This is a genomic window from Rhodococcus sp. Leaf278 (genome assembly GCF_001426085.1).
Classification (GTDB): Bacteria; Actinomycetota; Actinomycetes; order Mycobacteriales; family Mycobacteriaceae; genus Rhodococcoides.
This window is the reverse complement of sequence record NZ_LMRR01000043.1, coordinates 173,015-281,886: the sequence shown is the minus strand read 5'-3', so window position 1 is coordinate 281,886 and position 108,872 is coordinate 173,015. Positions and strand designations below refer to the sequence as shown.

93 protein-coding genes and 2 pseudogenes (1 of these 95 cut by a window edge) are annotated in these 108,872 nt (G+C 62.6%); 49 read left to right on the top strand and 46 right to left on the bottom strand.

Annotated features, from left to right (window positions below):
• From ASG84_RS24410 to ASG84_RS24360, 13 genes and pseudogenes are all read right to left on the bottom strand, one after another.
• Positions 1 to 1,566 (bottom strand): SCO6880 family protein (locus ASG84_RS24410; RefSeq protein WP_057479527.1); only part of this gene is annotated, 1,566 nt, incomplete at its 3' end.
• Between the two features lie 1,996 nt (positions 1,567 to 3,562).
• Positions 3,563 to 3,898: pseudogene (locus tag ASG84_RS28450) on the bottom strand (hypothetical protein); the annotation flags it as partial.
• 8 nt (positions 3,899 to 3,906) lie between these two features.
• Positions 3,907 to 4,641, bottom strand: a complete 735-nt coding sequence (locus ASG84_RS24400; protein ID WP_057479526.1) for a hypothetical protein — start codon at positions 4,639 to 4,641, stop codon at positions 3,907 to 3,909.
• 520 nt (positions 4,642 to 5,161) lie between these two features.
• Positions 5,162 to 5,293, bottom strand: coding sequence for a hypothetical protein (locus ASG84_RS28580; RefSeq protein WP_268793507.1), 132 nt, complete (start codon positions 5,291 to 5,293; stop codon positions 5,162 to 5,164).
• 823 nt (positions 5,294 to 6,116) lie between these two features.
• Positions 6,117 to 6,515: a C40 family peptidase gene (locus ASG84_RS28445; RefSeq protein ID WP_235581833.1), complete on the bottom strand. Its 399-nt coding sequence runs from the start codon at positions 6,513 to 6,515 to the stop codon at positions 6,117 to 6,119.
• 55 nt (positions 6,516 to 6,570) lie between these two features.
• Positions 6,571 to 7,541 (bottom strand): M23 family metallopeptidase (locus ASG84_RS28440; RefSeq protein WP_235581832.1); only part of this gene is annotated, 971 nt, incomplete at its 3' end.
• Positions 7,542 to 7,578: 37 nt separating this feature from the next.
• On the bottom strand, positions 7,579 to 8,013 hold a 435-nt coding region (locus ASG84_RS28435), incomplete at its 3' end, for a M23 family metallopeptidase (protein ID WP_235581824.1).
• Between the two features lie 145 nt (positions 8,014 to 8,158).
• Positions 8,159 to 10,132 (bottom strand): cutinase family protein, encoded by a 1,974-nt coding sequence (locus ASG84_RS24380; RefSeq protein ID WP_235581823.1) that lies wholly within the window; start codon positions 10,130 to 10,132, stop codon positions 8,159 to 8,161.
• Positions 10,133 to 10,313: 181 nt separating this feature from the next.
• Positions 10,314 to 10,940 carry a MinD/ParA family ATP-binding protein gene (locus tag ASG84_RS28430; RefSeq protein WP_235581822.1) on the bottom strand — a complete coding sequence of 209 codons (627 nt, stop codon included), beginning with the start codon at positions 10,938 to 10,940 and terminating at the stop codon, positions 10,314 to 10,316.
• Entirely contained in the window at positions 10,865 to 11,566 is a 702-nt protein-coding gene (locus ASG84_RS28425; protein WP_235581821.1) for a hypothetical protein, read from the bottom strand. The genes ASG84_RS28430 and ASG84_RS28425 overlap by 76 nt, the downstream gene beginning before the upstream one ends.
• Positions 11,566 to 12,222 (bottom strand): hypothetical protein, encoded by a 657-nt coding sequence (locus ASG84_RS24370; protein ID WP_057479524.1) that lies wholly within the window; start codon positions 12,220 to 12,222, stop codon positions 11,566 to 11,568. Before ASG84_RS24370 ends, ASG84_RS28425 begins: the two co-directional genes overlap by 1 nt.
• 55 nt (positions 12,223 to 12,277) lie before the next feature.
• Positions 12,278 to 12,868: a hypothetical protein gene (locus tag ASG84_RS24365; RefSeq protein WP_235581820.1), complete on the bottom strand. Its 591-nt coding sequence runs from the start codon at positions 12,866 to 12,868 to the stop codon at positions 12,278 to 12,280.
• A gap of 49 nt (positions 12,869 to 12,917) precedes the next feature.
• The gene (locus ASG84_RS24360) at positions 12,918 to 14,162 is read right to left on the bottom strand and encodes a hypothetical protein (RefSeq protein ID WP_057479523.1); all 1,245 of its coding nucleotides are present in this window, start codon (positions 14,160 to 14,162) and stop codon (positions 12,918 to 12,920) included.
• A 1,126-nt stretch (positions 14,163 to 15,288) separates the two neighbouring features.
• On the opposite strand from ASG84_RS24360, the gene ASG84_RS24355 reads away from it, so the two are divergent.
• Positions 15,289 to 15,741, top strand: coding sequence for a helix-turn-helix transcriptional regulator (locus ASG84_RS24355; protein WP_057479522.1), 453 nt, complete (start codon positions 15,289 to 15,291; stop codon positions 15,739 to 15,741).
• 98 nt (positions 15,742 to 15,839) lie between these two features.
• Here ASG84_RS24355 and ASG84_RS28655 read toward each other — a convergent pair whose 3' ends face one another.
• The 4 genes from ASG84_RS28655 to ASG84_RS28420 all read right to left on the bottom strand — a co-directional run bounded on the left by ASG84_RS28655 (position 15,840) and on the right by ASG84_RS28420 (position 18,860).
• Positions 15,840 to 16,283 (bottom strand): hypothetical protein, encoded by a 444-nt coding sequence (locus ASG84_RS28655; RefSeq protein ID WP_327213119.1) that lies wholly within the window; start codon positions 16,281 to 16,283, stop codon positions 15,840 to 15,842.
• Positions 16,284 to 16,412: 129 nt separating this feature from the next.
• The gene (locus ASG84_RS27230; protein WP_235581819.1) at positions 16,413 to 16,991 is read right to left on the bottom strand and encodes a GAF domain-containing protein; all 579 of its coding nucleotides are present in this window, start codon (positions 16,989 to 16,991) and stop codon (positions 16,413 to 16,415) included.
• Between the two features lie 50 nt (positions 16,992 to 17,041).
• Positions 17,042 to 17,860, bottom strand: coding sequence for an SDR family NAD(P)-dependent oxidoreductase (locus tag ASG84_RS24345; RefSeq protein ID WP_057479521.1), 819 nt, complete (start codon positions 17,858 to 17,860; stop codon positions 17,042 to 17,044).
• Between the two features lie 622 nt (positions 17,861 to 18,482).
• Complete coding sequence (locus ASG84_RS28420; protein WP_235581831.1) at positions 18,483 to 18,860, bottom strand: FCD domain-containing protein; 378 nt, start codon at positions 18,858 to 18,860, stop codon at positions 18,483 to 18,485.
• Here ASG84_RS28420 and ppgK point away from each other — a divergent pair.
• On the top strand, positions 18,813 to 19,559 hold the full coding sequence (gene ppgK / locus ASG84_RS24340; RefSeq protein ID WP_082521192.1) for a polyphosphate--glucose phosphotransferase: 747 nt from the start codon (positions 18,813 to 18,815) through the stop codon (positions 19,557 to 19,559). The genes ASG84_RS28420 and ppgK overlap by 48 nt on opposite strands.
• Before the next feature lie 204 nt (positions 19,560 to 19,763).
• On the opposite strand, the gene ASG84_RS24335 is transcribed toward ppgK, so the two are convergent.
• The 3 genes from ASG84_RS24335 to ASG84_RS24325 all read right to left on the bottom strand — a co-directional run bounded on the left by ASG84_RS24335 (position 19,764) and on the right by ASG84_RS24325 (position 23,169).
• Complete coding sequence (locus tag ASG84_RS24335) at positions 19,764 to 20,447, bottom strand: SGNH/GDSL hydrolase family protein (protein WP_057479520.1); 684 nt, start codon at positions 20,445 to 20,447, stop codon at positions 19,764 to 19,766.
• Between the two features lie 63 nt (positions 20,448 to 20,510).
• Positions 20,511 to 22,217: a hypothetical protein gene (locus tag ASG84_RS24330; RefSeq protein ID WP_057479519.1), complete on the bottom strand. Its 1,707-nt coding sequence runs from the start codon at positions 22,215 to 22,217 to the stop codon at positions 20,511 to 20,513.
• A 40-nt stretch (positions 22,218 to 22,257) separates the two neighbouring features.
• Positions 22,258 to 23,169, bottom strand: coding sequence for a hypothetical protein (locus ASG84_RS24325; RefSeq protein ID WP_156399692.1), 912 nt, complete (start codon positions 23,167 to 23,169; stop codon positions 22,258 to 22,260).
• A 415-nt stretch (positions 23,170 to 23,584) separates the two neighbouring features.
• Between ASG84_RS24325 and ASG84_RS27860 the strand changes: the two genes are divergently transcribed.
• Both ASG84_RS27860 and ASG84_RS24315 read left to right on the top strand, forming a co-directional pair.
• A complete protein-coding gene (locus tag ASG84_RS27860) occupies positions 23,585 to 24,250 on the top strand; it encodes a TetR/AcrR family transcriptional regulator (RefSeq protein ID WP_162248370.1) in 666 nt (221 codons plus the stop codon).
• 450 nt (positions 24,251 to 24,700) lie between these two features.
• A complete protein-coding gene (locus ASG84_RS24315; protein ID WP_057479516.1) occupies positions 24,701 to 25,636 on the top strand; it encodes a LysR substrate-binding domain-containing protein in 936 nt (311 codons plus the stop codon).
• A 13-nt stretch (positions 25,637 to 25,649) separates the two neighbouring features.
• Here the strand turns inward: ASG84_RS24315 and ASG84_RS24310 are convergent, their stop codons facing one another.
• Together ASG84_RS24310 and ASG84_RS24305 are read right to left on the bottom strand one after the other, a co-directional pair.
• Positions 25,650 to 26,441, bottom strand: coding sequence for a CoA-transferase subunit beta (locus ASG84_RS24310; RefSeq protein WP_057479515.1), 792 nt, complete (start codon positions 26,439 to 26,441; stop codon positions 25,650 to 25,652).
• The gene (locus ASG84_RS24305) at positions 26,438 to 27,397 is read right to left on the bottom strand and encodes a CoA transferase subunit A (RefSeq protein WP_057479514.1); all 960 of its coding nucleotides are present in this window, start codon (positions 27,395 to 27,397) and stop codon (positions 26,438 to 26,440) included. The genes ASG84_RS24310 and ASG84_RS24305 overlap by 4 nt, the downstream gene beginning before the upstream one ends.
• Before the next feature lie 264 nt (positions 27,398 to 27,661).
• On the opposite strand from ASG84_RS24305, the gene ASG84_RS24300 reads away from it, so the two are divergent.
• Genes ASG84_RS24300 through fabG (ASG84_RS24290) form a run of 3 tightly spaced genes read left to right on the top strand, consistent with a single transcriptional unit; the run spans position 27,662 to position 29,879 of the window.
• Positions 27,662 to 28,120 carry a VOC family protein gene (locus ASG84_RS24300; protein ID WP_057479553.1) on the top strand — a complete coding sequence of 153 codons (459 nt, stop codon included), beginning with the start codon at positions 27,662 to 27,664 and terminating at the stop codon, positions 28,118 to 28,120.
• Positions 28,117 to 29,115 carry a cyclase family protein gene (locus ASG84_RS24295; RefSeq protein ID WP_057479512.1) on the top strand — a complete coding sequence of 333 codons (999 nt, stop codon included), beginning with the start codon at positions 28,117 to 28,119 and terminating at the stop codon, positions 29,113 to 29,115. Before ASG84_RS24300 ends, ASG84_RS24295 begins: the two co-directional genes overlap by 4 nt.
• 23 nt (positions 29,116 to 29,138) lie before the next feature.
• A complete protein-coding gene (gene fabG / locus ASG84_RS24290) occupies positions 29,139 to 29,879 on the top strand; it encodes a 3-oxoacyl-ACP reductase FabG (protein WP_057479510.1) in 741 nt (246 codons plus the stop codon).
• 84 nt (positions 29,880 to 29,963) lie between these two features.
• Here the strand turns inward: fabG (ASG84_RS24290) and ASG84_RS24285 are convergent, their stop codons facing one another.
• Entirely contained in the window at positions 29,964 to 31,067 is a 1,104-nt protein-coding gene (locus tag ASG84_RS24285; protein WP_057479509.1) for a mandelate racemase/muconate lactonizing enzyme family protein, read from the bottom strand.
• A 126-nt stretch (positions 31,068 to 31,193) separates the two neighbouring features.
• A complete protein-coding gene (locus ASG84_RS24280; protein ID WP_057479508.1) occupies positions 31,194 to 32,552 on the bottom strand; it encodes an MFS transporter in 1,359 nt (452 codons plus the stop codon).
• Between the two features lie 466 nt (positions 32,553 to 33,018).
• On the opposite strand from ASG84_RS24280, the gene ASG84_RS24275 reads away from it, so the two are divergent.
• The 7 genes from ASG84_RS24275 to ilvD all read left to right on the top strand — a co-directional run bounded on the left by ASG84_RS24275 (position 33,019) and on the right by ilvD (position 40,521).
• Entirely contained in the window at positions 33,019 to 33,765 is a 747-nt protein-coding gene (locus tag ASG84_RS24275) for an SDR family NAD(P)-dependent oxidoreductase (protein WP_057479507.1), read from the top strand.
• A 37-nt stretch (positions 33,766 to 33,802) separates the two neighbouring features.
• A complete protein-coding gene (locus tag ASG84_RS24270) occupies positions 33,803 to 34,855 on the top strand; it encodes a zinc-dependent alcohol dehydrogenase (RefSeq protein ID WP_200936664.1) in 1,053 nt (350 codons plus the stop codon).
• A gap of 341 nt (positions 34,856 to 35,196) precedes the next feature.
• Positions 35,197 to 36,711 (top strand): Nramp family divalent metal transporter, encoded by a 1,515-nt coding sequence (locus tag ASG84_RS24265; protein ID WP_156399689.1) that lies wholly within the window; start codon positions 35,197 to 35,199, stop codon positions 36,709 to 36,711.
• Between the two features lie 29 nt (positions 36,712 to 36,740).
• Entirely contained in the window at positions 36,741 to 37,619 is an 879-nt protein-coding gene (locus ASG84_RS24260; RefSeq protein WP_082521188.1) for an NAD(P)-dependent oxidoreductase, read from the top strand.
• 36 nt (positions 37,620 to 37,655) lie between these two features.
• On the top strand, positions 37,656 to 37,958 hold the full coding sequence (locus ASG84_RS24255) for a YciI family protein (RefSeq protein WP_057479504.1): 303 nt from the start codon (positions 37,656 to 37,658) through the stop codon (positions 37,956 to 37,958).
• 73 nt (positions 37,959 to 38,031) lie between these two features.
• Entirely contained in the window at positions 38,032 to 38,490 is a 459-nt protein-coding gene (locus ASG84_RS24250; RefSeq protein ID WP_057479503.1) for a VOC family protein, read from the top strand.
• 174 nt (positions 38,491 to 38,664) lie between these two features.
• Positions 38,665 to 40,521: a dihydroxy-acid dehydratase gene (gene ilvD / locus ASG84_RS24245; RefSeq protein WP_057479502.1), complete on the top strand. Its 1,857-nt coding sequence runs from the start codon at positions 38,665 to 38,667 to the stop codon at positions 40,519 to 40,521.
• Positions 40,522 to 40,684: 163 nt separating this feature from the next.
• On the opposite strand, the gene ASG84_RS24240 is transcribed toward ilvD, so the two are convergent.
• Positions 40,685 to 41,578, bottom strand: coding sequence for a LysR family transcriptional regulator (locus ASG84_RS24240; RefSeq protein ID WP_057479501.1), 894 nt, complete (start codon positions 41,576 to 41,578; stop codon positions 40,685 to 40,687).
• A gap of 153 nt (positions 41,579 to 41,731) precedes the next feature.
• A complete protein-coding gene (locus tag ASG84_RS24235; RefSeq protein WP_057479500.1) occupies positions 41,732 to 43,090 on the bottom strand; it encodes an MFS transporter in 1,359 nt (452 codons plus the stop codon).
• Between the two features lie 933 nt (positions 43,091 to 44,023).
• On the opposite strand from ASG84_RS24235, the gene ASG84_RS24230 reads away from it, so the two are divergent.
• Positions 44,024 to 44,947, top strand: a complete 924-nt coding sequence (locus ASG84_RS24230) for an NAD-dependent epimerase/dehydratase family protein (protein WP_200936663.1) — start codon at positions 44,024 to 44,026, stop codon at positions 44,945 to 44,947.
• Positions 44,948 to 45,040: 93 nt separating this feature from the next.
• Here the strand turns inward: ASG84_RS24230 and ASG84_RS24225 are convergent, their stop codons facing one another.
• From ASG84_RS24225 to ASG84_RS24210, 4 genes are all read right to left on the bottom strand, one after another.
• Positions 45,041 to 46,159: an NDMA-dependent alcohol dehydrogenase gene (locus tag ASG84_RS24225; protein ID WP_057479499.1), complete on the bottom strand. Its 1,119-nt coding sequence runs from the start codon at positions 46,157 to 46,159 to the stop codon at positions 45,041 to 45,043.
• Positions 46,156 to 47,652 (bottom strand): aldehyde dehydrogenase, encoded by a 1,497-nt coding sequence (locus ASG84_RS24220; RefSeq protein WP_057479498.1) that lies wholly within the window; start codon positions 47,650 to 47,652, stop codon positions 46,156 to 46,158. The genes ASG84_RS24225 and ASG84_RS24220 overlap by 4 nt, the downstream gene beginning before the upstream one ends.
• A gap of 93 nt (positions 47,653 to 47,745) precedes the next feature.
• On the bottom strand, positions 47,746 to 48,693 hold the full coding sequence (locus ASG84_RS24215; RefSeq protein WP_156399688.1) for a helix-turn-helix domain-containing protein: 948 nt from the start codon (positions 48,691 to 48,693) through the stop codon (positions 47,746 to 47,748).
• A 10-nt stretch (positions 48,694 to 48,703) separates the two neighbouring features.
• Positions 48,704 to 49,291, bottom strand: a complete 588-nt coding sequence (locus ASG84_RS24210; RefSeq protein ID WP_057479496.1) for a TetR/AcrR family transcriptional regulator — start codon at positions 49,289 to 49,291, stop codon at positions 48,704 to 48,706.
• 334 nt (positions 49,292 to 49,625) lie between these two features.
• Between ASG84_RS24210 and ASG84_RS24205 the strand changes: the two genes are divergently transcribed.
• The 17 genes and pseudogenes from ASG84_RS24205 to ASG84_RS24125 all read left to right on the top strand — a co-directional run bounded on the left by ASG84_RS24205 (position 49,626) and on the right by ASG84_RS24125 (position 69,081).
• Positions 49,626 to 51,224, top strand: coding sequence for an acyl-CoA carboxylase subunit beta (locus tag ASG84_RS24205; protein ID WP_057479495.1), 1,599 nt, complete (start codon positions 49,626 to 49,628; stop codon positions 51,222 to 51,224).
• A gap of 8 nt (positions 51,225 to 51,232) precedes the next feature.
• Entirely contained in the window at positions 51,233 to 53,236 is a 2,004-nt protein-coding gene (locus ASG84_RS24200; protein WP_057479494.1) for an acetyl/propionyl/methylcrotonyl-CoA carboxylase subunit alpha, read from the top strand.
• Complete coding sequence (locus ASG84_RS24195; RefSeq protein ID WP_057479493.1) at positions 53,233 to 53,997, top strand: enoyl-CoA hydratase/isomerase family protein; 765 nt, start codon at positions 53,233 to 53,235, stop codon at positions 53,995 to 53,997. Before ASG84_RS24200 ends, ASG84_RS24195 begins: the two co-directional genes overlap by 4 nt.
• Positions 53,997 to 54,818, top strand: coding sequence for a TIGR03084 family metal-binding protein (locus ASG84_RS24190; RefSeq protein WP_057479492.1), 822 nt, complete (start codon positions 53,997 to 53,999; stop codon positions 54,816 to 54,818). Before ASG84_RS24195 ends, ASG84_RS24190 begins: the two co-directional genes overlap by 1 nt.
• Positions 54,815 to 56,596: an acyclic terpene utilization AtuA family protein gene (locus ASG84_RS24185; RefSeq protein ID WP_057479491.1), complete on the top strand. Its 1,782-nt coding sequence runs from the start codon at positions 54,815 to 54,817 to the stop codon at positions 56,594 to 56,596. Before ASG84_RS24190 ends, ASG84_RS24185 begins: the two co-directional genes overlap by 4 nt.
• Complete coding sequence (locus tag ASG84_RS24180; protein ID WP_057479490.1) at positions 56,597 to 57,397, top strand: enoyl-CoA hydratase/isomerase family protein; 801 nt, start codon at positions 56,597 to 56,599, stop codon at positions 57,395 to 57,397.
• A complete protein-coding gene (locus tag ASG84_RS24175) occupies positions 57,394 to 58,548 on the top strand; it encodes an acyl-CoA dehydrogenase family protein (protein ID WP_057479489.1) in 1,155 nt (384 codons plus the stop codon). The genes ASG84_RS24180 and ASG84_RS24175 overlap by 4 nt, the downstream gene beginning before the upstream one ends.
• 21 nt (positions 58,549 to 58,569) lie before the next feature.
• Complete coding sequence (locus tag ASG84_RS24170; protein ID WP_057479488.1) at positions 58,570 to 60,231, top strand: class I adenylate-forming enzyme family protein; 1,662 nt, start codon at positions 58,570 to 58,572, stop codon at positions 60,229 to 60,231.
• A gap of 14 nt (positions 60,232 to 60,245) precedes the next feature.
• Positions 60,246 to 61,148: pseudogene (locus ASG84_RS27220) on the top strand (AMP-binding protein); the annotation flags it as partial.
• A complete protein-coding gene (locus ASG84_RS28415; protein ID WP_442971030.1) occupies positions 61,131 to 61,367 on the top strand; it encodes an AMP-binding enzyme in 237 nt (78 codons plus the stop codon). The pseudogene ASG84_RS27220 and the gene ASG84_RS28415, both read left to right, overlap by 18 nt.
• A gap of 47 nt (positions 61,368 to 61,414) precedes the next feature.
• Positions 61,415 to 62,245: an oxidoreductase gene (locus ASG84_RS24155; RefSeq protein ID WP_057479485.1), complete on the top strand. Its 831-nt coding sequence runs from the start codon at positions 61,415 to 61,417 to the stop codon at positions 62,243 to 62,245.
• 168 nt (positions 62,246 to 62,413) lie between these two features.
• Positions 62,414 to 62,965: a thioesterase family protein gene (locus ASG84_RS24150; RefSeq protein WP_235581829.1), complete on the top strand. Its 552-nt coding sequence runs from the start codon at positions 62,414 to 62,416 to the stop codon at positions 62,963 to 62,965.
• Positions 62,962 to 64,452 carry a flavin-containing monooxygenase gene (locus tag ASG84_RS24145; RefSeq protein WP_057479483.1) on the top strand — a complete coding sequence of 497 codons (1,491 nt, stop codon included), beginning with the start codon at positions 62,962 to 62,964 and terminating at the stop codon, positions 64,450 to 64,452. The genes ASG84_RS24150 and ASG84_RS24145 overlap by 4 nt, the downstream gene beginning before the upstream one ends.
• Positions 64,449 to 65,318 carry a short-chain dehydrogenase/reductase gene (locus ASG84_RS24140; RefSeq protein WP_057479482.1) on the top strand — a complete coding sequence of 290 codons (870 nt, stop codon included), beginning with the start codon at positions 64,449 to 64,451 and terminating at the stop codon, positions 65,316 to 65,318. The genes ASG84_RS24145 and ASG84_RS24140 overlap by 4 nt, the downstream gene beginning before the upstream one ends.
• Complete coding sequence (locus ASG84_RS24135; protein WP_057479481.1) at positions 65,315 to 67,096, top strand: alpha/beta fold hydrolase; 1,782 nt, start codon at positions 65,315 to 65,317, stop codon at positions 67,094 to 67,096. The genes ASG84_RS24140 and ASG84_RS24135 overlap by 4 nt, the downstream gene beginning before the upstream one ends.
• Positions 67,093 to 67,914: an SDR family NAD(P)-dependent oxidoreductase gene (locus ASG84_RS24130; RefSeq protein ID WP_057479480.1), complete on the top strand. Its 822-nt coding sequence runs from the start codon at positions 67,093 to 67,095 to the stop codon at positions 67,912 to 67,914. The genes ASG84_RS24135 and ASG84_RS24130 overlap by 4 nt, the downstream gene beginning before the upstream one ends.
• A gap of 9 nt (positions 67,915 to 67,923) precedes the next feature.
• Positions 67,924 to 69,081, top strand: coding sequence for a PucR family transcriptional regulator (locus ASG84_RS24125; protein WP_057479479.1), 1,158 nt, complete (start codon positions 67,924 to 67,926; stop codon positions 69,079 to 69,081).
• Positions 69,082 to 69,137: 56 nt separating this feature from the next.
• Here ASG84_RS24125 and ASG84_RS24120 read toward each other — a convergent pair whose 3' ends face one another.
• The 5 genes from ASG84_RS24120 to ASG84_RS24100 form a co-directional block, all read right to left on the bottom strand.
• Positions 69,138 to 69,338 carry a hypothetical protein gene (locus tag ASG84_RS24120; RefSeq protein WP_156399686.1) on the bottom strand — a complete coding sequence of 67 codons (201 nt, stop codon included), beginning with the start codon at positions 69,336 to 69,338 and terminating at the stop codon, positions 69,138 to 69,140.
• A 542-nt stretch (positions 69,339 to 69,880) separates the two neighbouring features.
• Positions 69,881 to 70,708 carry an alpha/beta fold hydrolase gene (locus tag ASG84_RS24115; RefSeq protein ID WP_057479477.1) on the bottom strand — a complete coding sequence of 276 codons (828 nt, stop codon included), beginning with the start codon at positions 70,706 to 70,708 and terminating at the stop codon, positions 69,881 to 69,883.
• A gap of 46 nt (positions 70,709 to 70,754) precedes the next feature.
• Positions 70,755 to 72,200: an aldehyde dehydrogenase family protein gene (locus tag ASG84_RS24110; protein ID WP_082521184.1), complete on the bottom strand. Its 1,446-nt coding sequence runs from the start codon at positions 72,198 to 72,200 to the stop codon at positions 70,755 to 70,757.
• A 42-nt stretch (positions 72,201 to 72,242) separates the two neighbouring features.
• A complete protein-coding gene (locus tag ASG84_RS24105) occupies positions 72,243 to 73,349 on the bottom strand; it encodes an NAD(P)-dependent alcohol dehydrogenase (RefSeq protein WP_037150283.1) in 1,107 nt (368 codons plus the stop codon).
• Positions 73,346 to 74,635, bottom strand: coding sequence for an MFS transporter (locus tag ASG84_RS24100; RefSeq protein WP_235581818.1), 1,290 nt, complete (start codon positions 74,633 to 74,635; stop codon positions 73,346 to 73,348). The genes ASG84_RS24105 and ASG84_RS24100 overlap by 4 nt, the downstream gene beginning before the upstream one ends.
• A gap of 261 nt (positions 74,636 to 74,896) precedes the next feature.
• Between ASG84_RS24100 and ASG84_RS24095 the strand changes: the two genes are divergently transcribed.
• The 7 genes from ASG84_RS24095 to ASG84_RS24065 all read left to right on the top strand — a co-directional run bounded on the left by ASG84_RS24095 (position 74,897) and on the right by ASG84_RS24065 (position 83,941).
• Positions 74,897 to 75,709: a PaaX family transcriptional regulator gene (locus ASG84_RS24095; RefSeq protein ID WP_057479476.1), complete on the top strand. Its 813-nt coding sequence runs from the start codon at positions 74,897 to 74,899 to the stop codon at positions 75,707 to 75,709.
• A gap of 105 nt (positions 75,710 to 75,814) precedes the next feature.
• On the top strand, positions 75,815 to 77,512 hold the full coding sequence (locus ASG84_RS24090) for an FAD-dependent monooxygenase (protein ID WP_057479475.1): 1,698 nt from the start codon (positions 75,815 to 75,817) through the stop codon (positions 77,510 to 77,512).
• Positions 77,509 to 79,620 carry an acetate--CoA ligase family protein gene (locus ASG84_RS24085; protein ID WP_057479474.1) on the top strand — a complete coding sequence of 704 codons (2,112 nt, stop codon included), beginning with the start codon at positions 77,509 to 77,511 and terminating at the stop codon, positions 79,618 to 79,620. Before ASG84_RS24090 ends, ASG84_RS24085 begins: the two co-directional genes overlap by 4 nt.
• On the top strand, positions 79,620 to 81,305 hold the full coding sequence (locus ASG84_RS24080) for a (2,3-dihydroxybenzoyl)adenylate synthase (protein WP_057479473.1): 1,686 nt from the start codon (positions 79,620 to 79,622) through the stop codon (positions 81,303 to 81,305). Before ASG84_RS24085 ends, ASG84_RS24080 begins: the two co-directional genes overlap by 1 nt.
• Positions 81,302 to 82,378 carry a cupin domain-containing protein gene (locus ASG84_RS24075; protein WP_037150292.1) on the top strand — a complete coding sequence of 359 codons (1,077 nt, stop codon included), beginning with the start codon at positions 81,302 to 81,304 and terminating at the stop codon, positions 82,376 to 82,378. Before ASG84_RS24080 ends, ASG84_RS24075 begins: the two co-directional genes overlap by 4 nt.
• A 6-nt stretch (positions 82,379 to 82,384) precedes the next feature.
• Complete coding sequence (locus ASG84_RS24070) at positions 82,385 to 83,212, top strand: fumarylacetoacetate hydrolase family protein (protein ID WP_057479472.1); 828 nt, start codon at positions 82,385 to 82,387, stop codon at positions 83,210 to 83,212.
• A gap of 12 nt (positions 83,213 to 83,224) precedes the next feature.
• Positions 83,225 to 83,941, top strand: a complete 717-nt coding sequence (locus ASG84_RS24065) for a maleylpyruvate isomerase family mycothiol-dependent enzyme (RefSeq protein WP_057479471.1) — start codon at positions 83,225 to 83,227, stop codon at positions 83,939 to 83,941.
• 9 nt (positions 83,942 to 83,950) lie between these two features.
• On the opposite strand, the gene ASG84_RS24060 is transcribed toward ASG84_RS24065, so the two are convergent.
• Positions 83,951 to 84,478 carry a PadR family transcriptional regulator gene (locus ASG84_RS24060; protein ID WP_057479470.1) on the bottom strand — a complete coding sequence of 176 codons (528 nt, stop codon included), beginning with the start codon at positions 84,476 to 84,478 and terminating at the stop codon, positions 83,951 to 83,953.
• Positions 84,479 to 84,580: 102 nt separating this feature from the next.
• Here ASG84_RS24060 and ASG84_RS24055 point away from each other — a divergent pair, with 102 nt between their 5' ends.
• Both ASG84_RS24055 and ASG84_RS24050 read left to right on the top strand, forming a co-directional pair.
• Positions 84,581 to 85,192: an isochorismatase family cysteine hydrolase gene (locus ASG84_RS24055; protein WP_057479469.1), complete on the top strand. Its 612-nt coding sequence runs from the start codon at positions 84,581 to 84,583 to the stop codon at positions 85,190 to 85,192.
• Positions 85,189 to 86,169, top strand: coding sequence for an NADPH:quinone reductase (locus ASG84_RS24050; protein ID WP_057479468.1), 981 nt, complete (start codon positions 85,189 to 85,191; stop codon positions 86,167 to 86,169). Before ASG84_RS24055 ends, ASG84_RS24050 begins: the two co-directional genes overlap by 4 nt.
• Here ASG84_RS24050 and ASG84_RS24045 read toward each other — a convergent pair whose 3' ends face one another.
• The 5 genes from ASG84_RS24045 to ASG84_RS24025 form a co-directional block, all read right to left on the bottom strand.
• Positions 86,170 to 87,213 carry an LLM class flavin-dependent oxidoreductase gene (locus tag ASG84_RS24045; protein ID WP_057479548.1) on the bottom strand — a complete coding sequence of 348 codons (1,044 nt, stop codon included), beginning with the start codon at positions 87,211 to 87,213 and terminating at the stop codon, positions 86,170 to 86,172.
• Between the two features lie 28 nt (positions 87,214 to 87,241).
• Positions 87,242 to 88,015 carry an SDR family oxidoreductase gene (locus tag ASG84_RS24040; protein ID WP_057479467.1) on the bottom strand — a complete coding sequence of 258 codons (774 nt, stop codon included), beginning with the start codon at positions 88,013 to 88,015 and terminating at the stop codon, positions 87,242 to 87,244.
• A 46-nt stretch (positions 88,016 to 88,061) separates the two neighbouring features.
• Entirely contained in the window at positions 88,062 to 89,111 is a 1,050-nt protein-coding gene (locus ASG84_RS24035; RefSeq protein ID WP_057479466.1) for a 2,3-butanediol dehydrogenase, read from the bottom strand.
• 39 nt (positions 89,112 to 89,150) lie between these two features.
• Entirely contained in the window at positions 89,151 to 90,521 is a 1,371-nt protein-coding gene (locus ASG84_RS24030) for an NAD-dependent succinate-semialdehyde dehydrogenase (RefSeq protein ID WP_057479547.1), read from the bottom strand.
• 89 nt (positions 90,522 to 90,610) lie between these two features.
• Positions 90,611 to 92,242 carry a flavin-containing monooxygenase gene (locus ASG84_RS24025; protein WP_057479465.1) on the bottom strand — a complete coding sequence of 544 codons (1,632 nt, stop codon included), beginning with the start codon at positions 92,240 to 92,242 and terminating at the stop codon, positions 90,611 to 90,613.
• A 221-nt stretch (positions 92,243 to 92,463) separates the two neighbouring features.
• Between ASG84_RS24025 and ASG84_RS24020 the strand changes: the two genes are divergently transcribed.
• The gene (locus ASG84_RS24020) at positions 92,464 to 94,188 is read left to right on the top strand and encodes a sigma-54-dependent Fis family transcriptional regulator (RefSeq protein ID WP_057479464.1); all 1,725 of its coding nucleotides are present in this window, start codon (positions 92,464 to 92,466) and stop codon (positions 94,186 to 94,188) included.
• A gap of 7 nt (positions 94,189 to 94,195) precedes the next feature.
• Here the strand turns inward: ASG84_RS24020 and ASG84_RS24015 are convergent, their stop codons facing one another.
• Positions 94,196 to 95,092, bottom strand: a complete 897-nt coding sequence (locus tag ASG84_RS24015) for a LysR substrate-binding domain-containing protein (RefSeq protein ID WP_057479463.1) — start codon at positions 95,090 to 95,092, stop codon at positions 94,196 to 94,198.
• Between the two features lie 86 nt (positions 95,093 to 95,178).
• Between ASG84_RS24015 and ASG84_RS24010 the strand changes: the two genes are divergently transcribed.
• Genes ASG84_RS24010 through ASG84_RS23995 form a run of 4 tightly spaced genes read left to right on the top strand, consistent with a single transcriptional unit; the run spans position 95,179 to position 99,593 of the window.
• The gene (locus ASG84_RS24010) at positions 95,179 to 96,357 is read left to right on the top strand and encodes an acyl-CoA dehydrogenase family protein (RefSeq protein ID WP_057479462.1); all 1,179 of its coding nucleotides are present in this window, start codon (positions 95,179 to 95,181) and stop codon (positions 96,355 to 96,357) included.
• Positions 96,354 to 97,568: a CaiB/BaiF CoA transferase family protein gene (locus ASG84_RS24005; RefSeq protein WP_057479461.1), complete on the top strand. Its 1,215-nt coding sequence runs from the start codon at positions 96,354 to 96,356 to the stop codon at positions 97,566 to 97,568. The genes ASG84_RS24010 and ASG84_RS24005 overlap by 4 nt, the downstream gene beginning before the upstream one ends.
• A gap of 31 nt (positions 97,569 to 97,599) precedes the next feature.
• A complete protein-coding gene (gene fabG / locus ASG84_RS24000) occupies positions 97,600 to 98,328 on the top strand; it encodes a 3-oxoacyl-ACP reductase FabG (protein ID WP_057479460.1) in 729 nt (242 codons plus the stop codon).
• A gap of 50 nt (positions 98,329 to 98,378) precedes the next feature.
• On the top strand, positions 98,379 to 99,593 hold the full coding sequence (locus tag ASG84_RS23995) for an acetyl-CoA C-acetyltransferase (RefSeq protein ID WP_057479459.1): 1,215 nt from the start codon (positions 98,379 to 98,381) through the stop codon (positions 99,591 to 99,593).
• Positions 99,594 to 99,675: 82 nt separating this feature from the next.
• On the opposite strand, the gene ASG84_RS23990 is transcribed toward ASG84_RS23995, so the two are convergent.
• The 4 genes from ASG84_RS23990 to ASG84_RS23975 form a co-directional block, all read right to left on the bottom strand.
• Complete coding sequence (locus tag ASG84_RS23990; protein ID WP_057479458.1) at positions 99,676 to 101,139, bottom strand: benzaldehyde dehydrogenase; 1,464 nt, start codon at positions 101,137 to 101,139, stop codon at positions 99,676 to 99,678.
• Between the two features lie 48 nt (positions 101,140 to 101,187).
• On the bottom strand, positions 101,188 to 102,714 hold the full coding sequence (locus tag ASG84_RS23985) for a GMC family oxidoreductase (RefSeq protein WP_235581817.1): 1,527 nt from the start codon (positions 102,712 to 102,714) through the stop codon (positions 101,188 to 101,190).
• Positions 102,715 to 102,856: 142 nt separating this feature from the next.
• The gene (locus ASG84_RS23980) at positions 102,857 to 103,954 is read right to left on the bottom strand and encodes a helix-turn-helix domain-containing protein (RefSeq protein WP_268793506.1); all 1,098 of its coding nucleotides are present in this window, start codon (positions 103,952 to 103,954) and stop codon (positions 102,857 to 102,859) included.
• Positions 103,955 to 104,841: 887 nt separating this feature from the next.
• Positions 104,842 to 105,765 (bottom strand): DUF1942 domain-containing protein, encoded by a 924-nt coding sequence (locus tag ASG84_RS23975; RefSeq protein ID WP_057479455.1) that lies wholly within the window; start codon positions 105,763 to 105,765, stop codon positions 104,842 to 104,844.
• Between the two features lie 308 nt (positions 105,766 to 106,073).
• Between ASG84_RS23975 and ASG84_RS23970 the strand changes: the two genes are divergently transcribed.
• The 3 genes in view from ASG84_RS23970 to ASG84_RS23960 are tightly spaced (at most 15 nt apart) and all read left to right on the top strand, a layout consistent with a single transcriptional unit that may run on beyond the window.
• Positions 106,074 to 107,753 carry a Mu transposase C-terminal domain-containing protein gene (locus ASG84_RS23970; RefSeq protein WP_057479454.1) on the top strand — a complete coding sequence of 560 codons (1,680 nt, stop codon included), beginning with the start codon at positions 106,074 to 106,076 and terminating at the stop codon, positions 107,751 to 107,753.
• A 4-nt stretch (positions 107,754 to 107,757) separates the two neighbouring features.
• Complete coding sequence (locus ASG84_RS23965) at positions 107,758 to 108,696, top strand: TniB family NTP-binding protein (RefSeq protein WP_057479453.1); 939 nt, start codon at positions 107,758 to 107,760, stop codon at positions 108,694 to 108,696.
• A gap of 15 nt (positions 108,697 to 108,711) precedes the next feature.
• Positions 108,712 to 108,872 carry the start of a TniQ family protein gene (locus tag ASG84_RS23960; RefSeq protein ID WP_057479452.1) on the top strand. The gene runs 1,051 nt beyond the window's last position, so 161 of the gene's 1,212 nt are visible here — the first part of the coding sequence; its start codon is at positions 108,712 to 108,714; the stop codon falls past the right edge of the window.

Below are 108,872 nucleotides of genomic sequence, written 5' to 3'. Positions count from 1 at the left end.
GGCGAGACCGCGAGCGAAGGGAAGGGTGGTGAACAGGGCGACGTCGTGCGTGTCGTCCTGCCAGGTGATGGTTTTGATCGCTGATTCGTCGGCGGCTTCTTCCACGCGCATGCAGGCCCGCTCGAGGTCGTCTTCGTCGCGGCCGGTGACTGCCACGGCGAGGGAGTAGATGGTGCCGTGATGGCCCGAGCCGGGCATCAGATCGGCGCGTCGACGCCCGGACGCGGTGGCCATCACTTCGGCCGAGCCGTCGCCGGTGATGCCTTTGCGTGCGGCGCTTTCCTGCGCCGCCTTGTCCTGGGTGAAGTCCTGGCTCGCCGCTTCCCGGGCGACGGCGTCGGGCACGAAATCGACTCGGACACTGACGGTTCGGATCGTCGGTGAGGGCGGGTTCTCGTCGTCGCCGATGTCGGGGGCGACCCCGGTCAGCAGCGGCGCGAGCCACAACGGGCCCAACGGAATGGGTTCGATGCTCGCAGGCGGGAGGAACCCGACGCGGGTGTGCCAGCGGCCGGAGACCACCACCGAGTCGTGGCCACCGACGTAGGAGGGCCAGCAGTTCGACCACCGCGCCCCTTGGTGACGATCGAGTGGGTTCGACGGGTCGATGAACGCGCGGATCAACGCGCAGGTGCGCTGCTCACCGAGGACTTGGACGCGGCCCATGCCGGCGGCGACGAGTTTGCTCACCGCGCGCATCGTCTCGTCGCGGATCACTTGGGCGACACCGCCTTCGAATCGTGCACCTTTCCCGCCTGCCGCCCGCGCGGCTTCGGCCTCGAAGCGGTCGGTCTGGGGGAACTTGAGCACCACGTACGCCCGGTGCTCTTCCGAGTGCGGCCGAATGGTGTCGATGAGGTCGCCGTAGGACTCCACCGGTGCCCGCAGACGCATGTCGCCGAGCTTTTCGACCTCCCGCTCCACCCAGTCCTCGTGCATGGTCAGATCCGCCGGAATGGAGCGGTGGATCAGCTGCACTCCGCGGATGAGCGAGGTCTTGCGGGCCATCGAGGCGCTGAACAGACCGAACTTCTCCGATGTCGTTGCCCAGGCCGCATCGGTGCGCAGCCCGCCGGCCAGGCCCTGCACGGACAGTACGACCGTGTAGTAGGCCCGCTCACCGGGGTTGGCGGTGCGGACGATGAACATCTCGTCCAGGCCGGTGCCGGCGACGTCGAGCGGGGCGGTCCGCCCGAGCGGCACCGGGTACTCCCAACCGGGGTCGAGATCGGCGATCCCGTAGGCGGGGTCGCCGGCGTTGCGGTAGACGTGCTCCCCGCGCCGCATCCGCGCCCAGTTCCGCAACCGGTGCAGCCGCCGCGCCGCCAGGGAGGTGTCGCCGAATTCGTACGTCGAGGCGAACACCCCGACGTAGAACACGGCCACGAGCCCGACGGTCATCGCGCCACCGCCCGCGGCGAAGTAGTACACGACGCCGATAACCAGCGCCGCGGTCCAGGTGATGAGCACCGGTGCCGAGATCCCGGTCATACCCCGGCGCGCGATCTCACCGCCCAGGATCGAGGTTCTCTGCTCGCTGTCGTGCTCGACGATCTCGGTCGACATCGCTTACCTGCCTTCGGCTTCGGACGGTGCGGACTCGGCACTGGACTTGGCTTTGTTCATCGCCGCCGCTGCGGACTGCGCGGCGATCGGGACCGCCGCTGCCCCGGCCGAGGCGACCGTCGCGGCCGAGCCCATCGCGAGCTTTCCGCCGAGTCGCCCGGCCATGCCCACCGCGCCGCGGGTCGAGGTGCCGCTCTTGTTTCCGGCGCCGCCGCTGTGGGCGGCCCCGGTGGTGTGGCCGGGGGTGGAATTGCTCGACGGCGTCGAATGCCCGGATCGGGTGGCCTTGTCGACGCCGTCGCCGGAGCGGGTCGAGCGCGGCGTGACGGTCGACCCGCCGCCGCCACCTCCGCCACCTCCGCTGCGGCTGCGGAACAGCGCCGAGCTGCCCACGCCTCCGATGACACCACCGGCGACGGAGCCACCACCGCCGCCGAATCCTTCGGAGTCGGCCTTGGTCGGCAGGGTCGGTGCCCACTTGAGCATCGCCCACGGTGCCAGACCGACCACGACCATCGAGGCACCGACGAGTACGAGAGCGCCGAGCGAGGTCAGATCTCCCGAGCCGCCGCCGCCCGAGAGCAGAGCGTTGTTGGCCCCGGCAAGCACGATCGCGATGAGCAGGAACAGCATCGGCTTGCTGAGCACGATGCCGACGAACGTGAACAGTGGCCGCAGAGCTTTGGTCCGCCACGTCGGGTGCACCCACATGCCGTAGCCGATTCCTGCGACGCACGCGGTCAGCGGCAGCCCGATCTGGTGCATGAGCAGACCCAGGTAGACCGACATCGCGCCGAGTAGCAGGATGCCGAAGAAGACCAGGCCGACGATCGAGCCGCCGACGACGGTGTCCTTGTTCAGCGTGCCCATCGTGGCGTAGATGTTCTCCACCATCTCGGTGATCGTGGATCCGCTGAAACTGGCGATGCCCTCGTTGAGCACCGTCGCGAACTCGATCACCAGTTGAGCCAGGGCGAGGGAGAACAGCATCATCACCACCCCGGCGGGCATGTAGCCGAAGACGTTGGCCACCAGCTCCGACGGTGAGCCCTTGTGCCGTGATCGCATGATCGCCAGCAGGACTGCCAGCGACATGACCATGATTCCCAGACCCGTCGACCCGGCGTAATAGGTCACGAACCATTGCTGGGTGGGATCGAAGTCGCCGGTCGAGGTCAACCCACGCAGCACGGCGTCGGTGAGCGAGAGTGCCCCGCTCTTGGTGGCGTTGACCCAGTCGTCGATGACGGTGGTCGGATCGGTGACGAAATCGACGACGTCGTTCGCAGCCCCCGAGATCCACGAGAACGCCTGCAGGTAGGCCTTGCCGAGCTTGTACTGCGGGGTGGCCGCGATGACCTTGCCGAGGGTGTCAACGAGGCGCTCGGTGAACGAGGTGTTCTTGTCGATCCAGTTCGCGGTGCCGGCGAACAATCGCCCGATCGACAGATTCCAGTCCTGGCAGCGGCTCGCGTCTGCCCGTTCGGCTTTCGAGCAATCGACGAAGAACGCATGCATGCAGTACTGGTCGCCCGAACCCTGCGAGCAGGGGTCCGACCAGGCGGCACCCGGCACCTCGTCTGCACCGGGCAGCGCTTTGATCGCGGTCAGCGAGTCCGCGTCCGGGCTCTGCACCCAGGCGAAGCCCCACGTTCCCCATTCCTTGGTGCCCCACCGGGCGAGGTCGGCGGCGCAGGTTCCCGTCGGTGGGTGAAAGCTGGTGTCCCCGGCCGGAAACACCGTCGGCAGAGCGTCGGCCGGTGGTTCGGTCCCGTCGGCGACGGCCTGACGGGTGATCTCGGCCGTGGCCTGGGCCTGCGGGTCGGAGCCGACAGCGCCCGCACCGCCGAGCATGACTGCTTTGTTCTCGTCCGATGCCGTCCAGTACAGGAGCCGGTTTTCGTTCGTGAGTGCTTGGGAGATATAGGTTCCCAGGTCGCCGCCGTGGTCTGCGCAGTTCCCCGTGAACCAGGGCCCGCTCCGAAATTCCTCGGTNGAAATCGTCTGCACTGGAGGCAGTTCTAGATGCCGTCCAGTACAGGAGCCGGTTTTCGTTCGTGAGTGCTTGGGAGATATAGGTTCCCAGGTCGCCGCCGTGGTCTGCGCAGTTCCCCGTGAACCAGGGCCCGCTCCGAAATTCCTCGGTACCGCCGATGAATTTCTTGAGATCGTCCGGGAAGTGCGCGGGCAGCCTCGATGCCGGTTGTTGGGCGGTGACCGCCCCCGGTGCAGGGGCGGGAACGGCGGAAGGCTGGGCGAGCGCAACAGCGGATGATCCGAACAGAGCCACCAGTGCGGCGGTGACCGCGATGAGAACGAGACGGCGAATCATGTTCGCTCCTAGTCGATGTAGAAGGTGTAGTACCCGGCGKTCAGTTGACCGCCGAGCGCGGAATCAGCGGCCGGGTAGGACGCGTCCTCCGGTCGCGGGCCCTGGCGGTAGGACCAGTCCTTGGCCTTCCAGTCCCCGTCCTGCCAGACCAACGAGATGTCGGTGGTTGCCCACAGCGTGCTCACAGCGACGGTGCCGGTGTTGTTGATGTCGGACTGGGTGGTGGTCATCGACCACACCGAGATCTGCGCGGCGTCGGYGCTGAACGAGGACACGTGCACCGCGGCCGGCAGAGTGTTCATCACGTCGCTGCTCTCGTCGCGGTYGCTGCCGAGTTCGATCTCGCGGGCCAGTTCGGCRCCGGGGTCGGCGGCGATCATCGTCGAGCGGACATCGTTCATGTCGATGCGGCCCTGGCTGGCCTGATCGAASGCCTGGAGCACGTTCACCGCGGCCGTCGATGCGCCYTGGGTGTCGCGGGTRTAGCCGCTGGGGACACCGTTGTTCACCGTCGTSGGYCCGTGTACTGCGCGGATGGCATCGCTGCCACCGGTCTCGTCGGAGCCGCCCGACAGACCGACCACGATYACCGAGACGACGGCGAGGATCGCCAGGGCGACGGCCCCGAGGACGATCCAGCGTTTGGACCCGGACGTGCTGTCGGTGCGGCGGTCACCGGCGTCGCTGCCGGTGTTGGGGGAGCTGGGGGGTTCGGAACCGACATTGCGGTAGTCGATGGCCATGATGGGTAACTCGTTTCTGCGGACGGTGCCCGCGTCAGGGAGGGGTAAGAGTGGTGGTCAGAGCCGGGTCGGCTATGCGCCGGGCTGGACGAGCAGCAGGACTGCGCCGACGATCGGCGAGACAGCGGCCACTCCGCCCAAGATGATGAGSGAGAGCTTGAGATCCTCGCCCGCTTCACTCAGATCGCTGGACATGCCGCGCTTGCGGGCCTTCCTGGAGCTGAGGAACGAGGTCAGTACCCACAGGCCCGCGAGGGCGATGCTGGCGCCCCAGATCGCCGCGAGCAGGCGCTTCCACGTCTGGTTCAGGGCAGGGCCGAACAGGCCGATGTCCGGGTTGACCCCGTCGTACGGGTTGACCGCTTGTGCGGCAGCGACTCCGCCGGCCAGGACGGTCAGCGCTGCGGTGAGGGCGAGGACGCCGAGGATGCGGCGTGCTCGGTGCGGTGTGCGGGTGGTGGGGGTGGTGACGGATTCTGTGTCCATCGGGGGTTCCTTTCCGAAACCNTTGGAATACGGCTCATCGCAGGGTGATTCGCCGCGTGTGCGGGTGGTCGACCATCAGCGCTGCGGTGAGGGCGAGGACGCCGAGGATGCGGCGTGCTCGGTGCGGTGTGCGGGTGGTGGGGGTGGTGACGGATTCTGTGTCCATCGGGGGTTCCTTTCCGAAACCTGGTGTTCTGCAGTGAAAGCACGTGAACGAGGTAATAGCTATTTGTCTTGAATGCGGCTCACCTCCCAGCCGTCGGGGCCGCGCCGCAGGATCATCGCGACGACCCTCTCGCTCACCGGTGCACCGGTGATGCGTTGGGTGAGGTGATACGACCGGTAGGCCGTCGCATCGGTCTGCGGGGGGACGGGTTCGTCGTCGGCGACGAGGTCGGGGGTCAGGACCGCGCCGCGCGCGGCCCAGTCCAGCCACTGCGCGCCGGGGCTCGATTGCGCTGTGGTGGAGGTGATCTCGCGCGCGTAGTCGGAGGTGAGCAGCGGCGCGGTGCGGGCGGCGGCATCGTTGGGTCCGGCGTCGACGGCGGTGTTCCAGGTGAACCAGACCGTCAACGCCGCGGTGGCCACCGAGTCCGGGTCCTGCCGGTCCACCCCGGCCGCGATGTCGGGCAGCGCGGTCGCGGCCGGCGGCGGGGTACGGGTGGGATCGCTGCCGCTCGGCGGGGGCGTACCCGGTGTCCACTGCTGCGCCGGGATCGACGGGGCATCGCTACGGGCGCTGCCGGTGTCCTGGCCACCGCACGCGGTGAGAACCGCTGCAGCGATGAGCAATCCGGTCAGGGCTGTGCGGGTGGTTCTCATCCGAATCTCCGTGCTGTCAGGCCGCTCGCGGGCGGGGTCCAGTCCGATACCTTCACGACGTCGCCGGACTGCGGTGCCTCGACNGAGCACATCGCCGGGCTCGAGGACGATGTCCAGTTCGGGAGTATTCGATGCGTGCAATCCGGTCAGGGCGGTGCGGGTGGTTCTCATCCGAATCTCCGTGCTGTCAGGCCGCTCGCGGGCGGGGTCCAGTCCGATACCTTCACGACGTCGCCGGACTGCGGTGCCTCGACGACCTTGTTTCCGCCGAGCCAGATGAAGATGTGGCCCGAGTGGGGTTGGACGATGTCGCCTGGAGCGAGCTCGCCGGGGGTGGCGATGACGCGGCCGCGGCTGTCGGCGATCTGCGCCGAGTCCTGGTGGGGGAGCACGATCGCACCGCCCGAGGCTTGTGCGACGGCGTAGAGGACCAGTCCTGAGCAGTCGAAGCCGACCTTGTCGAAGTCGCCGATCATGTCCGCGCGGCCGCCGCCGTCGCTGACACCGCGGGTGGGTCCGTTCCGGTCGCCTCCGCCCCAGGCGTAGGTGGTGCCGAGCCAGCGCATCGCGGCCGCGACGACGTTCTGACCGAACGGGCCACCGGGGACGATGCCCGGTGTNCGGTCGCCTCCGCCCCAGGCGTAGGTGGTGCCGAGCCAGCGCATCGCGGCCGCGACGACGTTCTGACCGAACGGGCCACCGGGGACGATGCCCGGTGTGGCCTGGGGGACGGCGACGGAGAACGCTTCTGCGGCGCGGCGGGGAATCTTCGCGACGTAGTCGAAGGTTTCGGCGTTCTGGCACACCCGGCCCTGCGAGAGGGTCGCACCGGGCCCGCAGTTGTACATCGACAGGTACAGCTCGGTCAGGTCGCCACTGAGCTTGCCGGCGGCGAGCGAGTCCTTGGCGATGCCCGCCAGCTCGCAGTCGTAGGCGGCTTGGCTCATCACCGCGTCGGCGATGCTGCGGGTGTCCTTGCGGCCATCTCCGTCACCGTCGACGCCTTTCGCGGCCCACGTGGCGGGCATGAATTGCGCCGGTCCGTCCGCGCCGGAACCTGCGTTGTGGGCGTCGACGTTGAACCCGCCCTCTTGTTCGAGCTGCGCGGCGACGACCGGGGCAGTGACCTCGGGGCACACGGTGCCGGCCTTGACGATCCACGGCTCGAAATCGGCGGGCACCGAGCCCGGGCGCAGTCCGGTCGATCCGGCCGGGACACCGCAGCCGGGTTTGATCGCGGCGGCGAGTTTGACCGATCGACTCGATACGCCCTGCGCCGCGGCACCGGTGGTCGGGGTCGCGGCGAAGGTGCCGGCCGGTCCTGCGGCGAGGACGTCCGCGGTGGCGGTCGGTGCGGTGGCACCGGCGGCGGCGAGCCAGGCCACGGGATCGACCGGGCTCGATCCGGATGCGAGGCGGGTGCCGGGCCAGACCTCGAAGTGCAGGTGCGGGCCGGTGGACTGTCCGGCGTTGCCGACGGCGCCGATCGGGTCACCGGCTTTGACGGTCTGGCCCGCGGTGCCCCCGACTCCGTCGTCGTTCATGTGGCCGTAGACCGTCGAGAGCGACTGTCCGTCGACGGTGGTGTCGATGATGATCCAGTTGCCGAACCCGCTGGCGTGTTCGGCNGCCGTCGTCGTTCATGTGGCCGTAGACCGTCGAGAGCGACTGTCCGTCGACGGTGGTGTCGATGATGATCCAGTTGCCGAACCCGCTGGCGTGTTCGGCCTTGACGACCGTGCCGTCGGTGGCCGCGTAGATCGGGGTCCCGATCGGGGCGGAGTAGTCCTGGCCCTGGTGCCCTTCGGCCTCGCCGGTGACAGGGTTCGTGCGGGCACCGAAACCGATCGTGGCCTGATAGGTGCCTTCACGCAGCGGCATCACCACTGTTCCCGAGTGTGGGGCCACCACGGCCGCGCCGGCTGGCAGGCACGTGCCTTCGTCGACCGGCGGTGTGCGATCGCCCGAGAGGACACCGAACATGCCGATCGCGGCAGTGGCAGCGATCAGCAGCAGGCTCAGTGCGCCGGCACTGCCCTTGCTGCCCTGCTGTGATGCTGCCATCGGTGCATGTCCTCACGAATCGAAAAGATGATCAGTGCCCGCCCGGACACCTGTGGTGGTACGTGTAGTTCGGTTGTGGTGCTGTATGTTTCGGCTGCTCTGCGTCATGCCCGCCCGGCTGCAGAGCCTGCTCGGTGGCCGCCGGTCAGCCCCCGATCTTCTGGGTGAAGAAGTCGATGAGCCATTGCAGGGCGCTGCGGCCGGTGGAGTCGACCGTGAAGTCGCCGTAGGACTGGTGCGCACCGGAGGCGAAGAACGTCGCGGCGTCGATACCGGCACCGACCAGCTCGGCGGCATCGCCGGCACTCGGTGAGGAGGCCAGTGAGACGAGACTGCCTGCCAGACCGGCGAAATCGCCGGTGGAGGCTTGCTGACCGATCGCTGCGGACTGTCCGGTGACCTGGGTCTGTGTGCCGAGTTGGTCGGGGCTCGTCTTGGCGGCCGAGCCGGTGAGGACTCCGACGGCGACCGAGGCGAGGTCGAGCCCGATGGGCAGCAGCTCGGCGGTGGCCGCGAGGTTCCCGGTGTCGAGGATCTTCCACGCGACTTCCTGAATCGCGCCGACATCGTTGGCCAGGCGGATCACGTCGACGTTGCCGAGCAAGCTCAGCACCAGGGAGGCGATCTGCCCCGAGCCGCTGGGGTCGGGGATAATCGCCACCAATGCCGCCAGGGTGTGCAGATCCACTCCCGCCGCCATCTTCACGATCGGCGCGAACTGGTTGTTCAGGTCCCCGGCGATCTTGTGCGATCCCGCGACGTCGAGAGCAGCGACCTTCTGTGGCAAGGCGATCAGGTTGTCGACGATGCCTTGGTAGTCCAGGCTCGTGAATCCGGTCGCGACGTTGACGACTTGGTTGACCACGGTCTTCGGCTTGAGCAGCGAGAGCACTTGCGTTGCCGAGGTCAGCGCGTCCGTGGACACGGATTGCAACGGCGCGACCTGCCCGCTCAGGGTCGACGCGGTGCCGGCGAGGCCGGCGGTGGTGCCGGTGCCGCCCAGTACCGACGAGGCGGTGTCGGCGATCGAGGTCGCGGTGCTCAGGACTGCGGGAATGTCGATCTGGTCCAGCGCGTCGAGCACCGTAGAGGTTTTCGCCTCCGGGGATCCTTCGGGTGCGGTGTCGAGAGTCGAGCGAATGCTGGGGTTCGCGGCGATCACCGACTGCACGTCGGCGACCGGTTCGAGGGTGTTGAGAAGCGATGTCGCGGAGGCCCCGACGCTGGCGACCTGCGACTGAGTGCGGTTGGTTCCCACCGAGTCGGGCAGGGTGGCCACTCGCTCCCCGAGGGTCGATGCGGTGTTCGCGGCACCGGCCAGATCGACGCGGGAGAAGTCCGAGACCAGCGACGACGAGAAATCGCGCACCCCTGCGGCCTGTGTGGGCATCGCGCCGGGCTGTGTCCCGGCACCGGTGACACCGCCCTGCGCGGTCGTCGACGGCACTGCGGTACTCGACGGCACTGCGGTACTCGACGGCACTGCGGTACTCGACGATGCTGTGGACGTCGATGCTGCTGGGGTCGATCCGGTTCCGGTCTGTCCGCCGGTGGTGGCCGGGTCGACGGGCTTGTTCGCCAGGACCTTGCCCAGGCCGGCGAGCAGACCGTCCTTGCCGGCGTTCGTCGAGCAGTACAGGTCTGTGGGATTGCAGAGCTGTTTGACCAATGGGGCCAGAGAGCCGAAGCCTTCGGGCCGGACCCCGCCGATGCCTTGGCCGTCGACCTTCGGTCCGACGAGGGTGCCGCCGGCGGTGCCCTGGTGCGGATCGGCGACCAGACCGACGCCGAGAATCCTGGCCGCGGGAACGACGCCGCGGCCGTTGCCGATCTCGGCGGCGATGTCGCCGGCGGCGTCCGCGCCTTGGGAGTAGCCCGAGAGCAGGAACTTCGACGTGGCGCACGCCGAGGTGAGGATGTTGTTGATGGCGCTCTTCCCGGTTTCCTTGCTGTCGGCGTAGGTGCGTCCTTTGTCGAACGCCGAGGCCGCGTACGCGGGGTAGTAGACCTCGATGTCGTTGCCGTACTTCTGTTTCAGTGCGTTGCCGACGGTGGCGAGCATTCCGACCGGGGTGGTGGGATTCGCGGCGGCGTCGGTCTCCCACGTTCCGGGGGTCATGATCGCGACGTACTTTGCGCACGAGGTCGCCGCCGTCGCTGCTGCCCGCGGCCAGGACCACCGCGGAGACGACGACGGTCAGCGCCGACAGTGTCCGGCGTTGTCGTCGCCGCGGGGTGGTGTGCGTTCTCTGGCCGGTCATAGTGTTTCTCCTCGTGTGCTCGAGCGGGGTGGGGACGGGTCAGGCTCCGCGACGGTCGCGGCTGCGCCGCTCCCACTGCGAGAGCTGTGGGGGTGGTGCGCTGTCGGGCTGGCGGTTCACCGGCTGCGGGGAGTACGGATCGGTGAATTGGTAGGCGACGCCGGCTCGTGCCGCCGCGATGTTGTCGGCGACCAGGGCGGTGACGTTGGTGTAGGCCTCGATCGTGTCCGGGGGGAGGTCCTTGTAGACGATCCGATCGCCGCGGGCGAGCGCTGATTCGTACGGGGCCTGAATGAAATTGCTTTCCTGGACACCGAGATTGCGCAAGTCCTCGAAGACCGCCGACGCCAACTGCGGGTTGGAGTCCGGTGTTGCACAGGTCACGACGATCGTCGACGCCAACAGGTGTCCGTAGCCGCGGGCGATGATGCCCTCGAGCATTTGATAGACCTGTCGGGCGATGTCGAGGCGTAGCGGGAGCGGAACGACCAGGGCATCGGAATGCTGCACGGCCCACTGCCAGCTCTCGGCCAAGGGGTTGGCGGCGGTGTCGATGACGATCAGGTCCCGGTGTCGGCGCAGCACTGCCATCACCGCAGCGCATTCGTCCCACCCCAGGTTGCGCTCACGGTCGGCCGAATTGTCCGCCGCGAGAATGTCTTCCATCGTCGGTTGACGCCGCAGGAACGCATTGAGCGAYCCCGACACCGCCGACGAGGACGCCAGCTCGTGTGCATGGTCGAGCAGATCCCATACCGTSAGCTCCGGATCGGTGGTGCGGGCGGCGCCACCCCGTGGCCACGGTGCTTGCCGAACGTCGAACCGAGCATCACCGATGTCGGAGTTTTGCCCGCTCCGCCCTTGGGATTGATGACCGAGACCACCGAGCATCCGGGAAGTGGCTGCTGCACAACGCGAATCGACTGACGCAGTCTGACTTCGGCCGATGTGGGCTTGGGCTTGAGACGAGTTCCCAGGGCGGCGTTGATCCGGCCCCTCAGCCCTGCTTCGGCGGGCTCGGCGGTTGGGTCTTCTTCCTGGTGGTCGAACAGTCGCGCGCGGTAGAACGCTGCGGGGTCGACATCAGGTGTCTCGACCGCGGCCAGTGCGTCTTGCCCGACTCCGTACGGATCCGGTGCCGTGTCGTCGGCCGACTCTTCTGCAGGCTGTTCGTCGGGTTCGGCTTCGGGTCGTCGCAGGCGCTGAGCGCGGAGGTTGACGGTGTCCTCGGCTTCGTACCCGGCGACGGGGTTGTCGTCGTCGAGGTCGGGGCGCGGTTGCTGTTCGGCCATCAGCCGACCTCCGCTTGATCGTCGACGAGCAGATCGGAGAGCCGGATGGCCTGCCACGGACGGTGTCCGGGAACCTCGCACCACACGGTGGCCGGGTTCTCGTCGTCGATCTCGAGGCGTTCGAGGTGCACTCCGTATCGCGCAGCGAGAGCTGCGAGCCGCGTGTCGTTGAGGTGCGGGTTGGAAATGTGCAGAATCAGCCGGATCGCGGGAGCGTCGAGCTCTTCGCGTAGCTTGCCGGCGAGAAAGGCTGCCTTGCCGGCCGCCGAGTCGTCGGCCGATGTCTGATCGCCCTGACGGAACACCGCGTCCTTGCTGTGAAATGTTCCGTACCAGGCTGTTTCGTCGCCGTCGCCGACCACTGCGAAGCTGCCACGCTCGTCGCCTGCAGCGTAGAGCTCGACCACCGGTGCTGCTGCCGCCGCGGAGGCGACCGCGTCGGTGACCTGCTCGGCTTCGTCGGCGCGCATTCCGTCGTAGTCGAGGTCGAGCTGCTTGTAGAGCTCTCGTTTGATCTTCTGCCACATCGACCAGCCGGACAGGCCCGCCTGCTCTGCCCAGGCGCGGATCTCGCTCGCGGTCGACGCCTCGAGGGTCTCGTGTGCCTGGCGTACTGCGGTGGCGGCCTCGGCCCATTCGCTCGCTGCATCGCTCATGTCCTGGCGTTCCTTTCGTGGTGGCTGTTCGCCGCGGTGCTGCGGCGGCGGGTGTTCATGCCTGCTCGATGGCGGCGATGACGTAGCGACCGTCGACCTGGTCGGTGGTGATCCGTTGGCGGTACTGCGTGCCGGGCCCGTTCGGGCCGCTCTCGGTGAGAATGAGGGTGTAGGAGCCGGTGCGCAGTGGGTCGATGTCGAGGCAGTAGGTGGTGCCGGCCGGGACGGTGGCGATACCTGCGTCGAGGTTGGCTTCGACGGTGAACGGGGCACTTGCCGGGGCGTTCGGTGAGACCAGAGCGTGCGCGACCGCGCCCGATCGCTGGACGTAGTAGGCGTGCTCGAACGCGGCGATGACCCCGGGGCCGCTGTTCTGATCACCGGTCGGCATCGAGCAATCCGGCCCGGCGGCAACAGTTGTCGGCGCGACTGAGGAAGCGACGATTGTGTCGGAGGCTGTCGTGTCCGGCTCGGAGTCGCCACCGCTGAGCAACACAGCGGCGGCGACGGCCGCGCACACGACAGCCCCGAGTGCCGCGAAGGCGCGTCGGCGCGATCGCGGCAGACGGGGTGAGCTCGACGGCACCCCTGATCGGGCTGGGCCGGTGGCACTGGCAATCGGAGATGTCGTCGAACGGCGGATCATCTGGAATTTGTCCTTCCTGGCTGGTCCAACTAGCTGGCTGTAGGGCGAATCAGGCGGGTGCGAACGCCGCCTGCAGGCCGCCGAAAGCGGCAGTGGCCTGTTCGACCAGAGGAGCTGCAGCGGACTGGACGGCCGCGACGGTCTGTGCCACCTCCGGCTGTGCGAGCGCGGTGGAGGTGAATCCCTGTACGGCGTCGTACGCGGGTTCGGTCCACACCTGGGCGGCGGTAGTTGCTTGCTCGACGGTGGTGTCGATGGCGTTCTGGACACTGGGGGCATCGACGGTGAGCGGCGCGGCTGGAGGTGCCGGGACGCTGTCCGATGCCGGAAGTGGTGCAGGCTCTTCGATAATCTGCTGTTCGCCGCCGAGAACGGTGGCACCGAGGACGCCGCCGATGACAGCGCCTGCGCCGGTCAGACCCAGCACGATTGGTGCGGAGAGGGCAGCGCCGACGCCGGCTCCTACGAGCGCGGCTGCGCCCGGGATGAACACCCAGCCCAGCGGCCCGCCCCAGATGACCGCGGGTGCGGCTGCGGTAGTGGCGGCGACGCCGAGTCCACCGCCGATGGCGGCGGCGGTGCCGGTGATGACTGCAGCCGGGGCAACGGACGCGGCAAGGCCGACAGCGCCGCCGGTGATGACACCAGTGGCGGTACCTGCCGCGATGCGGTCGGCGCGTGGAGCATCGGCGAACCCGTTGTCCACGAGCCAGTTTCCGCCATCGGCTTGTATTGCCTGGGTGGTGTTATTGAACTGCTCGACGAAGTTGCGGTCCACGATGTTCGGGTCGTACGGCACGAGTTCACCGCCGACGAGGAAGTAGCCGTCGGGTGCGTCGATTGGAGCAATGACTGTGCGCTGCACCGTCGGAACCGGCGGCGGCGGAGTCGCCTGCACGGCCGGGGGCGCTTCGCTCGGAGCGGCCTGCGGAGCAGGGGCTTCGTAGTAGGTGTTCTGGTAGTACGAGGACTGCTGGTTGCCGGCCAGGTAGTCGTCGTAGCTACGTGACGGGGTTTGCTGGACCTGTGGTGACGGCTGGTAACCGGGCAGGTACTGACGCTGCTCCGGTGCGGCCGGCGGCGGAGTGGCCGGTGCCGTTTGCGGTGTGCTCGTGACCCCCGGCTGTGATCCTCGAGGACTAGTCACTCCCGGCTGAGATGGTGCAGCCTGCGCGGGAGCGGCCTGCATGGTCAGGCCGGCGATCGTCACCGCGGCCACGGCGGGCAGCGATTTGATCACCCGCCCTCGCTTCTTGGATGAGCGGTGGTGTCCGGTGCCCTGTGATGCTGGCATTGGTGTCGATCCCTTCCTGGTGCGACCCGGCGATCGGGTCGTGCTGGTGAATGCGATTGCGGAGCAAGCGTTCTGGCGACAATTCATTTCAGGGGTGGGGGGAGTTGAGAAGTGGATGGGTGCATGCGATCCATAGGTTGTGGGCCAGTCGCACGCACCCATCACGTGCTAGAGGCTCAGAGCCAGCCGAAGACCGCCGACCAGAACCACGGCTGCTGAAAAATCCACATCGGGTATCGGAATCCCTTTCTGTGCGTACGGGTGTGAGTCCGAGGGGTGATGTCCCGGCGGGGCCGCGCAGCGCTGAACATGATGAAATGCGCTCACTGCGCGACCCTCTCGCCGGTCCACCGGTCGAGCTACAGGGCGCGGGGGAGCTCCTGTAGCTCACGAGTGGGACTATCAGCGGAAGCCCACCCGAGTCGGGTTGCAGTCCGGACTGTCAGGTCTAGGGCTTACGGGCAGGAATGGACCGCTCACTGCACGATGTGGATGGACCCCACTCGGCTAGCAGGGCTCCGTCGTCACCGATGTATTGATGGCGACCGGAATGCCCGTGGTCGAGCGAGCAGGCAACCAAGTCGCCATGTGTCCGATTTACGACGATTGACGCGCAGAACTGCTTCTTTGCGAGGAGATTTGGCACCGTCGCATCCCGTGCGGCATTCACTTTGATTCGCCCTCGTTACCTCGGCGAGAGCGGCGATGTCGGGTGAATGCACCTGCCGTCGCACCTCGTCCGTGATGGCCCAACGCTGAATTTCGACGATGGAAATTGCTGGTCTCAGTCGTCGACGGCAACTGCGATGCGGCAAGGGCGAGCGACGCGAACATGTAGAACTCCCGACAGGAATGATCGGACGGATTCTGTGAACAGACCGACCTAATGTCCCGCGCTACAAGCAGTGCCGAGATAGACAAGCACCGAGGATTCCCTTTTGGGCGCGCATCAGGACTGTAGAACAGGTTCGGCGCACCGCGCAATCGGTTCAGCGTCGTGGAACTCGAATCGGATGGTTGCATAGATGCAACGGTAACGCGCAACTATAAAACTTACAAGGGCTCAAGGTCGTGGTCGATCGAGGAGGATGGGACTGTCTTGCAAGGTCGACAGAGAGTTGGGACAGTGCCGCGAAGCGGAGTTCGTGGGTTTCGCGCCGACCGGCTGCGTGAGCTGCGGGTACGTGCGGGGTTCAGTGCTGACGACCTGGCGGCGAAGGTGGGCGCGACCAGGCAAGCGGTATCGACCTGGGAAACGGGGCGCTCGACGCCACCGCCTGCGGCGCTCGGCCGAATCGCGAACGCCCTGCACACGTCCGTCGCGGCGCTGGTTCCGATCCCGGAGTCTCAGCTCAAATTGTCCGACCTGAGGGTGCATGCGGCGCTGTCCCAAGGCGACGCTGCGCAGCTGCTCGGGATGTCGACTACCGTTCTCGCCGACATCGAGCGTGGGCGAAAGTCCGAGACCGAGGAGCGCATCGAGTCGTTTGCCGAAACGTATGGGGTGTCGACTCGAACAGTGGCAGCTGCGTGGAGTCGAACTCGCGATGCCCGCACGACACGCGCACAGTCCTTATAAAGGACGCAACTAAAAAACGCACTCTTTGCGTAAGCGCTTCGGTCGCTTGAAGTCCGCAGCAGTCTCTGTGAATCCGTGGGGATCCGCGAGAATATTTACTACTCGCACAATTCGGTCAGGGTGACGAGTGCGGCAGTGGTGTGCTGATCGAGTGAGACCAAAACCGCGTCGATTGTCATCGGCTTCCATTTTTCGTCAAGAGTTCTGAAGCGAAGCACGCCGTTGGCGCGTTCGCGTGCGAGTGCGTTCGACATTTGCTTCGCAATTGGTACGTCGTCCGGGTGAATTGCAGGTACCGGTTCGCCAGGAAGGTTTTCCCAGCAGATATCCGGTGCGGGGTCAGAGTTGTACCAGCGCAACAAGTTAAGTGTTCTTAGGTTCACCAGCGCGCGGTACTCGCCCTCCTTGGTGGAAGCCTCCAGAACGCGATGCTCGAGAATCGTAGGTGGGGGAGCGATATTGATTTCACCTGCGGGGCCGATGTCGTGGGTGATACCCCTCAGGATGACTTCGGTGCCCGAAACCCCGTCTTCGGCAATCATCCGGCACGAGAAGTGCGCGGCCCGAAGTTCACCGTCGTCCCGCCTCACTGTCCAGACTGCTTGGTGAGTGGTGCCCGGCGCTGATTGCACGATCTTGGCCATTGCTTCGCTCTCNGGCTGCGGAACTCATCAGCCGTCTTCGGCAATCATCCGGCACGAGAAGTGCGCGGCCCGAAGTTCACCGTCGTCCCGCCTCACTGTCCAGACTGCTTGGTGAGTGGTGCCCGGCGCTGATTGCACGATCTTGGCCATTGCTTCGCTCTCGTCACGGTTGGTGACAAGTCGCGTGAACGCGCCCGCGAGTGCACGCTGGGTCTCGCGCTCGTCTTGTGGAACGCGGTAAAGGTCGAGTAGATCGTTACTACCGCTTGCTGTGCTCTTCGTAAGGTTGAACTGCCATGCTCCCGCGGCATCCCGTGGAGGCGGAGACTCGTCGCGCTGGCCGAGCCACACCCATGCGCCATGTGTTCGGCCCGCAAACGTTCGCAGTGGTTCGGCCAGTACTCGCCTGAATCGGTCTTTGGATAGGCGATCCACTACGGCGCCGGTGGAAAGCGCTTCCGCTACCGCGGCAACTGCCTCGTTTCGGCTGGCGGAGCTGCGGAGAACATTACGAGGTGAGACAAAGGACTTGGGCGAAGACCCAACTCCGATGACCGACGGCTCTTCGTCTCCGAACGTCTCTATCAGGATCCAACTATTCGACATGATTGACCGACCCCCGCAGGTCTGGTGAGTTGACTGTTGCAAATGACGTGTTAAAGGCGTCTTCGCACTGCGTGAATCGCAGGCAGAATCTGTTGGTACCGAGAACCGACTACTCGTGTTGTGAGATCGACGATCCTGGCATCTTTGCCGACCGTCACTGTGGACTTGCCTTTCAAACCTCCCGCGATGATCTTCCGAGCAGCATCAGCAGGATCAGTTCTAGCGATGTGACGATCGAAGAGGTCGGCAGTTCGTGTCGAATCCACTCCCGGTGCAGCGCGCGCTGTCCGTGCGATGGGCGTCTTCAGTCCACCCGGGATCACGCACGTCGCTCGGGCAGTCCGGGATGTGAGCCTCAATTCCTGATTGAGCGCTTCAGTGAAACCGCGGACTGCGAATTTGGAAGAGTTGTACGCGGAGTAGCCTGGTGCCGACATGACTCCAAATGCGGACGACACGTTAACAATTCGACCTCGACGCGACCCCAAAATGTCTGGTAAATATGCGCGAGAGCTGTTCACGACACTCTCGAAGTTGGTTGCCATCACGAGATCGAAGTCAGCGGGTGGAGTGTCGAATACATCACCGCTGTAGAGGATACCTGCGACGTTGAAGACCGCATCGATACCGCCAATTACGGAGCGTGAAGTCGCTGCCCACGAGTCGATTTCGGTCCGGTCGGCGACGTCTAGACGAGTCGCGTGTACAAGGTTTCCGGTAGCCGCACACTGTGACTGTACGTCGAGCAGGGCATCAATATTCTTGTCTGCGAGTGAAAGGGACCAGTTCAGATGCGCGAGCTGTAAGGCTACCTCTCGGCCCACCCCTGAACCCGCCCCGGTGACCGCTGCTCTCCATTCCCCTGGCATCTGCCTAGCGCCTCCACGTCTTGGTACCATCGGTAACTAGGCACCGTAACGACTTCGTGCTTGTTGCGCTAGCAACCAGCTGGTTCGTTTTGTGGTCTGTGCTGAAGCGAACGGTGCATTTTCCGCACCGTCAATGCGAGATTCCCAGCTCAGCAAAGCTTCGCTCAGGAGACATGTCGCTGACCTGCGCTACGCGGTCGGCATCGCCCGGCGGGTTAGAGGTGGGCTCCCGTCTCGGCAGCGGCTTGGTTGCCGACTAATATCACCGCGAGCGAGAACACAGCCGACTGATCATGCCTCGCAAGAATGAGTTCAGTCGTTGCACTCATGTGGTCCCCGACTGGAATGGATAGCGGGCTCACCGGCGGGCGGAAGCCCCGCGGACCGCCAATTACCGCGAGCAAACACAGCGAATTTCAGCTGACCCTCCGTCGCCGAACATCGCACCGAGAGCGCGAGGAAGGGCTCTGCGTCATCCGGCCCCGTTCCCCGCGAGAGCCATAGACAGAAGTAAGACATGGCCTGCAATATTTCACCAACTCGCGTCGGTTGCTGCCATGGGGACCGAATCCACCGACGTTCACGGAGTGCCGCTTATTGCATGAGCGATGGGTGACGGTGGCTAGGTTTTTGCGGAGACTTCTGCGAGATGTTCGACGAGTCGAATTTCAGCGTTGACAAGGTGATCAGTGCCGTATTGCCTTGCCTGGGCAGGATTTCCGGTTTGGATGGCATGGAGGATGCGTGAATGCTCTTCGTTGATGATGGTGGGATCGAGAAGGTGTCTGTGCTGTATTTGCGCTAGGCACAGACGTGTTTCGTTGATGAGAAGACTGTGGGCGCTGCCGATGTAGGGGTTGGCTAGGGCACCGATTAGTTCTCGGTGTAGGCGTACGTCGGCTTCGATGAGGCTGACGAGGTCGGCTCGGGCAGTTGATCGGGTGAAGTCCTCGTGAGCGGCGATAGCGGTGGCGGGAAGATTGCGTTCTTCGGCGAGCAGCCCGTAGCAGTGGCCTTCGTAGAATCGGCGCGCGGCGTAGAGGTGGCGCGCGTCGTTGCACAGATCGTGGCGCATTTCGAGTGGACCGGACCTGTCGGCGTGACCCTTCCCGCTGTCGTCACCGCTGGTGTCGCTCGCTCGGCGGCCAACATCGACCGAGCGTGGATCGGAGCCGATGCGAACGCGCTGTTCGCAGATGCGCTGGGCCGCGAGAGGGTCACTGTGTTGAACGACGCCGACGCGGCCGGCGTCGCCGAGGGCCAGTACGGGGCCGGGGACGGCAAAGCCGGGGTGGTCGTACTACTCACTCTCGGGACTGGAATTGGATCCGCAGTTCTCGTCGATGGCGTTTTACTTCCAAACACGGAGCTCGGTCATCTCGAGGTGGGAGGCAAGGAGGCCGAACACCGCGCGGCTTCCTCGGTGAAGGACGCAAGGAACCTTTCGCTCAGGGAGTGGGCCGACGAGGTCTCGAAGGTCTTCGAGGCAATCGAAGCGCTACTTTCTCCTGATCTTTTCATTGTAGGCGGCGGAATCAGCCGCGATGGTGAGAAGTGGATTCCGCTGCTGGTAAACAGAACTCCGGTAGTGGCAGCCAAGCTGCTGAATACCGCGGGCATCGTGGGGGCAGCCCTGGCATCCTCGGCCTACGAAGACCACGACCCCGAGCTTCGCGAGTTGGCCGGCGTGGCCACCTGACGGATTGCTCAGGCGCATTCTCCGTCCGTAGTACCGTTTCTGAGTCTGATGGAGCCCAGGGTGCCCCCGAGTTGTGCGGTGCGGAGGGGTCTCGGCGCACAACTCGGGAGTCACTCTGCGGCCCGGCGGGTCGGTTCCCAGATCTACCTTCGGCGTTGGCAACGCCCGCGCACAGCTGCATGTTCTCTGCACGGAGCTGTGAGATCAGTCAGCAAGAATGTGTTGGACGCGCTGTGCAAGGGCGGCACCGAGATCGGCGTTGTTGGCTTCTGTGAGATGAACACCGTCGACACCGTCGGTTGTGATGACTGAGCCTGCGTCGAAGAATTCGACGCCCAGGAAGGATGCCAACGACTGATAAATGGCTGCGAGTTCTTCCGACTTTTCGTGACCGCCCGCGAAGGTCATCTCGAACCATGGGTCATCGATGGGTGCTAGAGGTGGCGGTGAGACGATCAAGAGCTTGGGTGCTGGGTAGAGCGTCCCGACACCTCCTGCCGAGGTCAAAACCTGCCCGGCCAGTGTGGACATGCCCAGTCCGATATCGAACGGCGAGCGCCCGAGATAGCTCTTGGTGTCGTTTGTCCCGAGCATGATGACGGCGAGGTCGAGCGGTAGATGAGTCGCCAACGCGGCGGGCAGGTAGGCCGACCCGTTGAGCCTTGCATCTGTCGGGTCGTCTGCGGTGGTGGTTCTGGCGCTCAGCCCCTCCTCTATGACGGTGTAATCGGGGCCGAGTTGCGCAGCCATGACGCCGGTCCACCGCACCGTGGACGGGTATCCCTCGCTCGGAAACGGCGGCGATTTCGGTACCCAACCCCACGTAAGGGAGTCGCCGAAGCACAGAACTCTCTTTTCGGACTCTGCTACCGGTTCTCTTTCAGTCATTGAAATCCGATGTCGAAACGGCTTCCAGGATGTCGGTGTCTGTTCTGTAGGCAACGGTATACATCACGCGACCGGTTTCGGGGCCTGTGCGGGGATCGTCTCGTCGGTACAGGTGGGGGTTCCGGCTGCACGGGCGGTGCGTTCAGCGGGGTACGCACCGGCGATGTCGGAGGTGGACACGTCATCGAGCGCGAGCAGCGTGTCTCCGATGATCAACGCTTGCTGCTGCATTCGGCCGAAGTCGAGGGCGTCGCGTCCGAACGTTGGGGCCCACAGTGACCACGGGCCCGAGATTCCTGCCATTGCGGGCACGAGATTGCTCTGCAGTATTGTTCCGAGGCCACCGAAGCTGCACTGCGAGGGTACGCGCCCGGGTTGGGGAACGTCGAACCCGCGCAGGACTCCGGTGCGGTCCAGCGGGTGGGCTTGCACGGCGGAGACCAACGCGGTGCTCAAGGCAGGGCTCTCCGAGCCGGCAAACCAGGAGTACGGCTCACCGTTACCGGTGAACTGCAGCGTCCGACCGGGCCCGTCGGTACGGGGAACCGGGGCGATCTCGCGAGTCCCCATGTGCTCGAAAGCGAATGCGAATGCAACCGACCCCGCGGCGTACTCGTCGTCGAGCACGTCGGTATAGCGCTCGGTGCCTTCGGCGTACATGCTCAGGTGTGCGGTGTTGAACGCGAATTCGTAGGTGCGGGGACGGCATTCGAGCGGGAGTGCCGCCAAATACTTGGCCAGCTTCAGCATGACGACTGAGCTGTTCTCCTGCACCCAGGTGTTGCCGTCGGTATGGGTGATGAGGCTGACCTTCTCGGTGCTCTGTCCGGGAAGGGTGGCGATGAGGTTGCGCGTCGGCGCGACATCGGTGTCGACCAGGGTGGTGATGGTGGCGTCCTCGTTCCGAGAAGCTTTGTCCTTGAGGGCGTTTGCCTCGTCGATGCCGGCAAAGACGGCGGGGACGGTGAACTGGGTGCCCTCGTGGGGGTCGAAGTACCCGGCGACCTGCGATGAGGGAACGTCCCAGGCGAGGACGACTCCCGCGGCCCCGGCGAGGCCGGCGGCGATGGGGTCGTCATAGAGGTTCGAGGTGAGGAAGGGGCGGTCGTAGGTGCCGGTGAGGGGGTAGTCGGGGCTGGTGTAGTAGGACAGTGCTTTGACCAGGGGGTTGGGGATGGAGGGGTAGGTGACGTCTCGAACGACGATGCGTCCGCGGGAGTTTTCAGGGGTGATTGCGGTACCGGCGGGAAGGTACACCAGCGGGGCGGTGGTTCCGGCGTCGGAGGTGCCCGCCGAGTAGGGAACCACGCCGGCGATCGGCAGTGTGGCGGACGTGCCATCCGGTCCTGGAACGGAGATCTTGCCTGCGGACGTCATGTCGCGACCGGCGCCGGTCGTCGAGGCGGGTCGGGGTTGCCAGCGCTGGATGTCGTAGGAGTCCGATCGGGTGGTGATGCCGGGGATGGCGTCGAGATTGCGTTCGAAGTAGTCGATGGCGTTGTTGTGCGCGTCGCTGCCGGTGGTGCGTACGCCGAAACCGGCCAAGTTGCTGGTCATCTCTTCGAGGTCGGCAGGGTCGAAGTTCGCCGGGTCGATGGCTTTCGGACATGTGGAGGGGAGCTCGGGTGACGTCGGTTCGGACGATCCGGAGTCCAGGCCGGACGATCCGAAGATCGGTGGAAGTGGGTTCGGTTGGGCGGCGGCGCTGGCGGTGCCGCTCACGAGGAGTGCAGCCACCGCGACGGCGGTCGCAGTACGTCGGAGGATCATCGCAGTTCTTTCTCGAGGGACGGTATGGAAGGCGGACCGGTCAGGGTGCGATCGGCGCAGTTTTCTGAATCTTCAACTCGCGCACGGGTACACCGTCGCTCCAGACTCCGTTGTTGCGTCGTTGTGGGGTATTCCCGATGGCGTATTCGGCGTCGGTTCCGGTGTAGGCGTAATTGCGCGCGGCGTCCCAGAGTTGCCACATCTTGTAGTCGTAGGCGTCGATCGGGTTCGACACCGGGATCATGCCGCCGTCACCGGTACCTCCACCTGTGGATACTCCGTGTTTCGACGACAGTGCGGGGGAGCCGTGGTCGTCGTCGTAGGACAGGATCAGGTCCTTCTGCGCGTCAGGGATATGCCCGAGCCTGGGGAAGACGGCGTTGCAGCTCGAGTTTTCCTTCCCGGATTCGCCGATGACGCCGGATTCGCCGACGTAACACTGAACGACGGTGTCGGCCGGAATGCCAGATAGGACGTCGTCGAGCGCGGGTTCACCGGGTCCGGCGTACCCGCCGTCGTGGGGGTCGTCGAGAAAAAGTGCGCGTGGGCGAGGCAGACCGAGTTGGAGGTAGCGATTGGCGATGTTGGTGGTGATGATGCCGCCGAACGAGTGACCGAAGTAGCTGGTGCGGTCGATGTCGGGTTGGACGTGGTCGGGGTTGTCGGCGAGATACGTTAGTGCGCCGGTAATGCCGGCGGCTGCGGAGGCAACACACGGTTCGATGTAGAACGGTCCGGGGCACGCAGTCACAGCGGAGGTCTGATAGCGGGGGTAGATGACAATGTTCCCCTGAGCGACGGTGTGTTCGATGAGTGCCCGGTTCACCTCGTATCCGGAGAACTCGAAGTAGCCGTGGGTGACGATTGCCAAGGGCGCAGGAGCAACTGTGGGCGCGGCGGGCTCGAACAGGAACCATCCGGCGTCGCCGACGCCACCGCTGGTGACGGTCATGGCGGAAGGGTCGGGCGGCTGGACGCCGAATTCGGACGCGCTCGGCTGTGCGGGAGGTGGTATCGCTTCAGGAGTGTGTGCGGTGGCGGGCGTCGCTACGAGGAGAGCAGCCGCCGCCGTCAACCCCGTGAACGTCGCGAGGCGAAACAGACCGGCGGCGCGCGGCGGTCGAAGGATGTCGTTCAAGGAAAGCCTGTTCGATCTGAGTACCAAGCGGTTCTTGGATAGAATGGACGCTACTTCGGTCGACGGCGAACGACAAGCACTTCTGCCCATTTTTTTGCGCGTTGTCCGTCGCATCGACCACGCTGCCGAAAAGCGAATTTCGCGGAGCACCCGAGTTACACGAGAATCAAACACGGTAGCGGGGTGCTACTACCCCGCTGTCCAGATCGATGTTGTACCGGAGGTGATCGTGGCTGTTCCAACCGTCCGCGAGGGCGTGTTCTTCACGACCCCGGCGGAGTTACCGCGCGGGCGTCATTATCTCGAGCGCGCCGACATCGTGACCGCGCAGCGGGAGAGGTTGATGATTGCTGTAACGGAGTTGATGGCCGAGTCGGGATACCGGGGTGTCAGCGTCCAGGATGCGTCGATGCGAGCCAAGGTGTCCAAGGCCGCGTTCTACGAATGCTTCGATGACAAGGATGCGTGCGTGTATGCAGCGTACGACCGCTTCATTGCTGTCCTGCTGACCCGCGTTCGGGGCGCGTTACCCGACGAGATTCACGAGTGGACATCGACCGACACCGCCGCGGTCATCAAGGAATACCTCGCTACTCTCGACGCTGACCCGGTGACAGCCCGAGCGTTCCAGGTGGAGATGGACGCGCTGGGTCGACCGGCCCGAAAACGACGCCGCGACGCTCTCGTCGGCATGGCTCAGGTACTCAAGACCGAACGAGATCGGCTATCCGACCGTGATCACGAGGTACCTGTCAGCGCGTACGTCGGTGCGGTATATGCAATGCGTCAATTGGCATCGGATGTTTTGGACGAACGCGGCGGCGCGCAAGTATCGGAGCTCGCAGCCGAATGCGCAGAATGGATCGAATCCATGCTGACCGCACATCTCGGCTGACCTTTTCGACAGTGCACCTGCCGTCTGGACGTTTCGTGCAGCTCAGTCCCATGCCGAGGATCCAACGGATGTATACGGTTGTGTCCCAACGTCTTTGCTCGATAGCGGTTGACGGTTCAATCCCTTGGGGGTGCTCCTTCGGAAGGCACTGGCCTGTTTGCTGGGGTTGCGATCAACGCAGTGGCGAGCGCGATCGCCGCCGAAATGGCAGTTCGTACGGCACGGCGCAACCGCTATCGGCACTGCCGGCGGAATTCTCGAGAAGCGGCATCCTCCCTGGTCGCCCGTGACCGGAAATATGCGATCCGGTCGGTCGGGGCGCGGCATGCGCAGGAAGTGCAGTTGAACTGGCGTGGTTCATGCGTTCGCTCTGCTGAGCCTGGATTGGTACACTCGACGTCTCAATGAAGGTTTTTTAAAGACATCAATCGAATAAGTTCGGTGGCCACCATGGACCTCAGACATTTCCAAGCGTTCATCGCCGTTGCGGAGGAACTTCACTTCAGCCGGGCCGCCGAACGATTGCGCATAGCGCAGCCTCCTCTCAGTCAGCGGATCCGACAGATGGAGCGAGAGCTCGGTGTCGAGTTGTTCGTGCGCAGCACGAGGTCGGTGTCTTTGACGCCTGCGGGCGAATCACTGCTGGGGCCCGCGCGTAAGGTCGTGTCGGGTGCCGACGAGGCACGTGAGGCCGCCCTTGCCGGGGCCCTCGGCGAATCCGGCCGAGTGACAATCGGATTCGCGGGCGCGTCGAGCCGAATCGCGCTACCCCAGTTGGCCGGTGCGGTCCGCGAACGGTACCCGAACCTCGATCTACAACTGCGAGGCCAAACCTACGCCAATGCAGCCCTCGAGCAGGTCCGAGAGGGCTCGCTCGACCTCGGCTTCGTCCGACTGCCCTTCCTTACCCGGGGCGTCGACTACGTCGTGATCGAGCGGGAGGAGCTGATCTGTGCACTCCCGGCCGCGCATCCACTCGCCGAGCGACCAGCGGTATCGCTGATGGATCTGGTCGACGAACCGTTCGTGACGTTCCCCGCGAACTCCGGCTCCAGCCTTCATGCGATCGGGGTGCAGGCGTGCATGCAGGCAGGCTTTCAGCCTCGCGTGGCGCAAGCGGCGCCGGACTCGTACACCATCCTGGCGTTGGTCGCTGCCGGGGTGGGAGTCACGTTGACGCTGACGTCGTGCAAGGACATTCAGCCATACGGCCTGGTGTACAAGGCGATTTCCGATTTTACGCCCGCCTTGTACGCGGCTCTGGCATGGAACACCGAAACGGCCAGCCCGGCGACTCACTCGGTGGTGTCGGTTGCCAAGTCACTGTTCTCGAACCACGATTGGCACGTCGACGCTGCAGCCAGCCTTCCGGCCGCGAACATTTGAATGCCCGCTCGGGTCATCGCAGATAGACCCGTCCCGGGTCTATCTGCTCGCGTAGAAGGGTGAGGTGTGCCGGATCCGGGAGTGGGAGCTCGACGATGTTGTCGGCCAGTTTCAGTGGCCATCCGGTGGCGGCTACGACGTCATCCGGGTCGATGCCAGGATTGACTGCGGTCAGTTCCAACTCGTCGTACATTCCCTGGCGCGAGAGCACGCCCATTTCCGTGTAGACCTTGGTAACGCCTCTGCCGAACGGTACTCCGCCGGCCGCACGGATTCGTTGGGGCCCGGGAGAGGTGCAGAAGTCGAGCTCGTCGACGAAAGACCGGGGGTCGTGGCGTCGCATGATGACGTGAACTTCCTCCGAGTTCATCATCACCTCGTGGGCGCCCCCGGAGCCCGGCAGCCTCTTGTCGGGCTTGTGCCAGTCACCGATGACCGACGAGTTGAGGTTGCCGAACTTGTCGATCTGCGCAGCGCCGAGGAAGCCGACGTCGACGCGGCCACCTTGCAGGACGTATCCGAAGAGCGCAGGCAACGTGAGGACCGCCTCGGCGTCGGTGATGAGTACCGAGTCGGCGATGGTGGCGGGAAGTTCGCTGGGATGGGCGCCGGTGACGCCGGATTCGTACACCACCTCGATGTTGGGCGCGATGGTTCGCTGCGCGAGCGCCACGACCAGAGTGGGCAAACCGATTCCGGCGAAAACGATTCGCTTCGACGCCAGATCCTGGGCTGCGGTGACTGTGAGCAGCTCTGCCTGAGTTGCTGTGTGGGGCGCCGAATTGGGTTCACTTGTGGTGGTCACCGTGGCATCCTTCGTCCGTAGTTGATCGGCGTGCTTTCCGCTGGCCCTACCGATAATGTGTCGAGTCGTTCTTGCCCAAGCTTTTTCAGATAGTTCTCGTGCGTGCCAGTCTCGAGGACCCACTCTGCCAGCCAGTCGATCAGGCGTGTGTGGTCCGCGCTGATCTGTGCCCATTCGCGGTAGAAGGCGTTGTCGCGGTCGTAGTAGCCCTGCGCGAACGATGGGTGCGAGCCCATAGGAACCGGCACCACTGCATCGACAGCGTGAGAGGGGAGAATGGTTCGGTTGGGATCCTTGCGCACGATGCTCTCATCGACGATCTCCTCGACGGTGACGATGACGCGATCTGCCGCGAAAGCTGCCTCGGCTTGGATTCCTGTCAATCCCCACATCTGGATGTTGCCCAAGCGGTCAGCGCGTTGCGCATGGATGATCGTGACGTCTGGGTTGATCGGAGGAACCACGTAGATCTTCTCGTAACGGCCGTCCGCATCGGCAAACGGGGACGTTACTTGTCGGTAGTCAGGGTTGATCGATGGTAGGTCGCTGCCGGTGATCGACCGGAGAGGATAGAACGGAAGTCGTTGCGCTCCTGCGAGATAACGGCACACCATGCTGTGGTGGGTGTATTCGACGAATTCGAGCGGATCGGGGTCGGCCCGCTCTATTCGTCTGCGGAGTTCGCCCAGTGAACCTGCGGAGGAGTTGCCGATGAAGGAGGAGACGAGTTTCGAGATGCACCCTGCGGCGACGAGTTGGTCGGCGACGATATCAGCGGTCATACGGACCAATGTCAGGCCGGAGATACGTTGACGGATAATCTCGTGGCCGGCGGCGACTGGGATCGCATGTGTGAAGCCCTCGATCGACACGACGTCACCGTCGTGAACGTTCTGCGCGATCGCGGCTTCGAGCGAGGTCACTTTGCTCGTGCCGGTCGATGTTTCGGTGTCCACTTTGTTCCGCCCTCACTGTCCGTGATCTTTCTCGGTCGAGAATGCCTTCGGCGATTGTGATGTGTCCAATATCGAATCCGGTCGTATTCAGACTTGTTTTGAACCCAATCAGGCCTGCACGTTTGAGCTGCCGGACGAATCTCGATTCGGGATGAATGACCATCGATTGATATGGGAGACGTCTGAATCGGTGCCAAGGCGATATTGGACGCGCAGGTTTGTGGCTTGCGACACTCGCTGGACCGTACATCGAGAGGAATGACCATGGAACTTCGACTTCATCACGTCAATGTGACCTCCGACGACATGGAGGAGCTCGGCAAGTTCTACTCCGAGGCACTGGGGCTCGGTGAGATTCCCAGCCCTCCCATGATTGCGACGTCGCGTTCGACCGACAGCGGTGAATCCGGCGACGACGAGTGGGCAACCCGTGCGCGATTCTACGATGCCGGTGACAAGGACGAGCTGCAGCTCCACGCGACCCGACGTCAGCCTTACCTGGCGTTGACCGAAGGTCACACCGTCAATCCTTTGATCGGTGGTCACGTCGCCTTCCGTACGGACGACATCCAGGAACTGATGCGCCGTCTGCGCGAAAACAACATTCCGTACGACGACTGGGGAATCTGGTCCGTCAAGGGCTGGTACCAGATCTTCTTCACCGACCCGGCCGGCAACATGATCGAGGTTCATCAGGTCATGGAGTCCGACACCGAGTCGTGAGCGAACACAGCGTCCACCGTTCACTTCCTACCTACGCGCAACTTCAGCTCCGTCCTCCGGAGGTGCGCGGCACAGCGTGGGGACTGTTCGGTTGGGATGACCAGCTCGGCAGTCTCAACCACTTGACTGCCGGACGCGTGGTCGATGCGTCCAGATTGGTCACTACAGGGCGGCGCGTGAATCTGAATCTGTCACTGTCGGAATTCACCGAGCCTCTGATCAAGCATCGGGGGAATCCCGAACACGAAGTGTTCGGATTGAACGATTTTCATCGGGACGACCGAGTGGACAACTTCTACCCTCAGGCCTCTACTCAAATCGACAGTTTGCGTCACTTTGCGCATCCGGATCGAGGCTTCTACAACGGTGCCGATCCGGACGAGTTGGTTACAGGGACGGCTGCGTTGGGGATCCAGCATGTTGCCTCGGCCGGTATCGCGGGTCGTGGCGTCTTGCTCGATGTCGCAGGCTATCGGCAGGCGTGCGGGCGGCCTATCGATCACGGCACGAACGAACAGATCGCGATCGAGGATCTCGAGGCGACCGCCCGGTGGCAACACGTGATTCTCGCGCCAGGTGACATCCTGTTGTTGAGGTTCGGATGGACCGAGTTCTTCGTCAACGCGGGCAACCCGTATCAGGGGCGATCTGTCGGTCTCGAGCAGTCCGAAGCGATGGCGGCGTGGTTGTGGGACGGACAGTTCGCGTTGGTCGCTGCAGACAACGTAGCGCTCGAAGCGTGGCCGGCGGATCAGTCGAATCTCCCTCCGATACAAGCTGAGACCGACGGGTCGTTGGCGCGGTCCTCGCACACGGGCATGCTTCATCGTGTGCTGATCCCACTGTTGGGGATCTATATCGGCGAGCTGTGGGATCTCGAAGAGCTTCTGCGCCAATGCCAGGCGGAATCGCGGTACGAATTTTTTGTCACTGCCGAACCGTTGAATCTTCTCGGTGGCGTCGGCTCGCCCGCCAATGCCATCGCCATCATGTGAGAACTGTCCTGAAAGGGAATGCAATGCTGTTGCAAGGAAAGACGGCCGTCGTCACCGGTGGTCCAGGCGGTCTCGGCCGTGCGATCACGTCAGCCTTCTTGAGGGAGGGTGCGAACGTCGTACTCACCGATGTCTCGGAAGCGGCGCTGGATCGGGCTCGAGACGAACTGCAGTCCGAGGGCACGGTCGTCACCGTCGCCGGTGATGTGTCTTCGGCTTCCGACGTCACTGCTGCTGCCGCTGCTGCGGTAGAGAGGTTCGGAACGCTGGATGTGTGGGTCAACAATGCGGGCTTCACTCGTGATGCCACTATGCGCAAAATGACCGAAGAGCAGTTCGACGACGTCATTCGAGTACATCTGAAAGGGACCTGGCTCGGCACTCGTGAAGCTGCCGCCATCATGCGCGGTCAGACCGGTGGTGGTTCGATCATCAACATGTCCTCGATCTCGGGCAAGGTGGGGATGATCGGCCAGAGCAACTACAGCGCAGCGAAGGCCGGGATAGTGGGACTCACCAAGGCAGCCGCGAAGGAGGTCGGGTTCGCGGGTGTGCGCGTGAATGCTGTGCAACCAGGAATTATCGATACTCCCATGACCGCGGCGTTGAGCGAAAAGGTCATGAACGCCAAACTCGCCGAGGTCGCCATGGGCCGCTTCGGAGCGCCCGCGGAGGTAGCCGAGGTCGTCCTGTTCCTCGCCAGCCCAATGTCGAGTTACATCACCGGCACTGTCCTCGAAGTGACCGGCGGACGGCATATCTGAGATTTCACCCCGCTGGATCTTCGCGCGCAACAACTGTGCCCCGGGACGAGAGTTCGCCTCTCGTCCCGGGGCATTGCCGTCGTTCTACTTGTCGGTGCGGTACCGACTTAGTTTGTCCGGATCCACACTCACTCCGACACCGGGGCCGGTGGGCACAGCCATGGAGCCGTCTCGGATCTCCAGAGGTTCAGCGATGAGGTCGTCGGCGAGATCGAGATAATTCGACAATTCGCCTGGACGCGAATGAGTTGCTTTGTACGCTGCACCGAATGCAACGGTTGCGGCCGAACCGATCTGAGTGTCGATCTGGTTGCCCATCAGAACATCCACCCCCATGCCCTGGCACAGGTTCAGGATCGATGTTCCATTGGTGAAGCCGCCTCGCGCGGTTTTGATGCTCACTGCGTTGCAGCCGCCCGAGATCAGCTCGCGCGAGACATCACCGGGGCGTGGAACGCTCTCGTCCCCGACGATGGGGATGGTCGAGGTTGTGACCAGCCGGCGCCGACCCAGGGCCTCGCGTGCATCACACGGCTCCTCGAACAAACTGATGCGCGAATCCACCAGCGCCGGCAGGGCGGATACTGCTTCGTTGGCGCTCCACCCGCGGTTGGCATCGACGTACAGCTCGATGTCGTCCTCGAGTTCGCTCGACAACACCTTGCAGAGGTCCAGATCCAGATGAAGAGGTCGGCGCCCGACTTTGATCTTGAAAGCACGGATCCCGTAGTCGTCGATGAAGTGTCGAGCTTCGTCGAGTACTACTTCTGCGCTGTCGAAACCGAGCATGTGTGAGACGCGCATGTGATGTGCGTATCCGCCCAAAAATTGGGAGACCGACACGCCGAGAGTGATGCCCAACGCGTCCCAGATCGCTATGTCGACAGCACCTTTGGCGACATCGTTATGAACGGTTCTGTCGAGGATGGCGGTTGTTCGGTCCCGTTCGAGTATCGATCGCCCGATCAGGGCGGGCGCGAAGACGTCGCGAATCACGGAGACAATCGATTGTTGGGTCTCGCCGTAGGTGTACGGCCGGGGTGGTGCATCGGCGATACCAACGACGCCGTCGCTGGTATGTACGCGGATCAGAACGTGATCGGCGACGGTGACCTGGCCGCTGGCGAACTTCAAGGGCTTCTTGAATGGAATCGCGTACGGAATTGCTTCGATCTTCTCGATCTTCATCGTGCTGCCAACCTCTGTGAGTCGTCGTCTGTTTCTGCGTTACTGCCCGTCTCGATCATTGCGTCGGATGTTCGCCCGAATTCCTGAGGGATACGGACTCTCTCGACGTTCTTCCCAACCGCGTCGTCACTTCGATGTCGACGAGGCTGGATCGGTGTCGACCGCCGGGGTGGAGTGCAGTCCGCCGGTGACCGTGTCGGTCCATCGACTCATGCAGTAGACCAGGACCGCGGCTGCGACGAAGAAGCCGGACATGATGAGCAAGCCCATGTCGGTCGACCCTGTGGTGTCTTGCAGAAGGCCGAAAAGGTAGGGCCCGACGAGGCCACTCAAGCTGGCGAGCCCGTTGATCATGGCGAGGGCTACTGCCGCCAATCCCGCCGTGAATACCTGAGTCGGCATGGAGTTGAACGATGGCAGTGACCCGAAAAATCCGCCTGCAGCCAAGCTGATGCCGATCAGTGCGAGATACGGGTTGCCGCTCAGTGCCGCGGTCGCGAGTCCGACCGCTCCGGCGATCTGCAAAATCGTCATGTGCCACGTTCGTTCGCCTGTCTTCGAGACGTTCTTGGAGACGAGAACCATGACGATGGCCGCGAAGGTCCACGGAATTGCCGAGACCAACCCTGAAGCGATGAATCCGAGCTTGAACTCTCCTCGAACGATGGTGGGCAGGAAGTACGCGATCGTCCAATAACCGATGGTCATGCAGAAATACAGAACGGTGAAGGCCCACGCCGCCGGACGACGGAGAACTGCCCAGAAGTACTTCATTTCGTGCCCCGGCCCGCCAGGGCGTTGCGCCGAGTGCTCGGCAAGGTAGTCCTTTTCCTCGTCGTCGAGCCATGTTGCCTCAGAGGGGCCGTTCGGCAGACGGAAGTACATGTAGGCCGCCAGCGCGATGGCGGGGATGCCTTCGATGAGGAATGCCCATCGCCAGCCTGCGACACCGAACAGTCCGTCCAGGGACAGCAGCGACGAGGTCAGAATCGATCCGATTGCCAACGCGATCGGCACGGCCAGATTGAGCATCGAATACGTCTTCGGCAGCATCCTCGGGGGGCACCAGAATGCCAGGAACAGCAGAGCGCCGGGCGAGAATCCTGCTTCGGCGATTCCGAGCATGATCCTGACGATGTACAGCGTGATGTCGTTCTGCACGAACGCCATCAACATCGTGCAGATTCCCCAGCTGACCATGATTCGGGCCAACCAGATGCGAGCACCGAACCGTGCGAGCGCCATGTTCGACGGAACTTCGAAGAAGCAGTAGCCGATGTAGAACAGTCCCGCCGCGAGACCGAACGTTGCGGCGCTCAAACCGAGGTCCTCTGACATGGGACCAGCCAGGACGCCGATGTTGGCTCGATCGATATACGAGATGAACATTCCGAGCATGATGATCGGGATCACCCGTCGGAGCGTCTTCTTGTAGATGCGGACTTCGATGTCGTCGATATCCGGCGTCGTGATGTCTTTGGTCATGAAGTGGGCTTCCTAGTCGAGAACGCAGCGCACGGATTGCTCGGCGTGACACTGGCTGCATGGATCAGGCAATGGGTTCGTGGCGGGCACGCGGACTGTTCCGCGGGTGATGCTGTCGCTGCTGCCTGGACCGAGGGGTGCCGTCGAAGCCTGTTCCTTGCTCTTCGATCAGCCGTCCCGTGTGACCTACAGCACTTGCACTACGCCGACTATAGGAAGAGTTGATCATTTCAGGCCAATACCAATCTGGCCATTTTTCAGTCATATTTCTAATGAATCGGCGAGCCCTGCAGCGGGTAGGTCCAGTGGTCCATCGATATATCTTGGCGACGTCTCAATGCCGCCCAACTATGTATTGGACGTACCTGTTACCTGGCGTGGACGCTCGATGCAGCGTGACTCAGCACACGATTTTGGTCGAACCGTACGTCTCACGGGCGCCCGGTCGCCGACAGAGGGAGATGACATGATTGATGTGAAGGACCTGGGCGCCTATCTGGTCACAGGGGGAGCCGGCGGTATCGGCACCGCCGTGTGCGAACGACTCGTCGAGGCGGGAATGACGGTAGTCGTCGCCGACGCCAGCGAGCAGTCCGCAAAAGATGTCGCGAAGCGCCTCGACTGCGACTATGCCGCAGTAGATCTCCGCAACAGGGCGAGTGTCAATGACGCGGTGGCAAGGGTGATACGCGAGCACTCGGCGATCAGCGGCGTGGTCAACTGTGCCGGTGTCACACGATTGATGGACTTCTTCGAGATCACCACCGAGGACTGGCACTGGATGATGGACATCAATGCCCTCGGGACCATGCATGTGATGCAAGCTGTGGGCAGCCGCATGCGTGACGCCGGCACCGGTGGAAGCATCGTCAACATCGCATCGATCGCAGGAAAAGGCTACCGGCAGACCTCCAACGCGGCGTATGCAGCCACGAAGGGCGCCGTACTTGCGTTGACCAAGGTGGCCGCAATCCAGCTGGCACCCTACAACATTCGCGTGAACGCAGTCTGTCCCGGACCGACCAATTCCCCGTTGCTCAGCGTGCACAACACTCCGGAAGCGCAGGGCCGGATCTCAGAGATGGTCGAGCACGTTCCGCTTCGGCGGTTCAGCGAACCGTCCGACATCGCGGCGGCGGTCCAGTATCTGCTCACGGCCAACACCGTCACCGGCCAATCCATGAACGTCGACGGCGGCCTAGTACTCGACTGACCATCGCGTCACCCCCGAACGAGAGGATTTGGAGCCGGTGAACACACCGATGCGTGCAATCGTCAAATCCCGTCCAGCCGCTGGAGTCGACATTCGCGACGATGTCAGTCGCGTTGTCGACATCGGCGACAATCAGATCCGGTTGAAAGTGGCTGCTGCATCTGTATGCGGCACCGACTCTCACCTCTACCAGTACACCCCCGCCGCCGCTGCATTCAACATGGTTCTGCCGGTTGTCCTGGGACACGAGGGCGCCGGTACCGTCCTGGAAGTGGGACGCGGTGTCGACTACATCGACGTCGGGGACCGGGTTGCACTGGACTCGCACATAGCGTGTTTCAATTGCTTTCCGTGCTCGACTGGAAACGCGCACCTCTGTGAGAACATGCGGTTGCTCGGGCTGCATACCGATGGACTGTTCGCTGAAGAGTGCGTTGTAGATGCGGCCGCCGCTTTTGTTCTCCCTGATGGATTTCCGCTGGATCAGGCTGCACTTCTGGAACCGGCAGGGGTCGCCATGCATGCATTGCAACGCTACGACAAGCCGGTTCTGGGTAAGCGGGTGTTGGTCACCGGCGGTGGGCCGGTAGGACTGTTCATCGCCGAGATGGCACGCTTGGCCGGAGCGATCAAAGTGGTCGTGGTCGAACCCAACCCATTCCGGCGAAACTTCGCCGAATCACTGGGTGCTGAAGCAGTCGAACCGGAAATCGACGTCCCGGGCTACTGTCGAGCTGCGAGCCTGGACCGTGGTGGATTCGACGTCGGCTTCGAAGCGTCGGGCCACCCGTCGGCGTTCGAGACGATTCTTGATTCACTCCGTGTCGACGGCACCTACGTATCGGTCGGATTCGCCGCCCAAGCCAGCACACTCGACACATCCGAATACTTGAACCGCAAATCGATCACTCTCGTCGGGTCCTTCGGACGGCGTCTGTGGGATACGTGGGAGCTGATAGTTTCTCTGGTCAAGAGCGGTGCACTCGATCTCGCGAAGTTCATCTCCCACCGACTCCCTCTGGCCGAATTCGAGACAGCGATCGAGTTGCTCAAGTCGGATTCGTGCAAGATTGTTCTCATGCCGCACTAGGCGCGCGTTGTGCCGCAGTATCGCTGGACGCCTCGCACTCACAAAATGACATGGGTGATCAACGGTACTCGATCCAGCCCCGAGGGCGGAACTGATCAGCTGTCGGCACGACACGCGGCTCGGGAGCACCTCACACCTCTTCTCCGGCGTTCAATACTGAACAGTCATCGGTTGATCTATTTTTGATATCAATGGAATTGGTGCAGGTGGCAGGGCTGCCGGCTGGGCAGATTCCTAACCGGTGACGTGGGATTTTCATTGATACCGGGTCGGCATAAGTGTTTTGCGTGATCAGTCTTGGACAACTCCGCGGGCGAACGTTAGCTTAGTTCAAGCAGCCTGTGGCAATCGTCACTACTCGAAGCGTTCATGTTGATCGCAACTGCGAAGTCAAGAAAGTGATCGGAATTATGGTGCAATCGAATTCGAAATCCGTGGCCACACCGTCCGGGTCTGGATCGGCCGGATCGATGAACGGTGGTCTGCTTCCCAAGATGCCGACTCGATCGTTGCCGTCAGTTCCGCGTATGAGGAAGATCGTTGGCCCCGGGGTCATCATTTCCGCCGTTGGAATCGGAACCGGCGAATATCTTCTGTATCCGTTCATCACCAGCCGCGTGGGGTTGACTTTTCTCTGGGCCGCCGCAATCGGCCTCGCATTCCAATATTTCATCAACACCGAAGTGGCCCGTTACACCCTCGCGACAGGCGAGACCATCCTGACTGGATTCCTCCGACTGTGGCGGGGGTGGGCACCGCTGTTCATCGTCATGACCGTCGTACCCTTCGCCTGGCCGGCGTGGATGACTAGTGCAGCGCAAATGATCACCTTCCCTCTCGGCGGTGGAAACGTCACGTGGATCGCCGTAGGAGGTCTCGCACTCATCGGTGCGGTGCTGACTTTTTCTCCGGTCGTCTATCAAACCGTCGAGAAGCTCGAAATGTTCAAAATCTTGATGATTCTTGCTTTTGCGGTGCTCGTGGTGGTTCTGATCGGCTGGAGGCCTTGGGCAGAAATTCCCTCGGCAACGATGGAGGGGATCGGTCGACTGCCGGCCGAGGTGCCGACAACTGTTCTTCTGTCGGCTCTCATTTTCGCCGGTGGCGGCGGAGTCGTGAACTTGGCCGTGAGTAACTGGGCGCGCGACAAAGGCTGGGGTATGGGCATCCACGCACCCCGGGTTGTATCTCCCATTACTGGCCAAGAAGAGGCTGGATCCGCTGCGGGATACGAGTTCGAGGTAAATGACGAAGAATTGGCGAAATGGAAAAAGTGGTGGACGGCCGTTCGGGTTGAGCAGTTCTTCACGTTTTACGTCGTTACCCTTGTAACCATCGTCGTATTCTCGGTACTCGCGTTCAGTACAGTGACGCAGGGTGGGTACTCTGGAGGTGCCGATCTCGGATTTATCCGCTTCCTCGGAGAATCGCTTCAAGAAAAATATGGAGCTTGGCTCAAGCTCTTGTTCTGGTCGGTGGGTGCCATTTCGCTGACCTTCGCAAATCTCGTCGTAGTCGACATGGTCGCTCGAATCACGTCGAATATCCTGTCCACGATTTACCTGAGCAACCATGCTAGGTGGACTGAAGCAAAGATCTACTCGACGGTGGTGTGGGTGATGGTGGCCCTCGGTGCCTTGATACTGGGTCTTGGTCTCAACCAGCCGTTTGTTCTCATCGCAATTGCTGCCATTCTCAACGGACTGGTGATGGTTGTCTGTTGCGTGCTGATTATTCGCGTGAACGGCTCGTTGGACCGTCGCATCGGAATTTCGATCGGTCGGCGCTGCGCAATTGCTCTTGCAGCACTGGTGTACGCGGCGTTCACGACGTACACCATCACCACTTTTATCTGATTCCGACAACTGATGGAGCATGAAACAGCATGACCGAAAAATTGCCAGGAGATATCTCCATAACGGTGATCGGCCTCGGAGCAATGGGCATGCCTATGGCAAAGAGGCTGGCCGACCGAGGACATGCAGTAGTCGCTGTGGATCCGAACCCGACGGCCCGAGCGAAAGCGGAGACGTTCGGAATGAGCTCGCGCGAGACCATGCACGATGCGCCACCGAGCGACGTCGTGTTGGTCACGGTTGCCACGGGCCCGCAACTTATGTCAGTCGTCGAAGCAGGTAGTGCCAGCCGAACAGTCGGGGAAGAACTGTGGATTCTCTGCTCGACTGTCGGGCAGAGTGCAGCTCAGGACGCGGCACGGCTGTTGAACGACAAAGGCGCCAAGCTGGTGGATGCCCCGATGACGGGCGGAGTGCCGGGCGCCGAACGGGGAGAATTGACGTTCTTCGTCGCGGGCGATTCCGAGGAAATCGATGAGTTGACAACTGTTCTCGGTGTTCTTGGTACAACACGGTTCGTCGGAGGCGACGTGGGCGGCGGTCAAGCCATGAAGATGGTCAACCAGCTGTGCTGCTCGGTACACCTTGCGGTTGCCGCGGAAGCTGTCGCTTTGGCAGTCAAGCTGGGCTTGAACCCTGAAATCGCAGTCGATGTCGTCACCAAGGGTGCCGGCGCGTCATGGTTCTTGAACGAACGAGGCCCTCGAATGGCACAGCTCGATTCGGTCCCTGACGTCTCCACTCGACTGGCCATCCTTGCCAAAGACATCGGTTTGGTCAAAGAGTCGGCAGTCGAGCGTGGAGCCCACATCCCGCTGTTGGAAGCTGCAGAGCAGCAGTACGCGCGAGCTGCCGAACTCGGGCTGTTGGAGTCCGACGACAGTCAACTGGTTCGTTCGTATCTCTGACTTACCCGTCACACAGCACAGAAAGAGTTTCCAGCAATGACCAAGTTCGCAGTAACGTATACGTACAGCGATGACACTGGCACTCGCGACCGAATTCGGCCGGCTCACCGCGACTACCTGGGGACGCTGGTCGAGCAGAACCGTCTGCTGGTAGCAGGAGGTCTCGAATCCGAGGGTTCAGCAGGTGCGCTGTTGATTTTTCAGGCCGACGACGTCGTTCAGGTCCGTAGTTGGGTCGCGGACGACCCGTTCGTGCAGGCAGGAGTCACCACGTCGATCGACGTGACCCAGTGGACGCCTGCACTGGGAAGCGTCGTGGACTCGTTCGCCGTGCTGTGACACCCCTGACCACTATCATCCGTCGCGCCGATGCGGCCGGAAATCTCGAGTTGAATCAATCAAAGGAAATGAAATGGAATTACGACTACATCATGTGAACGTCACTTCGGACGATATGGGTGAGTTGGGTAAGTTCTACTCCGATGCGCTCGGTCTGGGTGAGCTACCGAGCCCGCCCATGATTGCAACGTCGCGGTCGACGGACAACGGCGAGTCGGGTGACTCGGAGTGGGCCACGAGAGCACGATTCTACGATGCCGGTGACAAAAATGAGCTTCAACTTCACGCCACACGTCGCCAGCCTTACCTTGCGTTGACCGAAGGACACACCGTCAACCCGTTGATCGGAGGTCATTTCGCATTCAGGACCGACGACATTCAGGAAGTCATGCGCCGGCTTCGTGAGCACAACATCCCGTTCGACGACTGGGGTATCTGGTCGGTCGAAGGCTGGTACCAGATCTTCCTGACGGATCCCGCTGGAAATATGATCGAAGTTCATCAGGTCATGGAGTCGGATTCGGAGCAGTAGGTTCGGCACTCCGGGGCCGTGCCCGTCCCGCTTTCGTTACGAAAAGCGAGACGAGCGCGGCCCGTTCGTGTTTCGGTGTATTACGACCGTCCACACTATCGACGTTTTTCAGCCTGACGTGCCGGATTGCGCGTCGCCATGAGATGTACGAAGTATTTCGAGAGGTTCAATGGAATGCCTGCTTTGAGATCCCGAACTGTCACGCACGGCCGGAACATGGCGGGTGCCCGCGCGCTTCTCCGTGCTGCTGGCGTGGACCGTGGAGATTTCGGTAAGCCGATCATCGCCGTGGCCAACAGTTTTACCGAATTCGTCCCAGGGCATACCCACCTGCAGCCGGTAGGCCGAATTGTGTGCGCAGCGATCAAGGAAGCAGGTGGAATTGCCCGCGAGTTCAATACGATCGCTGTCGATGATGGTATCGCAATGGGGCACGACGGGATGCTGTATTCATTGCCGTCGCGTGACTTGATCGCAGACTCCGTGGAGTACATGGTGAACGCTCACTGTGCGGATGCGTTGGTGTGTATCTCCAACTGCGACAAAATAACTCCCGGTATGTTGATGGCAGCGCTGAGGTTGAACATTCCCACGGTCTTCGTCTCCGGCGGCCCGATGGAAGGTGGAACGGCGGTCCTTGTCGATGGCACTGTTCGTACGCGCCTCAATTTGGTCTCGGCAATCGCGGACTCGGCCTCGGACACGGTGTCGGACGAGGACATCACCCGCATCGAAGAAGCGGCATGTCCCACCTGCGGATCCTGCTCGGGTATGTTCACAGCGAATTCGATGAACTGCCTGACGGAGGCTCTCGGGTTGGCTCTGCCGGGAAATGGTTCCGTCCTCGCTACCCATACCGCTCGCCGCTCCCTGTACGAGAAGGCAGGCAGTACCGCGGTCGATCTGTGTCGTCGATACTACGACGAGGACGATGAGGGGGTTCTGCCGCGGTCGATCGCGTCCAGGGATGCTTTCGACAACGCGATGGCCTTGGATATCGCGATGGGAGGTTCGACCAACACCATCTTGCACCTACTTGCTGCCGCCCGCGAGGCCGAGCTCGATTACACCCTGGAAGACATCGAAAAGCGTTCCAGGGTAGTGCCCTGTCTGTGCAAGGCTGCGCCGAACGGTTCGTATCTCATGGAAGATATCCACCGAGCCGGCGGCATTCCAGCCATTCTCGGTGAACTACGCCGCAGTGGGCTGTTGCACGAGAATGTCCGTTCGGTCCATGCTCCGTCTCTCTCGGAGTGGCTCGATCACTGGGATGTACGCGGTGAGTCACCAGCGCCCGAGGCTGTCGAGTTGTTCCATGCCGCGCCAGGTTGCGTTCGGTCTTCGGCGGCGTTCTCGCAGTCCGAGCGATGGGAGAGTCTCGATACCGACGCGGACTCCGGTTGCATCCGTGACGTCGAACATGCCTACTCGGCAGATGGCGGCCTCGCTGTGCTCCGTGGAAATCTGTCCGTCGACGGATGCGTCGTCAAGACTGCCGGCGTCGATGAGTCGATACTCGTATTTCGTGGCCCCGCGGTCGTTCTCGAATCTCAGGAAGAGGCGTGCAACGCGATCCTGTCCGGTCGCATCAAGGCCGGGGATGTTGTCGTTGTTCGTTACGAGGGACCGAGGGGCGGTCCGGGAATGCAAGAAATGTTGTATCCGACCTCGTTCCTGAAAGGACGCGGACTCGGCAGCAAGTGTGCTCTCGTGACCGACGGACGTTTCTCCGGCGGCACATCGGGGTTGTCGATTGGGCATGTATCACCTGAGGCCGCGGCGGGCGGTGTCATCGCACTGGTCGAGGACGGTGACCAGATAGTCATAGACATCCCGAATCGCACAATTGCCGTGGAGGTTTCGGACGACCTACTTCAGGAACGTCGGACAAGGTTGATCAGTTCGGGCGGTTACAAGCCGGGGGTACGCCAGCGTCGCGTCTCCAAAGCGCTGCAGGCCTACGCAGCGCTTGCGCTGTCTGCCGACAAGGGGGCAGTTCGCGACATTTCATCGCTGACCTACTCAGGATGACCGTGCGGTGCCTGTAGTGGCGATGTCCGAATTTCGTGAGTCCGGCCGGCTGGCCGCTTCAGCCGGCCTTTACGCTTTACACCGAGGACGGACTGCGCTTCTGCTCGAATAGTCCGGCATCAGCACTAGTTTCGCGCATAAACGAGCTCAATGCTTCGCCCGCTTACGGCTGCTCGCCGAGGCCGACGACTTGCCGCAGCACAACGCGAAGTGCCGGGTTGGTGTTGTCTCGTCTCCACGCCGCTCGCATGTCTACGTCTGTCGACGTATCGTCCAGGGGGACGAAGACCACGTGTGGGTCGGTGACGTTGTTCGCCACCGAGGCAAGTGTGAGGTGGCAACCCACCTCGGCAGCCACCACTGCAAGGGCAGTCTGAGTGTCGGGAGCAATTTGGACGACTTCGGCGACAAATCCGTGCGCGTCGGCCAGTCTGCGCAGTCGATCGGGGAGGACAGAACCGTCGTGCAGAGGGAGGGATACGAAATGTTCCCCGGCAAGTCGCTCGATCCGCACGCCGCGTAGGTCGGCCAGAGGATGGGTGTCAGCGACTGCCACCACGAGGTGATCTGCCATCACGATCTCGGATTCGACGCTGGGCGGAACGACGTCCCACCGGCCGAGTGCGAGATCTGTATCCCCGGTGAGGAGCTTCTTCATCGCCGGTTGCGCAAAGTTCTGGCTCGAAAGTTCCAGACTGATGCCCGGATGCTGCGACCGGACCACTCGAGCAAGTCTCGCGACCATCTGGTGCGTCGATACCCCGGCAAAAGCGAGCCGGACAAGCCCGGTCTCACCGCCTTCGGCAGATACGACTGCGTTCTCGGCCCTTCGCATTGCGTCCAGGACTGCCCGCGCCGGCTGGACCAACGCTTCGCCGGCGGCGGTCAGCTTTACCGAACGAGTGTTTCGGTCGAACAGTGTTGCACTCAAGTGCTTCTCCAGTTGCTTTATTGTGCGGCTGAGCGGAGGTTGCGCGACGTGAAGCCGCGCTGCCGCCCGGCCGAAATGAAGTTCGTCCGCGACTGCGAGGAACGCGCGGACCTGTTCGATGTCCACTGAAACTCCTTCAAAGGCGTAATGATCGTCGACTTCGACGAGGTGAAAACCAAGAGAGCTGCGGACGCTCGATTGAAAATGCGCCCCGGGTAGCTCTGCACCCGGGACGCAATTTCGAACTTCGACGGTCGAATCGATCTAAAGTCGATTTGATCAGGACACGGTGGCCACGACGGACGTAGACGAATCCTGACCGCTCAGACTGTCATCCACGCGCTTGCGCTCGGCCTTCCCCCAGGTCTCACGGGTCGATAGAAGTCCTATGAGACCAATGACGGCGGCGGACATGTAGAGGATCGAACCGCCGACCCATCCGAACGTGGCAGCCAAAGCTCCGGCGGCGAACGGTGCGAAGCCACCGATGCTCGAGGCGATCTGGTATCCGAGCGACACCCCCGAGTTGCGCGTGTTCGTCGGGAATAGTTCGCCGAACCACGCGCCCTGGACGCCGGCGAGCGTTCCCCAGATCACGGCGATGCCGATGATGTAGGCGATGGTGATGAGGACCGGGTTACCTCCGTTCGTAAGCAAGAACATCGGGAATGCGAACAAAATCATGGCAACCGTACCGGCCAGATAGACGGTCTTGCGCCCTACCTTGTCGGAGATTGCCCCTGATGCAATGACGGCGGGAACTGCGAGAACACACGCAATCAACATCGCAATGAGGGTCGCTTGCTTGGCATCGGGATGGTCTCTGTTGATATACCCGAGCAGGAAGGTGGCGACGATGTAGTAGCTGCACGATTCCATGACGCGAAGCGCGATAATTCTCAAAATCGTGCTCCAGCCACTGCGCACCACCTCGCCCACCGGGTTGTCGAGGATCTCACCGGCTTCCTTCGCATGTTCGAAGTCAGGTGACTCTTCGAGCTTGAGGCGAACGAAGAGGCCGACGCCGACCAGGAGTGCACTTGCGAGGAACGGAAGACGCCACGCCCAGTCATTGTCGAGTTGGCCGGAGGCGATGAAGACCACGGTAGCGAGAGCGATACCGGCCGGGCTTCCGGCCTGGGGTATTGCCGCGTACCGGCCTTTGCTCCGGGACGGGGCGTGCTCGAAGACCATCATGACGGCTCCACCCCATTCGGCACCGTAGGCGAGGCCCTGGATCAGGCGGACGGAGACCAAGATGATCGGTGCGGCGATACCGATCTGCGAGTAAGTCGGGAGAAGGCCGATGACAAAGGTGGCGAATCCCATGACGAGGAGTGACGTCACCAGAACTGGCTTGCGGCCGAACTTGTCGCCGAAGTGTCCGCCGAGGGCACCCCCGAGTGGCCGGGCAAGAAAGCCAGCGCCGAAGGTAAGCAACGCGAGAAGAGTTCCCATCGTCGGACTACTGGAGGGGAAGAAGGCGTCCCCGAAGTACAGGGCTGAGGCTGTACCGAAGGCGAGGAAGTCGTAATTTTCGATGACTGCACCGACACTGGCTGCGTATGCCGTCCTGAGTCTGCCGGGCGAGCCAACGGAAGCAGCTGTGTGCTGCTCGTCGGCGATTGGTTGAGTCATGCTCGTGTCTCCCTGGTGTGGTGATTGCGGCTTGTTCGGTGGGTGAAGTCATCGGATAGTTGTGGTCTGAGGCGGTTGGCGGCCGCTCGGAGCGACAACGGAGGCTGCGAGCGTCTGGTCCCCAGCTCCTTGTCGGTTGGAATGGGGGCTTTGGAAAGCGAATGGCTTGGCAGTGACGACTTTCGATGCGGCACTCGTCAGGATCAAAGGGCGGCTGAATACCGGGACTGCATACACCAAGGCGCAGAAAATGAAGCTGGTTCGATGCGGCCGTGCACAAATGCGAAGACGTTGTCGTACTGACGAGCGGATCATCCCGTAGTTCGGGGGACGTGACCCCAGTGGCGCCCTTACCGACTGCATTGTCGGGTTGAGGCACCGTCGCTGTCGGGGGACATTCGCGATGTTCCTTCCGGTCGTGACGACCCAAGCGCGATCGCCTGGGGTGGAACGAGATCGCAAAACGGAGCTGTCGAATAAGATCTCACCGCGGACCACGGCAGCGATGTGGGTGTCGCGGAAAGTCGTGTGATTGCAGCCTCGAGGCGGAGTAGATGTGTCGTCCGTCACCAAGACTTGGCAAAGGTACAACGCAAATTTCGTTGTGTCCAAGACTGGTTTGGCATCAGACTGATATCAAAATGTGCAATAAACATTCTTGAGGTGGGTGAGTCTATGTGCCGACCGCTTTCGGTCCGGTCCAGTTTGCGTGCAGGCACCCCGATCGATTATTTACAAATAGATCATCAATCGTATGGGTAATTGGTATTGGATTTAGTAAGGCCGGCTGGGCATGATGGCGAGAACCGCGCTGCGGGTTTGTTCGATCCGGCCCGGGCCTGACTTCGACTTGTGGTCACTTTTGCGACAGGCTGATCGTCAGGACAAGCGCGCCGATGCAGTCGAAAACTACAGGAATGGGAGCGTTACCTCGTGAGTGTCACCAAGCCGCTGGATATCTTCATCACCGGTGCGACCGGATACATCGGCGGTTCGGTAGCGGCCGCGTTGCTCTCCCGGGGCCATCAGGTCCGTGGGCTCGTGCGTAGTGAACAAGCGGCCAAGCAACTCCAGGCGATGAAGATCGAGCCGGTGCTCGGGTCTCTGGACGACGTCGATGTTCTTCGGGCCGAAGCGGAACGAGCCGACGTGGTGATCAACGCCGCCAGCAGTGATCACCGAAATTCGATCGATATCCTCGCCGCTGCCCTGTTTGGAACCGGAAAGGCCTTCCTGCACACCAGCGGTTCCAGCATCGTAGGTACCGTGGATCGTGGGGAATCGACGGAGAACGTCTGGGACGAACGGATCATGGACGCCGACTCGGCGTGGACACCGCACGAGATCAAGGCACCCCGAGTCGCCATCGATCATCGAGTGCTCGATCTTGGGGCAGAGGGTGTTCGTAGTGCGGTGCTCTGCAACTCGTTGGTCTACGGGCGGGGATTGGGCCTGAGGCAGGACAGTCTGCAGGTTCCCGCCCTCATTTCCTATGGGCTTCGTTATGGTGCAGCTCCCCAGATCGGGGAGGGTGCGAATATCTGGTCCACGGTACATATCGGCGATCTGTGTCGTCTGTACACACGCGTTGTCGAGGACGAATCTGCTCGCGGATTCTACTTCGTCGAGACTGGCGAGGCGTCTTTTCACGACATGGCCGTCGCGATTGCACACCGGTTCGAGCTCAGTGGAGTTCGGTCGTTGACCCTGGACGAGGCTGCCGACGAATGGCCGTACAACATGGCGGCTTTTTCGCTCGGGTCCAACAGTCGGGTCCGGGGTACGCGGGCGCGGGCCGAGCTCGGATGGACCGCACGGCATACAGATGGAGTTCTGCACTGGATCGGTTGCTGTTGAGCATCTAGCCGGCTCAACGGTTCAACTTGCTGATCCGCCGGAGCCGCTACCGACGTGTGTCCTCGTCGGTAGCGGCTCAGTGGGAGTGGCAGCCTAGTCGTAAACGATGACGCCTCTCATGTTCCGACCTTCCATCATGTCGGTGAATCCAGTGTTGATATCGTCCAAACTGTATGTGTTGGTGACCAACTCATCTAGCATCAGCTCGCCGCGCTTGTAGAGGCCGAGCAGTTTGGGGATGTCGGCTCGTGCGTTGCATTGACCGTACAGCGCGCCCTGGAGCCGTTTTCCTGACATTGTCAGGTCGAGGAGATTGAGCGACACCTCGGCTTGCATCGCCGGGGCAGCGGAAGTGATGACGGTGGTTCCGCCTTTCCGTGTCAGGAGACTGCATGGGCCGACCAAGTTTCCCTCACCGACGCCCGCGGTGAGAATGACTTTGTCAGCCATGACGCCGTCGGTGAGATCTGCGACCAGAGACATGGCGTCCGCGATACTTTCAGCCACGTGGGTTGCTCCGAGCTTGGATGCGGTCTCGCGTTTGAATTCGACGGGATCGACGGCGACGATCGTGGTCGCACCGGCCAATCGTGCGCCCTGCACTGCGTGGATTCCAACCCCACCGGTTCCGACGACGACGACCGTGTCTCCGGGTTGAGTATCGGCGGCGTATACAGCGGAGCCCCATCCGGTCGGGACACCGCAGCCGAGCAGCGCTGCTTTGTCGAGCGGAATTTCTTTGGGCACCTTGATAACCGCGGAGACCGGGGCCACGACGTAAGGGGAGAAGGTCCCCAGAAACGACATCGCACCCACTGGTTGTCCGTCGACGTGAATGCGGTTGGTTCCGTCCGGTGCTTTGCCGCCGAGGACACCGGCACCGACGTCGCACAGACTGGACATACCGAGTGCGCACCAGCGGCAGCGTCCACACGACGGCAGGAAAGTCGTTACGACGTGGTCGCCTACCTCGAGACCCGTCGCATGGTCGCCGGCTTCGACGATGACGCCTGCACCCTCGTGCCCGCCCAGGACGGGCGCGAACGGTAGAGGGATATCACCGGTGTCGAGGTGCGCATCGGAGTGGCACAGACCCGAGGCAACAAGTTCGATGAGTACCTCGTCGGGCCTCGGCGGATCGAGATCGATGTCCTCGATGCTCCACCCCGAGTTCGTTCCGGGCTTCCACAGTAATGCGCCTCTGGTCTTCATGCGTTGTCTCCTGCTGTTGCGAACTGCACCATTTTGGTTTCGAGGTAACCGTCGAGACCTTCGGGGCCGCCCTCGCGACCCAGCCCGGACTGTTTGAAGCCTCCGAACGGCTGTGTGACGCACAACCCCGCGGTATTGACGAAGATCTGGCCGGTACGGACCTCGCGGACTACCTTCTCGGCGACAGAATCGTCGTGAGTGAACACCGCGCCGGACAGACCGTACGGGGAGTCGTTCGCTATTCGGATTGCATCGTCGATGTCGTCGTAGGCGATCGCGACGACCACAGGTCCGAAGATTTCCTCGCGGGCAATTCGCATCTCGTTCGTGACGTCCACGAAAAGTGTTGGAGAGAAATAGAATCCAGAAGTCAGCTCGTCAGGCCTGGATCCACCTGTTGCGATGTGCGCGCCTTCGGCGAGACCGATTCGGACGTAGTCCTCGACGCGTTCGAGCTGCCTCTGCATGGCGATCGGGCCGAGAGCCACGGCGGCGTCGAATGGATCGCCGAGCGGCAACGAACTCATTGCGGCAGCCAGAATCTCGGTGTACTCGGTGTACCGCGACCGAGGCAGGAGTACCCGGGTAATCGCAGCGCAGACCTGGCCTGTGTGTCCGACGCTTGCAGGGATCAGATGAGGTAGTACTTCGGCGAACTCGATGTCCGGCGCTACGATTGCCGCTGATTTGCCGCCGAGTTCGAGCGATAGCCGCGCGATGCGGTCACCGCACAGGCTCATGATTCGCCGCCCGGCGGCTGTGCTGCCAGTAAAGGCGATCTTGTCCACACCGGGGTGTGTGACCAGGTGTTCACCGACCTCGCGGCCTCCAGGGACAATGTTGATCACTCCGGCGGGAATCCCGGCCGCCTCTACACATTCGGCCAGAACATAGGCCGTGAGAGGGCCTTCCGGTGCAGCTTTGAGCACGACGGTGCACCCGGAGGCGACGGCGGGCCCGATCTTGAACGCTGCGGCGGCGATCGGTCCGTTCCACGGAATGATGGCACCGACGACGCCGACAGGTTCCTTGACAATCCGGACCCGGTTACCGCCGTCGACTCGATCGACAGTGAACTCCGTGGTGCGCGCGATCTCGGCGAACTGCCTCAGGATGCTGACCGACATCTGATGGAACTGAGTACCGACTGCCAGCGGTGCACCGATCTCCACAGCGAAAATTTCGGCGATCTCAGGGATCCGTTTTTCGATCTCATCAGCGAGGCTGTCGAGCAGCGACGCGCGTTCGGGTGCCGTCGTCGACCGCCACTCGCTGCCGTTCAACGCTTTACGGGCTGCCAGAACTGCGTCATCGATGTCGAGATCGGTGGGTTCCGGAACTACCGCCACGACAGAACCGTCGATGGGCGATACGACCTCGATCTTGTCGCCCCCGCGGGGAGTAGTCCAGGTGCCGCCGATATAGAAGCGGTCGTAGTCGTGGACGTGCGTGCTCCGCATTGTCAGTGGTGGGGGCGAAGTCAGCGATGCCATGTGGGTGGTCTCATTTCATTCGGGAAGTCGATGTGCTTCGTCGACCTCTCGAAGATATGTGTCCTGCATCACGATGCGTTTGGAGCACGGTGCCTAGTTGTTGTCGGCCTGTGCCCCGTTGCGGATACTGCGTGGTGATTGCCCGAACTCGTCGCGAAAGAGTCGGCTCAGATGCGCCTGATCGGCCAGGCCCCACCTGGCCCCGATCGAGCCGATGGTATGTCGGTCGAGGAGTGGGTCGAGAAGGTCGCGACGTATGCGTAGCAACCGTTCTCGGCGAACGTAGGTGGATACCGTGAGGTTCGCGCGGGCGAACAGTCGGTGCAGGTGGCGCACCGAGATACCGTTCGCGTCGGCGATGGTCGACGGATCCAAGGTCTCGTCGGCGAGATGGCGACGGATCCAGAACTGCACGGTGTCGAGGAGCACCCCGGAGGGACGATCCGCGGTCGCGACATCACCGAGGACGACCGCAAGCATGTCGATCGCGAGGTTGGCCATGCGGATGGCGGAGTCCGTCGGTATCTCGTCAGTTCTGGTCATCAGCTGGTCGACGTGCTGGGAAAGTAGTGCAGCAGTGCCGTATTCGAGAGTGAGCGGACTCTTGTGAACGTCGTTGATTGCGTTCTCGACAAATTTCAGGCGAGACCTCGGGACCATGATGACGTCGGCACAGAATTCCTGCGGCAGGGTCAACGCGTACGGGACGTCGGTGTTGTACGCGGTCAGCGAGCCTGCGGCCGCACTTGTTCGGTGCTCGCCTTGGGCGATCCGATGGGACCCGCGGCGCTGGATCAGGACTTTGATCATGTCGGTCGGGGTGCGACGACACGCCAACGCTGTCCGATTGATGTTCTGCGGCATCGACGTCACCCGGGCGATCGAGAAATCATCGGTGTCGATAGCGTCGATTCTGCCGAAGAACCCCGTCGACGGAAGTGACTCCGCTGTCATCGGCAGGAAGGCCTTGGCGATAGCCGATCGCCATTCCTCGCCGTTGGTCACCGTCACTGTCGATGACTTCGCCTGGACCTCGCTCACATCGACCACATCACCACTCGGTCGCGAGGCAACTCTGCGCTATCGCCATCAGACTCGCAGCCTGTTCATCCGCTTGCAGGCCGCTGTCCAAGGTGACGCTCGACTGGATCGCACCGATGGCAGCGTGAACGAGGACGCGCGCGCGGGAATCGTCGAGTTCCGGCCGCATCTCGAGCAATGTGGCTATCCATTCCTCGTTGTATCGACGCTGCATCCGGCGGAGCCGCCTGCGGTCATCCTCCTGAAGTGAGTTGATTTCTTGCCGGTACAGCTGGACGTATCGACTGTTCTGCAGGCAGAAGTCGATCTGGGTCTCGACGAGATGCTTCATGGTCGATTCGGTGTCGGCGTGCACGGCAACGATACGATCCGCACTGGTGGAGAGCCTCGTCATCACATCTTCGAGGAGGGCAACCAGCACTGCGTACTTGCTCTCGAAGTGTCGGTAGATTCCCGAGCCGACGATCCCGGCGGTCTGCCCGATATCGGACATCGCAACCGAGTGAAAGCCGCGCGACGCAAACAACTCCACTGCCGCATCCAGAATCTTCGCGCTGCGTTCGGGGTCTCGCACACGTGCAGCCTGTGCTGTCGTCAACTGTCACCGCCTTCGAATCGTGGGCTAGTTATTCGCAATTTACTATCTCGAACGGTCTTGCGGCAACTCTAGGCCTGTTGACCCCGCGCTCCTGGCGACGAACTACATAACCGCTGCATGTCCGACCTGCGCTCGATAGCGCCCAGCTATGGATGTAGTTCGCGGGATGAGAATGAAGAATCACTAGAGGGGGGCAAAAGCGCGCCCAGCCCGGCGAAAGCGAGGTTGACACGGTCGCTGCAGCGGCGTTAGTTTATCGGTATTCACTAATGTGTAACCCACGACACACTCACTGAGACGGTGTCCGTGCTCCGAAGAAACGTAAGGCGGGAAAATGGCCGTATTGCAGGCTGCTGTCGACACGACCTCGTCGCAGTTCAAGACCAATCTCGATATCCAACGTGCTGCAGTCGCCGCGCTCGACGCCCAGCTGGAAACCGTCGTGGCCGGCGGGGGCGAGCGCTACGCCCAGCGTCACCGCGACCGCGGCAAGTTGCTCGCCCGTGAGCGCATCGAACTGCTACTGGACCGTGACGCTCCGTTCCTGGAATTGTCGGCACTTGCCGCGTGGGGAACGGAGTTCACGGTCGGTGCTGCCATTGTCACCGGTGTCGGTGTGGTCGAGGGCGTCGAGTGCATGATCATCGCGCACGACCCGACCGTGCGCGGCGGCGCGATGAACCCCTTCACGCTCAAGAAGAATCTGCGAGCACTCGAGATCGCCCGTACCAACCGACTTCCGGTGCTCTATCTGGTCGAAAGCGGCGGTGCCGATCTGCCGACTCAGTCGGAGCTGTTCGTGTTCGCAGGCAAAATCTTTCACGATCTCACCGAGCTGTCGTCGATGGGAATTCCCACCGTCGCACTCGTGTTCGGAAACGCCACGGCAGGTGGAGCATACGTACCGGGAATGTGCGATTACTCCGTGTTGGTCGACAAGGCCGCGAAGGTGTTCCTCGGTGGACCGCCACTGGTGAAGATGGCAACTGGTGAAGACGCCGACGGTGAGCAGCTCGGTGGTGCCGACATGCACTCACGCGTGTCCGGTGTCGCCGACTACTTCGCGATCGACGAGGTCGATTGCATCCGGATCGGTCGCGACATCGTCACGCACCTCAACTGGCGAAAGCACGGGCCCGGCCCGAGTTTGCCTGCCGACGAACCGATCTACGACTCCGAGGAGCTCTTGGGCATTGCGTCGGGCGACCAGCGCGTTCCGTTCGACCCTCGTGAGGTCATAGCGCGTGTGGTCGACGGGTCTCGTTTCTCGGAGTACAAGCCTCGCTACGGGACGTCCCTCGTGACGGGCTGGGCCAGTGTGCACGGATTTCCGGTCGGAATCCTGTCGAACGCCCGGGGTGTCCTGTTCAGCGAAGAGGCCAAGAAGGCAAGCGAATTCATCCAACTTGCCAATCAAACGGACACTCCGCTGATCTTCCTGCAGAACACCACAGGATTCATGGTGGGAACCCAGTACGAACAGGGTGGCATCATCAAGGACGGATCCAAGATGATCAACTCGGTCACCAACAGCAAGGTTCCGCACATCACGATCAACATGGGCGGGTCTTTCGGCGCCGGCAACTATGGAATGTCCGGCCGTGCGTACGACCCTCGATTCATGTTCACCTGGGCCAACGCCCGGCTAGCGGTGATGGGCGCTCAGCAGCTCGCGGGCGTGATGTCCATCGTCGGAAAGTCCGCAGCCGAGTCTGCAGGCCGCGCTTTCGACGCCGAGGGCGACGCCGAGCGGACGGCAGCGATCGAGAAGCAGATCGAGGACGAGTCGCATCCGTTCTTCGTCTCCGCCCGAATCTACGACGACGGCGTGATCGACCCTCGTGATACCCGCTCGGTTCTGGGCATCGCACTGTCCGCTGCCCATTCCGATCATGTCGCCGGCCAGCGTGGCTACGGCGTATTCAGGATGTGAGAGAAGCAATGTCGAAAATCAAGAAGATCCTTGTCGCCAACCGCGGGGAGATCGCTGCCCGGGTCATGCGCACCGCGCGCGAAATGGACATCGCCACCGTTGCCCTCTATTCGGATGCGGATCGAGATGCCCCTTACGTGCGGCTTGCCGACGAAGCGGTTCACCTCCCTGGGACCGCCCCCGCTGACACCTATCTCCGCGCGGATCTCGTACTGTCCGCAGCAGCGAAGACCAAAGCCGACGCTGTTCATCCGGGATACGGATTCCTCTCGGAAAACGAAGAGTTCGCCCGAGCGTGCGCCGCTGCCGGAGTCATCTTCATCGGACCGTCGCCGGATGCGATAGCTGCTATGGGTTCGAAGATCGAGGCCAAGAACATCATGTCCGCGGCAGGCGTTCCGGTGCTGCCGGGAATGGTCGTCGAGAACGAGGCCGACGAAGACCCTGCACGGCTCGCCGATGCCGCCACCGAGATCGGACTGCCCGTCCTCGTCAAGGCAGCGTACGGCGGCGGAGGCCGCGGCATGCGGATCGTCGCCACCGCCGACGAGCTCGTGGAGGCCGTGCGAAGTGCCAGAAGAGAGGCGCTCTCGGCCTTCGGCAACGGCACCGTGTTTCTCGAGAAGTTCGTCGAATCACCACGGCACATCGAAGTCCAGATTTTCGGCGACCGTCACGGAAACGTCGTTCACCTCGGTGAACGTGAATGCTCGATCCAGCGGCGCTATCAGAAGATCATCGAAGAATCGCCGTCCACGGCGGTGGACGACGAACTTCGCGCTTCGCTCGGCCAGGCCGCAACGTCGGCAGGCAAGGCGCTGAACTACGAAGGCGCAGGAACCGTCGAGTTCGTCATGGCACCGGACGGCGCGTTCTACTTCCTCGAAGTCAACACTCGTCTCCAGGTCGAGCATCCCGTCACCGAAATGGTCACCGGTACCGATTTGGTGCGAGGCCAGATTCTCGTGGCGGCCGGCCAACCCTTGCCCGACGAAATCCTGAATCCGACCTTCACCGGTCACGCCGTCGAGGTGAGGTTGTATGCCGAGGATGCCGCAGCCGGATTCATGCCGGTATCGGGCACTTTGGCAACATTCGAGATTCCGGAGTTCCCGGGGATCAGGGTCGACGCCGGATTCGAATCCGGTTCGCATATCAGCACGTTCTACGACCCGATGTTGGCAAAGATCATCGGCTACGGACGTGACCGCGACGACGCATGCGACCGTGTCGCACGTGCTCTCACCGAGTCGTCGGTGCACGGCGTCACGACGAACCGCGATTTGTTGATCGGAATCCTCAGAGAGGACGAGTTCCGTTCCGGTGCAACGGACACCGGATATCTCGAACGACATTCCGTCGCAGAGCTGACATCGGCGCAAACAGACGGAAGTATCGCGACTACTCATGCGATTGTCGCGGCTCTTGCAGCACTGACCGAACGACGCGAATCGACCAAGGTTCTGCCAGGACTGCCGTCCGGATTCAGGACGGTGCGCAGTGCTCCGCAGTCGTTGATACTCGATCACGACGGGACCGAGCTGGACGTTCGATACCGATTGCAGCACAACACTGTTCGAGCTTCAGTCGGTGACACTACGTTCGACAGTATCGAGGTTGTCACTCGATCCGCGGATTCGGTCGACGCCGTCATCGACGGAGTTCGGCGCCGTTACCGGGTCACTCGGGTGGGGCGTGCGCATTACGTACACAGCTCGCTCGGCAACTCCGAGTTCATCGAGGCCGAGCGATTCCCGGACCCGGCGGGCAGACAAGAAGCAGGCTCCCTGCTCGCACCGATGCCGGGAACAGTCGTCAGGGTGGCTGTAGGCGAGGGCGACAGCGTCACCACCGGTCAAGCGGTCATCGTGCTCGAAGCCATGAAGATGGAGCACACCATCAAGGCACCCGCGGACGGCACGGTCGGGGCACTGCCGGTCGTCGAAGGCCAACAGGTGGATGCGGGCACCGTGCTGGCCGTCATCACGAGCGAAGGCGAGGACGGACAATGACCGAGGAAGTGACCTACGAGGTCGTGCGCGGCGTTGCCTGGCTCACGATCAACCGGCCGGAGGCGCGAAACAGCCTGAACAAGGATGTCCGTGACGGCCTGTTCGATGGCATACACCGATTCAACGACGACAAGGCCGCACAGGTCCTGGTCCTGACCGGAACCGGAGAGAAAGCATTCTGCGCAGGTGGGGATCTGAAGGAGATGGCCGATAATCAATTGACCGTTCCTCCGGCGGATTTCGTTCCCCAGTTCGGTCGAAACATCACGGTCGACAAGCCAACCATGGCCTCCGTCAACGGCGCAGCCTTCGGCGGAGGGTTTCTCCTCGCGCAGACGTGTGATCTCGCTGTCGCGTCGAGCACGGCGACTTTCGCAGTGTCCGAGGTGAAGATCGGTCGGGGCTCGCCGTGGGCAGCGCCACTGTCCTGGATGATTCCACCTCGCATTGCCACCGAGATCGTCTTGACCGGGATCCCATTGTCTGCGCAGCGAGCCTACGAGGTGGGGCTGGTGAACAAGATCGCCGAGCCTGCCGAGTTACGTTCGGTCACACAAGCATTTGCCGAGCAGATCGCCTCGAATGCGCCACTGTCGGTCTCGGCGGGCAAGAAAACGATGCGATTGACCGCTGAGCACCCTCTCAGCGAAGCATTCGAGCGCGCCGAGAAGATCTGGGATCCGGTTTATCACAGTGCCGACGCGCAAGAGGGTATGAGGGCGTTCCGCGAGAAGCGGAAACCAGTCTGGACGGCACTCTGATGGCACTGGACTACCCGGCGCTGCTGGACGACCTACGAACCGAATCGTCGAACTTGATTGCGGTGCTCACCGGACTCGACGACTCGGAGTGGAATATCCCGACACCGTCACCGGGATGGTCGGTGCGCGACCAAATTTCACATCTCGCGTACTTCGACGACACGGCGAACGATGCGTTACTCGATCCGGATCGATTCCGCCGAGAAGCTGCAGAACTGACCAAGGATGGTCTGAATTTTCCCGACAGGATCGCCGAACGTTATCGTGCGACGACACCCATCGATCTGCTGTCCTGGTTCGAACGTTCTCGCGCAGCACTGCTTGCGACATTCGAGCACTCCGGTCCGCGCGACCGAGCCCCGTGGTACGGCCCCAGCATGAGCGCTGCGTCGTCGGCGACAGCCCGGTTGATGGAGACCTGGGCGCACGGCCAGGACATCTACGACGCACTCGATCGCGCCCACCCGACGAGCCCTGGTCTGCGGAGCATCGCCCATCTCGGGGTGAGCACGTTCGGCTTCGTGCACGTACTCAACCAGCTCGAAGTACCGGCAATCGCTGTGCGGGTGGAACTCTCGGCACCGGACTCCGACGAGATCTGGACGTGGGGACCGGAGGACGCAGTCGACCGCGTTGCCGGGCCCGCCGAGGACTTCGCTCTCGCGGTCACCCAACGTCGCCACCTCGACGACACCCGATTGACGGTCACCGGCCCTACAGCACAGTCGTGGATGTCCATTGCGCAGACGTTCGCGGGTGCACCGGGCCCGGGTCGAGCACCGTCGACATCCGTAACTCTGCACTCAGGAGGAACTAGATGAACCCTGAAACCGCCCAGAGGCGTCCTGTCCGTATCGGCAACGCATCCGGCTTTTACGGTGACCGCATCGCAGCTTTTCGCGAGATGGTCGACGGCGGCCCGATCGACGTGGTCACCGGGGACTACTTGGCCGAGTTGACGATGCTCATTCTGTGGAAAGCTCGCAAGAAAGACCCGGACTCGGGCTACGCGAAAACCTTTCTCACCCAGATGAAGCAAGTCCTGGCCGACTGCATCGACAAGAACATCAAGATCGTCGTCAATGCAGGTGGTCTCAACCCGTCCGGACTCGCCGAGAAGGTGCGTGAACTTGCCACCGAGCTCGACGTCGATGTCAAAGTCGCGCATGTCGAAGGCGACGACCTCCATCCTCGCCTGATCGGCTTGCAAGAAGCCGGCCACCCACTTCGACACTTGGACAGTGGAGTCGCCCTCGCCGATGCGGACGTAGAACCGGTCTCGGCGAACGTGTACCTCGGGGGATGGGGGATCGCGGCTGCCCTTCGGACTGGGGCCGACATCGTGATCTGCCCACGCGTCACCGACGCATCGCTCGTCGTGGGTGCCAGCGCCTGGTGGCACGGCTGGAAGCGGGACGACTTCGACGCACTGGCGGGCTCCGTTCTTGCCGGCCACATCATCGAATGTGGACCGCAGGTAACCGGCGGAAACTACTCGCAGATCAACGAAGTCGTGGATCGTCGTTACCCGGGTTTCCCGATCGCCGAGATCGCTCATGACGGAAGTTTTGTCATCACCAAGCACCCCGACACCGGCGGATTGGTGTCGGTCGGGACGGTGACCGCACAATTGCTGTACGAGGTCGACCACCCGCACTATCTGAACCCTGACGTCGTGGCGCACTTCGACACTGCTCGTGTAGAGCAGGAGGACGAGAACCGGGTGCTGGTGTCGAACGTCGTGGGAACTCCGCCGCCGACCTCCCTCAAGGTCGCGATGAACTATGTCGGTGGATTCCGCAACACCATGACCATGGTGCTCACCGGACTCGACATCGAGGAGAAGGCCGCATGGGCGACAGAAGAGTTGTTCGAGATCCTGGGCGGTCGAAAAGTATTCGATGAGGCGGACGTGCAACTACTGCGCTTCGACAGTATCGACCCGGCCACAGCTGCACAGGCGTCGGCGCATCTGCGAGTAACAGTGAAAGATCGCGACCGAAGCAAGGTCGACCGCGCCTTTTCCGGCGCCGTGATGGAGCTCGCGCTCGGCGGCTACGCCGGCTTTCACACCACGACCCCGCCGTCCTCGGCAACCGAATTCGGGGTGTACTGGCCGACGCTGATTCCGTCATCCGAAGTGGAACACGTGGTTGTGCATCACGACGGATCACGAGAAACAATTCCTCATACAGCCGGCGTCGCGGCGGCCAGGACGGAACCGGCGTCGGATGCACCGACGCACGACGACGGAAACCGACCTGTCACGCGGCGGCCGATCGGGCACGTCGTTGCGGCTCGTTCCGGCGACAAGGGCGGCAAAGCGAACGTCGGTGTCTGGACCGATTCCGACGAGCGATGGAGCTGGCTCCGTTCGCACCTGACAGTCGATCGATTTGTCGAACTGGTGCCCGAGGCAACGGGTCTGAATATTTCACGGTACGAGTTCGCCAATCTCAGAGCGCTCAATTTCGTGGTCGATCGTTTCCTCGGCGACGGGGTTGCGTCGTCGACGAGACCGGATGCACAAGCCAAAGGGCTCGGGGAATACCTACGGGCGCGGCATACCGAAGTGCCGGATGAACTGGTGGACGGATAGATGACCGGACTGACGACCTGGGACGTAGGCCGCGTGCGGGTGATGGCCTTCGACAATCAGGAGAAGATGAATGCGGTGTCGACTGCGACAGCCGCAGCCTTGGCGCGTGAGCTTTGCGAAGCGGCATCCGACCGCAGCGTAGGTTCGGTGGTGTTGACCGGCGTCGGTGCCAATTTCTCTGCGGGTGGGGACATTCAGTCCATTCTCGACACGATCGACAGCACCGACAGTTTTGCCGAGTCAGACTTGATGTCTGCATTTCACGATGCGCTCACCGAAATCTGGGACAGCCGATTGCCAGTGGTAGCGGCGGTGTCCGGAGTTGCCTACGGTGCGGCATTCAATGTGGCAATGGCATGCGATTTGGTGGTCTGCGCAGCCGATGTTCGGTTCTGCCAAGTATTCGTGCGCCGAGGAGTCATCCCCGATGCCGGCGCGGCGTATCTGCTACCGCGTCTGGTCGGTGCACGACGAGCCAAGGATTTGCTCCTACGTGCGCCAGTGGTCGATGCCGAGCGTGCGGTGGAGATCGGCTTGGTCAACGAGGTCGCCGAAGATGCATCGCGCGCACTTGCTCGAGCCGTCGAGTTGGCCGCCGAACTTGCGGAGTTCGACGATTTCGTGATCGCGATGACCAAGAAGTCCATCAACACTGCATCCGATCAGAGTTTGCGCGGTGCGCTCGCCCACGAATCGGCTCTGCAATCTGCGACTCTGCTTCGAAGCGGCGCGGCAGCGGGTTTCGAACAATTTCGAGTGCCACCGGGCGCCCGCACACACTCACACGAGGAGACGACATGAACTTCACCGAATCCGAAGAACACCGCGCAATCCGCGACGCCGTCGGCGCCATCACCGACAAATTCGGACCGGACTACTTCGCTGAGCGCGCTGCGGCCCACGAGCCGACCGACGAACTGTGGAAAGCTCTGGCCGACAGTGGATTCATCGGCATCAACCTGCCGGAGGAGTACGGCGGTGGCGGTGCAGGAATGACCGAGTTGGCACTGGTGTGCGAGGAAACCGCCGCTCACGGTTGTCCCTTGCTCCTGCTGCTCGTGTCGAGCGCGATCTCCGGTGAGTTGATTGCGAAGTACGGTACCGATGAACAGCGTCGAGAGTGGCTGCCGCGCATGGCTTCGGGCGAGACGAAGGTCGTCTTCGCGATCACCGAACCAGACGCGGGGTCGAACACTCAGAAGATGTCGACGACGGCCCGTCGCGACGGTGACGATTATGTTTTGAACGGCTCGAAGTACTACATCTCCGGCGTCGACGAGGCAGGCGCGATCGTCGTCGTTGCCCGCACAGGCAAGGACGAAACAACGGGCCGCGGGAAGCTGTCCTTGTTTCTCGTTCCCACCGACACCCCGGGTTTGGTCAAACACATCCTGCCGGTCGCAGCAAGCCTCCCTGAGAAACAGTTCACTCTTCACTTCGACAACGTCCGCCTCCCGGCCAGCAGTCTCCTCGGTGATGCCGACGAAGGTTTCCGTCAGGTATTCGACGGTCTGAACCCAGAACGCATCACCGGTGCCGCGGTCTGCGTCGGAATCGGTCGATTCGCAGTCGAGCGGGGAGCGGCATACGCACGTACTCGGTCGGTATGGGGAGCGCCCATCGGTGCGCACCAAGGCGTCGCACACCCACTGGCCAAAGCCAAGATCGAGGTCGACCTCGCGGCGATGGCGACCTCACGTGCAGCGTGGCTCTACGCAGAGGGCCAGCCGGCAGGCGAGGCGTCGAATGTCGCCAAGTACGCCGCCGCGGAGGCCGCCGTCGGTGCCGTGGAGACCGCCATCCAGACGCATGGAGGAAACGGGTTGAGTGTCGAGTACGGACTGCTTCCTCAGTGGAGTGTGGCGCGACTGTTGCGCATCGCTCCTGTCAGTCGCGAAATGATCTTGAACTACGTTGCCCAGCACAGCTTGTCGCTGCCCCGGTCCTACTAGAAACAACTACGGAGGAATCCGATGGCCATCAATGTGAGTGATCTCGTCGATCGTCGAGCAGACAACAGGTGGGACCGCACTGCGGTCGGAGACCTGCTCGAGCGAGTCACGTGGAGTACCCCGGACAAGACTGTCATCGTCGGGTGGGACGGTGCCTTTGCGCACCCGGAGAACGAGCGGTTGACGTACAAACAAGCCAACGACTCGGCCAATCGTTTCGCCAACGCGCTCCTGAGCAAAGGGCTCGTACGGGGTGACGTGGTGATGTTGTTGTGCGACAACTCGGTCGAAGCGTGGCTCACCAAGCTGGCGGTGGCCAAAGCCGGTCTGGTCTGCGCACCGGTCAATACGATGATGGCTCCTGATGTCCTCGGTCAGTTGGTCGAACTTGTCGAACCGAAATTTCTGGTCATCGACTCCGAACGGTGGGCAACCAATGCCGACATACTGGGATACCACGGGGTAGAGGCGGGCGTAACCATCACGATCGGGGGCGATGCAGTTCCTGGAAGTTCGTCTTTCTCGGAATTTTGTGCCGACAGTCCGGACACCGAGCCCCAGGTCGATATTCATGGTGACGACATCTGGCAAATTCTGTTCACCTCGGGCACGACCGCTGCGCCCAAGGGGGTCATGCTCTCTCATCACGCAACCCATTACGCGGGGATGAACTTCACCGCCGCGCTGACTCGTGGACTCCGCCACGAGTCGGACATCGTGCAGTGCAGCTTCCTGCCCCTGATCTACCATGTCGGCGATCATCTGTTCAACATTTCTGTGCTGCTCAACGGTGGCACGTTAGTCATCGGGCGCAAGCCCGATCCGGTTGCGACAGCCCGAGCCATCGACCGTGAGTCGGTCACCTGTCTGTGGGGAGGCTCGCCCGCCATGCTGGGAGTAGTGGCCGAAACCCTCGACGCAGAGCCCGATCTGGATGCATCGAGCCTCAAAGTCGCGGTCTACGGATGGGCCGCATTGCCGCCACGGACCTTTGCATCGTTGCGTGCGCGGTGCGGAGATTCGTTGCAGGCGCTCGCGATCTTCGGGCAAACCGAAAGCATTGCCTGTCACCGCTTCTGGCCGGACAGCTGGAGCGATCTCTACGAACGAACTGCACCGCGCGACAACTACGTCGGAGTGCCCAGCCCTATCCTCTCGTCGAAGATCGTCGACCCGCTCGGTGTGGAGATCACAAATACCGACGACGGTCCGGGTGAAGCCGTCTACCGGACACCCGCATTGTTTTCCGGTTACTACCGCAATGAGCAGGCCACAAGAGACGCCTTTGCAGGCGGCTGGTTCCACTCCGGCGACAGCTGCGTGATCGGCGAAAACGGCCAGCGCATCATGGTCGATCGGTACAAGGACATCGTCAAGACCGGCGGAGAGAACGTCTCGACGCTTCGAGTCGAAGCAGTTCTACTCGAGCATCCTGCGGTGGCTCGGGCGGCCGTCGTCGGACTTCCGCATGAGCAATGGGGTGAGGCGGTGACGGCGGTCGTGGTGACACGCGAGGGTGTCGTGGCCGACGCGTCGGACATCATCGACTTCGCACGCTCCCGTCTCGCCGGCTTCGAGACACCGAAGCGAGTCGAGTTCGTCGACTCCCTTCCCGACACCGTCGGCGGAAAGATCCTCAAATACAAGTTGCGACAGTCGCTCGCGGCTCTGTACACGACGTAGCGAAAAGCTCAGCGTTGACGTCACACAAGGACTCGTACTCCCAGGCGTTCCGACGCAGCCTCGACGACCCCGAGTCGTTCTGGCTGGAGGCCGCCGGGGCAATCGACTGGTACTCGGCTCCGACTCGGGCTCTCTCACAGAGTCATTCCTCTTCGGGGACATGGTTTCCCGATGCGTCCCTGAACACCTGCGTCAACGCGCTGGACCGACATGTGCACGCCGGTTTCGGGCACCGGACGGCCTTGATCTACGACTTGGCCATGGTTCCTGAAAAGAAACGGTACACATACGGGGACTTGCTCGACGAAGTGGCTGGATGTGCTGGGGTTCTGTCCGCTCGCGGCGTCCGCGCCGGTGACAGAGTGATCGTGTACATGCCGATGATTCCGGAAGCCGTGATCGCGATGCTGGCGTGCGCCCGGATCGGTGCCGTGCATTCGGTTGTGTTCGGCGGGTTTGCAGCAGCAGAACTCGCCAAACGCGTCGACGACGCGGAACCAGTGGCCCTGCTGACCGCACGCGGCGGCCTCGAACGGTCGCGCCACATCGAATACATGCCGATCGTGGCGGAGGCGTAGGCACTGTCCGAGCGCAGTCCCGCTACCGTCATCGTCAAGTGGCGGGACGGTCTCACCGCGAACCCGAGGACAACTGGCTCGACTGGGATAACGAGGTGTCACGGGCCGAACCAGCCGATCCGGTCGAGGTTCGAGCGACCGATCCGCTGTACACCCTCCATACCTCGGGCACGACGGACAAGCCCAAGGGCGTCGTCCGTGACAACGGGGGGGGGGCACGCCGTTGCGCTGGCGTGGTCCATGCGCAATATCTACGGGATCGGTCCGGGGAAAGTGATGTGGGCGGCGTCCGACGTCGGGTGGGTCGTCGGACATTCCTACATCGTCTACGCACCACTCAAAGGGCACCGCCCCAGTGCCTACGTAGTGCTGAAGTCGGACGCGACGATCGACACCGAGGTGCTCAGAGACGAGATCGTGCAGATGGTTCGAGACAAGATCGGTGCGGTGGCGGCGTTTCGCGATCTGACCGTCGTCGACGGGTTACCCAAGACCCGGTCGGGAAAAATTCTTCGAAAGGTCATGCGGCACATCACTGCGGGTGAGCGCAGCAACTAACCTCGACGATGTACTTCAGATCAAAGCTTTCTTCGAAGGGATCACGCATGTCGCAGGTATGGATCATCACTGGCAGCTCGCGCGGGCTGGGTCGCGCGATCGCGCAGGACGCTCTCGCGGCTGGTCACCAGGTTGTTGCCACTGCGCGCAGACCCGAACAGTTGCATGAACTCGTGCGGCAATACGGCGATGCCGTGCTGCCGCTTCCGTTGGATGTCACGGATGCAGATGCGGCGGCGTCTGTCGTCGAGAGTGCGGTGGAAAAGTTCGGCCGCGTCGACGTTGCGATCAACAACGCAGGTTACGGAGACGTGAGCTCTGTCGAAGACGTCGAACTGGACGACTTTCGTCGACAGATCGACACGAACTTCTACGGTGTCGTGTACATGTCCAAGGCAGTCATACCAAGGATGCGAAAGCAGGGTGGAGGGCACATCATTCAGATTTCGTCGATCGGTGGTCGAATCTCGGGCCCTGGTATGACTGCTTACCAGAGTGCGAAATGGGCCGTCAGTGGTTTCTCGTCCGGGTTGGCGCAAGAGGTAGCACCATTGGGAATCAAGGTCACGGTGCTCGAGCCCGGCGGCATGCGCACCGACTGGGCCGGATCGTCGATGACCATTCCTCCCGTCAGCGAACCGTACGAGGCCACGGTGGGTGCGATGGCCAAGGCGGTCCGAGATTCAGGGGGTACCGAACCGTCCGATCCGAAGAAGGTTGCCGAGCTCATCAGGACTGTTCTCGACTTGGAGAGTCCTCCTACACGACTGCTCGTCGGCGAAGACGCCATCGATTACGTAGGTGCGGCAGAAAAGGCACAGGCCGAGTCGGATCTGAAATGGCAGGACCTCACTCGGTCCGTCACCTTCGACAACTAGCGGCACTGTCTGGCTCGTTTTCTGGGGCGTACGCACGGCGCACCATCGGTTGTGCGCCGTGCACATCACGCTCCCCCCGATCATGTACAGCAGAGCCTGTCGTCGATGCAACGTTGCCCTGGAAGATGAATGCATTCGAGGCGACGAGGCTGGAGGCACTGCGTGTTGATGACCCTGCGGTGGTTGGTGGCGATGATTCCCCCGCTCCAATCGCAGCGAGCGACCAAGGTCGGCGACCCCGTCGACACCCCTTTTCGGGTGCTGCCTTCCGATCTCGATCTGCTGATGCACATGACCAACGGCCGCTATCTGTCGATTCTGGACGCTGCGCGTATTGCATATTGGACCCGCACAGGACTGTGGCGTCAGCTCCGAGCGAAACGCTGGCATCCCGTCGTCGTAGCGCAGACGATCAACTACCGGCGGTCGCTGACCCTGGGCGTTCGCTACCGCGTACGCACCACGATGCTTGGTTTCGATGAGCGCAACGCGTTCTTCGAGCACGAGTTTCGCGTGAACGCGACCGTGCATGCGAATGCTGTTGTGGCTGTGCGCTTGCTGGACCGAAACGGTGCATCGGTGACACCGAAAGACATCGTCGAACTCGACGCGAACTTCTCCCCTTCACGAGAACTTCCCGATTGGATCGAACCATGGTTGGAGTCGGTGAGGACGTCGCCTGGTGTGCAAACGGCAGAGCAGGAAGGAATACTGCTGTGATTCAATGTGATTCAGTCGATCGCGACCACCACGTTCTTGCGATCATCGGTTCGGGTTTCGCGGGCATCGGCGCAGCGATACGGCTGGCCGAGCATCACCGGGGAAGCGTGGTCATCTTCGAACGGGCCCACACCCTCGGGGGTGTGTGGCGGGACAATACCTACCCTGGCGCGGCGTGCGACGTGCAAAGTCTGCTCTATTCGTTCTCGTTCGCGCCCAGTGCCGATTGGCGACACACGTTCGCGCGCCAATCCGAAATCCGCGCCTACCTCGAACGAGTAGCGCGTGAGAACGGCTTGATGCCTCGTCTACGTACCGGATGCTCGGTGCGATCTGCCAAGTGGGACTCGATCGACCATCGCTGGGTTCTCGAGACCGAGGGCGGGACGTCCACTGCGGACCATGTCGTGCTGGCAACGGGTGCTCTCGCGGACCCGGCCATACCGCGCATCGATGGTCTCGAACAGTTCGACGGTCCTGTTTTTCATTCGTCTCGCTGGGATCATTCGGTGGATCTTTCTGGCAAACGGGTTGCCGTCGTCGGAACCGGTGCTTCGGCCATTCAATTCGTACCGCAGATTCAGCCCGTAGTAGGCGCGCTGGCGCTGTTTCAACGCACTGCTCCCTGGGTTATGCCGAGGGGTGACACGAGCATCCCGCGTCGCGCTCGCACCGCGATGCGCGTCATACCGGGACTGCAGCGTTTGCGCCGCACAGCAATCTACGCGGAGAGAGAAGCGAAGTTGGCGGCCTTCCGGCATCCCGCACTCATGGCTGTCGGTGAGCGGGAAGGGCGTGCTCACCTCGAGCATGCAGTCTCCGATCCAGTTCTGCGCGAAAGATTGTCGCCGGACTACCGCATGGGATGCAAGCGAATACTACTGTCCGACAACTACTATCCGGCGCTTGCTCAACCCAACGTCGAGGTACACACGTCAGGAATCGACCGAGTGACAGCCGAGGGCCTCGTCGACTCCGACGGCACCACTCACCCTGCGGACGTCGTGATCTTCGGCACCGGATTCGACACGAGTCGACTGCCGCTGACCGATGCAATCATCGGACCCGACGGTGCTTCGATGTCGGAGATGTGGGGCTCGAGTCCGGAAGCGTACATGGGAACATCCGTTGCTGGGTTTCCGAACATGTACTTGATGCACGGTCCGAACATCGGACTAGGCCACACCTCGGTGATCATGATGTTCGAGTCGCAGCTCCGTTACATCTCACGTGCTATGAAGTGGTGCCGCGACCAGGGCGCATCCACGGTCGAGCCGACCCCGGCAGCGCAGTTGGAATTCGCTCGTGTCGTCGATTCCCTGACCGACGGGACGGTGTGGACCAGTGGCGGATGTTCGAGTTGGTACCTCGATCCGACCGGGCGCAACAGCAACCTTTGGCCGGCGAGCATATTCGGGTATCGCCGCCGCGCGCAGTCGTTCGATCCTGCGCATCATCTGTCTCGAGTGGGAGGGGAATTACAATGACGCGTAGCACCTCCGTTACCGGGAAAGTCGCCATGATCACCGGGGGTGGCTCCGGAATCGGTGCCGCAACGGCGCACTCACTGGCGAATCGTGGAGCACACGTGGTGGTTCTGGACCGGAACCGAAGTGTCGAGACGACAGCCTCATCGCTTCCTCGAGTCTCCGGTGGTCGACATCGTGCGATTCAGGCGGATGTGACTGACAGCCGCTCACTCACCGAAGCGGTCGACGAGATCATCGACAGCTACGGATGTCTGGACATCGTGGTCGCCAATGCCGGTGTGGCCGAGGCAGGGACGGTGGCGACGAGTGAAATCGATACCCTCGCTCGTACCGTCGACATCAACCTCGTCGGTGTGATGAGAACGGTGCACGCCACGCTCACTCACGTCACCGAGCAACGCGGTTACTACCTACTGGTCTCCTCGGCTGCAGCCCTGAAGAACGTGCCGGGTGGTTCCGCCTACGCGGCGTCGAAAGCCGGTGTGGAAGCCTTCGGAGGCGCGCTGCGGCTCGAAGTCGCGCACAAGGGGATCGCGGTCGGAGTTGCGCACCCAGCGTGGATTCGGACACCGATGTTCGCCGCACAGAACGACATCGATGCCGTTCGTGAAGGAATCCAGAAGCTGCCGTGGCCGTTCAACGTGGTCACCGACGTCGACGAGTGCGCCGAGGCGTTCGTGTCGGGAATCGAGCACCGCAACCGCAAGATCTACGTACCAGCTGCACTTGCGGGCGTCGACAAGGTACGGGGACTGTTCACCGGCAGACTGTGGGACATCGCCGTCGGCCTCCGCGCGTCGTCGACTGTTCCCGCGCTCGAACGCGACGTGCTTGCGGCGCGGTCGAGCGGAGTCGAACAATGAGCGACAACGTGGTTCTACTGCACGGGCTCGCCGGCACGGAGAAAACGTGGACCCGGATCCGGGCACTGTTGGACGCCTCGACCGCCCTGTTGGTGCCCAATCTTCGGGGATCCACCACCATCGAGGACGACGCTTTGGACGTCGCCCGGCAGATGCGTGCGAATGGATTTTCCTCCGCAGTGGTCGTCGGCCACTCGCGCGGTGGGTTGGTCGCGACATCGGTGGCGGAGCAATTCCCCTCTCTGGTCGAGCGTGTGGTGCTCGTGTCGACGCCGCCTACGCGAGCAAGTCGGCTCACCGCGCGGAGTGGATCGGAGAGAATCCTCCGTGTTCCGGTTCTGGGCTCGGCCGTCTGGGCTGCGCTTCCCGAGGGTGTGCTCGAGGCGGGCCTGAAGACAGCTTTCGCGCCGACCCCGAGTGTGCCCGACTTCGCTGTCGCCGATCTCGTCGCCACAGGCCGTTCCCGCCTCCTCGCAAACGGCGACGCGATGGACGACTATCTCGACGAATCCGAGTTGTCGGTCCGTCTGTCGTCCCTGGGCTGCGAAGTCGACGTCGTGTACGGACTCGACGACAGGCGCGTGGATGCAGCAGCCATGGCGCTGTCGGCGCGCGGACAGCGTCGCCACGCTTTTCCGCTCGAACACGAGGGCCACGGTGCGCCGTGGACGTCCGCAGGCGCGGTCGCAGACGTCGTGCGAGGAGTTACTCGTGGGCGAGAGGCCGCTGTTTCGCAACGGCCGAGAAAACCGGTGCTGGAACCGCGTCGATGGACACCACCCGCAGCTCCTGCTCGAGCCAGGAGAGACACGAGCAGCACGCCCGTGGGGGCGATTCGACGTATCGAGCTCCCCGGCCGAGGTCCTGAAGACGTGCGGGTCGATTCTCGGGGTCGCATCGTCACCGGTCTGGAAGACGGCCGCATCCTGCGAGTCACGGTGACGGGCGACGTACCCGTCGTAGAGGAGATCGGTGATACCGGAGGTAGGCCTCTCGGAATCGCAGTGGTCGACGACTCGACATTGCTGATCTGCGACAGTGAGCGTGGTCTGCTGAGACTCGACTTGGATACCGGTCAGATCGAGAACTTGGTATCCGAAGTGGATGGGATTCGGCTCAACTTCGCGTCGAACGTGGTGGCTGCGGCGTCGGGGCGAATCTACTTCACCGCATCGACCCGTCGATTCGGCTTCGAGCACTACCTCGCGGATCTACTCGAGCACTCCGGCACTGGCCGATTGCTGGTCCGTGAAACGGACGGAACGGTGCGGACACTCGTCGACGGAATTCAGTTCGCAAACGGATTGACCGTCTCGGACGACGAAACCTGCATCACCGTATCGGAGACCGGCAGTTTTCGGCTCGCCCGATATCGCGTGGACACCGCCGGTCGCGTCTCACCTCTAGCGCCGTTGGTGGACAATCTTCCCGGATTTCCGGACAACCTGTCCGCCGATGGCAACGTGGTGTGGATTTCGCTTGCGTCTCCTCGAGTGCCTCTGTTCGACATTGCCGCCCGACTACCGGGCTTCTTCCGGAAATTGGCGTACTCGTTGCCGGAAAGCGTCCGTTCCGGAGGCTCGACCACCTGGGTCATGGCCGTCGACCGAAAGGGTGACCTCGTCCACGATCTGCAGAGCGCCTCGGCAGACTATGCCACCGTTACAAGCGTGGTTCGCGCCGGGAGCCATCTAGTTCTGGGCAGTATCACCGAATCGGCCCTCGCCGTGATCGAGCTGCCAGGGGCAGCCGCCGAATCCACAGGAGCGTCATCGTGACCTTGGCCGGAAAAGTCGTTGTCATCACCGGCGGTGCGGGTGGATTGGGTTCGGCATCCGCCGCTCTCTGCGCAGAGCGGGGCGCGGTCGTCGTTCTGCTCGATCGCGACGAGGAAGCATTGGTGCGAGCCGCAGAGTCCATTCGGGGTCGCGTCCGGACCTACGTTCTCGATGTCACCGAGGCCGGTGCCTGTACACGGGTGATCGACGACATCGTCGCCGAGTACGGACGAGTAGACATCGTGTGGGCCAACGCAGGAGTGTCGGTGTTCGGACCCGTGGATCTCCTCCCGCACGGCGCGTGGAAGCGTGTATTGGACGTCAACCTCGTCGGAGCACACAACATCGTGCGCTCGTCACTGCCTGCGCTGCTTCGATCTCGAGGTTATGTCGCGATGACGTGCTCCTGGGCTTCGTTCGCCCATCAACCGGGGCACAGCGCTTATGCGGCCGCGAAGGCAGGACTCGAAGCGTTCGCGAACTCGCTGCGGCTCGAACTCGCCGGAACTGGTGTCGATGTCGGCTCTCTTCACCCTGGCTGGATCGATACCACCATGGTGACCGGAAAATTGCAGGGCCAACCGGCATTCGCTGCCTTGCTCGACGCGCTCCCCGGACCCTTCGGTTCCGTAGCTACTACTGCTGGCATCACCCCCCACCTGGTCGACGCGCTCGATCGGCGTGCAGCCCGCATGATCTATCCTCGCGTGGGATGGGCGCTGCTGTTCACTCGATCAGCACTTCAGACATCGCTGTTCACACGGCGCAGCCGAGCCGTCGCACCCGAGATTCGGCGACTGAGCGGCCTCGAAGAGTAGAAAGTACCGATGACGCAGGCAGAGGGCGATCGTGTTCGCGACCGAGAACGTGACACCGCCGCCCGTATCGCGGCCCTCGTGGAACCCGGTGATATCGAGATCGACGCAATAGCGGCCGATCTGACCGAGCTCTATCGGACTTCCATCCCGGTGTACGACCTCGTTGCCAGGGACGAGATAGAACGAAACACGCGTGCAGTTCTCGACATTGTTCTCCGTCAGGTACTCGGTGGCGACGCGCCAACGGTAGACCCGGCCGAACTGACCGAACTCGTGCGCAGGTGGTCGGTTCAGCAAATTCCACTCGAACTCGTGGCCCACAGCATTCAAGTGGGGGCGCGCAGGTTGTCGACGATAATTCGTGCCCGCGCCGAACTGCAGGGAATTTCGTCCGACGTCGTAGACGACGTTCAGGACATGATGTGGCATTGGGCGACGTCGTATTCTGCAGTCGTCAACGCAGTGATGCAGGAAAATGCGGTGTCGCTCGCGGCGCACCGAAGTTCCTTCATGCGCCGACTGCTGGATGGGGTCCACACACCCGCTGCGCTTCCGGCACTTCTCGCCGAACACAGGATCGTCGCCGACCATCGATATTACGTCGCATGCGCCGACTTCGACGATCCTCGAGTCACCTCCGATGTGGTTGCGACGCTACGACTTCGCGCCGCGACGAGAGAAATTCCTGTCTTCGACGCGGTCGTGGACTCGTATTTCGTTGCGCTACTTCCCATGAAGCCCGACATTCCCGATGTCGAGGCTGTGATCGCGGTCGGCTCCGCCGAATTGCCCTCCGATGCGGCGGCCTCGTATCAGCAGGCGCGACGCACACTCGACGTTGCGACTCGATTCGGACGGATGGGCATCGTGAATCTCGCTCACCTCGGTGCCCTTCCGCTTCTTTGCATCGACGACGGCTTCATGGCGACGCTCGCGGACATACATCTCGCCCCGCTCCGAGAGCGTGGTGATGCAGGGCGAGAAATCATCGAGACAGTAGCGCAGTTCCTACACCACAACCGCCGGGTCGATGAAACGGCTGCCGCACTCTTCCTGCATCGCAACACAGTTCGCAACCGGGTGTCCAAGTTCACCGCGCTCACGGGTCTCGACCTCGATATCACTGACGATCTTGTTCTCACGTGGTGGCTGCTAGGCAGACGTTGACAGGGATGTTCATTGCGCCGCAGATCGCTATCCACGAACCGCTCGCCCCTACGCTCTCACTGTTTCGACGCAGCTTCCTTCCCCGATCGAAATCGAATTACGTAGATCGCTGGGTGTAGTTCCGGAACGAGCGCGTCGACGACCATGAGCTGTCCTTCGGTGGCCGCGTCGGGGACCTCGGGAGTCCGTTCCGATTCGTGTCCGGCTGCGGTAACGCCTTCCTTGGGAGCCTCTCGGCGTCCCACCGCGCTACGCATTGCTGACAGCAGCAGTGTTGTGAGTATGCGGCCAGTTTCAGCGCGCTCGTCGTCACGAGTCGGTCACCACTGGCGATCGTCGGGTCCAGTGCAGATCGGCACGGATTGTTAGGTACCTGTATATGCACGACTGTTGTCATGAAGAACTGCGGATCCATCAGAACCCAACCCGCCGGACTCGAAATGCCCGCGGGGCAGGGCAGTGGCGACACTGCTCGCGAGCGTGTGTCGGTTTGTTCGGCAGAACGGAATATGTACTGTGCCGCACGATTGGCAGGTGTCGGAGTCCAAAACGTAATGCGAGTGTTTCCTTGAACGGGCCCCGCGAACGGGAGGGACACTCGGGGTGAGACGAGGTTTACCAGTGACAGGTGCCTATGCCTGCGGTCGTCCTTGATGCCCTCGATCACCACACTCTCTCCAACCAGGTCCTACAGTAAATTCTGTTCGGACACTGGCAAATTCGGCTGTCGCGAATTCGACATCGGCACTCCTGGAACGGAGTGCCGGGGCGGCGGTGTGGAAAGGCGGCCGTACGAGTCTCAGCGGTCGAGGAACGTGTTGATCGCCGAGGCGACCTGACCCGGATCGACAAGGTTCGCGAAGTGGGCTTGTCCCGTCAAAACGTGTTTCGATACGTCGCGGAGCCTGGATTCCAAGTAGGCAGAAGCACCGACGAGATGCTTCGGACTATGTTCGCCCACGAGAAGCAGAGTCCTGGTTGTCGATTCGCCGTACTCCGGCATGACCGACGCGCTTGCATCGATCTGTTCCAACTCGCGGGTCCAGGTGGGTGCCAGCTCGAGAAACTGCCCCCACAACGGTGTCGCGGCAATGGCTTCCGTCTCGGCCGCGGGTGCTCGAATGAAGTGCTCCATGGCAATTCGCATCGCCGCATCGTTGTCGGATGCTGCGATCGCTGCTGCATACGGGGTGAGATGTTCACCCGCGACCGGACCGTCCACGGGGAGTGGCGGCTCGTACAACACCAGGGATGCCACCTGCGAACCCAGTCGAACGGCTTCGAGGGTGCATACTGCGCCGTAGGAGTGACCGACCAGGGTCGGTACGTTCCCGGTCGACTCGGCCGCCAGGGCGAGGACCGCCGCGATGTCGGCGGCCTCGGTCCCGAGTGTGTACTTCGGTGCATCGCCGCTCCGACCACGACCTCGGCGATCGAGAACGAAGACCCGGTGGTAGATGGCGAGTTGTGACGCTACCTGCATCCACGACTCCGCCGTGGAGATGCTGCCGTGCACAATCACGACAGGCGAACCGGAACCGAGGCAACGCACCCCGAGCGATGTTCCGTCGGCCGACGTGATCATCTCGGTGGTGATTTCCTTTAGTGGTGAATCAGGCTGTGACATAGACACACTCCTCTCATCGAGGCTGGAAGATATTGCGTAGCGCCCGTCACTTGAGCAGGCGAATCGAGTGCTCGTCGACGTACTCGCGCATTCCCGCTTCACCGAACTCGCGACCGATGCCGCTCTGCTTCACTCCGCCGAACGGCATCCGCAGATCCAGTGACTCGAAGGCATGAGTATTGATGAACGTGCTGCCGGCTTCGATTCGACGCGCAATGGCCAGACCGCGATCGGGATCGGTGGTCCACACCGAGGAGCCGAGCCCATACTCGGAGTCGTTCGCCCACTCGACAACCTGGTTTTCGTCGTCGTACGCGATCAACGGGATCACCGGTCCGAACTGCTCGCAGCTGCTCACCGGAGCGGAGTGTTCCACGTCGCGGACCACGTGAGGAAGAATGTAGTAACCGTCGGATGCAGAATCGAGCTTACGTCCGAGCTGCACGATCTTTGCAGACGAATTCTTCGTCTCTTCGATGAGTGCGTTCACCGAGTCGTACTGAGTCTTGTTGTTCATCGGCCCGAAGCTGGCACCTTCGTCGAGGCCGTGGCCGACGGAGTAATGGTCCACACGCTCGCAGAAGGCGTCGGCAAATGTGCCGTACAAGGCGCGTGGAACGTAGATTCGCTTGACGGCGAAGCAGATCTGGCCCGAGCGAGTGAACACACCCTTGAGCATCCGATCCAGGGCGGCATCGATGTCGACATCGTCGAGCACGATGGCCGGGTCGTTGCCGCCGAGTTCGAGGGTCAGGTTCTTGATGGTCCCCGCAGCTGCCGCCATCACCCGGCCTGCAGTAGCCGTACCCCCGGTGAATCCGATCTTGCGAACGAGCGGATGTGAGGTGAGGGCCTGTCCCACATCGGCATTGCCGTGAACGACGTTGATGACGCCGGCAGGGAGGGTTTGGGCCATGCGATGCAATGCCACGGTCAGTGCGGCCGGCGCAAAAGGCGACGGCTTGATGACGATCGTGTTGCCTGTGGCCAGCGCGGGAGCCAGCTTCATCATGGTCAGCACCACGGGCATGTTCCACGGAACGACGGCACCGACGACGCCGCGGGGCACCCGCTCGACACTGATGAAGCTTTCGGCGTCGTCGAACTGGACCGGATCGAAGAATCCGTCGACGAGGCTGGCGGTGTGTTGCATGACGCCGGTCCCGAGGCCGAAGTCGGTCTGGGCTTCCCACAGCATTCCTCCGTGCTCGCGCACGAGCTGTGCTGCGAGATCGGAACCGCTCCCCGCCAACGCATCCGCAGCCGCGAGCATCAGGCGTGCGCGTTCCGCCGGGTCTACGTCGCGCCAGGACAGATATGCGCGGTGCGCGGCCTTCACTGCGCGATCCACATCGTCGGGCGTGCCGACGGCGACGCGGGCGGCTACGTCACTCAACCTGCCCGGATCCACGACGTCGTCGTACCGATCGGAATCGGTCAACTCGTTGTCGATGAGATGGCCGACAGTGAGCAGGTCGTTCATGGTGGTCATGTGCGTTTCTCCTGGTTGTGTGCGACGTGAGGGTGACGAAAATCAGAAGACGACAACGGGTTTGACGGTCGATCCGTTCTCGGAATCTGCGAACGCTGTGTTGATGTCGTCGAGCGTGTAGTTCTTGATGAGCTTGTCGAAGGGGAAGCGTCCCTGCTCCCAGAGAAGAACCAGCCGCGGAATGAACTGCTGGGGAACCGAACTCCCTTGGATGATGGTCTTGAACGTCCATCCCTTGACCAGTGACGCGCCGATCTCGAAAGTGACGTCCGTACCCGGTGCTGCCGCACCGACCAGCGCTACAGTTCCTCCGATCCCCAGGGACGCCGCCGCCTGCTGCAGCACCGAGGGAACCGCTGTGGTGTCCAACGCGTAGTCGAGCCCCTTGCCTCCGGTGATCTTGTCCAGTTCGGCGAGCACATCCTCGCTCTTGCCGTTGATGGTGTGAGTGGCTCCGATCGTCTTGGCCAGTTCGAGTCGCGAGTCGTGCAGATCGATCGCCACCACCGTGGTGCATCCTGCGATCTGGGCGGCCATGATGGCGGCCGATCCAACGGCACCGGTGCCGAATACCGCGATCGAAGTGCCGGGTGCCGGCCGCAAGTCGTTGAGTATCGCGCCTGCGCCGGTCTGCAAGCCGCAGCCGAGCGGCGCGATGATCTCGAGCGGTGCCTTCTTGTCCACCTTGATCACGCTGGTCTCCACCACGTTGGCGTAGGTGGAGAATGCGGACTGCCCGAAGAAGTGCGAGGAAATGGCCTCCTCTCCGGCAGACAGTGAGGTCGAGCCGTCGCGGCGCGCACCACCGAAATCCTCGGCGAACAAATTCTCGCAGTAAGCAACTCGTCCCGATCGGCACTGCACACACTTGCCGCAGTAGGCGGCGGAGAGTACGACGTGATCGCCGATCTCGACGGTGGTGATATCGGAGCCGATGGCTTCGACGACGCCCGCACCCTCGTGCCCGAGGACGGCGGGGAGGGGCGTCGGGTAGATGCCGTCGCGGACGATGGCGTCCGTGTGGCACACGCCGGACGCGACGATGCGGACCCGTACCTCGTTGGCTCGGAGGTCGTCGAGCTCGAGCTTCTCGATGGTGAGAGGATCGCCGGTGGCGCGGGCTACAGCGGCAGTAACGGTGGTGCTCACGAGTGTGCTTCTTTCGATTCGGTGTCCACCCGCACAGCGGGTGACACAGTGGTGGCGGTGGAATGGTCGGAGTGCTGTCGGGTAGCGGAGTGTCGACCACTGACGAGTAGGACAGCGAGGCAACCGATTCCGGCGAATGCTGCGAACGAGTAGAAGTTCCAGTCGACGCCCAGTGCCGAGGATGCGATCCATCCTCCGAGAATCGGCCCGAATATCGCACCCACTCGTCCGAGCCCCAGGGACAATCCGAGGGCGGACGTTCGATCTCTGTCGCCGAAATACGTTGCAACGTAACCGTTGACGAGTATCTGCGTCCCCACTGTGCCGAGCCCTGCGATGGCGACCACGATCATGGCGGCGTATAGCGGCAATCCGAGGCTCAGGGAGAGTATGGCGAGGACGGCGAGCAGGAAGGAGGTCACGGTCACCGGCTTGCTTCCGAATCGGTCTGCGATCCGGGAGGCGATCAGAGCGCCGGCTATCGCGCCGAGATTGAGTACGAGAAGGAATGTCAGTGAACTGCCGAGCGAGTAACCGGCTTGGCGCATGATATTCGGTAGCCAGGTATTTACGCCGTAGACGAGCAGCAAACCGCAGAAAGATGCCACGACGAGCAACGCCAGCGGAACTCTGCGTGCCCCGGTGAACAACGATGACATGGTGCCGCGGCTCTCGGATGTAGTGGCCGGGGCGGCAGTGATGCCGAATTTCTCGGCGAGAGCATGGGCTTCGTCGATCCTGCCCTTGCCGACAAGGAATGCAGCCGATTCAGGAAGGTAGCGCCACGTCAGCGGCACGATCGTGACGAGCGGAAGCAGACCGAGCGCGTACATGACGCGGAAACTGTTTTCGGGAAGCAATGCCAGGGCCGACAGCGCGGCGAGCACGCCGCCCACCGAGTAACCGCTGTACATCAGAGCGTTGTTGAACTGGCGACGTGCAGGGGGCGAGTACTCGATTGTCAGCGCGATGACAGTCGGAACGACACCGCCTAGTCCCAGCCCGCCGAGGAAGCGGAGAAGACCGAAGATCTCCGGGTTGGGGGCCAGCGCGGTCAGACCCATGAGAACGGAGAACGAGATCAACGAGGTCAGAATGATCGCGCGGGCTCCGACTCGGGGTGCCAGCCAGCCGGACAGCAGGGCACCGAGGAGCATTCCCATCAGCGCATAGCTACCGATGGTGCCGACCTGGCCCGGTGTCAGTTCCCATTGCTGATACGCGAGTAGAGACGGGACAGTGGTTCCGTAGACGACCAGGTCGTAGCCGTCGAAGACGATGATCACGAAGCAGAGAGCTACGACGGTCGAGCTGGAACGGCGGGTGCCCGACGGGCTTGGCCCATTCGTGGCCAGGGGATTCACCTGATTCCTCCGATGATAGGTGTTCGAACACCGGCCGATGCGATCTCGCGCAGATTCGGATGACCCCAAATGTGCGAGTCGGCTATGTGAGTACAGTCACTATGTGACAGAATGGTCTTGAAAGTCAAGAGGAATGACACATTTAAGTCGATCGGTGATCGACACAGGTGGGAGGAGGGGTCGATGCGACCACGTGCTCTGGTGTTCGACCTGTACGGGGAGTACTTCCGTTACACCGGCGGAGCGGCCAAGTTGGGCACTCTGACGGAGCTGATGGAGGTCTTCGGTATCGAATCGGCGACGGTGCGCGTCGTGATGGCGCGGCTGCGCAAAGAGGGGTGGTTCGACTCGACCAAGAGTGGTCGAGAGGTGTCCTACCTGCTCAACGAAAAGAGTTGGCGGCTGCTCGACGACGGTCGGGCTCGCATCTTCGAGCGGCACTTCGACGACTGGGACCGCACGTGGACGCAGGCCTTGGTCGATGAGGAAGGCTTGGGGCGAGAGCAGCGCAAGCGCATCGAGACGGCCCTGAACTGGTACGGGTTCGGCGAATACGGTTCTGCGACATGGTTCTCGCCACATGACAGGGAGAAGCAGCTACGCGAAATGCTCAGCGGGGAAGACGAGCTACGGATCCAATTCCTGCGGAGCCAGACATCCGGGCTGACGAACGATCGCTCCATAGCCGATCGTTGCTGGGACCTCGCCGAACTGGGGGGCGAGTACCAGGCCTTCATCGAGGAGTTCCAGCCGCGATTGGCGGGCTTCCGTCGTGGGCTCGGCGGCCGGCAGGCGCTGGTCGAACGAATGAAACTGATTCAGAACTACCGTCGTTACCCGTTCCGCGATCCCGACCTGCCCGACACTCTGTTGCCTCCGGGTTGGCGTGGCCGTGCTGCGCACGAGGTGTTCACCGAATGTCACGACGAACTGCGTGCGAGTGCCGAGGCGTTCGTGCTCGAGGCCTCGGGAGATGCGCCGGCGGCGAAGCCCTAGACGGCTTATATGTAACAAAAAGATTGACTTTAGATAGTTTTATGACACACAATAAATTGGTCGCCCGAGATCCGGGCCCTCATTCCACGCTAGGGGCCGACATCGATGTCCATCCCAGAACAACACCGAACAGCCATTTCGACGCCGCTCCGAATTGCGTGCATCGGAGGTGGCCCAGGCGGTCTCTTCACCGCAATCGCGTTGGCGCACAGTGCACCCGACGCGACGGTCGAGGTTTTCGAGCGAAACCACGAGAGCGACGTATTCGGCTTCGGTGTCGTGTTCTCCGATGCCACGCTCGACAACATCGATCGAGTCGACCCCATCCTGCGTGACACTCTTGCCGATCACGGCCGCCATTGGGACAGCATCGAAGTCCACGCCAAAGGTGAGGTCACCGCGGCCGGGGGCAACGGCATGTCCGCCGTGCATCGTCGGGTGTTGCTCGGTGCACTTCGGCACCGTGCTCTCGAATTGGGTGCGAAACTGCACTACTCGACCACCGCATCTGTGCAATCGCTCGACGAGGACGGCGGGTACGACCTGATCGTGGCAGCCGACGGCACCAACTCCGCTTCTCGAGATTCGTTCGCGGCGGATCTGGACCATTCGGTCGAGGAAGCGACGGTGAAGTTCATCTGGTTCGGCACGACATTCCAGTTCGACGGACTCACCTTCTTGCACAAGCAGTCCGAGCACGGAAATTTCGCCGTGCACGCGTACCCGATCGGATCCGATCTGAGTACCTTCATCGTCGAGACCGACGAAGATACCTGGCGCAGAGCCGGTCTGGACGGATTCGACATGTCGTCTCCTCCTGGGGAGTCCGATGCCGTGTCCCAGCGTTACCTGGAGGAGTTGTTCGCCGACCGCATCGACGGTGCGAGGCTGGTAGCAAACAATTCGCGTTGGGCCAATTTCAAAACTCGCCGCACCGCGCGTTGGCACAGCCGGACCGACCGCGGCACACCTGTGGTGTTCCTCGGCGACGCCATGCACACGGCCCACTTCTCGGTGGGCTCGGGAACGAAGATGGCCATGGAGGATGCAGCCGTTCTCGCGCAGACCGTCGCCGAACACGCGTCCGATCTCGATGCCGCTCTGTCGGAGTTCGAGCAGATCCGGCGTCCCCAGGTGGCCAAGGTTCAGAATTCGTCGGTTCCCAGCCTTGCGTGGTGGGACCACTTCGGGGAGTACTATCGCGAACTGGAACCGTGGCAGTTCGGGTTCCATTTCTTCACGCGGTCCATCTCCGCCGAGAAGATACGAGTTCGAGACCCGCAGTTCGTCGAGGTTGCCGAACTCGCCTGGCACGAACAGCATGGTGCCGCACCGCTCGAGACTCCTCTGAAAGCAGGGGCGGTCGTGCTCGACTCGCGGCTTCTCTCTGTCACCGCTGGCACGGCAGACTCCGTGACACTCACCGACGGCACGTCGATTCTCGTTGCGAACCAGGCTGCGCACGAAGCCGAGCCACTGTTCTCGGCACCCGACTCCGACCGCACCGCTCTGGACAAAGACTCTCTCTCACGCCTCGACGAGCTGTGTGCTGGCGGACCGGGGGCCGTGATCATCAAAGGGGGGACCGAGCTGTCGCGGGTACTGGCCTCGGAGTACGTACGCCTGCGACACCACGTCGCAGCGATTGTGATCGAGCAGGAATCGTGTGTTCGCTCCCGCCGCGCTGTCGACCGAAGAGATTGTGCAGCAACACTGGTCCTGTCCGGCCGCGCTGATGCGGTCGCTTTCGACACGCTGGACGAATCCGAGATCGACGCTGCACCGTCGAGGTCGGAACTATGACAACGACTCACGTTCCGCTGTCTGTCCCGGGCGCGGAAGATGCTGCCGATTCCCTCTCCGCGCTGTTCAGTCCAACGTCCATTGCGGTGTTCGGTGCCTCGAGTGCACCCGAAAAGCTCGGCTCGGTGATGCTCGCCGCCATCGACAGAGGAAGCCGCGGCGCTGTCACTACGTACGGAATCAATCCACGCGGCACCGCCGAGGGATTCAGCACGTCGATCGCGGACGCAGTTCGATCCCACGGCACAGCAATAGATCTGGCGGTTCTGTGCATTCCTGCCGCCGCGACCCCCGCAGCGCTGCAGGAAGCGGCCGACGCCGGGGTGCGGGCAGCGTTGATCTGTTCCGGTGGCTTTGCCGAGGCCGGCGACGACGGCATCGAGCTGCAACGCCGGCTGAGGGACATCACGTCCGAAACCGGCATCCGATTGCTCGGTCCCAATACATCCGGGTTCTTCCGTCCCGGTCACTCCACGGTCAGCTTCGTCCCGACTGTCGAGCACATCGCCGCGGGTACGGTCGCCGTCGTCGCAGCGAGCGGGGGCATGAACCATGCGCTGTCGTTCCTGTTGTCCGAGAACGGCGTCGGTGTGGGCCTCGGTGTCGGTCTCGGGAACAGCGTGGACGTCACGAACGTCGACGTGCTGCGATACCTGCAGCACGACGACGCGATCACTGCGATCGCACTGCACGTGGAGTCCGTCGAAGACGGCCGCGCCCTGCTGTCGGCAGTCGCAGACGTGAGCGCAGTGAAACCGGTGGTGGCCATCGTGGTGGGTCGAAGCGACGTCTCCGCGTTCTCGGAGTCGCACACGGGTGCGCTCGCCACGTCATGGCGGACGACGCGCGCACTGCTCACCGAAGCGGGCGCGGTGGTCGTCGAGGACGAACACCACTTGGTGGATGCGCTCGCCGTACTCGGGTGTACACGCTTGCCCGCCTCGGCGTCGCCGGGAATAGGCCTGGTCACTGCGCAGGCCGGTCCCGGTCTGATGGTATTGGATGCACTGCTGGCGGGCGGGGTACGTGTTCCGACGCTGTCCGATGCCACTCAGCACCGGTTGTCCGATCTGCTGCCGCCGTTGACGTATCAGGCCAATCCCGTCGACACCGGAAGGCCCGCTGCGACTTTCGCGCCCGTCCTCCAGGCCACCGCGGACGACCCGGAAGTCGATGCACTGGCCGTGTACGCCCTCGCCGAACCGGACGCGATCGATCTCGCCGACGCCGTCGGGACGTCCTCGGTGCACGAGCGGCTGCCCGTCGTGCTCGGCATCGGTGGACCACGAGAGGCGGTGTCCGCAGCAACCGTCTCTGCCGCGCTTCTCGATCTGCCGGTCCTCTCGAGCCCTACGTCGTTGGCCAACGGCGTGCGCGCCCTCGTCGACGATGCAAAGCTCCGTTACGGTCGGGTGCGTACCGAGGCGTTCGTTCCTCCCGCCGGACCTTCCATCACGCTTCCTGTCGACGAGGCACAAGGCAAGGACTTGCTCGACGCGTTGGGTATTCGTACGCCCGATCGGCGTGTGGCCATCACCAGAGAGGATGCGCACCGAGCGCTCGCGGAACTCGAGCATCCCGTCGCAGTCAAGATTCTCGACGCGTCGGTGTTGCACAAGACCGAGATCGGCGGCGTTCACCTGTTCGTTCGTACGACCGAGGAGTTGGACACCGCACTGGATGCTCTCGATTCGATCGAAGCGCCGGCATACTTGCTCGAAGCCATGGCCGGATCCGGCGTCGATCTTTTCCTCGGTGTGCGTAGAGACGAAGTGTTCGGGCCGATCGTCGTGGCCGGCTTGGGTGGGACCGCGGCAGAGGCAATCGGCGACGTGGCAATCCGCAGTGGTGCGCTCACTTTGGCCGCCGCGACGACCATGCTCGACGATCTCCACACCGCCGCGCTGCTGCATGGATGGCGCGGCGGCCCAAGTCTCGATCGAGACGAGTTCGGCCGCGCAGCAGTCGCATTGGCAGCGTATGTGTCGAATCACGACGAGATCGGCGATCTAGAAATCAATCCTCTACGACTGACCTCGGATGGTCTGATTGCGCTCGACGCCGTCGTGGTCGGTACTGCATCCACTGCTACAGAAGGAGATCGGTGATGAGTACACGAACCCCCGTCTCGATCGACGGTGTCGTGCCATGGCCCGCAGACGATGCCCGTCGGTATCGCGAAGCGGGGTATTGGAGCGGTCGATCGCTGGGCTCGCACATCCTGGAACGGGTCGAACTGCATCCAGACGCCGAGGCGCTGGTCGACGGCCCGATCAGGCTGACGTACCGCCAACTGTGGGATCGCTCGGCGTCCATGGCGCAAGCACTCCTCGATCTCGAGGTGGTGCCGGGCGACAGAATCGTTCTGCAACTGCCCAATTCGTGGGAGTTCGTCGCACTCACCCTGGGATGCTTCCGCATCGGTGTCGTACCGGTCATGGCGTTGCCGGCTCACCGACGTCACGAACTGACGCACCTGGCGGCATTGTCAGAAGCAGTGGCTATCGTGGTCGCAGACACCGACAAGGACACGGACCTGAGGGCCACCGCGCAGGAGGTTGCGGTCGAGATTCCGTCCGTGCGGGCCGTGCTGGTTCACGGTGAGCTCTCCTCCGGTGGGGACACACGGACTCCCGAGTACAGCCTGGCCGACGCGTCGACGACAGTCGCCGCGTTCTCCGACGCCGAGTACGACCCCTCGGGCGAAGATGTTGCGTGTTTCCTGTTGTCCGGCGGAACCACGGGGCTTCCCAAGCTGATCGTTCGTACCCATGACGACTACGCCTACAACATCATCCGCTGTAACGCGGTATCCGAAATAACCTCGGACACGGTGTATCTGGGTGCGCTACCGAGTAGTCACAATTTCCCGTTGGCCTGTCCTGGAATTCTGGGCACCCTGTTCGCGGGGGGACGCACGGTGATGCTTCCGTCGGCGAGGCCGGACAGGGCATTGGACGCGATCGACAGCGAGTCGGTCACCGTGGCAACCGTCGTACCCGCGGTGGCTCAATCCTGGATCGAATATCAGCGTGAGCATGGCACCTTGACCGGATCCAGCCTCAAAGTTCTCCAGGTCGGCGGTTCCCGGATGCCCGACGAGCTGGCGGCGCGAGTGGAACCGGTCCTGGGCGCACGCCTTCAGCAGGTCTTCGGGATGGCAGAAGGCCTGATCAACATGACCCGATTGAACGACAACCTCGAGGTCATCACCAACACTCAAGGGCGGCCGGTCAGCGAGGCCGACGAGATCGCTGTCGTCGACGAGCTCGGAGAGCCTGTCGGCGACGGAACTCCCGGAGCGTTACTGACCCGCGGTCCCTACACCCCGCGCGGTTACTTCCGCGCCCCCGAGCACAACTCTCGTGCCTTCACCGCGGACGGGTGGTACGCCAGTGGCGACATCGTGATCCGCCGACCCGACGGGAACCTCGTCGTAGCAGGTCGCGACAAGGACATGATCAATCGCGGCGGCGAAAAGATCTCGGCCGAGGAAGTGGAGAACTTCGCTTACCAGGTCGCCGGCATCGAGATGGCTGCGGCCGTGGCCATACCCGACCCGGTCCTGGGCGAGCGCCTGTGCCTGTACGTCTCCGTTGCCGCGGGTGCCCACGTGACTCTGGACGACGTTCTCGCGGTGATGAATTCCGCGGGTGTCGCTCGGTTCAAACTCCCCGAGCGGTTGGTGGTCGTGGATGCGATACCGACCACGAAAGTAGGCAAGTTGGACAAGAAGGCAATGCGTGAGGACATCCGCACACGACTCGACGCAGATCAGGAAGGCAACCGATGACCGACACCGAAGTGCACCCCGAAGACCCCGCACTCGAGCAGCTCTACCGTGACTTCGAGTCCGAGAATCTCATGCCGCTGTGGACCCAGCTCGGCGACTTGATGCCGATGTCACCGAAGTCCAAAGCTGTTCCCTTCGTGTGGAAGTGGTCGACGCTGTACCCGCTGGCGCAGCGCGCAGGCGATCTCGTTGCCGTCGGTCGAGGTGGCGAACGCCGTGCCATCGCGCTGGCCAACCCCGGCCTGGCGGGGGTCCCGTACATCACTCCCACGCTGTGGGCAGCGATCCAGTACCTCGGCCCCAAAGAGGTCGCACCGGAACATCGCCACGCGCAGAACGCGTTCCGCTTCGTCGTCGAGGGTGAAGGGGTGTGGACCGTGGTCAACGGCGACCCCGTCGCCATGCGGCGGGGCGACTTCCTGCTCACCCCGGGTTGGAACTTCCATGGGCACCACAACGAGACCGATCAGCCCATGGCCTGGATCGACGGACTCGACATTCCGTTCGTTCATTACACCGACACCGGCTTCTTCGAGTTCGGGTCCGAGAACGTCACCGACGATTCGACACCGGACATCTCTCGGTCCGAGCGTCTGTGGGCTCATCCGGGCCTGCGTCCGCTCGTCGGGCTCGACAGCAAATCCAGTTCGCCGATCGCCGCGTATCGGTGGGAGCACACCGATGCGGCGTTGAAGGCACAGTTGGACCTCGAGGACGAGGGATTCGCGGCGACCACCGAACCCGGACATGCCGCAGTTCGCTACACCAATCCCACCAACGGCGGTGACGTCATGCCGACGATCCGCGCCGAGTTCCACCGACTTCGTCAGGGTGCGCACACCCGACCCCGACGTGACGTCGGCTCGACGGTGTACCAGGTGTTCGAGGGGAGCGGACGGTTCGTTCTCGCCGGCGAACAGCGTTCGGTGTCGAAGGGCGACATGATCGTCGTCCCGTCATGGACGGAATGGTCCATCGAAGCCGACACACAGTTCGACCTTTTCGCGTTCTCGGACGCACCGATCGTCGAGAAGCTGCACTTTGCCCGCACAGTATTTTCCGAAGGAGCCTGACCCGCCATGAAACTCGCTACTCTGCGCCGAAACGGCACCACTACCGCAGTGCGCGTCGACAGCGACGACTCTGCCACCGTCATCGACGGCTACGTCGATCTGTCCGCCCTTCTGGACGAAGCGAACTGGCGTGAACTGGCCGAGAATGCGCACGGGGAACAGCTCCGATTGGACGATGCGGATTACGCTCCCGTGGTTCCGCGTCCGGGCAAGATCATCTGCGTCGGGTTGAACTACGCGAACCACATCAAGGAAATGGGCCGCGAGCTCCCCGAGTATCCGACGCTCTTCGCCAAGTTCCGTGAAGCACTGACGGGCCCGTACGACGACGTCGTTGTCCCGAGTTACGCAGCAGCACAGTTGGATTGGGAAGGAGAGCTGGCCTTCGTCGTCGGCAAGCAGGCCTACCAAGTGGCCGAGGGAGATGCCGAGCAATACATAGCGGGCTACTCGATCATGAACGATTACACGATGCGGGACTACCAGTACCGCACACTGCAGTGGGACCAGGGCAAGACGTTCGAGAAGACCAGCGGCTTCGGCCCCTTCCTCACCACGACGGATTCGTACACCTTCGGCGGCACACTCGAGACGACGCTGGAGGGAAAGGTCATGCAGACGACCACCACCGACGACCTCGTGTTCACGCCCGCCAAGCTGGTCGAGTACATCTCCCACATCGTGACCTTGCAGCCGGGAGACGTGGTGATCACCGGAACCCCGGGAGGCGTCGGGCATGCCCGTAAGCCCGGCGTCTACATCCAGGACGGGCAGACTGTCGAGGTGACCATCGAGGGTCTCGGCTCGGTCCGCAACAAGACCATCGTCAAGTAGGGCGCGTCCGAAGTGACTTTTCAGGACTTGCCGCTCGAGGAGCGGCTGCTGATCGCCCGGCGCGGTACTTCGTATTTCGCGCAGCGGCTCTCCGAGCTCACCGATTCCGAACTCGACCGCGAGACCCTGCTGGCGGGATGGACCAGACGCCACCTGGTCGCGCACGTCGGCTACAACGCTGCGGCGTTGTGCCGCCTGATGGACTGGGCGTCGTCGGGTGTGGAGACGCCGATGTACGAGTCGCCGGAGCAGCGCGGCCGCGAGATCGACGAGGGTGCAACGCTGTCGGCCGCAGCCATTCGAAACCTGTTCGACCACACGGTTGCTCGACTCGACGAGAAGTGGCGAACGGCGTCCGAGGCGTCGTGGGCGGCCGAGGTCAGGACGGCGCAGGGGCGCACGGTCGCGGCGTCGGAGACGATCTGGATGCGGACTCGCGAAGTGTGGATCCACGCGGTGGATCTCGGCAATGGTGGGCGGTTCGCGGACTTCCCCGACGTGGTGAACGAGGGCTTGCTCAACGACATCGTCGGGATGTGGCGCAAGAAGGGCGAGGGAAGTGGTTTGGTCCTGGCAGTGGACGGGCGGGAGCCGGTCGCAGTGACCGACGAAGCTGCGACCGCTACGGTCAGCGGTGGACTCGAAGCAGTGACCAGGTGGGCGGCAGGGCGTGGATCGATCGGTTCGACGGTCGACGGCGCGATCGACGAGCCGCCTCGGTGGCTGTGAGACGGCAGATCAGTGACGCGGAGCAGAACCCTCGAGTACCGATGTGAGCCAGGCTCGTTCTGCGCGGCTCGTTTCGCGCGCGACGAGCAACAGGCCACGCCGGTAGACGTCCGTAACCTCCTCGGCTCGAACGGTTCGATCCTCGTCGTAGAAGAAACTGGCCGGCTGCTCCAGGAAGTCCAGTCTTCGGCGCAGCACTGAGTGCTGTTCCTCGACCGACGGTACGAGGGACAAAAAGGTCAACACCACGATGAATCGCGAGAAATCCGAGACTTCGTTGGCCTGTGGATCTCGCAGACGTGCCACCAACGCATCTCGCCCGTCGCCGGTGATGGTCAGCACGTACCGTGCCGGGCCTGCGCCGGGTTCGGCACGTCTTTCGAGTAATCCGTCTCGATGCAGGCGTTTGATCGCTGGATACAGGGTGCCGTCGCTCACCGGCCTGGCATATCCCGTCAGCTGTACGACCCGCCGCTTGAGCTCGTATCCGTGCAAGGGGCCTTCGGACAGAAACCCGAGGATGGTGAGTTCCAACATGCAGCCATTGTGTCAGAACTACCTCGTATCGATGTGTACATCGAAACGAGGTAGTGTGGTCGGGTACCGACGGATTTTCTTTCCTCCTCTGTAAGGGTTTTGATGACTACCACTTTCGATCTCGAACGCACCGCGCTTGTTCTTGTGGATCTGCAGAACGACAACGTCCATGTGGACGGCGCTTATGCCTCGTTCGGTGCCGCCGACCACGCACAGCACCAGAACCTCGAAGAGCACGTGCGCGAGCTGCTGGCCTTCGCTCGCGAGAAGTCCATCCCGGTGATCCACAATCACATCGTGTCTCTACCCGGACGACCGTTCGGCGGAAGCAACGCTCCGATCTTCAAGTTGATCGGACCGGACTCGCTCAAGCTCGGTTCGTGGGGCGCCCGCGCCCTCGACGGTCTCGAAGCGCGTGAAGACGAGCCGGTCCTGATTCGCAATCGCATGAGCGCTTTCAACGGCACCATGCTCGACACACTTCTTCGTAACCTTGGAATCAAGGATGTTCTGGTAGCGGGCGTTTGGACCAACATGGCCGTCGAGCACACCGTTCGCGATGCGGCCGACCACGGCTACCGTCCGATTCTCGTCACCGATGCGACCTCGAGCCTCAGTGAAGAGTGGCAGCATGCGGCCGAAAGCTTCGCACTGACCAACATTTCCGAGTTCGCGACCACCGCAGAGGTTGTCGGGCAGACCGCAACAGCATGATCGCCGCGTGGTACGACTCGCAGGGATCGGCGCACGACGTTCTCGAGGTCGGAACGGTGCCGACACCCGAGCCGGGTCCGGGGGAGGTCCGAGTGCGGGTGGAGCTTTCTTCGGTGAATCCGGGCGATACCAAGAAGCGACGCGGATGGCTGGGGTCTTCGATGACCTATCCGCGAGTCGTGCCACACAGCGACGGTGCAGGATTCGTCGATGCAATCGGGCCAGGTGTCGAACAGTCGCGTGTGGGGGAGCGCGTCTGGGTGTTCGGTGCGCAGTCGTATCGCGCATTCGGAACAGCTGCGCAGTTCACCGTCGTGCCCGAGTGGCAGGCGATCGAGCTGCCGGATGCCGTAGCGCCCGAGGTGGGCGCTTGCCTGGGGATTCCGGGTATCACTGCCCACCGCGCAGTGTTCGGCGACGGCAGTGTCGAGGGTAAAACTGTTCTAGTCCAGGGAGTACTGGGCGGTGTGGGGTCGTTGGCTGCTCAGCTCGCGCGGTGGAAGGGTGCGACGGTGATCGGAACAGTGCGCACTGCCGCGGACCTCGAGCAGGCTCGGGCGTCAGGAACGGATATGGCTGTCTCATTGGATGATCCGAACGCATCACTTCAGGTACGTAATTTCGCGGGAGGTGGTGTCGACCGCATCGTGGAAGTTGCGTTCTCGGAGAACATCGATTTCGATGCCGCAGTGGCGAAGAACGACACCGTGATCGCCGCGTACGGCACCCGAGACGATCGTCCGAGCCTGCCGTTCTGGCCGATGTTGTTCGACAACATCACCATTCGGCTGTTGGGTAGCGACGACTTCTCGCGGGAGGTGAAGATGATGGCTGCCCGCGACCTCACCGACGCCGTATCGGTCGGAGCCATGTCCATCTCCGTCGACGACCCGCTGCCTCTCGACCGAATCGCTGACGCTCACGACCGAGTCGACGCGGGCACTCGGTCGAGAGTCGTCTTGCAAATTCCGGAGTGATCAACCACCGAGCTTGCGGGTCACCTCGGGAATGACCTTGTCGGCGATGTATTGGATTCGCGCAGAACCGGATTCGACGGACTCTCCGGGCAACTGAGCCCAGTAGTGGAAGTCGCGAATCTGGGGAAACTCCGTGGCCATGGTCACCAGTTCGTCGACCGCCATCGAGGCGTCCATGAGTTTGTAAGCACCGGCATCGAGTAGATGCTGAGGGCTGTCGAACGACGACGGCTGATCGGGGCCCTCGAACGAGCCCCATTCGATGTACTTGTTCATCTGGTAGAGCGCGTGTTCGCCGATCTCGGCCCACGTACGTTCCGGGTCGTCGGCCACCACCGTCCACTGGCTGGCGTAGATGCGGGCATCGTCCACGTTCTTTCCGTGCCGCTCGATCGACTGCTGGTAGTCCGTGAAGTGGGCGTTTTGCAGAGTGATGACGCCGTCTGCGAGACGAGCGGCGCGGTCGATTCCCACCGGAGACTGAGCGCCGATCAGGATCCTCGGGGCCGTCTCGGGTAGCGGTGTCACCGGCAACGCCGGTACCGAGAATCGCTTGCCCTCGTAGGCCTCCCCGGTGCCTGCCCAGGCATGCCGAATCACTGCGATGGCATCCTCGAGAAGACTGGGGCGCTGCTTCACTTTTCGCCCGAACGCCGCGAATTCCTTCTCGTGGTACCCGAGTCCCAATCCCAGCTCGAATCGGTTGTCGGTGAGGAAGGAGAGCGCGGCAGCATCCTCGGCCAGACGCATCGGTTCGTGCAGTCCTGCCACGATGATGTTGGTACCGATGCGCATGGTCTTCGTCCGAGCACCGATCGCCGCGGCAACGACCAGGGGAGACGATGCGTAATCGTCCTCGGCGAAATGATGCTCGCTCAACCATGCCGACCCGAAGCCGAGTGATTCGGCCCAGACGACCTGGTCCACCGATTCTCTGTAGAGAGAACCCAATGGTTTCCGCCATTGTGCCGGGTTGCGGAAGTCGTACCAGAGACCGAAGGTCGGGACCTGGTACTGCGAAGCAGACGGGTTGAGCGAGTTCATCATTCCTCCACGTTGAGTAAGGCGAACATCAAACGAAAAGCATGCCGCCGTCGATGAGGGCGGACTGTCCTGTCATGTAATTCGAGTCGGGTCCGGCCAGGTACGAGACGTATGCCGCGACGTCATCGCCGGTCGAGACGCGGCCGAGGGTGATGCCGGCAGCCATTGCCTTCATCGACTCGCCCTTCCCGACACCGTTGATGGCGCCGAGGTCGCGGTCCACCTCGACCCACATGTTCGTATCCACGATGCCGGGGCAGTAGGCGTTGACGGTGATGCCGTGTTCCGCCCACTCCTGTGCAGCTGCCTGGGTCAGGGCGCGGACACCGAATTTGGTCGAGCTGTAGATGCCGAGCAGGGCGAATCCCTTGTGGCCAGCGATGGACGACGCTCCGATGATCTTTCCGCCGTGCCCCTGCTTGATCATCTGACGCGCTGCTTCGGTGTAGCAGAGGAAGATTCCGCGGCCGTTGACAGCGTGCAGGCGGTCGTACTCCTCCGGCGTCACGTCGAGAAGTGCTTTAGTCTGGGCGATTCCGGCGTTGGCGACCAGGATGTCGAGTGATCCCAGCTGTTCGGCGGTGTCGGTCATGAGCGCCCGCACCGAATCTGGATCGCTGACGTCGCCGGTCAGCGCGGCGGTCTTGACGCCGTGTGCGGCGACCTCGCTCCGAGTTTTCTCCAGCTCTTCCGACATCGAAGGCAGGTCGGACAGCGCGATGTCGTGTCCGTCCTGTGCGAGGCGGAGCGCGATGGCCTTGCCTATTCCGCGCGCCGAGCCGGTGATGTGTGCGACGGTCATGATCGGTCTCCTGAATTGCGTTGTGTGAACGGTGAAGTGGTGGAGGTCAGGTAGTCGGATCGACGAGGAGCTTCATCTTGCGCCCGGCCCGCAGTTCCTCGAACCCGCCGTCGACGACGTCTCCGAGAGCGATCGTGTCCACCCAACCTGTGGTGTCGTAGTGGCCCTTGGCCATCAGGTCGATGACCGCGCGGTAGTCGTCGCTGGTGTAGCAGATGGTCCCCTGGATGCGCCGCTCTCGAAGAACGAGGTTGATCAGAGGTGTCGAGAGAGGCTTGTCGTAGATCGCCACACTGATCAGCGGGCGACGCTCGCCGACGCATTCCAGTGCCGACTCGACTGCGGGAGCCACGCCGGCTGCGTCGAACGCAGCGTCGACGCCATCGCCGTCGGTGCGATCGGCAATGAGGGCGGGAACGTCGACCGACATCGGATCGAGGGTGCGAGCTCCGAGAGCCTCGATGGACTTGCGACGCGTTTCCGACGGTTCGACGACGTCGATCTCGGTCAGTCCCATGCCGCGCAACGCAAACCAGATGCCGATTCCGATGGGACCCGCGCCGTAGACGAGTGCTCGGCTCTGGTCGCCGACCTCGCCCAGTACTGCTGCGTGATATGCGACCGACATGGGTTCGACCAGCGCGCCCATCTCGACCGGGATGGTGTCCGGAAGCTTGTGCACCTGATTGCGGGGAACGACGGTGTACTCGGCCATGCCTCCGTCGGCCATCAACCCGTGAAACCCGATCGACTTGCAGAGGTTGTACTGGCCGCTGCGGCAGGGTCGGCATTCACCGCACCGATAGATCGGTTCGATGGTGACAGCGTCGCCTTCGGCCACGTCGTCGACGCCCGCTCCGACAGCGGTCACAATGCCCGAGAACTCGTGCCCGAGGATCAAGGGCATCGCTTTGTCGGTCAGAGGGTGTGGATCGGACGGCGGAATGAAGATCGGGCCGTCGTAGAACTCGTGAAGGTCGGTGCCGCAGATGCCGTTTCGGGACACGCGGATCTTGACCTGCCCCGGGCCTGCTTCGGGTTCGGGAACGTCTTCGATTTCTACCTTGTGGTTGCCGTAGTAGACAGCTGCGCGCATGGTTGATCTCCTGAGGTGAAGTGGAACGGTCGGGGCGGATCAGAGGGTGCGAACGAGCTTCTTGTTCGCGAATTCGTCGAGACCGAAACGGCCGAGCTCGCGGCCTATTCCGGAGGTCTTGACGCCGCCGAACGGCATGTCGGGCGCGCTCTTGATGGTGGTGTTGATGCCGACCATGCCGACGTCGAGTCGGTCTGCGACGTACGCAGCTTCGGTGTCGTCAGTGGTGAACACGGCACTTCCGAGGCCGAACGGTGAATCGTTGGCGAGATCGATGGCGGCGTCGGTCGAGTCGACCTTGTGCAGCACAGCGACCGGTCCGAACAGTTCCTCCCGGTATGCCCGCATGTCCGGGGTGACACCGGAAAGCACGGTCGCGGGGTAATACGCGCCGTCGCCGTCGGGGATGGATCCACCGAGGTGCACCGTGGCACCCTTCGAGACGGCATCCGCGACCTGCTCTGCGATCTCGTCGCGTCCGCCGACGGACGACATCGGACCCAGGCGCGTGGCGGGATCCGTCGGGTCGCCCATCGTCCAGGACTGCGCCGCCGACACGAACCCATCGAGGAAGTCGTCCCACACCGAGGCGTCGACGATCATTCGCTTGGACGAGGTGCATGCTTGGCCTGCGTTGCCGAACCGGCCGGGGACGGCCGCGGCGACCGCATCACCGAGGTCAGCGCCGGCGAGCACGATGAACGGGTCCGAGCCGCCGAGCTCGAGCACGGCCTTCTTCATGTATTTCCCGGCCAGTTGCCCGATGATGCTGCCCGCGCGTTCGGATCCGGTGAGCGATACGCCTTGTATGCGTGGATCAGCGATGAGATCCGCGATCTGGTCGCTGGAGGCAAAAATGTTGCGGTACACGCCCTCTGGGCTTCCTGCATCACGCAGCATCGCCTCGACGGCCAAGGCCTGCTGCGGGCAGTTACTTGCATGTTTGAGAAGAATCGTGTTGCCCAGCAGGAGGTTCGGAGCGACAAACCGCGCGACTTGGTAGTACGGGAAATTCCAGGGCATGACGCCGACGAGTGCTCCGATAGGTGCCGTACGCACCAGGGCCCGTCCGGAACCGGCGATGTCGAGTTCCTCGTCCGCGAGCAGGTCCTGACCCTTGGTCGCGTAGTACTCGAAGATCGACGCCGAGAGCTTCACTTCGCCGCGGGCCTGAGCGATCGGCTTGCCCATCTCGAGTGTCATCAACTCGGCGAGTTCGGTTTCGCGCTCCCGATGCAGATCGGCGACGCGCTGAAGAATCGCAGCGCGTTCGGCCACTCCGGTGGTCCGCCACGTTCGATACGCGCTGTCGGCGGCGGAAAGCGATGCCATGACCTGCTGGTCCGACAGAGTCTCGAACTTCGCCACGATGGCGCCTGTAGTGGGATCGGTGCTTGCGTACTTGCTCATCGGCATGTCTTTCGTTGCAGGACGCCGGCCGGGCGACCGGTGTGGGTCACCCGGCCGGCGTGGTCGATGCAGTGTCCTCAAGGGAGGGGTCAGGCAGGCTCGAGCGCGTCCGATTGCGTCAAGAAGCTCGGGTAGCCTGATGCCTTCTCGTTGTCGAGGACCGAGCGATATTCCTTGATGCCGCCGAGGTAGAACATGACCGTGCGCTTCTTGCCGGGGATGTTGGCACCGAAGATCCACGACGCAGCCTTCGGGAAGAGCGTCTGGTCGGCGATGTCGGCGCAGATGTCGGTCCATTCGGTCTCGATGTTCGGCTTCGCCTCGATCCAGCCCATGGAGTTCTTCTCGATGGCCCCGATGGTGTCGGAGATCCACTCGACCTGCGTCTCGATCGAGGGCGGCAGGTTCGTGAACGGTCCGTTGGGGCCGAGGATCATGAACATGTTCGGGAAGCCGGTGGTGGCCATTCCGAGGTAACTGGTCGGCCCGTCCTGCCAGTGCTCTTTCAGGCTTTCGTTGTTGCGCCCGCGGATGTCGACCTTGACGTAATTGCCGTCGACAGCGTCGAAGCCAGTGGCACAGATCAACACGTCGAGCTCGTGGAGTATGCCGTCCTCGGTGACAATGCCGTCGGCCGTCAGCTCGCGGATGGGGTTCTCGCCCACGTGTACGAGAGAGACGTTGTCTCGGTTGAACGTCTCGTACAGTCCCGAGTCGCACAGGGGCCGGCGAGCGTAGAGATCTGTGGGCGTCAATTTGCGCCGGGTCTCCGGATCCTTGACGATCTCTGCGATCTTGCCCCGAATGAACTTCGCCGCTTCCTCGTTCGCTTCTGGATTGGTAGCGATGTCGCAGAACGTCTCAAACATGAAACGGAAGCCACCGCCCTCGTCCCATGTCCGCTGAAAGATCTGCTGGCGCTCCTCGTCGGAAACGCTGAACGTCTCGACCTCACTTTCGACGAATCCCATTGCAACACTGGAGTTACGGACCTGGTCCCAGTTGGCCTCGAAGTTCTCCTTCTGGCGGGCCAACTCTTCGTTGGACAGCACCCGGTTGCCGGCGGGAACGCTGTACTGAGGGGTGCGCTGGAACGAGGTCAGATGTCCGGCGATCGGCGCGACCGCGGTGATCACCTGACCGCCTGTCGATCCGTTGCCGATGACTCCGACGCGCTTGCCGGTCAGATCCAAATCCTCGGGCCATGCGCCGGTGTGCACCAACCGGCCCGCGAAGTTCTCGATGCCCGGGAAATTCGGCACGTTCGTCGCCGACAGGAGGCCGAGGCCGTTGACGAGATACTTGGCCTTGTAGGTGATTCCACGGTCGGTGGACACGGTCCAGGTTCCGGCAACCTCGTCGAATCGGGCCGCGGTCATGGTGGTCTCGAGCGCAACGTCTTCGCGCAGCGAGTAGCGGTCGACGACACCGTTGAGGTACTCCAAGATCTGGGGCTGACGGACGAACTTGGTGTTCCAGGTGGTCTGGTCGTACAGGTCGCGATCGAACGAGTACTGGTAGACGAAGCTCTCCGAATCCGACAGGGCACCCGGGTACTTGTTCCAGAACCAGGTGCCGCCGACCCCGGAAGCCTTGTCGATCGCGATGGCGGTCAGGCCGAGTTCACGCCGTAGCTTGTAGAGCATGTAGATCCCGCCGAAGCCGCATCCGACGACAAGCGCGTCGATCTCACGGATCTGATCGGGTTCGTGTGACGCCATGTGATTGCTCCTCCGGTCTCGCGACCTATGTGGTGTAGTTCACTTCCTCTGGTCACAATGGTGAGGTGGAGCACAGGTGTCTGGTGTGTGCCAATCTGGAACACCCGGATATGAGTGCGCTGAACTGCAGTTATTCCTGTGTAGTAGTAATGATGTGATGATTGTTGCAACCTGCGAGTGTTTGGGTTGCGGACGAACGAATGGTTAGAGGGCGAGAACCTATGAGCGATGCGGTGCGCGAGGCCAAGCGGCATCTGATGCGCGCAGGCTTGCTGTCCGGTGCTCCCGACGAGGGGGTTGTTCCGGACCTGATCCTGCGGAGCTGGCGTCGCTCGATCGGCAACAGCGCTGACGCTACGATGCCGTCGCAGAAGTTCGACGAGATCGATACCGACTCCATCCTGCGCCGCGCGGCAGATCCGGTACTCGACCGCTGGCAGGACCAGCTCGTGGACACCGGCACGACGCTGTTCCTCAGTGACCGTGCCGGCAGCATCGTGGCCAGGCGCGCAAGCGATAGGGGATTGCAGCGAAAGCTGGATCGGGTTAATGCGGCAGAAGGGTTCGACTATTCGGAAGACTCGATCGGAACCAACGGTCTCGGTACCTCGATGGTCGAAGGCCGAGCGGTGTACATCGAAGGCAGCCAACACTTCAACGAGTCACTGTCCGTACTGGCGTGCGCGGCCGTTCCGGTTTACACGCCGTCGGGTCTGGTGATCGGATCGGTGTCGCTCGGGGGACCATTGGCCATCGCAAGTTCGCTGATGGTCACCCTTACCAAGGAAATCGGTCAGCAGATCGAAGAACGACTGAAGGCGGCTGCACGACCGCAGGACCTCGCTTTGGCAATGTCGTTCATGCGCTACGCCAACTCTCGTCGTCCCACGGTCATCATGGACCGAGAGACGCTTCTGGCGAATACACCCGGATTGCCTTATGTGAGCGTCGATTCGCATGTAGTTCTCTGGGATCGCCTCAGTGCACACAATTGGGCGCTCGCGAACACAGCTCGCTGGGATATCGACGCAGGCGCGGTGGCGGTGACAGCTCGTCGAGTCGTCGAGGGAGCCCGCGACTACTACGTGCTGCACTTCGCTCCCGTCCCTCGAGACGAGGTTTCGACGGCCGGCCCCATCGTTCCAGGCGCCCACGTCGACACTGCTTCTCGGGAAACAGTGAAGGCAGCCGTGACGGTGATCGACGGTCCGCGTGGATCCGGTCGTGCATCTCGTGCACTGGATGTGCGAGCCGGTCGGGGAGAAGGCGGAGAACTCGAGGTCGTCATTCTGTCCGCGGACACGGCAACGCCGTGGTCTGCGGTGGCAGACCTCCTCAAGGGCGGCCGAGATGTTCTGATCCGAAGACTGGAATCGGTGCAGGACAACGAAATTTCTCCCGTCGCGGCGCTGGTACAGGATCACCGTGAGGCGGTCGCCGCAGGTAGGCGAAACCAGTTGCTGATCACCACCTGTGCCGAAGTGTCTTCATCCGAAGTTGCTGCGTTGGTAAAGCTTTGGGGTATCGACGCCAGAACGGAGGCCCTCTCCGCCACGCCGGATCGCATCCCGGGGCTGGTCCGCAGCATTCTCGATCAGGTGGACACAACGCGACGGCATTCCATGTCCCCGACAGCTCTGCAGTCGTTGATGCAGTGGGATTGGCCCGGCAATATCGCGGAATTGACGGCGACCGTGAGCGCCCTGGCCTCGAGCGTGACGGCATCGGTGATCGAGCGCCACCACCTTCCCGATCACCTGCAACGGGCTCCCGCACGTCGAAAGATGACGATGATGGAATCGGCGGAGCGCGATGCCATCGTCGAGGCATTGGACCGCGCTGGTGGGAATAAGTCGGTGGCGGCAGAGCTACTCGGAATCGGCCGAACGACCCTCTATCGCCGTTTACGTCAACTCGGCCTGGACGATGGTGAGGCGTCGCTGTAGGTGCCGCTCACGAGTCGACTTCGTCGAGAGCGACTACCTTGTCCAGTACTACGCGCAGTGCTGGGTTGGTGTTGTCTCGGCGCCACGCAGCTCGCATATCCACATCTGCAGTGGTGTCGTCCAGAGGGACGAACACGACGTGTGGATCGGTGACGTTGCTGGCTACCGAAGCAAGGGTCAGGTGGCACCCCACCTCGGCGGATACCAGGGCCAGGGCGGTCTGGGTGTCGGGCGCGATCTGAACGACGTCGGGGACGAAACCGTGCGCGTCGGCCAAGCGGCGTAGTCGATCGGGGAGTACCGATCCTTCGTGCAATGGCAACGACACGAAGTGTTCCTGGGCCAGCTGTTCGATTCCGATGTGTCGTGCATCGGCCAGAGGATGTGTGTCGGCGAACGCGACGACGAGGTGGTCGGGCATCACGACCTGGGACTCGACGGTGGACGGAATGACGTCCCATCTACCGAGCGCAATGTCGGTGTCCCCGCTCAGAAGCCTCTTCATGGCCGGCTGAGCGAAGTTTTGGCTCGAGAGTTCGAGTTCGATACCCGGGTGCTGCGATCGAACGAGTCGAGCCAGTCTGGCGACCATGCGGTGTGTCGACACACCCGCGAACGCGATCCGCACGAGTCCGGTCTCGCCGCCGTCGGCCGATACGACCGCGTTCTCAGCGGTGCGCATCGCTTCCAGCACTGCCCGGGCGGGATCTATCAAGGCCTGGCCGCTGGCGGTCAGTTTCACCGAACGGGTGTTTCGGTCGAACAGGGTGGCACCGAGGTATTTCTCGAGCTGCTTTATGGTGCGACTCAACGGCGGCTGCGCGACGTGCAGACGCGCGGCCGCACGTCCGAAGTGGAGCTCCTCGGCCACCGCGAGGAACGCGCGAAGCTGTTCGACGTCCACTCGAGCTCCTTTGTTGCAAAATTGTCAAAACAGAAGTACCAATTAAGTATTGGACTGATGGTAATGCAGTAACCGATAGTTGTCCCATGGATACGCTGAATCCCGATGTACCGGACGACGTCTTCGCGGACGTGCTGAAGCAGATCTCGCATTTCGTTCGCTCGCGTGTGGTGCCGCGTGAGCTCGAGATCATGAACACCGATTCGATTCCCGACGATCTGCGGAAACAGTCCGCGGAGATGGGGCTGTTCGGTTACGCGCTTCCGCAGGAGTGGGGCGGGCTGGGCCTGAATCTGATCCAGGACGTCGAGTTCGCGATGGAACTCGGCTACACCTCGTTGGCGTTGCGCTCGATGTTCGGTACCAACAACGGGATCGCGGGGCAGGTGCTCGTTGGCTTCGGTACCGAGGAGCAGAAGTCGAAGTGGTTGCCGGGCATGGCAACCGGCGACATCGTCGCCTCCTTCGCGCTGACCGAGGACGGAGCCGGATCCAACCCTGCGGGCTTGAGGACAACGGCGAAGGTCGACGGCACTGGGTGGGTCATCAACGGCAGCAAGCGGTACATCACGAATGCTCCGATCGCGAACATGTTCGTCGTCTTCGCCAAGCTGGACCCGAAACCGCAGAGCGGCAACGGTATCGCGGTTTTCCTGGTCCCTGCCGACACCGCCGGGATCGAGGTGGGCGTCAAGGACGCGAAGATGGGCCAACAGGGCTCCGGCACGGCCGATGTGAACTTCACCGACGTGCGGGTCGAGGCCGACGCGCTGGTCGGCGGCACCGGCGACATCGGGTACAAGGCGGCGATGACCTCGCTGGCACGGGGACGGGTACATATCGCGGCGTTGGCCGTCGGTCAGGCGCAGCGTGCGTTGGACGAATCCGTGTCCTATGCCGCGGCGTCCACTCAGGGCGGCGAGCCGATCGGGAACTTCCAGCTGGTGCAGGCCATGATCGCCGATCAGCAGGTCGGTGTGATGGCGGGCCGGGCGATGGTCCGTGAAGCGGCTCGGTCGTGGGTGCTGGAGACCGATCGACGTATCGCGCCGTCCGCTGTGAAACTGTTCTGCACCGAGATGGTCGGCAAGGTCGCCGATCTGGCCGTCCAGATCCACGGCGGCGCCGGCTACATGCGTGAGGTGCCGGTCGAACGCATCTATCGGGACGTGCGACTGCTCCGACTGTACGAGGGCACCAGCGAGATACAGCGGTTGATCGTCGGTGGCGGACTTGTCCGGGCCGAGCAGAAACGCAACTCGTGAGCCTACCACTCGAAGGCTTCACCGTTGTCGCGATAGAGCAGGCCGTCGCAGCACCGCTCGCCACCCGAAATCTCGCCGATCTTGGTGCTCGTGTCATCAAGGTCGAACGCACCGACGGCGGAGACCTGGCGCGGGGTTACGACCATGCCGTCCACGGCACCGGAGCGCACTTCGTGTGGCTCAACCGGGGCAAGGAATCACTTGCGGTAGATCTGAAGTCGGTGCAGGGACGCGAGATTGTTCGCGGACTCATCGACCGAGCCGACGTGTTCGTCCAGAACCTTGCCCCTGGCGCGGCAGAGCGTCTCGGTTTCGGTGCCGACGAATTGCGGACTGCGAACCCGCAACTGGTAGTGGTGAACATGTCCGGATTCGGCAGAGGTGGTCCCATGCAGGACCGGAAATCCTACGACATGCTGATCCAGGCCGAATCGGGCTTGATTTCCATCACCGGAACTCCGGACGAGCCAGCCAAAACCGGAATACCTACCGCTGATATCGCGACCGGAATGTACTGCGCACAATCGGTTCTCGCGGCGTTGCTGCGGCGCGGACGAACCGGCGAAGGCGCGACCATCGATGTCTCCATGCTTGATTCGACCGTAGAGTGGATGGGTCACGCGATGTACACGCAGATGTACACCGGTGCGCAACCTCAGCGTATGGGTGTGAGCCACAGTTCGATTGCGCCCTATGACGCCTACCCGACGCTCGATGGTCAAATCCTGATCGGTGTGCAGAACGACCGGGGCTGGCGAACGCTCGTCTCGGATGTACTGAGCGTGCCCGAGTTGTCGGACGACCCGCGTTTCGCGACAAACGTTCTGCGCGTACAGAACCGCACCGAATGCGACGCTGTCGTCAGCGCCCGTACCTCACAGTTCACGACAGGGGCCCTGGACACGAAACTTGCGTCGGCCGGCATTCCTGCAGCGCAGGTGAAGCAGATGGATCAGGTCGTCGCCCATCCTCAACTCGTCGAACGTGATCGATGGCGCACGGTCGGCACCGAACACGCAACCGCGCGGGCGCTACTACCGCCGGCTACGTTCTCCGATCACGAAGCGCCCATGGGCGATGTTCCCGCGCTAGGCCAGCACACCCGCGCGTTGCTGATGGAATCCGGTAAAGACTCAGACGAAACAGACAGCCTTCTGCGCCAGGGAATTGCCATGCAAAACGCAGCCTTCGATGCGGACTTCGCCCGATGAGAGTCGGCACCACCACAGGACAGGACATTTCATGATTTCAGGACGTACAGCCGTCATCACCGGTGGCGCGCAGGGCATCGGTCTGGCCATCGCCACGATGTTCGCGGAGAACGGCGCAAATATTGTCATCGGTGATCTCGACGAAGCGAAGGCGAAAGAAGCCGCAGATGCCCTACCCGTTGACGCAGTCGGCGTTCGCTGCAACGTCACCTCGGCCGACGATGTACAGACCCTGGTGAACACGGCTGTGTCGTCGTTCGGGTCGATCGACATCATGGTCAACAATGCGGGGATTACCCGTGACGCGACGATGCGGAAAATGACAGAGGAGCAGTTCGATCAGGTGATCGACGTGCACCTGAAGGGGTGCTGGAACGGCACGAGAATTGCTGCAGGCGTCATGCGAGAGAACGGTGGGGGATCGATCATCAACCTGTCGTCGATCTCGGCGAAGGTCGGTTTCGTAGGGCAAAGCAACTACTCGGCGGCCAAGGCCGGGATTGTGGGACTGTCCAAGGTCGCGGCCAAAGAGGTTGCGCACCTGGGTGTTCGGGTCAACGTGATTCAGCCGGGACTGATCAAGACGGCGATGACCGAGGCCATGCCGCAGAAGGCGTGGGATCAGAAGATGTCTGAAATACCGATGCAACGTGCGGGGGACCCGCGTGAGGTTGCCTCGGTGGCGTTGTTCTACGCGTCCGAGCTGTCGTCGTACATGACCGGCACCGTCTCCGAGGTCACCGGCGGCCGATACATGTAGCGATCGATTCCATCTTTCGTTATCCAATCCCGTCTCGATAAGGAATCTTCATGCCAGACGCTGTCATCTGTGAACCGCTGCGCACACCCGTCGGACGATTCGGGGGAGTGCTTCGCGATGTGTCACCGCAGCAACTCGCCGCCGTCGTGATCGAAGCGCTTTGCGCCCGTACCGGACTGGAAGGCGGTGTCATCGACGACGTCATTTTGGGACAGGCGTCGCCGAACGGCGAAGCACCGGCTATCGGACGGGTTGCCGCATTGGATGCGGGTCTCGGTATCGATGTTCCAGGTGTGCAGGTCGACCGTCGGTGCGGGTCCGGACTGCAGGCCGTCCTACAGGCGTGCATGCAGGTGCAAACGGGCGGTAGCAATCTGGTCTTGGCCGGCGGTGTGGAAAGCATGAGTCAGGCCGAGTTCTACGCAACCGGAATGCGATGGGGGGTCAAGGCCGAATCGGTAGCGCTGAGCGATCGACTGGCCCGAGCCCGTGTCACTGCGGGTGGGACAAACTTTCCTGTTCCCGGCGGGATGATCGAGACCGCCGAGAATTTGCGAGCAGAGTTTTCGATCAGTCGTGAAGATCAGGACGAACTTGCAGTGCAGTCGCATCAGCGCGCCGTGGCCGCGCAGAAGAACGGAGTGTTCGCCGAAGAAATTGTGGGGGTGCAGGTTCCGCAGCGGCGTGGTGATTTGATCGTGGTCGACACCGACGAACATCCGCGTGCCGACACCACTGTCGATAGTCTGGCGAAGCTACGTCCGATGCGCGCGATAATCGATCCGGCCTCGACCGTCACGGCAGGTAATGCCAGTGGTCAGAACGACGGTGCCGCCCTCGCGATCGTGACGACTCCGGAGCGTGCAGCCGATCTCGGGCTACGGCCGATCGCCCGGTTGGTGAGTTGGTCTGTTGCCGGTGTACCGCCGCGGACAATGGGAATCGGACCGGTCCCGGCGTCCGAGAAAGCTCTCGGGCGTGCAGGGTTGACCATGGCCGATATGGACGTCATCGAGTTGAACGAGGCCTTTGCCGTACAGACCTTGGCGGTCCTGCGGACATGGGGCATCGAGCCGGACGATCGTCGGCTGAACCCGAACGGCTCGGGCATCTCGCTCGGCCATCCGGTCGGTGCCACAGGTGGCCGGATTCTCGCGACCCTCCTTCGCGAAATGCGGCGGCGTGATGCTCGCTATGGGCTGGAAACCATGTGCATCGGTGGCGGGCAGGGTCTCGCTGCCGTCTTCGAGAACATCAGTCAGTAGTAGCGCGTGCCGAACTCGAAGTCGTGGACGCATTTCGCTGAATATGCCTGCATAACTTCGAGTTCGGCGCAGTCGGCGTCGGTCAGAACGGGAATGGGTGAGCGTGGTCGCGGACGGTGAGCCACTGCCACTGGGTGAACTCGTCCCAACTGCTCTGGGTACCGAATCGTGCACCATTGCCCGAGGCACCGGTTCCACCGAACGGGGCATACGCATCGTTGTTCAGTGTCTGGTCGTTCACGTGGACAATTCCTGTGGTCAGGCGGTCTGCGAGATGCCTGCCCCGATCGGCTGATCCGGTCTGGATCGCGGCGACCAGACCGTACTCGGTGTCGTTGGCGACAGCAACGGCCTCGTCCTCGTCGCGCACGACGATGACGGGGGCCACCGGCCCGAAGATCTCTTCGCGGAATGCGGCCATCGAGGACGTGACTCCCGCGAGAACGGTGGGCTCGTAGAACAATTCGCGATGCATGCCGCCGGCGCGAACCTCTGCTCCGGCCGCCACGGTTTCGGTGACGATGCGGTCGACGTTCTTCAGCTGCGTCTCGTTGATCAGCGGTCCGAGAGCTACCTGCTCGGTGAACGGGTCGCCCACCGGAAGGTTCTTCGCCCGAGCGGCAAGGCGATCGAGGTACTCGTCGGCCACGGACTCGAGCACGATGTGCCTACCGGCGGTCATACAGACCTGCCCCTGATGCAAGAACGATCCCCACGCGCCTGCGGAACTGGCCGCTTCCAGATCGGCGTCGTCCAAAACGATCAATGCGTTGTTGCCCCCGAGTTCGAGGGAGACGCGCTTGAGGGTGCGTCCAGCTGCCTCACCGACTTTCCGTCCGACCGCCGTGGATCCGGTGAACGAGACCATGCCGATGCCGGGATGTTCGGCAACCGCGGCCCCGGGCTCGGCGTCGCCGGGCAGGACGTGAAACAGTCCCTCCGGGACGCCGGCCTCCTTGAGGAGTCGGGCGAACAACAGACCTCCGGACACGGCGGTCTGTACATCCGGCTTGAGGACGACCGCATTGCCGAGAGCAAGCGCGGGAGCGACGGCGCGCATCGACAGAATCTGCGGGAAGTTCCAGGGACTGATCACGCCGACGACGCCGATCGGCACGCGACGGCCGACGCTGGAACGTCCAGCTTCGCTCGTGGGCAGCAGATGGCCGTAGGGCTGGGTTGGCAGAGCTGCCGCTTCCCACAACTCACTCAGTACGAGACCGACCTCGAACGCAGCCTTCCCCGGTACCGATCCACCCTCACGGATGAGCCATTCCTCGAACTCACCGCGGTGCGACTCGAGCAGTGTGGCGATCACCCGGATCACAGCTGCGCGTTCGTGGCCGGGGGTGGCTGCCCAGGCCGGCTGCGCTGCGCGGGCCCTGGCGACGGCATCGTCGACGTCGTCGGCAGTCGCCAGACCGATCTCGCCCAGGCTCGTACCGGTCGCTGGTTCGACGGTGCTGGTGGTGCCGCCGCCGCCCGTACGCCAACCGCCACTGTAGATCTGGCCGTGCCAGTCGGTTCCCAACAAAGTGTTGCTCACGCTCGTTCTCTTTCTTCAGAAGATTCTTGTACCGAATTGCTCTGTAGATCAACCGATCAGATCCGCAGCCTTCTCGGCAACCATGACCGTTGCCGCATTGGTGTTGACACACACGACTCTCGGGATGACGGACGCGTCGACTACCCGCAGGCCGTCTATGCCGTGTACCCGAAGATCCGGACCGACAACGGAATCGGGACCGGTTCCCATCGCGCAGGTACCCACCGGGTGGTAATAGGTTCCCGTGCCTCGGGCGACGTAATCTCGCAGTGCTGCGTCCGAATCGACCTCGGCACCGGGAAGCACCTCCGTCAGCCCCCATTCCGCGAAGGCGTCGGTCGCAGCGATGGTGCGGGCCACCTCGATAGCGCCGACCAGTCGGTCCACATCCGACGTTGCGGTGAGATACGCCGGATCGATCAGTGGCAGATCGTCCGGATTCGCTGTCGCCAGCCGAACGCTGCCGCGAATGTCGGGCACGGTGGTGACTCCGAACGTGATGCTGTTCTCCGGCGCGACCAGGGTCGGCTGGTGGAACGGCACGTGAATGAACATCAACTGCATGTCCGGACCGTTGAGCTCGTCATCGCTACGCCAGAGCATCGACACCTCGGCATGGTTGGTGGACGCGGGTGGAATCGGTTGCGCTGCTTCGTAAACGACGCTGCACAGCGGATGGTCGTGCAAGTTTCGTCCTACACCCGGTAGATCGTGGACGACGGGAATGCCGAGTTGTTGCAATTCCTCGGCCGGTCCGATCCCCGACAGCAGCAGCAACCGCGGTGAATCCACCGCGCCTGCGCTCAGAATGATGTCGTGTCGAGCCGACGCCGTCATCGGCTCCCCAGCACGGCGGTAGTTCACGGCGACGCAACGACCGTCGTCGACCACCAGGGACTGCGCCCGTGATCCGGTCGACACGGTCAGGTTGGGTCGATGTGCCTCGACAGGAGCGAGATAGGCCGACGCTACGCTGAGGCGGGCACCGTCGGAGATCGCCAGATCGTGCCACCCAGCACCTTCCTGCTCGGTGCCGTTGAAGTCGCCTGTGATCGGATGCCCGGCCTCGGCGGCCCCATCGAGAAATGATTGCGACACCGGATTGGGTGAGGCCGACGGAGCTGGACGCAACGGCCCCTTGTCGCCGCGGACCTTCGGGTCTCCATTTATGACAGTCTCGGACTTCATGAAATACGGCAACACCGCGTCGTAGGACCACGACTCGCCGGCGACGTCCGCCCACGCGTCGAAGTCGTTGCGGTGTCCTCGCAAGTGGACCATCGCATTGATCGAACTGCTTCCGCCGAGGGTGTGACCTCTCGGCCAATTGTGGACACCTCCGCCTGCCGCTTTCTGCGGAACTGTGTCGTACGCGTAGTCGACGTTGCTACCCCAGAGCGACGGCCAGGCGGGCGGTACTGCGAGGTCCGGGTGATCGTCGCGACCACCACTCTCCAGTAGCAAAACTGTGACATCAGGGTTCTCGCTGAGTCGTGACGCCAGTACGCAGCCGGCGGATCCGCCACCGACAATCACGTAGTCGAATGCATGGTCCATCTCGGTCAATCCTCTCACCAGTGACCGGCACCACACCGGTAGGTCCCCAGTGTGCGGAGCGGGGAGGCGTCGCGGTTGACGATTTCCGCCGCAATTCTTGCCAATTCACGCCGAGTTTCGGTGGGTCCCCTGCCGGACAACTTCGTTCGCACAGCGACGATCAGCCGCGTGCTACGCGTTCCGCCGATGGACTGATACCGAATTTGCTCTTGTACAGCCGGCTGAAGTGCGCCGCATCGGAGAAGCACCAACGCCCGGCGACTGCGCCGACAGTGGACCTCGCTGCCCGGGACGCGAGGAGATCTCGTCGGGCACCGTCGAGCCTCATATCACGAATAGTTGTTGTGACCGTCGATTTTTCGCCGATGAAGAGCCTGTCGAGGCTGCGCGAGGACATCGTCAGCGCCGCCGCAACGGAGTGGTGGCACAGACCTGGGTCGAGAAGGTGCTGCCCGATGTAGGTGAGTACGGCAAGTTTTCGCGCCTGCTCTCCCGGTTCCGACACGTCGATGTGCGCATCGGCGGTGAGGGCGCTGCCGATGAGGCTGAGTCCAGCATCGGCGAATCGCAAAGCCGAGCCGGGATCCACCGAGTCGTCGACCGTCTGTCTCAGCGCCGCTTGTACGAAGTATTCGAGTACCGCGCCGGGCCCGGCACCGACGTCATGAGGGCGCTGCATCGCGGCATGGATCAGCTTATGAGGTAACCGCAGCGCGTCGGGAGGGAAAACCATGACGGCACAACGCCAGTCGCCCTCGAGTCGAAGATCGTAGGCTCTCCGGGTGTCGTAGATTCCGAACTGTCCAGGACTGATGGCTAATTCGTTATCGCCTTGGCGCACCACAGCCCGACCCTGCAGCTGTACACAGATTTTCACTGCATCGGTCGGGCGTCTACGCACCGCAGAGCGGGTCCGTCGGACTGTCTGCGGCGAACCACCGACCTCGAATGTGCCCAGCGCACCGACGGTTCTGCCCGTGATCCGTCCAGCCAACGGACGGTCTTCGACACCCTCGGGCACCAGCCCAGCGAATGCCGCGCCGAGCTCGTCCCGCCAGCGTTCGTCTCGCCACTCCTCGATTTTCAGGGTCGCCTCACAGTGCAGAAACGTCCGACGGGTGCTGGGCCGCTGGGCCTGCTGCGCAGCCCCGTGGCAGCTTGCCCGGAAATGCGCGTTTCGGCCACGACCACGGCATTGATGCGGTGCGGAAGTACTATGACCAAGCCTCTCTGTGTGTGATGGAGTGACGCTGACCACATTAGTGTCTTCTATCCATTGCTGACAAAGACCTGAATCCGGTTGATTGATAAGCGCTAGCAATCAATACACGCCCGGGTCAGGCTCAGGTGTAGCCCTGATGTGACGGGGGTCCTTGGCGACTCGGTCGTCGGCAATCGAACTGGAAGTTTCTGAGAGGGCCCGATATGCGTGACATGTTGGGGCACGTACTGACGCTATGCCAATCGTCGGCGTCGCCTAACTGTCCGGAATGCGTCGTGCATGCGGTCGAACACGCTGAGTCTTGTGTTGTCTCCACGGATTGCGCCGTACCGTTCGAGGGTCGGCTGTTGTATTACTTTCCAGTAGGACGACTTCGCATATGTCCTGAAACAGGTGCGGAAACGGTCTTCGAGCGTGCCGCGAGCGTGTCACTACTCGGTGCAACTGGAATGGATCAGCGTGAATCGGCGTGGATGAAGAGGCCTGGTCAGAGGTAGGGCGATGGGTCCGGGTACGTCCACCGAAATCTAGTCGATCCAGCTGGGGGTCAAGGGGTCGCAGGTTCAATTCCTGTCAGCCCGACAGATAGTTACAGGTCAGAGGCGGTTTCGGAGAGATCCGAAGCCGTCTTTTTCGTGTGCGTGCCGCGAGGGTGTCACTGGTCGTTTCCTACAGGCCCAGAAACAGAGAATCGTCGGGTCCATGTGGACCCATTGACGGTCGGGTGTCGGTGCCGGATGGGCGAATGGACCAGGGTGGATGAAGCCACTTGACTCGGCGAGTTCGCTGACGAGTTGCTGCGGAGTCAATAGGTGTCGGTGCCGATTTAGAAACTGTGGGCTGAGACAGGTGGGGCTGGCTCGGGTTTCGCTTGGTCCGGCCCCTGTTGACGCGGTGCATGCATCTGCGAGGAGGGTTCGGGTTCAGCACGGGATGATGTAGCTCGGGTCTGTGGTGGAGTCGAGCCATTTTCCGTACGAGTCGCCGCTGGATGCTTTCACCGCGGCGCACACCTCGGGTTCGGTAGTGCCGGCGACGCGGTAGACGGCATAGATAGGATTCCCGTCGGTTGTGGCTTGTCGAAGCGACGCGCAGGAATTGTCGGTGCGCAGGTACTGCGAGCCTGGGTTGACGAGGAGTTGCGCGGCGACCTCTTCCGCGTAGCTGTTGGGATTGGTGGCTGAATACAGCACGACGATTCCTGTGCCGTCACACGACGGGACTGACATGGTGGAGGCAAGGCCGAGGTCGCCTCTCGCCGATCCGGTCGACGGCGTAGGTGCGGTCGCTGACGAGGGGGCTGCCGATGGCGCGGATGCTGCTGACTGTCCGACCCACTTCGCCAACTCGTCTCCGAGGGCACCGTTGTAGCGAATGGATGCAATCGGCGGTCCGGTGACGTCGAAGGCGACGACTCCTTTGAGGAGGTCGCCCGATGTGACGGTTGCTGTCGATAGTTGCCCGTCGACGGTCCCGAGGGCTGCGTCGTAGGAGGTGCCGTCGGCCGCCCTGGCGGTGAAATAGAGGGGATTGACGTTTGTGGTCCCTCGGATGCCTTCCAATGTGACTGTGATCTGCTGCAGTTCACCGGCGGCGGGGAGGCCGTACTCCGATCCTATTGCGGGGGTGAGAGTTTGGACGGTGATGCGAGTCGTCACGTCGTCGTCGGTGACATCCTGTGCTGCTCCAATCGGAACCGCCGCATCGGTCGGCGGCGCGGTAGCCACCTCGGTTCTGGTGGTGCTTTCCGCTGTTGGGACGCCATTGGTGCTGCTGCAACCTGTCAGCACGAGCGCGGCGATGGCAGGGACAAGGAGCCACGATGCTCCGGTGTACTTGCGCGTCATTGAAGCGTCCCGTTTCTGTGTCGATGGACTACCGATCACATATCTGCGTGCGATGTCGGGCGTTACATCTGAGCACCGGACGGCGTGATGGAGCTGGCAGAGGCGGAGCCCCCGTAGCCCGACGCGCCAGGGCTGTGGGGGGTGGGGGGTTAACATTGCCGCGCAAAGCACGACCTCTGTCAATTTCAGAAGACGGCTGCACTCGTTGCAGGCGTTCCGAGGGTGAGTGCACGTGTCTTCTGACATTCTGATGTCAGAAGTGCGGTGCACGGTCGCACGCTCGGCTCTCGGTGACAGGGAGGCTTGTGATGGACCCCGACAAGCTCGACGTCGTGGAGACCGGCGTGCTGACAGCGTCGGGGGAGCGGTGGTCTCAAGCTGAGGCCCGTTTCGCTGTCCTGGCTCCCTTGCTGGAGATGCATCCGGTGCGTTCGGAAGCGGTCGACGATGCCGCGCAACGGTTGGGATTGTCCAGGCGGCAGGTCTACACGTTGGTCGGCAGGCTCAGGAACGGGACGGGGACAGTCACCGATCTTCTGACGAAGGTCTCGTCGGGAGGGCGTGGCCGCAGCCGAGTGACGGCTGAGGTCGAGGAAGTGATCGGCGATCATCTCACCCGCTATTTTCTTCACCGCCAGAAGCTGAGTGTCGCTGCGCTGCACAGACGTATAGCACTGGCGTGCCACCGCGCGGGTATGCCAGTGCCGGCCAGAAATACGGTCACCGCGCGTATCGCCGCGCTCCATCCGGCATCGGTGGCCAGGTCACGCGGAGGACCCGATGCCGCCCGCCCACGTCAGTCCGCCGGCGACAGTCCACCGACGGTTTCGGGGATTCTCGATCAGGTCCAGATCGACCACACCGTCGTCGATCTGATGGTCGTCGACGAGTACGAGCGGCAACCGATCGGCCGCCCCTACCTGACGATCGCCATCGATGTCTTCAGCCGTTCCGTACTCGGGTTCGTCGTCACTCTGGAGCCGCCGTCGTCGATATCGGTCGGGTTGTGCCTGGGCCGCGTGTGTTGCGAGAAGCAGACATGGCTGGAGGCATGCGAGCTCGCGGAGCAGGTGCAGTGGCCGATGGCAGGGAAGCCGAAACAGTTGTATCTCGACAACGCCTCCGAGTTCAAAAGCGAAGCGCTGCGCCGCGGATGCGCCCAGCACGCCATCACACTCGAATACCGTCCTCCGGGCCGACCGCACTACGGCGGGATCGTCGAACGCATCATCGGAACGGCGATGACGGCGGTGCACGAGCTGCCTGGGACCACCTTCTCGAACCCAGCGGACCGAGGAAGTTACGACTCGGACAAGCACGCGGCGTTGACATTGCGTGAGTTGGAGCGCTGGCTGGTCCTGGCCATAGCCTCGTATCACGCGAGCGTTCACACAGGGATTGGGAACACTCCGGCCGCCGTGTGGGCCGGCGAGGTAGCCGCAGTTGGTCACGCCCCTCGTGTGGTGCTCGGCGAAACCGCGTTCCTGGTGGACTTTCTTCCCGTCATCCAACGACGTCTGACGCGCACGGGCTTCGTTCTCGATCACGTGCACTACTTCTCGAACGCGCTCAAACCGTGGGTTGCGCGGCGAGAGGACCTGGGGCGGTTCGTGATACGACGTGACCCACGCGATTTGAGCAGAATCTGGGTCCTCGAACCAGACGGTGCCGGCTATGTCGAGGTGCCGTACCGGACGATGTCACATCCCGCGGTGACACTGTGGGAGCACAGAGCTGCTATCGCCCGTCTCCGCGAACAAGGTCGGTCGAACGTTGATGAGAGCGCACTGTTTTCGATGATCGAGCAGATGCGCGAGGTCACCGACCGCTCGCAGAAAGCCACCCGCAAAGCCCGGCGCAACCGTGCCCGCCGCACGCATCTCAACGGTGCCGCGTCTGCACCGATCCCGGCGATCCACCCGCCGGTGGAGCCTCGAGCAGGCGGCGGCACCGCAACGCCTGTCTTCAGCGACATCGAGGAATGGTGAGGCGATGACCGCATCGACAGGAAGCAGCGACGAACCCACCGAGTCGTCCATCGAGGATTTGGGGCACCTACGGGAGTCGGTTCGACCGCTCACCGCACTCGACGACGCGGAGCGGATCCGGTTGATCCGGTCGGAGAGGTGGATCGGGTATCCGCAGGCCCGTACGGTCATCGACCATCTGGAGTCGTTGCTGTCGTGGCCGGACCGACAGCGTATGCCGAACCTACTGTTGCTCGGTCCGACGAACAACGGCAAGTCGATGATCATCGAAAAGTTCCGGCGCACTCATCCGCCGATCAGCTTGTCCGACCGCGAGCAGATACCGGTGTTGTGCATGCAGATGCCCCCGGACCCGTCACCCGGCCGGTTCTACCTCGCACTGCTCATAGCGTTGGGAACACCGACCCGACCACGCAATCGGGTCCACGAACTCGAACAGCAAGCATTGATGCTGCTCCGCGCCACCGGCGTGAAGATGTTGATCATCGACGAGCTCCACAACGTTCTCGCCGGCCGCGACAACGTCCGCCGCGAATTCTTGAACGTGCTGCGGTTCATGGGCAACGAACTACGCATTCCTCTCGTCGCTGTCGGAACCCGCGACGCCTACCTCGCCATCCGGACCGATCCCCAGCTGGAGAACCGATTCCACCCCATGACTTTGCCGGTCTGGACCAACACTGCCGACACCAGATCACTGCTGGCCAGCTTCACCACGAGCTTCCCCCTCCGCACACCCTCGCACCTGACATCACCGGAGATGACCGACTACCTCCTCACCCGCTCCGAGGGCACCATCGGTGAACTGACAACGCTGCTCACAGCCGCAGCAGTGACCGCCGTCGACAGCGGAGAGGAAGCGATCACCTCATCGGTGCTCACGCGCACTCCGTACGTCGGCCCCACCGAGCGACGCCGACAGCTCGAACGCCACCTCGCGTGAACGCGGCTCGCAGCGATGCCCGATGATGCGTCCGTTCGCCCGTGGCCGCTGCACCCGCCGCCACTGCCAGGCGAGGCCCTCTCGTCCTGGTTGGCCCGGATATGCGAGCTGTATCCGCACATCAAGCCTTCTGACCTGCTTGCAGACCTCGAAATCGATTGTTCTGTCGAGGATCT

Bases quoted from the DNA above. Each gene is read 5' to 3' on its own strand.
- ASG84_RS24275 (WP_057479507.1), top strand. From the start codon at position 33,019: ATGATTGATGTGAAGGACCTGGGCGCCTATCTGGTCACAGGGGGAGCC.
- ASG84_RS24155 (WP_057479485.1), top strand. From the start codon at position 61,415: ATGTCGCAGGTATGGATCATCACTGGCAGCTCGCGCGGGCTGGGTCGC.
- ASG84_RS28445 (WP_235581833.1), bottom strand. From the start codon at position 6,515: ATGCGCTGGCTCGGCACCACCTACGCCTGGGGCGGAGGCGACCGGAAC.
- ASG84_RS28430 (WP_235581822.1), bottom strand. From the start codon at position 10,940: ATGGAAGACATTCTCGCGGCGGACAATTCGGCCGACCGTGAGCGCAAC.
- ASG84_RS24280 (WP_057479508.1), bottom strand. From the start codon at position 32,552: ATGACCAAAGACATCACGACGCCGGATATCGACGACATCGAAGTCCGC.
- ASG84_RS24085 (WP_057479474.1), top strand. From the start codon at position 77,509: ATGACAACGACTCACGTTCCGCTGTCTGTCCCGGGCGCGGAAGATGCT.
- ASG84_RS27230 (WP_235581819.1), bottom strand. From the start codon at position 16,991: ATGTCGAATAGTTGGATCCTGATAGAGACGTTCGGAGACGAAGAGCCG.
- ASG84_RS24030 (WP_057479547.1), bottom strand. From the start codon at position 90,521: ATGAGCAAGTACGCAAGCACCGATCCCACTACAGGCGCCATCGTGGCG.
- ASG84_RS24200 (WP_057479494.1), top strand. From the start codon at position 51,233: ATGTCGAAAATCAAGAAGATCCTTGTCGCCAACCGCGGGGAGATCGCT.
- ASG84_RS24225 (WP_057479499.1), bottom strand. From the start codon at position 46,159: ATGAAGACCAGAGGCGCATTACTGTGGAAGCCCGGAACGAACTCGGGG.
- ASG84_RS24140 (WP_057479482.1), top strand. From the start codon at position 64,449: ATGACGCGTAGCACCTCCGTTACCGGGAAAGTCGCCATGATCACCGGG.
- ASG84_RS24025 (WP_057479465.1), bottom strand. From the start codon at position 92,242: ATGGCGTCACACGAACCCGATCAGATCCGTGAGATCGACGCGCTTGTC.
- ASG84_RS24380 (WP_235581823.1), bottom strand. From the start codon at position 10,132: ATGACCCCCGGAACGTGGGAGACCGACGCCGCCGCGAATCCCACCACC.
- ASG84_RS24195 (WP_057479493.1), top strand. From the start codon at position 53,233: ATGACCGAGGAAGTGACCTACGAGGTCGTGCGCGGCGTTGCCTGGCTC.
- ASG84_RS24045 (WP_057479548.1), bottom strand. From the start codon at position 87,213: ATGAACTCGCTCAACCCGTCTGCTTCGCAGTACCAGGTCCCGACCTTC.
- ASG84_RS24120 (WP_156399686.1), bottom strand. From the start codon at position 69,338: ATGCGTAGCGCGGTGGGACGCCGAGAGGCTCCCAAGGAAGGCGTTACC.
- ASG84_RS24050 (WP_057479468.1), top strand. From the start codon at position 85,189: ATGATCGCCGCGTGGTACGACTCGCAGGGATCGGCGCACGACGTTCTC.
- ASG84_RS24150 (WP_235581829.1), top strand. From the start codon at position 62,414: ATGACCCTGCGGTGGTTGGTGGCGATGATTCCCCCGCTCCAATCGCAG.
- ASG84_RS24095 (WP_057479476.1), top strand. From the start codon at position 74,897: ATGCGACCACGTGCTCTGGTGTTCGACCTGTACGGGGAGTACTTCCGT.
- fabG (WP_057479510.1), top strand. From the start codon at position 29,139: ATGCTGTTGCAAGGAAAGACGGCCGTCGTCACCGGTGGTCCAGGCGGT.
- ASG84_RS24090 (WP_057479475.1), top strand. From the start codon at position 75,815: ATGTCCATCCCAGAACAACACCGAACAGCCATTTCGACGCCGCTCCGA.
- ASG84_RS28580 (WP_268793507.1), bottom strand. From the start codon at position 5,293: ATGGACACAGAATCCGTCACCACCCCCACCACCCGCACACCGCACCGA.
- ASG84_RS24110 (WP_082521184.1), bottom strand. From the start codon at position 72,200: ATGACCACCATGAACGACCTGCTCACTGTCGGCCATCTCATCGACAAC.
- ASG84_RS24205 (WP_057479495.1), top strand. From the start codon at position 49,626: ATGGCCGTATTGCAGGCTGCTGTCGACACGACCTCGTCGCAGTTCAAG.
- ASG84_RS24060 (WP_057479470.1), bottom strand. From the start codon at position 84,478: ATGTTGGAACTCACCATCCTCGGGTTTCTGTCCGAAGGCCCCTTGCAC.
- ASG84_RS23970 (WP_057479454.1), top strand. From the start codon at position 106,074: ATGGACCCCGACAAGCTCGACGTCGTGGAGACCGGCGTGCTGACAGCG.
- ASG84_RS24010 (WP_057479462.1), top strand. From the start codon at position 95,179: ATGGATACGCTGAATCCCGATGTACCGGACGACGTCTTCGCGGACGTG.
- ASG84_RS23975 (WP_057479455.1), bottom strand. From the start codon at position 105,765: ATGACGCGCAAGTACACCGGAGCATCGTGGCTCCTTGTCCCTGCCATC.
- ASG84_RS24285 (WP_057479509.1), bottom strand. From the start codon at position 31,067: ATGAAGATCGAGAAGATCGAAGCAATTCCGTACGCGATTCCATTCAAG.
- ASG84_RS23995 (WP_057479459.1), top strand. From the start codon at position 98,379: ATGCCAGACGCTGTCATCTGTGAACCGCTGCGCACACCCGTCGGACGA.
- ASG84_RS24040 (WP_057479467.1), bottom strand. From the start codon at position 88,015: ATGACCGTCGCACACATCACCGGCTCGGCGCGCGGAATAGGCAAGGCC.
- ASG84_RS28655 (WP_327213119.1), bottom strand. From the start codon at position 16,283: ATGATTGCCGAAGACGGGGTTTCGGGCACCGAAGTCATCCTGAGGGGT.
- ASG84_RS24075 (WP_037150292.1), top strand. From the start codon at position 81,302: ATGACCGACACCGAAGTGCACCCCGAAGACCCCGCACTCGAGCAGCTC.
- ASG84_RS24170 (WP_057479488.1), top strand. From the start codon at position 58,570: ATGGCCATCAATGTGAGTGATCTCGTCGATCGTCGAGCAGACAACAGG.
- ASG84_RS24235 (WP_057479500.1), bottom strand. From the start codon at position 43,090: ATGACTCAACCAATCGCCGACGAGCAGCACACAGCTGCTTCCGTTGGC.
- ASG84_RS24300 (WP_057479553.1), top strand. From the start codon at position 27,662: ATGGAACTTCGACTTCATCACGTCAATGTGACCTCCGACGACATGGAG.
- ASG84_RS24055 (WP_057479469.1), top strand. From the start codon at position 84,581: ATGACTACCACTTTCGATCTCGAACGCACCGCGCTTGTTCTTGTGGAT.
- ASG84_RS24260 (WP_082521188.1), top strand. From the start codon at position 36,741: ATGACCGAAAAATTGCCAGGAGATATCTCCATAACGGTGATCGGCCTC.
- ASG84_RS24185 (WP_057479491.1), top strand. From the start codon at position 54,815: ATGAACCCTGAAACCGCCCAGAGGCGTCCTGTCCGTATCGGCAACGCA.
- ASG84_RS23965 (WP_057479453.1), top strand. From the start codon at position 107,758: ATGACCGCATCGACAGGAAGCAGCGACGAACCCACCGAGTCGTCCATC.
- ASG84_RS24070 (WP_057479472.1), top strand. From the start codon at position 82,385: ATGAAACTCGCTACTCTGCGCCGAAACGGCACCACTACCGCAGTGCGC.
- ilvD (WP_057479502.1), top strand. From the start codon at position 38,665: ATGCCTGCTTTGAGATCCCGAACTGTCACGCACGGCCGGAACATGGCG.
- ASG84_RS24125 (WP_057479479.1), top strand. From the start codon at position 67,924: ATGACGCAGGCAGAGGGCGATCGTGTTCGCGACCGAGAACGTGACACC.
- ASG84_RS24360 (WP_057479523.1), bottom strand. From the start codon at position 14,162: ATGCCAGCATCACAGGGCACCGGACACCACCGCTCATCCAAGAAGCGA.
- ASG84_RS24115 (WP_057479477.1), bottom strand. From the start codon at position 70,708: ATGTCACAGCCTGATTCACCACTAAAGGAAATCACCACCGAGATGATC.
- ASG84_RS24020 (WP_057479464.1), top strand. From the start codon at position 92,464: ATGAGCGATGCGGTGCGCGAGGCCAAGCGGCATCTGATGCGCGCAGGC.
- ASG84_RS24325 (WP_156399692.1), bottom strand. From the start codon at position 23,169: ATGACCGTCACCAGCGGTGGCGTCGGCGACGCCGGATGGTTCCTGTTC.
- ASG84_RS24365 (WP_235581820.1), bottom strand. From the start codon at position 12,868: ATGATCCGCCGTTCGACGACATCTCCGATTGCCAGTGCCACCGGCCCA.
- ASG84_RS24250 (WP_057479503.1), top strand. From the start codon at position 38,032: ATGGAATTACGACTACATCATGTGAACGTCACTTCGGACGATATGGGT.
- ASG84_RS24035 (WP_057479466.1), bottom strand. From the start codon at position 89,111: ATGCGCGCAGCTGTCTACTACGGCAACCACAAGGTAGAAATCGAAGAC.
- ASG84_RS24315 (WP_057479516.1), top strand. From the start codon at position 24,701: ATGGACCTCAGACATTTCCAAGCGTTCATCGCCGTTGCGGAGGAACTT.
- ASG84_RS24335 (WP_057479520.1), bottom strand. From the start codon at position 20,447: ATGACTGAAAGAGAACCGGTAGCAGAGTCCGAAAAGAGAGTTCTGTGC.
- ASG84_RS24330 (WP_057479519.1), bottom strand. From the start codon at position 22,217: ATGATCCTCCGACGTACTGCGACCGCCGTCGCGGTGGCTGCACTCCTC.
- ASG84_RS24255 (WP_057479504.1), top strand. From the start codon at position 37,656: ATGACCAAGTTCGCAGTAACGTATACGTACAGCGATGACACTGGCACT.
- ASG84_RS24080 (WP_057479473.1), top strand. From the start codon at position 79,620: ATGAGTACACGAACCCCCGTCTCGATCGACGGTGTCGTGCCATGGCCC.
- ASG84_RS24345 (WP_057479521.1), bottom strand. From the start codon at position 17,860: ATGCCAGGGGAATGGAGAGCAGCGGTCACCGGGGCGGGTTCAGGGGTG.
- fabG (WP_057479460.1), top strand. From the start codon at position 97,600: ATGATTTCAGGACGTACAGCCGTCATCACCGGTGGCGCGCAGGGCATC.
- ASG84_RS24175 (WP_057479489.1), top strand. From the start codon at position 57,394: ATGAACTTCACCGAATCCGAAGAACACCGCGCAATCCGCGACGCCGTC.
- ASG84_RS24180 (WP_057479490.1), top strand. From the start codon at position 56,597: ATGACCGGACTGACGACCTGGGACGTAGGCCGCGTGCGGGTGATGGCC.
- ASG84_RS24220 (WP_057479498.1), bottom strand. From the start codon at position 47,652: ATGGCATCGCTGACTTCGCCCCCACCACTGACAATGCGGAGCACGCAC.
- ASG84_RS24370 (WP_057479524.1), bottom strand. From the start codon at position 12,222: ATGAGCGATGCAGCGAGCGAATGGGCCGAGGCCGCCACCGCAGTACGC.
- ASG84_RS24190 (WP_057479492.1), top strand. From the start codon at position 53,997: ATGGCACTGGACTACCCGGCGCTGCTGGACGACCTACGAACCGAATCG.
- ASG84_RS24135 (WP_057479481.1), top strand. From the start codon at position 65,315: ATGAGCGACAACGTGGTTCTACTGCACGGGCTCGCCGGCACGGAGAAA.